The 115,343-nt window shown below is 69.7% G+C and carries 96 protein-coding genes, 1 tRNA gene and 1 pseudogene; 46 read left to right on the forward strand and 52 right to left on the reverse strand.

The features are described from left to right. The first annotated feature begins 213 nt into the window (after positions 1-213). On the forward strand, positions 214-534 hold the full coding sequence (locus tag ABH927_RS15745; RefSeq protein WP_370022126.1) for a DUF3817 domain-containing protein: 321 nt from the start codon (positions 214-216) through the stop codon (positions 532-534). An 87-nt stretch (positions 535-621) separates the two neighbouring features. Here the strand turns inward: ABH927_RS15745 and ABH927_RS15750 are convergent, their stop codons facing one another. The 3 genes from ABH927_RS15750 to ABH927_RS15760 form a co-directional block, all read right to left on the reverse strand. Next, positions 622-816 (reverse strand): hypothetical protein, encoded by a 195-nt coding sequence (locus ABH927_RS15750; RefSeq protein ID WP_261581493.1) that lies wholly within the window; start codon positions 814-816, stop codon positions 622-624. 118 nt (positions 817-934) lie between these two features. Continuing rightward, on the reverse strand, positions 935-1,927 hold the full coding sequence (locus ABH927_RS15755) for an LLM class F420-dependent oxidoreductase (RefSeq protein ID WP_370022128.1): 993 nt from the start codon (positions 1,925-1,927) through the stop codon (positions 935-937). Between the two features lie 15 nt (positions 1,928-1,942). After that, entirely contained in the window at positions 1,943-3,412 is a 1,470-nt protein-coding gene (locus tag ABH927_RS15760; protein WP_370022130.1) for a carotenoid oxygenase family protein, read from the reverse strand. Positions 3,413-3,533: 121 nt separating this feature from the next. Between ABH927_RS15760 and ABH927_RS15765 the strand changes: the two genes are divergently transcribed. Next, complete coding sequence (locus ABH927_RS15765) at positions 3,534-4,433, forward strand: winged helix-turn-helix transcriptional regulator (protein WP_370022132.1); 900 nt, start codon at positions 3,534-3,536, stop codon at positions 4,431-4,433. A gap of 10 nt (positions 4,434-4,443) precedes the next feature. Here the strand turns inward: ABH927_RS15765 and ABH927_RS15770 are convergent, their stop codons facing one another. After that, complete coding sequence (locus ABH927_RS15770) at positions 4,444-5,037, reverse strand: hemerythrin domain-containing protein (RefSeq protein ID WP_370022134.1); 594 nt, start codon at positions 5,035-5,037, stop codon at positions 4,444-4,446. 113 nt (positions 5,038-5,150) lie between these two features. Here ABH927_RS15770 and ABH927_RS15775 point away from each other — a divergent pair, with 113 nt between their 5' ends. Then, positions 5,151-6,812 (forward strand): class I adenylate-forming enzyme family protein, encoded by a 1,662-nt coding sequence (locus ABH927_RS15775; RefSeq protein ID WP_370022136.1) that lies wholly within the window; start codon positions 5,151-5,153, stop codon positions 6,810-6,812. A gap of 65 nt (positions 6,813-6,877) precedes the next feature. Here ABH927_RS15775 and ABH927_RS15780 read toward each other — a convergent pair whose 3' ends face one another. Further along, a complete protein-coding gene (locus tag ABH927_RS15780) occupies positions 6,878-7,801 on the reverse strand; it encodes an arylamine N-acetyltransferase (RefSeq protein WP_370022138.1) in 924 nt (307 codons plus the stop codon). Between the two features lie 189 nt (positions 7,802-7,990). On the opposite strand from ABH927_RS15780, the gene ABH927_RS15785 reads away from it, so the two are divergent. From ABH927_RS15785 to ABH927_RS15795, 3 genes are read left to right on the forward strand one after another with little or no spacing between them, the layout of a single operon-like run. Then, entirely contained in the window at positions 7,991-8,680 is a 690-nt protein-coding gene (locus ABH927_RS15785; RefSeq protein ID WP_370022140.1) for a response regulator transcription factor, read from the forward strand. A 30-nt stretch (positions 8,681-8,710) separates the two neighbouring features. Then, positions 8,711-12,847, forward strand: a complete 4,137-nt coding sequence (locus ABH927_RS15790; protein ID WP_370022142.1) for a DUF4153 domain-containing protein — start codon at positions 8,711-8,713, stop codon at positions 12,845-12,847. A gap of 60 nt (positions 12,848-12,907) precedes the next feature. Next, positions 12,908-14,464: an amidohydrolase family protein gene (locus ABH927_RS15795; RefSeq protein WP_370022144.1), complete on the forward strand. Its 1,557-nt coding sequence runs from the start codon at positions 12,908-12,910 to the stop codon at positions 14,462-14,464. Positions 14,465-14,501: 37 nt separating this feature from the next. Here ABH927_RS15795 and ABH927_RS15800 read toward each other — a convergent pair whose 3' ends face one another. The 4 genes from ABH927_RS15800 to ABH927_RS15815 all read right to left on the reverse strand — a co-directional run bounded on the left by ABH927_RS15800 (position 14,502) and on the right by ABH927_RS15815 (position 17,328). Further along, on the reverse strand, positions 14,502-14,879 hold the full coding sequence (locus ABH927_RS15800) for a thiol-disulfide oxidoreductase DCC family protein (RefSeq protein ID WP_370022146.1): 378 nt from the start codon (positions 14,877-14,879) through the stop codon (positions 14,502-14,504). Positions 14,880-14,979: 100 nt separating this feature from the next. Further along, positions 14,980-15,939, reverse strand: a complete 960-nt coding sequence (locus ABH927_RS15805) for a sporulation-delaying protein SdpB family protein (RefSeq protein ID WP_370022148.1) — start codon at positions 15,937-15,939, stop codon at positions 14,980-14,982. Further along, positions 15,933-16,574, reverse strand: a complete 642-nt coding sequence (locus ABH927_RS15810) for an SdpA family antimicrobial peptide system protein (RefSeq protein ID WP_370022150.1) — start codon at positions 16,572-16,574, stop codon at positions 15,933-15,935. Before ABH927_RS15810 ends, ABH927_RS15805 begins: the two co-directional genes overlap by 7 nt. A gap of 112 nt (positions 16,575-16,686) precedes the next feature. Further along, positions 16,687-17,328 carry a hypothetical protein gene (locus ABH927_RS15815; protein WP_370022152.1) on the reverse strand — a complete coding sequence of 214 codons (642 nt, stop codon included), beginning with the start codon at positions 17,326-17,328 and terminating at the stop codon, positions 16,687-16,689. Positions 17,329-17,897: 569 nt separating this feature from the next. On the opposite strand from ABH927_RS15815, the gene ABH927_RS15820 reads away from it, so the two are divergent. The 3 genes from ABH927_RS15820 to ABH927_RS15830 are packed head-to-tail and all read left to right on the forward strand — an operon-like array spanning position 17,898 to position 20,791. Beyond that, the gene (locus ABH927_RS15820) at positions 17,898-19,154 is read left to right on the forward strand and encodes an alanine racemase (protein ID WP_370022154.1); all 1,257 of its coding nucleotides are present in this window, start codon (positions 17,898-17,900) and stop codon (positions 19,152-19,154) included. Positions 19,155-19,193: 39 nt separating this feature from the next. Further along, positions 19,194-19,580 (forward strand): RidA family protein, encoded by a 387-nt coding sequence (locus ABH927_RS15825; protein WP_370022156.1) that lies wholly within the window; start codon positions 19,194-19,196, stop codon positions 19,578-19,580. Positions 19,581-19,582: 2 nt separating this feature from the next. After that, positions 19,583-20,791 (forward strand): hypothetical protein, encoded by a 1,209-nt coding sequence (locus ABH927_RS15830; RefSeq protein WP_370022157.1) that lies wholly within the window; start codon positions 19,583-19,585, stop codon positions 20,789-20,791. 45 nt (positions 20,792-20,836) lie between these two features. On the opposite strand, the gene ABH927_RS15835 is transcribed toward ABH927_RS15830, so the two are convergent. Next, positions 20,837-21,832: a LacI family DNA-binding transcriptional regulator gene (locus tag ABH927_RS15835; RefSeq protein ID WP_370022159.1), complete on the reverse strand. Its 996-nt coding sequence runs from the start codon at positions 21,830-21,832 to the stop codon at positions 20,837-20,839. Then, on the reverse strand, positions 21,829-22,083 hold the full coding sequence (locus tag ABH927_RS15840; protein ID WP_370022523.1) for a family 1 glycosylhydrolase: 255 nt from the start codon (positions 22,081-22,083) through the stop codon (positions 21,829-21,831). The genes ABH927_RS15835 and ABH927_RS15840 overlap by 4 nt, the downstream gene beginning before the upstream one ends. On the opposite strand from ABH927_RS15840, the gene ABH927_RS15845 reads away from it, so the two are divergent. Then, positions 22,027-22,404: a carbohydrate-binding protein gene (locus ABH927_RS15845; RefSeq protein WP_370022161.1), complete on the forward strand. Its 378-nt coding sequence runs from the start codon at positions 22,027-22,029 to the stop codon at positions 22,402-22,404. The genes ABH927_RS15840 and ABH927_RS15845 overlap by 57 nt on opposite strands. Positions 22,405-22,617: 213 nt before the next feature. Here the strand turns inward: ABH927_RS15845 and ABH927_RS15850 are convergent, their stop codons facing one another. Both ABH927_RS15850 and ABH927_RS15855 read right to left on the reverse strand, forming a co-directional pair. Next, complete coding sequence (locus ABH927_RS15850) at positions 22,618-23,415, reverse strand: hypothetical protein (protein ID WP_370022163.1); 798 nt, start codon at positions 23,413-23,415, stop codon at positions 22,618-22,620. 608 nt (positions 23,416-24,023) lie between these two features. Then, positions 24,024-24,404, reverse strand: coding sequence for a response regulator transcription factor (locus ABH927_RS15855; protein ID WP_370022525.1), 381 nt, complete (start codon positions 24,402-24,404; stop codon positions 24,024-24,026). 142 nt (positions 24,405-24,546) lie between these two features. On the opposite strand from ABH927_RS15855, the gene ABH927_RS15860 reads away from it, so the two are divergent. From ABH927_RS15860 to ABH927_RS15870, 3 genes are all read left to right on the forward strand, one after another. Further along, positions 24,547-24,618: transfer RNA gene (locus ABH927_RS15860), tRNA-Arg, on the forward strand. 885 nt (positions 24,619-25,503) lie between these two features. Continuing rightward, positions 25,504-25,974, forward strand: a complete 471-nt coding sequence (locus tag ABH927_RS15865) for a papain-like cysteine protease family protein (protein WP_407072831.1) — start codon at positions 25,504-25,506, stop codon at positions 25,972-25,974. After that, a complete protein-coding gene (locus ABH927_RS15870) occupies positions 25,971-26,789 on the forward strand; it encodes a hypothetical protein (RefSeq protein WP_370022167.1) in 819 nt (272 codons plus the stop codon). Before ABH927_RS15865 ends, ABH927_RS15870 begins: the two co-directional genes overlap by 4 nt. Before the next feature lie 60 nt (positions 26,790-26,849). On the opposite strand, the gene ABH927_RS15875 is transcribed toward ABH927_RS15870, so the two are convergent. The 6 genes from ABH927_RS15875 to ABH927_RS15900 form a co-directional block, all read right to left on the reverse strand. Continuing rightward, the gene (locus tag ABH927_RS15875) at positions 26,850-28,514 is read right to left on the reverse strand and encodes a cytochrome bc complex cytochrome b subunit (protein WP_370022169.1); all 1,665 of its coding nucleotides are present in this window, start codon (positions 28,512-28,514) and stop codon (positions 26,850-26,852) included. A 603-nt stretch (positions 28,515-29,117) separates the two neighbouring features. Continuing rightward, a complete protein-coding gene (locus ABH927_RS15880; protein WP_370022171.1) occupies positions 29,118-29,903 on the reverse strand; it encodes an SDR family NAD(P)-dependent oxidoreductase in 786 nt (261 codons plus the stop codon). A 475-nt stretch (positions 29,904-30,378) separates the two neighbouring features. Next, entirely contained in the window at positions 30,379-31,347 is a 969-nt protein-coding gene (locus ABH927_RS15885) for a pirin family protein (RefSeq protein ID WP_370022173.1), read from the reverse strand. A 132-nt stretch (positions 31,348-31,479) separates the two neighbouring features. Continuing rightward, complete coding sequence (locus ABH927_RS15890) at positions 31,480-32,328, reverse strand: glycosyltransferase family 2 protein (protein ID WP_370022175.1); 849 nt, start codon at positions 32,326-32,328, stop codon at positions 31,480-31,482. Positions 32,329-32,436: 108 nt separating this feature from the next. Beyond that, positions 32,437-33,219, reverse strand: coding sequence for a PhzF family phenazine biosynthesis protein (locus ABH927_RS15895; RefSeq protein ID WP_370022177.1), 783 nt, complete (start codon positions 33,217-33,219; stop codon positions 32,437-32,439). Positions 33,220-33,274: 55 nt separating this feature from the next. Further along, positions 33,275-34,378, reverse strand: a complete 1,104-nt coding sequence (locus ABH927_RS15900; protein ID WP_370022179.1) for an acetate/propionate family kinase — start codon at positions 34,376-34,378, stop codon at positions 33,275-33,277. Positions 34,379-34,599: 221 nt separating this feature from the next. Between ABH927_RS15900 and ABH927_RS15905 the strand changes: the two genes are divergently transcribed. Continuing rightward, a complete protein-coding gene (locus ABH927_RS15905) occupies positions 34,600-35,142 on the forward strand; it encodes a CGNR zinc finger domain-containing protein (protein WP_370022181.1) in 543 nt (180 codons plus the stop codon). 61 nt (positions 35,143-35,203) lie between these two features. Here the strand turns inward: ABH927_RS15905 and ABH927_RS15910 are convergent, their stop codons facing one another. Beyond that, positions 35,204-35,938: a PP2C family serine/threonine-protein phosphatase gene (locus tag ABH927_RS15910; protein ID WP_370022183.1), complete on the reverse strand. Its 735-nt coding sequence runs from the start codon at positions 35,936-35,938 to the stop codon at positions 35,204-35,206. A gap of 57 nt (positions 35,939-35,995) precedes the next feature. Here ABH927_RS15910 and ABH927_RS15915 point away from each other — a divergent pair, with 57 nt between their 5' ends. Together ABH927_RS15915 and ABH927_RS15920 are read left to right on the forward strand one after the other, a co-directional pair. Beyond that, a complete protein-coding gene (locus ABH927_RS15915) occupies positions 35,996-38,107 on the forward strand; it encodes a class I SAM-dependent DNA methyltransferase (protein WP_370022184.1) in 2,112 nt (703 codons plus the stop codon). Positions 38,108-38,174: 67 nt separating this feature from the next. Next, a complete protein-coding gene (locus tag ABH927_RS15920; RefSeq protein ID WP_370022186.1) occupies positions 38,175-39,065 on the forward strand; it encodes a serine/threonine-protein kinase in 891 nt (296 codons plus the stop codon). Positions 39,066-39,343: 278 nt separating this feature from the next. On the opposite strand, the gene ABH927_RS15925 is transcribed toward ABH927_RS15920, so the two are convergent. The 8 genes from ABH927_RS15925 to speB all read right to left on the reverse strand — a co-directional run bounded on the left by ABH927_RS15925 (position 39,344) and on the right by speB (position 48,632). Next, positions 39,344-40,387 (reverse strand): DUF2293 domain-containing protein, encoded by a 1,044-nt coding sequence (locus ABH927_RS15925; RefSeq protein ID WP_370022188.1) that lies wholly within the window; start codon positions 40,385-40,387, stop codon positions 39,344-39,346. Between the two features lie 14 nt (positions 40,388-40,401). Beyond that, positions 40,402-41,574 (reverse strand): rod shape-determining protein RodA, encoded by a 1,173-nt coding sequence (rodA, locus tag ABH927_RS15930; RefSeq protein ID WP_370022190.1) that lies wholly within the window; start codon positions 41,572-41,574, stop codon positions 40,402-40,404. Beyond that, entirely contained in the window at positions 41,571-43,646 is a 2,076-nt protein-coding gene (mrdA, locus tag ABH927_RS15935; protein ID WP_370022192.1) for a penicillin-binding protein 2, read from the reverse strand. Before mrdA ends, rodA begins: the two co-directional genes overlap by 4 nt. After that, positions 43,639-44,238 (reverse strand): rod shape-determining protein MreD, encoded by a 600-nt coding sequence (locus ABH927_RS15940; protein ID WP_370022194.1) that lies wholly within the window; start codon positions 44,236-44,238, stop codon positions 43,639-43,641. The genes mrdA and ABH927_RS15940 overlap by 8 nt, the downstream gene beginning before the upstream one ends. A gap of 136 nt (positions 44,239-44,374) precedes the next feature. Next, positions 44,375-45,229: a rod shape-determining protein MreC gene (mreC, locus tag ABH927_RS15945; protein ID WP_370022196.1), complete on the reverse strand. Its 855-nt coding sequence runs from the start codon at positions 45,227-45,229 to the stop codon at positions 44,375-44,377. Continuing rightward, a complete protein-coding gene (locus ABH927_RS15950; protein ID WP_370022198.1) occupies positions 45,226-46,257 on the reverse strand; it encodes a rod shape-determining protein in 1,032 nt (343 codons plus the stop codon). Before ABH927_RS15950 ends, mreC begins: the two co-directional genes overlap by 4 nt. Before the next feature lie 188 nt (positions 46,258-46,445). Further along, entirely contained in the window at positions 46,446-47,486 is a 1,041-nt protein-coding gene (locus tag ABH927_RS15955; RefSeq protein WP_370022200.1) for a hypothetical protein, read from the reverse strand. Positions 47,487-47,618: 132 nt separating this feature from the next. Continuing rightward, entirely contained in the window at positions 47,619-48,632 is a 1,014-nt protein-coding gene (gene speB, locus ABH927_RS15960) for an agmatinase (protein WP_370022201.1), read from the reverse strand. A 137-nt stretch (positions 48,633-48,769) separates the two neighbouring features. Between speB and ABH927_RS15965 the strand changes: the two genes are divergently transcribed. Next, positions 48,770-49,831 (forward strand): Gfo/Idh/MocA family protein, encoded by a 1,062-nt coding sequence (locus tag ABH927_RS15965; protein ID WP_370022203.1) that lies wholly within the window; start codon positions 48,770-48,772, stop codon positions 49,829-49,831. Positions 49,832-49,975: 144 nt separating this feature from the next. On the opposite strand, the gene ABH927_RS15970 is transcribed toward ABH927_RS15965, so the two are convergent. From ABH927_RS15970 to ABH927_RS15985, 4 genes are all read right to left on the reverse strand, one after another. Beyond that, on the reverse strand, positions 49,976-51,859 hold the full coding sequence (locus ABH927_RS15970; RefSeq protein WP_370022205.1) for a PH domain-containing protein: 1,884 nt from the start codon (positions 51,857-51,859) through the stop codon (positions 49,976-49,978). Continuing rightward, positions 51,856-52,347, reverse strand: a complete 492-nt coding sequence (locus tag ABH927_RS15975) for a PH domain-containing protein (RefSeq protein WP_370022207.1) — start codon at positions 52,345-52,347, stop codon at positions 51,856-51,858. Before ABH927_RS15975 ends, ABH927_RS15970 begins: the two co-directional genes overlap by 4 nt. 169 nt (positions 52,348-52,516) lie before the next feature. After that, positions 52,517-54,652 carry a carbohydrate-binding protein gene (locus tag ABH927_RS15980; protein WP_370022209.1) on the reverse strand — a complete coding sequence of 712 codons (2,136 nt, stop codon included), beginning with the start codon at positions 54,650-54,652 and terminating at the stop codon, positions 52,517-52,519. Positions 54,653-55,034: 382 nt separating this feature from the next. Then, complete coding sequence (locus ABH927_RS15985) at positions 55,035-56,474, reverse strand: MFS transporter (protein WP_370022211.1); 1,440 nt, start codon at positions 56,472-56,474, stop codon at positions 55,035-55,037. A 119-nt stretch (positions 56,475-56,593) separates the two neighbouring features. Here ABH927_RS15985 and ABH927_RS15990 point away from each other — a divergent pair, with 119 nt between their 5' ends. Beyond that, positions 56,594-56,719 (forward strand): hypothetical protein, encoded by a 126-nt coding sequence (locus ABH927_RS15990; RefSeq protein WP_370022213.1) that lies wholly within the window; start codon positions 56,594-56,596, stop codon positions 56,717-56,719. A gap of 225 nt (positions 56,720-56,944) precedes the next feature. Here the strand turns inward: ABH927_RS15990 and ABH927_RS15995 are convergent, their stop codons facing one another. Then, positions 56,945-57,388, reverse strand: a complete 444-nt coding sequence (locus ABH927_RS15995; protein WP_370022214.1) for a hypothetical protein — start codon at positions 57,386-57,388, stop codon at positions 56,945-56,947. A gap of 143 nt (positions 57,389-57,531) precedes the next feature. Here ABH927_RS15995 and ABH927_RS16000 point away from each other — a divergent pair, with 143 nt between their 5' ends. The 5 genes from ABH927_RS16000 (at position 57,532) to ABH927_RS16020 (ending at position 59,353) form a co-directional block, all read left to right on the forward strand. Further along, the gene (locus tag ABH927_RS16000; RefSeq protein ID WP_370022216.1) at positions 57,532-58,383 is read left to right on the forward strand and encodes a helix-turn-helix transcriptional regulator; all 852 of its coding nucleotides are present in this window, start codon (positions 57,532-57,534) and stop codon (positions 58,381-58,383) included. Then, positions 58,380-58,601 (forward strand): DUF397 domain-containing protein, encoded by a 222-nt coding sequence (locus ABH927_RS16005; protein WP_370022218.1) that lies wholly within the window; start codon positions 58,380-58,382, stop codon positions 58,599-58,601. Before ABH927_RS16000 ends, ABH927_RS16005 begins: the two co-directional genes overlap by 4 nt. 128 nt (positions 58,602-58,729) lie before the next feature. Beyond that, positions 58,730-58,870: a hypothetical protein gene (locus ABH927_RS16010; RefSeq protein WP_370022219.1), complete on the forward strand. Its 141-nt coding sequence runs from the start codon at positions 58,730-58,732 to the stop codon at positions 58,868-58,870. A gap of 11 nt (positions 58,871-58,881) precedes the next feature. Then, positions 58,882-59,109, forward strand: a complete 228-nt coding sequence (locus ABH927_RS16015) for a DUF6158 family protein (protein ID WP_370022220.1) — start codon at positions 58,882-58,884, stop codon at positions 59,107-59,109. Further along, the gene (locus ABH927_RS16020) at positions 59,102-59,353 is read left to right on the forward strand and encodes a helix-turn-helix domain-containing protein (protein WP_370022222.1); all 252 of its coding nucleotides are present in this window, start codon (positions 59,102-59,104) and stop codon (positions 59,351-59,353) included. The genes ABH927_RS16015 and ABH927_RS16020 overlap by 8 nt, the downstream gene beginning before the upstream one ends. A gap of 122 nt (positions 59,354-59,475) precedes the next feature. Here ABH927_RS16020 and ABH927_RS16025 read toward each other — a convergent pair whose 3' ends face one another. After that, positions 59,476-59,853: a hypothetical protein gene (locus ABH927_RS16025; RefSeq protein ID WP_370022224.1), complete on the reverse strand. Its 378-nt coding sequence runs from the start codon at positions 59,851-59,853 to the stop codon at positions 59,476-59,478. Between the two features lie 95 nt (positions 59,854-59,948). Between ABH927_RS16025 and ABH927_RS16030 the strand changes: the two are divergent. The 3 genes and pseudogenes from ABH927_RS16030 to ABH927_RS16040 form a co-directional block, all read left to right on the forward strand. Further along, a pseudogene (locus ABH927_RS16030) lies at positions 59,949-60,143 on the forward strand (alpha-glucosidase); the annotation flags it as partial. 487 nt (positions 60,144-60,630) lie between these two features. Next, positions 60,631-61,782, forward strand: coding sequence for an acetyl-CoA C-acetyltransferase (locus ABH927_RS16035; RefSeq protein WP_370022226.1), 1,152 nt, complete (start codon positions 60,631-60,633; stop codon positions 61,780-61,782). A gap of 435 nt (positions 61,783-62,217) precedes the next feature. Further along, on the forward strand, positions 62,218-63,117 hold the full coding sequence (locus tag ABH927_RS16040; RefSeq protein WP_370022228.1) for a LysR substrate-binding domain-containing protein: 900 nt from the start codon (positions 62,218-62,220) through the stop codon (positions 63,115-63,117). 97 nt (positions 63,118-63,214) lie between these two features. Here the strand turns inward: ABH927_RS16040 and ABH927_RS16045 are convergent, their stop codons facing one another. The 4 genes from ABH927_RS16045 to ABH927_RS16060 form a co-directional block, all read right to left on the reverse strand. Further along, positions 63,215-64,057, reverse strand: coding sequence for a fumarylacetoacetate hydrolase family protein (locus ABH927_RS16045; protein ID WP_370022230.1), 843 nt, complete (start codon positions 64,055-64,057; stop codon positions 63,215-63,217). A gap of 106 nt (positions 64,058-64,163) precedes the next feature. Next, on the reverse strand, positions 64,164-64,958 hold the full coding sequence (locus tag ABH927_RS16050) for a crotonase/enoyl-CoA hydratase family protein (protein ID WP_370022232.1): 795 nt from the start codon (positions 64,956-64,958) through the stop codon (positions 64,164-64,166). Then, complete coding sequence (locus ABH927_RS16055) at positions 64,955-65,389, reverse strand: Zn-ribbon domain-containing OB-fold protein (protein ID WP_370022234.1); 435 nt, start codon at positions 65,387-65,389, stop codon at positions 64,955-64,957. The genes ABH927_RS16050 and ABH927_RS16055 overlap by 4 nt, the downstream gene beginning before the upstream one ends. Before the next feature lie 71 nt (positions 65,390-65,460). After that, entirely contained in the window at positions 65,461-66,648 is a 1,188-nt protein-coding gene (locus ABH927_RS16060) for a thiolase family protein (RefSeq protein ID WP_370022236.1), read from the reverse strand. Between the two features lie 523 nt (positions 66,649-67,171). On the opposite strand from ABH927_RS16060, the gene ABH927_RS16065 reads away from it, so the two are divergent. Continuing rightward, entirely contained in the window at positions 67,172-68,779 is a 1,608-nt protein-coding gene (locus ABH927_RS16065; protein WP_370022238.1) for an AMP-binding protein, read from the forward strand. A 139-nt stretch (positions 68,780-68,918) separates the two neighbouring features. Here the strand turns inward: ABH927_RS16065 and mscL are convergent, their stop codons facing one another. Then, positions 68,919-69,347, reverse strand: a complete 429-nt coding sequence (gene mscL / locus ABH927_RS16070; RefSeq protein ID WP_370022240.1) for a large conductance mechanosensitive channel protein MscL — start codon at positions 69,345-69,347, stop codon at positions 68,919-68,921. Positions 69,348-69,483: 136 nt separating this feature from the next. Here mscL and ABH927_RS16075 point away from each other — a divergent pair, with 136 nt between their 5' ends. The 5 genes from ABH927_RS16075 to ABH927_RS16095 all read left to right on the forward strand — a co-directional run bounded on the left by ABH927_RS16075 (position 69,484) and on the right by ABH927_RS16095 (position 79,561). Beyond that, entirely contained in the window at positions 69,484-71,064 is a 1,581-nt protein-coding gene (locus tag ABH927_RS16075) for a beta-N-acetylhexosaminidase (protein WP_370022242.1), read from the forward strand. Positions 71,065-71,207: 143 nt separating this feature from the next. Further along, a complete protein-coding gene (locus ABH927_RS16080; protein ID WP_370022243.1) occupies positions 71,208-73,760 on the forward strand; it encodes a PQQ-dependent sugar dehydrogenase in 2,553 nt (850 codons plus the stop codon). A gap of 119 nt (positions 73,761-73,879) precedes the next feature. Further along, complete coding sequence (locus ABH927_RS16085; RefSeq protein WP_370022245.1) at positions 73,880-75,901, forward strand: CBM35 domain-containing protein; 2,022 nt, start codon at positions 73,880-73,882, stop codon at positions 75,899-75,901. Between the two features lie 4 nt (positions 75,902-75,905). Continuing rightward, on the forward strand, positions 75,906-78,488 hold the full coding sequence (locus tag ABH927_RS16090) for a glycosyl hydrolase family 8 (RefSeq protein ID WP_370022247.1): 2,583 nt from the start codon (positions 75,906-75,908) through the stop codon (positions 78,486-78,488). A 344-nt stretch (positions 78,489-78,832) separates the two neighbouring features. Further along, the gene (locus tag ABH927_RS16095) at positions 78,833-79,561 is read left to right on the forward strand and encodes a DUF305 domain-containing protein (RefSeq protein WP_370022249.1); all 729 of its coding nucleotides are present in this window, start codon (positions 78,833-78,835) and stop codon (positions 79,559-79,561) included. A 15-nt stretch (positions 79,562-79,576) separates the two neighbouring features. Here the strand turns inward: ABH927_RS16095 and ABH927_RS16100 are convergent, their stop codons facing one another. After that, a complete protein-coding gene (locus tag ABH927_RS16100; RefSeq protein ID WP_370022251.1) occupies positions 79,577-80,209 on the reverse strand; it encodes a hypothetical protein in 633 nt (210 codons plus the stop codon). 159 nt (positions 80,210-80,368) lie between these two features. Here ABH927_RS16100 and ABH927_RS16105 point away from each other — a divergent pair, with 159 nt between their 5' ends. The 6 genes from ABH927_RS16105 to treZ all read left to right on the forward strand — a co-directional run bounded on the left by ABH927_RS16105 (position 80,369) and on the right by treZ (position 90,066). Continuing rightward, entirely contained in the window at positions 80,369-81,055 is a 687-nt protein-coding gene (locus tag ABH927_RS16105) for a response regulator transcription factor (RefSeq protein WP_370022253.1), read from the forward strand. Between the two features lie 49 nt (positions 81,056-81,104). Then, on the forward strand, positions 81,105-82,421 hold the full coding sequence (locus ABH927_RS16110) for an ATP-binding protein (protein WP_370022255.1): 1,317 nt from the start codon (positions 81,105-81,107) through the stop codon (positions 82,419-82,421). 420 nt (positions 82,422-82,841) lie between these two features. Continuing rightward, positions 82,842-83,747, forward strand: coding sequence for a TauD/TfdA dioxygenase family protein (locus ABH927_RS16115; RefSeq protein ID WP_370022257.1), 906 nt, complete (start codon positions 82,842-82,844; stop codon positions 83,745-83,747). 247 nt (positions 83,748-83,994) lie between these two features. After that, positions 83,995-86,100, forward strand: coding sequence for a glycogen debranching protein GlgX (gene glgX / locus ABH927_RS16120; protein WP_370022259.1), 2,106 nt, complete (start codon positions 83,995-83,997; stop codon positions 86,098-86,100). Between the two features lie 29 nt (positions 86,101-86,129). Then, positions 86,130-88,310, forward strand: coding sequence for a malto-oligosyltrehalose synthase (gene treY, locus ABH927_RS16125; RefSeq protein ID WP_370022261.1), 2,181 nt, complete (start codon positions 86,130-86,132; stop codon positions 88,308-88,310). Positions 88,311-88,362: 52 nt separating this feature from the next. After that, positions 88,363-90,066, forward strand: a complete 1,704-nt coding sequence (gene treZ, locus ABH927_RS16130) for a malto-oligosyltrehalose trehalohydrolase (RefSeq protein ID WP_370022263.1) — start codon at positions 88,363-88,365, stop codon at positions 90,064-90,066. A gap of 248 nt (positions 90,067-90,314) precedes the next feature. Here treZ and ABH927_RS16135 read toward each other — a convergent pair whose 3' ends face one another. From ABH927_RS16135 to ABH927_RS16150, 4 genes are all read right to left on the reverse strand, one after another. After that, the gene (locus tag ABH927_RS16135; protein WP_370022265.1) at positions 90,315-91,523 is read right to left on the reverse strand and encodes a glycoside hydrolase family 76 protein; all 1,209 of its coding nucleotides are present in this window, start codon (positions 91,521-91,523) and stop codon (positions 90,315-90,317) included. Positions 91,524-91,596: 73 nt separating this feature from the next. After that, entirely contained in the window at positions 91,597-92,400 is an 804-nt protein-coding gene (locus ABH927_RS16140; protein WP_370022267.1) for a DeoR/GlpR family DNA-binding transcription regulator, read from the reverse strand. Positions 92,401-92,637: 237 nt separating this feature from the next. After that, positions 92,638-92,979: an STAS domain-containing protein gene (locus tag ABH927_RS16145; RefSeq protein WP_370022269.1), complete on the reverse strand. Its 342-nt coding sequence runs from the start codon at positions 92,977-92,979 to the stop codon at positions 92,638-92,640. A gap of 561 nt (positions 92,980-93,540) precedes the next feature. Next, complete coding sequence (locus ABH927_RS16150) at positions 93,541-94,086, reverse strand: DinB family protein (RefSeq protein WP_370022271.1); 546 nt, start codon at positions 94,084-94,086, stop codon at positions 93,541-93,543. A 740-nt stretch (positions 94,087-94,826) separates the two neighbouring features. Here ABH927_RS16150 and ABH927_RS16155 point away from each other — a divergent pair. The 5 genes from ABH927_RS16155 to ABH927_RS16175 all read left to right on the forward strand — a co-directional run bounded on the left by ABH927_RS16155 (position 94,827) and on the right by ABH927_RS16175 (position 100,867). After that, positions 94,827-95,756: a hypothetical protein gene (locus tag ABH927_RS16155; RefSeq protein WP_370022273.1), complete on the forward strand. Its 930-nt coding sequence runs from the start codon at positions 94,827-94,829 to the stop codon at positions 95,754-95,756. A gap of 111 nt (positions 95,757-95,867) precedes the next feature. Then, positions 95,868-96,623, forward strand: a complete 756-nt coding sequence (locus ABH927_RS16160) for an SAM-dependent methyltransferase (protein WP_370022275.1) — start codon at positions 95,868-95,870, stop codon at positions 96,621-96,623. Between the two features lie 98 nt (positions 96,624-96,721). Next, a complete protein-coding gene (locus ABH927_RS16165; protein WP_370022277.1) occupies positions 96,722-97,669 on the forward strand; it encodes a hypothetical protein in 948 nt (315 codons plus the stop codon). 271 nt (positions 97,670-97,940) lie between these two features. Beyond that, positions 97,941-98,483 carry an MOSC domain-containing protein gene (locus ABH927_RS16170; RefSeq protein ID WP_370022279.1) on the forward strand — a complete coding sequence of 181 codons (543 nt, stop codon included), beginning with the start codon at positions 97,941-97,943 and terminating at the stop codon, positions 98,481-98,483. A 197-nt stretch (positions 98,484-98,680) separates the two neighbouring features. Further along, the gene (locus ABH927_RS16175) at positions 98,681-100,867 is read left to right on the forward strand and encodes a helicase-associated domain-containing protein (RefSeq protein WP_370022281.1); all 2,187 of its coding nucleotides are present in this window, start codon (positions 98,681-98,683) and stop codon (positions 100,865-100,867) included. 302 nt (positions 100,868-101,169) lie between these two features. Here ABH927_RS16175 and ABH927_RS16180 read toward each other — a convergent pair whose 3' ends face one another. From ABH927_RS16180 to ABH927_RS16205, 6 genes are all read right to left on the reverse strand, one after another. Next, complete coding sequence (locus tag ABH927_RS16180) at positions 101,170-101,532, reverse strand: hypothetical protein (RefSeq protein ID WP_370022283.1); 363 nt, start codon at positions 101,530-101,532, stop codon at positions 101,170-101,172. Between the two features lie 23 nt (positions 101,533-101,555). Continuing rightward, the gene (locus ABH927_RS16185) at positions 101,556-102,233 is read right to left on the reverse strand and encodes a uracil-DNA glycosylase (protein ID WP_370022285.1); all 678 of its coding nucleotides are present in this window, start codon (positions 102,231-102,233) and stop codon (positions 101,556-101,558) included. Between the two features lie 213 nt (positions 102,234-102,446). Continuing rightward, positions 102,447-103,334, reverse strand: coding sequence for a carbohydrate ABC transporter permease (locus ABH927_RS16190; protein ID WP_370022287.1), 888 nt, complete (start codon positions 103,332-103,334; stop codon positions 102,447-102,449). Next, positions 103,331-104,761, reverse strand: coding sequence for an ABC transporter permease subunit (locus tag ABH927_RS16195; RefSeq protein WP_370022289.1), 1,431 nt, complete (start codon positions 104,759-104,761; stop codon positions 103,331-103,333). The genes ABH927_RS16190 and ABH927_RS16195 overlap by 4 nt, the downstream gene beginning before the upstream one ends. Positions 104,762-104,772: 11 nt before the next feature. Then, the gene (locus ABH927_RS16200) at positions 104,773-106,086 is read right to left on the reverse strand and encodes an ABC transporter substrate-binding protein (RefSeq protein ID WP_370022291.1); all 1,314 of its coding nucleotides are present in this window, start codon (positions 106,084-106,086) and stop codon (positions 104,773-104,775) included. Positions 106,087-106,088: 2 nt separating this feature from the next. Further along, on the reverse strand, positions 106,089-107,351 hold the full coding sequence (locus ABH927_RS16205; protein ID WP_370022293.1) for an ABC transporter substrate-binding protein: 1,263 nt from the start codon (positions 107,349-107,351) through the stop codon (positions 106,089-106,091). 144 nt (positions 107,352-107,495) lie between these two features. Between ABH927_RS16205 and ABH927_RS16210 the strand changes: the two genes are divergently transcribed. From ABH927_RS16210 to ABH927_RS16220, 3 genes are all read left to right on the forward strand, one after another. After that, the gene (locus tag ABH927_RS16210; protein ID WP_370022295.1) at positions 107,496-108,002 is read left to right on the forward strand and encodes a PadR family transcriptional regulator; all 507 of its coding nucleotides are present in this window, start codon (positions 107,496-107,498) and stop codon (positions 108,000-108,002) included. A 151-nt stretch (positions 108,003-108,153) separates the two neighbouring features. Further along, complete coding sequence (locus ABH927_RS16215) at positions 108,154-108,900, forward strand: ABC transporter ATP-binding protein (RefSeq protein WP_370022297.1); 747 nt, start codon at positions 108,154-108,156, stop codon at positions 108,898-108,900. Between the two features lie 191 nt (positions 108,901-109,091). Next, on the forward strand, positions 109,092-111,353 hold the full coding sequence (locus ABH927_RS16220; RefSeq protein WP_370022299.1) for an ABC transporter permease: 2,262 nt from the start codon (positions 109,092-109,094) through the stop codon (positions 111,351-111,353). 74 nt (positions 111,354-111,427) lie between these two features. Here the strand turns inward: ABH927_RS16220 and treS are convergent, their stop codons facing one another. Both treS and ABH927_RS16230 read right to left on the reverse strand, forming a co-directional pair. Continuing rightward, on the reverse strand, positions 111,428-113,107 hold the full coding sequence (gene treS / locus ABH927_RS16225) for a maltose alpha-D-glucosyltransferase (RefSeq protein ID WP_370022527.1): 1,680 nt from the start codon (positions 113,105-113,107) through the stop codon (positions 111,428-111,430). 261 nt (positions 113,108-113,368) lie between these two features. Beyond that, complete coding sequence (locus ABH927_RS16230) at positions 113,369-115,144, reverse strand: asparagine synthetase B family protein (RefSeq protein ID WP_370022301.1); 1,776 nt, start codon at positions 115,142-115,144, stop codon at positions 113,369-113,371. Positions 115,145-115,343: the final 199 nt, after the last annotated feature.

The following is a 115,343-nucleotide window of genomic DNA, read 5'->3' on the forward strand; positions in this document are numbered from 1 at the left end:
GGAGGGCTCCAAGCTCAGGCTGATCACACCCAAGTCATGATCACAGAAATCCAGGTGCAGGGGGTCGTAACGATCACGAGATGTGGGCCAGATCCTCGGAACTGACCCGGAACTGACCCCGGAACTGACCCCGGAACTGACCATGGTCACGCCGCCGGACGGACCGGCGAGTGCTCCGGATATCGTGAGATAACCGCTTCCCAGCAGAGGGTAATGATCGACGTGGAATCCGCGCTCAAGTTCTACCGCGTCATGGCGTACATCGTCGGCGTGATGCTGCTCGTGCTCTGTGCCGGCATGGTCGTGAAGTATGGGTTCGGGAGCGACACGATGGTCGCCGTGGTGGGGCCGATCCACGGCTTCCTGTACATGGTCTATCTGGTGGCCGCGCTGAACCTGGGCCTCAAGGTCCGCTGGCCCATGCGCTTCCTGCTGCTCGTGCTGCTCGCGGGCGCCATCCCGGTCCTGTCGTTCGTCCTGGAGCGCAAGGTGACCGACCGGGTCCGCGGCGAGCGGGCGGTCGCCGCCGCGTGACGCCCGTGGGCATGCGACACCCGCGGGCCGTCGACATCCCGCGCCCGTGTGACGCCCGCAGGCGTGGCGCCCGCGGTCGCCGCGGGCTCAGCGGCCGATCTGGCGGCGGCGGATCCGGCGCAGCCGCGCGCGCTGCGACTCGTCGAGCATGAAGTAGCCCACGACCGGCGCCCCGAGCACGCCGAGCACGATCAGCCAGGTCAGGATCGTCGGCAGCGGCAGGATGATGGCGATCACGGCCACAATTCCTGCGATCACGTAGTACTTGCCGAGTGGCGACATCGTCGGGCCTTTCGTGTCGGAGCTCCGAGCGGTCCCCGACCGGCGGGGCGCGTCGCCAGCACAACGTCTGACCGTGTGGCGGAGTTCCGACCCCGCCACACGGTTCGCCTCACACGGCTCAGGCCGGGGTGGAGGGGGCCGTGGAGGGGGAGGTGGATGTGGCAAGTGCGGCGAGGGTCGCGGCTCCGGCGGGGTCGCGGTCGGTGCTGATCGGGACCAGCGCCACCTCGTCCACTCCGGCCTCGGCGTAGTCGGCCAGCCTCGCGCGGACGTCGTCCAGGTTTCCCAGCAACGCCACCGACTCCAGAAGCTTGTCCGGGATGGCGGCCAGCAGGTCCTTCGGATGAGGCCGCGTCCTGGCGAACTCGACCACGTCACCGAAGCCGGCCTCGACGAACATCTCGCCGTAGCCGGGCGCGGCCAGGTAGCCCACCACGCCGCGCCTGATCCTGTTGACGGCCTCGTCGTCCGGATCCACCGCCGCCGAGACCCACGCCGCCACCCTGGTGGCGGTGCCGTTCGCGGCGGCAGCCGTACGGAGGTCGGAGGCGAGGCGGGCGGCGGAGGCGGGCGTGATGAGGTTGAGGACCATCCGGTCGGCCAGCGCGGCGGTCCGGACGGCGGCTGGGCCGAACGCGGCGACGGTGAGCTCGGAGCGCGGAGCGGGCAGCCGCAGCCGGTAGCCACGGCTGGCGAGGAACTTGCCGGAGAAGTCCGACTTCTCGCCGTCGAGCAGCGGGCGCAGGGCCTGGACGGCCTCCCGGAGGACGGCGGCCGACCTCGCCTCCATCCGCCCGTGCCACTGCTCGACCACCAAGGGGCTCGACGTTCCCACGGCGATGGAGACGGGACGGCCGACGAGATCCGCGACCGACGCGGCGCCCATCGCGATCATCATGGGGTCGCGGACGCCTACGGCGAGCGGGCCGATCGTCAGGCCGATCCGCTCGGTCCGCAGGCCGGCCGCCGTGGCGAGCGCGAAGGAGTCGTAGGTCGCCATCTCGCCGACCCACAGCTCCGGGTAGCCCAGCTCGTCGGCCGCGCGGGCGGTCGCGAGAGCCTCGTCGGCGGGCCGGTCCTGCCAGAGGCCCAGAGAGACGCTGAGTCGCATGTGCCCTGTTCCCCCTTACTCCGCGCCCTGGCGGGAGCCGCCGAGCTGGTCGGCGCGTACCCACGTGGCGTGGAAACCGAGCGGGACGCGCTGGGGGAGGAGGACGCGGGCGACGGGGCCGGCGGTCACGTCCGACGCGTCGAGGATCTGGACCTCCGAGGCGCCCTCGCGCTCGTCGGTCACGAACGTGATGAGGTAGCCGTCGTCCTCGCCGGTCGAGCCGTCGCGCGGCGCGAAGGGGGCCTCGCTGCCGTAGCGGTGCTCGCCGAAGTAGTACTCCTCCTTGGCGCCGGTCACGTTGTCATACTTGATCAGCCCGTCGAAGAGGTTCGTCGGGGCGTCCTTCACGATGGACACGTTGTAGGCGTATCTCGTGGCATATCCCGTCTGGCGGGCGTCGATCGACGGGAACTCCGTGTTGTGGTCGTCGTCCACGTAGCCTTCGCTGGTCGTGCCGGTCCGCAGGTCGAACCGGTACCGGTACATCCGGGCGTCGAGCTTGAGATACGACAGCATGCGCGACAGCGGGCTGCCCGTGTCGCTTCCTGGGCCGCTGGGCGCGGGGCGGCCCACCCGGCACACATCGAGGATGATCTCGTCGCCCGACTCCCACGAGTTGACGACGTGGTAGATGTAGCACGGCCTGGCCTCGAACCAGCGGATCTCGTGCGCCTCGCCGCGCCGGGGGATCACACCGAAGCGCGACGGGAGCTCCCGGTTGAAGGTCAGCTTGTAACGGCCCTGCCGGGCGGCGTCCATGTCCTGGTAGAGCGGCAGATCCATGAGGATGGCGTGGTTGGCCGTGATCGCCATGTCGTGCGGCAGCCGGGCGCCCGGGATGTCGATCTCCACGCAGTGCTCGACCGTGCCGCCCGCCCCGACGACGCCGTAGCGCAGGTACGGCTCGCGCGGCCCGTAGTCGAACCAGAACAGCTCACCGGTGCGCTCATCGACCTTCGGGTGGGCCATGAAGTCGCCGGTCAGCGTGTCGAGGAAGGTCTCGGCGCCGAGCGTCTCCAGGCTGAGCGGGTCCAGGCTGTACGGCGAGCCGCACAGGTACCAGGTCGCGAGGACCTTGCCCCGGTGGAAGACGACGTCGGTGTTGGCCGAGTCCTTCAGGTTGAGGCCGCGAGTGTTGCCGAACGGGTTGCCCTTGGGGCTCTCCATGACGCCCGTCCACAGGGACCGGCTCTGCGCCGACTCCGCCTCGAACGCCTTCGTCCTGACATACCGGTTGCGGTAGCGGGCCCGGCCGTTCTCGAAGTGCATGGCGTGCACCATGCCGTCGCCGTCGAACCAGTGATAGCGACCCCGCATGGGGAACCGGGCGTTGGGCCCGTTGCGCAGATAGACGCCGTTGAGGTCCCGGGGGATCTCGCCGATCACCTTGAGGTCGGCGGCTGTGATCTCGTCCTGAACCGGAGCGTACACACCGAGCAGGTACGGGTTGGCCTCGCCTGATTCGTCCATGAGCACCACCGTCATGGGTGGACGCTACGATAAAAGAAGTCAGCTCGTCAATGAGGCGGGCTGGACACCTGACGCTGTACCTTCGCCAGTGCACGGGAAGAACGCCCCCCGTGCGGGAAAGGGAGTGTGGACCGTTGTGGACAGGGACCCGGACAGTGGCCTGAGCGCCATCGGGCAGGCCCTGGCCATCCTGGGCGACCGGTGGGTGCTCCTGATCCTGCAGCGGGCGTTCCTGCTCCGGATCCGGACCTACGCGGGCTGGCGCGACGCGCTGCCCATCTCGGAGTCGGTCCTGGCCACCCGGCTGAAAGAGCTGGTCGGCCACGACATCTTCACGCTGGTCGCCTACCGCGACGGCCGGACGCGCTATGAGTACCGGCTCACCCCCCGAGGGCTCGACCTGTGGTCGCTGCTCGTGGCGATCTACTCGTGGGAGCGCGACTGGACCGGGCGGCAGGAGGCGCCGTTCATCCATGACGTCTGCGGCCAGGAGGCCCGGCCGTACCTGGCGTGCGGCGACTGCCGCAAGCCGATGAGCGCCCGCGACACCGAGACCATCAGGGGGCCGCTCGCCACGTTCTCCCGCGTGGGCCTGCCCCGCCAGCATCGCCGGACCGTCCGGGGGGACACCGGCGTGGACGCGTACGCGTACTGCCCCGACTCGATGGAGATCCTCGGCGACCGCTGGAGCACCACCGTCCTGGCCGCGGCCTTCCTCGGGACGCGGCGGTTCGTCGACTTCCAGGCCGAGCTGGGCATCGCGCCCTCGGTGCTCACCGACCGGCTGCGGCGGTTCGTCGAGCTCGACGTCTTCCGCCTCGTCGCGGGGGACTACCGGCTCACCGAGAAGGGCCTGGCGTTCTTCGAGGTCTTCGCGTTTCTCGTGGACTGGGCGCAAAGAGAGCTCGCGGCGCCGCCGGGCTCGGGCCTGACCATCACCCACCGCCCCTGCGGCGCCGCGCTCGCTCCCGTGTTTCTGTGTACGGCATGCACCCAGCCCCTTGAGCGGCGCGAGGTCCACTTCGAGCTGGGCTGAACCCGTCCGGCTATCCTTCCCCGGATTCCTTTTTGCCCATCGCCTTGCGGATCACGTCACGCGCGCGGTCCATGATGGCGATCGGCGGGCCGAGGAGCAGGTTCTTCGTCGCCGACTCGGTCCCGGGGTGCGGGTGGGTGGGCGCCATGGCCTCGGCGGCCTTCACTCCCACGCCCATCGCCCGCCGCTCGGCCTCGGTCGTCGCGGCCTTCAGCTCGGAGAACTCGTAACGCTCCTCCGCCGCGGCGTGCGCGAAGACCGCTGCCCGGAGCCGCTCCAGCTCCTGGGAGAACTCCGGCGTCGTCACGTCCATGTCGTCGAGGCGGCTGAGCATCTCCTTCGCCTCTTCCTCCTCGTGCAGGCGGTTGTCGACGATCGTGTCGCCGCCGACGAGCTTCCGCCGCGCGTAAGGATGGACGATCTCCTCCTCCGCTGTCTCGTGCACGGCCAGCAGGCGGACGAGACGGCTGAACGCCTCTCTGCGTTCATCCCCCTGGCCTCTGTCGACCTCGTCGAACAGCTCCCTGATGAGGACGTGCTGCCGCATCAGGAGTTCGATGACGTCGTTCTCCTTCATCAGCTCCGGTGGCGTCTGACGGTCCATCCGTGCCTCCTTCCAGGTCATATTCGGGCTACCCCCAACCGGGGCCCGAAACCATTGACCATGGGCTTCGGCTTTCGTAGTGTCTCGGACACCGAGCACCCCCGGAGTCCGCGATGAGGCTGCACCCCAAAGAGCACGTCGAGCGCTACACCACCGAGGGATGGTGGACCGACGACACGATCGACAGGCTCCTGAGAGCGCGAGTGGCCGAACGGCCCGGCGCGCTCGCCGTGGCGGACCCGCCCAACAAGGCCGAGCTGACCGGTGGCAGGCCCAAGCGGCTGACCTGGGCGGAGCTCGACCGTGAGGTCGACCGCGTGGCCGCCGTGCTGCTGGACCGGGGCGTCGGCAGGGACGACGTCGTCGCGGTCCAGCTCCCCAACAGCGTGGAGCTGGCGGTCACGTTCCTCGCCGCCGTCAGGATCGGGGCGATCGTCACGCCGTTCCCCGTGCAGTTTCGCCAGTACGAGCTGACCCAGCTCGGCGGGCTCGCCCAGGTCCAGGCGTTCGTCACCTGCCCCGAGCTCATGGGCCGTCCCAGCGCCGAGGCGGTGAGACAGCTCCAGATCCCGTCCATGCGGGCCGTACTCGTCTGGGACGAGGACGATCTGGAGACGGCCACGGGGGACCCGGCCATCCTCGACGCGCACCTGAAGTCGCTCGACACCCACCCCAACGACTGCGTGACGATCTGCTGGACCTCCGGCACCGAGGCGACCCCCAAGGGGGTGCCGCGCTGCCACTACGACTGGCTCGCGGTCGCCTGGACCTGCGCCGACGCGCCCGCCCTCACCGCTGACGACGTCGTCCTCAACCCGTTCCCCATGGTGAACATGGCCGGGATCGGCGGGGTGTTCCTGCCATGGCTGCGCGCCGGCTTCGCGCTGATCCAGCACCACCCGTTCGACCTGCACGTCTACCTCGGGCAGATCACGGCGGAGCGCGTGACGTACACGCTGGCGCCGCCCGCGCTGCTCACCATGCTGCTGCACCGGCCGGAGGCCCTCGCCCGGTTCGACATCTCGTCGCTGACCCGCATCGGCTCCGGCTCGGCGCCCCTCCCGCCCGCCATGGTGCGCGGCTGGCAGGAGCGGTACGGCATCGCGATCATCAACTTCTTCGGGTCCAACGAGGGCATCGCGCTGCTGTCCGAGCCGTCGACCATGCCCGATCCCGGCGACCGGGCCCGCTACTTCCCCCGCCCCGACGCCCCCGGCACGACCTGGCCGGGCACGCTCGGCGGCACCCGGATCAAGCTGGTCGATCCTGCGTCGGGGGAGGAGATCACCTCCGAGGGCGTGCCCGGCGAGCTGCGGCTGAGCGGGCCCACCGTCTTCGCGGGATACCTGGCGGGCACGGCGGTGGCCGACCCGTTCGACGACGACGGATACCTGGTCACCGGCGACCTCTTCGAGCTGGCCGGCGACCGCTACCTCCGCTACGTGGACAGGACGAAGGACCTGATCATCCGGGGCGGGATGAACATCGCCGCCGCCGAACTGGAGGGCCTCATCTCCGGGCACCCGGCGGTCACCGAGGTCGCGATTGTGGGATATCCCGACGAGGTCCTGGGAGAGAAGGTCTGCGCCTTCGTCGTGCCCGTGCCCGGCCAAGCCGTCGACATGGAGGGCATCGCCACGTACTTGAGGGAGACCGGGATCGCCTCCTACAAGCTGCCGGAGCGGGTGGAGACCATCGAGGCGCTGCCCCGCAACGCCGTCGGCAAGATCCTCAAGCGGGAGCTCAGAGAGATCCTGATCGTCGCCGGTGACTGAGCCGGCGTCGTTCTGTCAGGGTCTCGGGAGCTCCGAGGGACCCTCACAGGCGGAGAACGCTCCGGTCAGCGTTGTGCGGCCTCCCACTGGTCGTGGGCAGTCCGCAGCCGGGTCCAGAGCTTGTCCTTCTCGGCGGGGGAGACGTCGTCCAGCGCGATGCCGTAGACGTCCGCCAGCGCGGCGAAGTAGTCCTCCCTCCGGTCGAGCATGATCGAGCGCTGTCCCGTCGAGCGCTGTGTGGCCGAGCGCTGGTGCGCGGTGTCCCCGGGGGCGGCGCCGCCGACGCGCTCAAGGACCAGCCCGGTCAGCGTGTCCACTCCAGCGGCGTCGCGGCGTTGCACGGCCGGCACCCGGACGAACCCCGACTCGGGAGACGTCGACAGGTGTTCGTGCTTGGCCTCGAAGGCCGCCATCTCCACCGGCTCCAGGCCGAAGTCCATGCCCACGAAGCTCCCTCGCGGGTCGTGCTCGAACCGCCAGCCGCCCGGCTCGCTCTCCGAGCGGCGCAGGCCGTACCGGAACGGGCCCTGCTCGTAGACCCCCTCGACCAGCGGGAGGGGCTCGTGGATCCCGTCGCCGAGCCCCGCGTCCACCAGCCAGTCGCCGCCGGGGTTGCCCTCCGTGGGCAGGCCGGAGACGGTGAGGGCCAGATGGTTTCCGGTGGCTCCGGCGGGGACGCCTGGCTCGTTCTGCACGCCGCCGAAGTGCCGCGTGACCTGGTAACCGAGCATGCCGAGCAGCAGCGCGAACGCGCCGTTGAGATGGAAGCAGTAGCCGCCGCGCCCGGCGATGATCCGCCGCCACGACTCGACCGGGTCCACCGTGGTCGGCCGGCCCAGCCAGATTTCCAGGTTCTCGTATGGCACGCGCTCGACGTGCGCCGCCTGGAGGCGGAACAGCTCCTCGACACTCGGCGGCCCGACGTCACTCAGCCGGAGGCGCCGGAGGTAGCCCGCCACGTCGACCGATGCGGTCACCTCGCCGGTCACCCCCACCCACCTCTCAGCCAGCGGCATGTCACGCGTGAGTTCACCCGTAAGTTCACCCTGTCGTACACGCGGTGGGCCACGTCTTCACGCACACCGTCACGTTAACCCGCTAACGAGGTTCCCGCCGATGCACGGGATCTTCACATATCGGGAAGGTCCGTCTGCACAGGGTCGCCCTACGCTTCCGCTATGGCTACACCCCAGCAGCGGCGTGTCCTCGTGGTCGAGGACGACGAGACGATCGCGAGAGCCGTGAAGATGCGGCTGATGGCGGAGGGCTTCGAGGTGCGGGTCGCGAGCGATGGAGAGGGGGCGCTCGCGGCCTACGCCAAGGCCGAGCCCGATGTCGTGGTCCTCGACCGGCTGCTGCCCGGGCTGGACGGGCTGGAGGTCTGCCGCCGGATGCAGGCCGCCCGCCCGGTCCCGGTGCTCATGCTGACCGCGCTGGGCGAGGAGACGGACGTGCTCGTGGGCCTGGGCGTGGGGGCCGACGACTACATCACCAAGCCGTTCAGCATGCGCGAGCTGGTGGCGCGGATCCACGCCCTGCTGCGGCGCGTCGAGCGGGCCAGCGTGCTCGCCCATGAGGACGCAGTGATCCGGGTGGGCGACGTCGAGATCAACACAGCGGAGCGGCGGGTGTTCGTGCGAGGCGCCGAGGCGCAGCTCACGCGGACCGAGTTCGACCTGCTGCGACGGCTCGCGGAACGACCTGGCCAGGTCTTCGAGCGCGAACGCCTGCTGTCCGACATCTGGGGCTTCTCCGAGGCCGCCGCGACGCGGACCGTGGACAGCCACGTCCGCGCGCTGCGCCGCAAGCTGGGGCCCGAGGTCGTCCGGACCGTCCACGGCGTCGGATACGCCCTGGTCCGCCCGTGAGGCGCCGGCTGATCGGAATGGAGGTGGGCGATGCGGCCGCTTGACTTTCTCGGCCGGATCAAGGTGAAGCTCGGCATCGTGATCGTGCTGGCCGTGGTGACGGCCTTCGTCGTCAACGAGGTCGGCATCAACGCCGGACTTTCCCGGGACGTCCGCATCGCCATCGCGGTCCTGCTCGCGCTGATCATGGTGCAGTTGCTGGCCCGGGGGATGACCAAGCCGCTGCGCGAGATGGCCGCCGCCGCGCAGACCATCGCGAAGGGCCGGTACGGCCTGCGGGTGTCGGCCACGTCGAGAGACGAGGTCGGGGAGCTCGCCAGGGCGTTCAACGCGATGGCCGCCGACCTGGGCGAGGTGGACCGGCAGCGCCGGGAGCTGGTGGCCAACGTCAGCCACGAGCTTCGGACCCCGATAACCGGCCTGCAGGCCGTCCTGGAGAACGTCGTGGACGGGGTGTCCCCGCCCGACCTGGACACGCTCGGCACGGCGCTCGCCCAGACCCAGCGGCTCGGCCGGTTGGTCGCCCAGTTGCTCGACCTGTCCCGCCTCGACTCCGGCGCCCGGCTGATCGATCCGGAGGTGCTCGACCTCGCGTCACTGTGCCGCCAGGCCGCGTCCGAGGCCGGACTCGTGCGCGAGGACGTCACAGTCGTGAGCGAGGTCGCGCCCGGGACGGAGCTCCACGCCGACCCCGCCCTGCTCGCCCAGGTGCTCGCCAACCTGCTCGACAACGCCGTACGGCACAGCCCTCCGGGAGGTTCGGTGTGGCTTGAGGCTCGCTCGGCCGGGGCGGACGTGGAGCTCAGTGTCACCGACTGCGGTCCCGGCATCCCGCCCGGAGAGCGCGCCCGGATCTTCGAGCGCTTCTCCCGCCTGGACGCCGGCCGCGCCGCCGACGCGGGCGGCGCCGGGCTCGGCCTCGCCATCACGAAGGAGATCGTCGAGCTCCACGGCGGCTCGATCGGCGTGGCCGATCCCGGCGCGGAGCCGGCCAGGAAGGCCACGGGTTCCGGCGCCAAGGCCGGTCGCGGCCCGCACACCGTGGGCTGCCGGATGGTCGTCCATCTCCCGGGAAGGGCCGTGCACGGCGACACGACGCTCGACCCCGTCAGCCCCTCGCCCCCCGAGGCCACGGAGATCCCACCGAGCGCGAGTGAGGCGATGGGGACTCCCGCCGCCGGAAGCGAGCCGCTGGGGAGCGCCTCAGCCGGAGGGGAGCCAACGGGGAGTGCCGCAGCCGGACGCGGGGCGATCGGGACGGCACGAGGCGGACCCGAGGTGGCACAACGAGAACAGGCCAGGCAGGCCGTCCTGGACCCGGTCGAGATGGTCGAGATGGTCGACGCCCGGCTACCGGTGGTCCCCTCCGAGCCGCATGCCGTACCGGTCATATCGCTCAGTCCCGGCGCTCCGGGTGAGGCCGTCCAGCGCCCGGCAGGTAAGGGCGCGAGCGGTGGGGCTGCGAGCGGTGATGGTGCGAGCGCCGGGGCCGGGCGTGGTCCGGCCGCGAGCGATGAGGCCACCGGTGGTGAGGATGCCGATGGTGAGGCTGCCAGCCATGACGGTCCGGGGGATGGGGCTGGACGCGGTCTGACTCATGGGATTCCCGTTCAGGGCATCGCAGCTCCGGTCGGTCCAGCCGACGACGTCCAGGTCCCGGGCGCACCTGGTGACACCTCGGCGCCGGGCGCTCGACCTGGGTACGCGCCGGTTTCGCCTGTTCTGGGCACAGGCGTTCCGGTTCGCGGTGGTCCACATGGACCCGGCCAGGCATTCCCTCCGGCCTTGGGCGGAGGCTCGGCGGCGTCGACGGCCAGGGCGGCGTTGGGGGCGGGCCTCGGCATGTTCGTCGGGTTCGGGTTCGGGGTCTTCGTCGCGTTCTTCTTCGGACTCTTCCTCGGGGGCGTGTCCGGAGTCATCGCGATGCTGGTGCTCACGTGCGGGGGAGCGGTCGCGGGGGCGGCCATCGGCTCCTCGTCGGGAGCCCGCCGTACGGCGAGCCAAGGAGCCTTCGCTCACCCGCCCATCGCGGCCTGGCCTGGTGGGCCCAGCGGCGAACCAGAGCGCAACCGGCTCCTGGACACGACGCACCGGACGGCCCGATGGGCCGCTGAACCGGCCACCGAATCGGCCACCGAGTCGGCGCCTGAATCGGGGGCTGAACCAACCGGGCGGCCAATCACGGACGAGACGATCGAAGGGCGGGCTGAGCACGTGCCTGACGCTGACAGACCCGAGCACGAGGCACTACCGCCGGAGGGGCCTGCGCACTCGAAGGCTCCAGCGCTCGACACGGCAGGTGCGGCGCCATCTGTGGCTTCTACCGCGACGGACGCCGCACGGCCGGGAATCGCCGGTGACGCCGCGGCGAAAGACGCGCCCCCGAGGCCTCAGACCGGGCCCGCCGTACGGCCGGGTAGTGCGGTGACAGCCGCTGCCGGCGACACGGCGGGTGCCGGACGATCGGTGTCCGCAACCGTGCCGGAAGGCGAGCGGCGGCTCGCGCAGCCTCCGGGCCGGGGTCCTGGGCACGCTCCGGGACCGGGTCCTGGGCACACTCCGTGGCAGGCGCCGGGGCCGGGGCGGAGGCCTGGGCAGGCTTTGGGACAGCGTCATGGGCCGGGCGCCGAGGTGGCTCCTCCGGGGTGGGCGCACAATCCGCCGCCGCCTGCTTATGTGCCGCCGCCTCTGTTTCCCCGGCCGGACCTGCCCGAGGCGCCCAGGTGGCTCCTCCCGGTGGTCGCAGCCGTGGGGCTGGTGGCCGCCGTCGCCCTGCCGTACGCGTCGACTGGGCTGGGGCTGGTCCTCACGGCGATCGCCATGGGGGCGGCCGCGCTCCCGGCGGTGCTGGGGCCGGGGGGTCGCGGCCTCACGCCCTGGACGGTGACCTTCGGCGTCCTCGCGTACGCACTGGTGGGGGTGGCGCTCATCCGCGACGCCGACTGGCTGGTCGCGCCGGTGCTGCTGGCGGCGTTCGGCGTCGCCGCGCTCGCGCTGTCGGGGGGCGGGACGGGCTGGCTCGGCGTCATCAGGGGCGGTCTGTCGGTCGTCCTCGGGCTGTTCCCGCTGCCGTGGTTCCTCTCGGACCCCGTGAAGCGGCTGGTCAAGCGCAGGAGGATGATGCCGGCCCTGGTGAGCGTGGGCATCACGGTCGTGCTGCTCGGCGTCTTCGGGCTGCTGTTCACCTCGGCGGACGCGGTGTTCTCGGCGTTCGCCAGCCGGTTGCTGCAGACCCCCGAATGGGCGGCCAGCCTGCCGTTCCGGATCTTCCTCTTCGGGGTCTTCGCGCTCCTCGTGGCGGCGGCCGTCCTGGTGGCCCTGCGCCCGGTGGCCGAGCCCGAGGGGCCCGATCTGCGGATCTCCGTCACCCGCACCGTCTGGGTGATCCCTCTCGTGGGCCTCAACCTGCTGTTCGCGTCGTTCGTGGCCGTGCAGATCACCGTGCTGTTCGGCGGCAGCCGCCGGGTCCTGTCGACGGCCGGGCTGACCTACGCCGAATACGCCAGGTCCGGCTTCTTCGAGCTCGTCACGGTCAGCGTCTTCGTGCTCGGGATCGTGGCGGCGGCGGCGATCCTGCTCCGGCTGAACGGCCGGCGCGACCGGTGGCTCCTCGCGGTGCTGCTCGGACTGCTGTGCGGGTTCACCCTGGTCATCCTGGCCTCGGCGCTGCACCGCCTCGGCCTGTACACCGACGCGTACGGACTGTCCCGGCTGCGCGCCTCGGTCGGGGCGACGATCTGGTGGCTCGCCGCCGTGTTCGTGCTGGTCCTGGTGGCGGGAGCGGTACGGCTCACGCACCGGGAGACGGCGTGGTTCTTCCGGTCGCTGGTGCTGGTCACGGGGGTGGGGCTGCTGGTGTTCGCGGCGTGGGATCCGGATGTCCAGGTCGCCGAGACGCAGCTCGCCGTGCGCGGGATCGAGCGCCTGGACCACAACTATCTCGGCGACCTGGGGGCGGAAGCCGTACCGACCCTCGACCGCCTGCCGGAGCCCGCCCGCAGCTGCGTGCTGCGTGACGTGGTCGCGGTGAACCACCTCAACGAGCCGGACGCCTGGAACGGCTGGAACCTGGCCCGCGAGCGGGCCCGAGACGTGCTCGCCCTGCGCCCCGTGCTCCCCACGGCCGAATGCCCGGGTTCCACCCGGATCCCCGGGCCGAATGACTGAGGCACGGCTCGGGAACCCGCCTGTCGCGTCGGAGGGGCGCGTGTTGGTTGAATCGGACAGGTGACTTTCGATGTGCTGATCAGTGGTGGCTGGGTTGTCGACGGGACGGGAGCGCCCGCCTTCCGGGCGGACGTCGGCGTCGCGGGCGGGCGTGTGCGGGCCCTGATGCCGGGCGCCGGGCGGCCGGCCTCGGCGGAGGTCGCCGCTGTCATCGACGCCACGGGGAGGTATGTCCTGCCGGGCCTGGTCGACTGCCACGCGCACGGCGACGCGGTCGTCTTCGACAAGGAGATACAGCTCGCGGCGCTGCGGCAGGGGGTGACCACGTTCATCCTCGGCCAGGACGGGCTGTCCTTCGCGCCTGCGACGTCCCAGGCCGCCTTCGACTACGCGAGCCGCTCTTTCGCGGCCATCAACGGCTCGCACCCCTCGATCGACGGCCCGGTCGGCGTGGCCGAGCTGCTGGCGGGCTACGACCGGACGACCGCGTTGAACACGGCCTACCTGGTGCCCCACGGCACGATCCGGTTCGACGTCATGGGCCCGGCGGAGCGCGCCGCCGACGCAGGCGAGCTGCGCGCCATGCGGCAGCGCGTCGAGCGCGGGCTCTCCGAGGGAGCCGTGGGCCTGTCGTCCGGCCTGGAATACGCTCCGGGGCGGTACGCGGACGCCGCCGAGCTGGCTCATCTCTGCGAGCCGCTCGGCGCCCTGCCGTACGTGACTCACATGCGCGGCTACGGGGCCTCGGCGCCGACGGGGATGGCCGAGGTCGTGGAGATCGCCCGGCGCTCGCGCGCCGCTGTGCACGTGTCGCACTATCACGGGCCGGCGGGGACACTGCTGCCACTGCTCGACGGCGCCCGGCGGCAGGATGTGGACGTCAGCTTCGACACCTATCCCTACCTGCGGAGCAGCACCATCCTCGCGATGGTGACGCTGCCCGCGTGGGTCCCGGTAGCCGACACGGACCGCGCCCTGTCCATGCTGGAGTCGGAGCGGGCGCGGCTGGCGGGCGAATGGGCCTCGTGGGGGGAGCTGTGGCCCAGGATCACCCTGTCGCACGCTCCGGGACTGGAGTGGGCGGAGGGGATGACCCTCCCGGCCGCCGCGGCCAAGGAGCGGATGGAGCCGGCCGACTTCTGCCGGATGCTGCTGATCGAGACCCGGCTGGAGGCGGGCTGCGTCATGGCCCGCCCCGACGAGGGACCGGCGGGGGAGGAGTCCGTTCGCGCGATCCTCCGGGACCCCGGCCACACCGGCGGCTCGGACGGCATCTACGTGGGCGGCCACCCCCACCCCCGGGGGTTCGGCGCCTTCGCCCGCTTCCTCGGACGGCATGTCCGCGAGCTCGGCGACCTCACCTGGGAGCAGGCCTCCGTCCACCTGGCGTCGCACCCCTCCCGCCGCTTCAGGCTGCCCGACCGCGGTCTCGTACGGCAGGGCCAGGCGGCCGACCTGATCGTCGTGGACCCGCTGACGGTGTCCGACACGGCGACCTACGACGATCCGCGGTCGGTCGCCGTGGGGATCGACGATGTGCTGGTCTCCGGCGTGCCCGTGCTCCGTGACGGCAGGCTGACCGGAGCCACCCCCGGCCGAGCCCTGCGTCCCGTGTGACCCGTCCCGGTTGAGAGGTTCACCCCGGTTGGGAGGTTCAAAGGTCGCGGTGGACGGAGCACATCGGTGTGCCGCCGGGCAGGCGATGGCGCCACCGGGCCACCACGGCGTAGAGCGGCGCGGCGATCCAGGAGACGGGGGGAGTGGACAGGCCGCGTCCGAGCAGGCGCCACCGGTCTGAAGGCTGCCACCTGAGCAGCGCGGCGAACGCCTCCGCGCCCCCCACCGGGGGCCGGCCGGGCTCGACCCACCACGCCGCCCGGGTCACCTGCTCCCGCGTGAGCCCGTGCGCGTCGAGGTCGATGGCCTGCCACGCCCGGCTCTCCGGCCACTCCGGGACGGTACGGCGAAGCAGGCGGAGCGACCGCATGCAGAAGCCGCAGTCACCGTCGTAGACGAGAACGGGAGCGGACATCGGGGGTTCCTTCCCGCGGCGGCTCATGCCGGTGCCCCGGGCGGTTCCGCGAACCGGCATGAGCCGCCGTCCTGTGTCTGTCATCGGGATCAACGGTCGGTCATCGGGGGGACGTCGCCAGGCGGGCACGGCGGGCGGGGGCCGTCGCTCGCGCGCCCTGCCGCACCACGGCGCCCAGCCAGGCCGGCATCCGGATCGGCGTGTCGACCGGGCGCAGGTGCAGCACCAGGCAGCCGAGCATGGCGAACATGAAGCTCCCCAGGCCCATGAGCACCCCGATCGAGACGTGGAAGGCGATACCGGCGGCCAGGAGGTACGGCCGGACCGGCCGGCGGGCGATCATTCCGAGCGCGAGGGAGAACTCGATGGCGAGCGGCCCCCACGTCATGGCCGTGACGCCGACCGGGTTCATCAGAATGGGGGTGAGCCATGGCTTGGCCCAGGTCGGCATGCCGAAGAACGGGTCGGTGAGCCAATACCACAGGCCCGTGCCGTCGGCCCACTCGGCGTGGCTGAGCTTGGCCACGGAGGCCTGGAGGTAGAGCCCGGCCACCTGCAGGCGGATCACGAAGAACGTCGTCCAGGCGACGAGCGACCGGACGGGACGGTCCGCGACGTCAACGGGCGCCTCCCAGTGCCACCTGCGCCCGTCCAGCAGCGCGACCGGAAGCAGCAGCAGGGTGATGACGGAGCTGATCTGGTCTCCGCCGTCGGGGATGACGGCCGACGCCATGAGGCTCACCGTGACCCACCAGTGCGGCAGCGCCGTGAAGCGCGGGCGCCATCCGCTGGCCACGACCAGCAGCACACCGATCGACACGAAACGGGCGATCTCCAGCCGGCCGTCGGGGACGACGCAGTAGAGGCTGAACCTGGCGATGCCCTGGCAGTTGGGGTACGTGCTCACGCCCTGAGCGGGCCGGAAGAGCGACGACGTGTGGCTGAAGACGAGCGTGCCCAGCGTGCCGAGCGCCACGAGGGTGCGCGCCAGGCCGTACACGTTGGTCCAGGGGGAGACCCGCGCGATGCGCGCGGCGGCCTGGCCGGCTTTCGTCAGCATGTGACCTCGATTCTGGCGACTTTGGCGGGCATGACGGTCGTGCTGCCGGCCCAGGCCCACGGCAGGGGCTCACGCTGGACCAGGCCGATCGATCCGCAGTGGATGGGGTCGGGGGAGGAGTTGTGCAGGGTCAGGACGCTGGGAACGCGATCGAGGCAGGCGGAGACGTCGGCGCCTCGGCACGGCGTCCATTTGTCGCGGGGGACGGCGGTCTGGAGGATGCCCAGCTCGACGCCCTGCGCGCGGGACCGCCGGTTGAATCCGAGCACGTTGCGCAGCTCGGAGTGGGGGGTCAGCTTGGCGTCGAGCCAGACCTTCCTTCCCGGCGGCCCTCCCGGCGGCCCCTCCGACAGCCGCCATACGCCGATCTGCGGATCGCGTGGCGACTTGGTGAAGAACGCCCAGCCCTGCGGGGCGATGGCCGTGACGCTCAATCGGAGCTGTTCCTGCCCGGGAAGCCGCAGGGCGTTGCTCGGCAACTGGGTGTCCACCACATAGAAGATCAGTGAGCCCCAGAAAGCGATCATGGCGACGAGCGTCCAGCCGAGGCGCCTGGTCACAGTGCTCGCGGCCGGGGTCTCACCATCGGTGTCAACGGCCACAGCGGTCTCGGCGGTTGCCGTGATTTGAGTCATTCAATTCTCCGTGGAATCGGGTTCTCCGTGGATTCGCAGCGCCCCGCTCGGGCCCGGCGACGGCGCGAGCCGGCTCCGGGACCGAGCGGAGACTGAAGGGAGGCCGGGGTGACTAGGCGGCGAGCCGCTCGGCGATGAGGTCCACGAAGCGCTCACGGTCGAGCCTGGCCATGTCGCCGTTAACGATCGAGTCGGTGAAGTTCGCCACCTTGTAGACGTTGCTTTCCCGCCAGGCGTTGTAGATCTTGTAGACGTTGACCACCTCGTAGGCGTTGCCCAGGTAGATGGCGATGACGAAGACGCCCCACCCGAACGCCTGCTCGGTGGGCGGAGGCCCCGGCCGGAGCCCGAAGCCGTCCTCCAGCACCCGGCGGGTGATCTCCTGCGCGTTCGTGAAGGCCTGGTCGATCCGGACTCGGTCTCCGCTGGTCATGTCGGCGCCGAAGGTGGTGAGGAACTCCCGGTCCTTGGCGTTGATCGAGGCGATGACGTCGTCGGCGAACCGAGCCTGCTCTTCGGTCACGTCGGCGACCGGGCGGCGGAACTCGGGGAACAGGTCGGCCACCGGGCCGATTCCGAGGATCAGCCCCTGATAGATCGTTTCGCCGTCGTAGATCGACACCGCGCTCGCGGCCTCGGCCACGGTCGCCGAACGGCCCGGCCCGGCAAGAGTGGCGGCCTGGACCGGAACGGCTACGGCCGTGAGCGCCGCCGCCGCGACGAGAGCGGTCGCCAGCAATTTGGATGTCCGCATTTACTTCCCCTTCATTGGACGTGGGAACGACAAGTGAGATCCGAACGGATCCGTGAGCTGGAGGTCGGCGGCCGAGCAGGCTTTCCGGCCCCGATCGCTGAATTGCGCCGATCGGGGCGATCCTGTTCCGGCTGCCTCCCTCCATTGGCTGCTGTGCTGCCGGGACAAACGATGGCAAGGGCCACTGATCAGGGACTTGGGACCGGATTGGCTGCCACTTAGGTGTGACTGGGAGACCACCGTCGTCGCTGGTCGCGCATTCGACGCCTGCATGCCGGCCGGCCGGCAATTCATATTCGGTGGCGCTTATATGAATGTATTCGGCTGGGCGTTATAGGACGGCGCAAAGGGGTGGCGGGCAATCGCGGGCGGCACCGGGGGACTCCGGCGGCTAACGGGTCCAGTACGATCCAGCGAGGCGGTCTATACCGGGGCGAGATTTTCGTGGGTGACGGCTCAACCGAGTGACGGCTCCGGGTGATCGCCACATCCGGCTGGAACCGGCGACGGCTTCACCCGGTAACGATCACGGGTGTGACGGCTTCACCGGGGAGATGGGGGGCGTGGACATGGCGGAACGCCTTCGGATTCCCGAGGTCGTGATCGACTGGCGTGCTCGGGGATTCCTGGAGCCCGGGTTCCTGGAGCCCGGGTTCCTGGAGTCCGGGGGTCCGGTCTCCGGGGCGGACTTCGCGGCCGCCCGTCACTCCCTCTTCGACGGCTCGTTCACCTGGCCGATCATGGTGGCGAAGCGGGCGGAGCTGGAGCACAACGTCGCCACGCTGGCGCGCTTCACCCGCGACCACGGGCTGGCCTTCGCGCCGCACGGCAAGACGACGATGTCCCCTGAGCTCTTCCAGGCGCAGCTCGACGCCGGGGCGTGGGGCATCAGCGCCGCGACCGCCGGCCAGGCGCTGGTCTACCGCGAGCTCGGCGTCCCGCGCGTGCTGCTCGCCAACGAGATCTTGGACGCCGGAGCGCTTCGCCGGCTGGCGGGCGAGCTGGACGGCTTCGAGTTCCTCTGCTTCGTCGACTCCGTGGAAGGCGTCCGGGCCCTGGACGAGGCGGCGAGCGGGACGCCGTTCCGCGTGCTGGTCGAGCTGGGGCACGCCGGCGGCCGGACCGGCTGCCGCGGCCTCGCCGAGCTGCTGAAGGTGGCCGACGCCGTCCGGGCCTCCTCCGGCGTACGGCTGGCCGGGGCGGCCTGTTACGAGGGCACTCAGCCCGGCGCGGACGAGGTCCGGGCGTTTCTGCGCGAGTTCCGGGAGGCGGCCCACGCGGTCGCCCCGCTCGTCGACGGCCAGATGGTGCTCTCCGCGGGCGGGAGCGCCTGGTTCGACCTGGTGGCCGAGGAACTGGCGGATCTGGCGGGGCCACAGGCCGAGACCGGCCTGGACGCTCTCGTGATCCTGCGGAGCGGCGCCTACATCGCCCACGACGACGGCTTCTATCGGGAGCGCACGCCGTACAACCGCCTGGAGGGCGAGCTTCGGCCGGCGCTGGAGGTCTGGGCGCAGGTGCTCTCGGTCCCGGAGCCCGGCCTCATCCTCGTTGGCATGGGCAAGCGTGACGTTCCGTACGACCTGGAGATGCCGTTCCCCCGTGCGGTACGGCGCGGCCCGGAGGGGGCGGCCGTGCCGCTCGACGGGGTGACGGTCGCGAAGGTCCAGGACCAGCACGCGTACCTCACGGGAGACGGGCTGCGGCCGGGCGACCTGGTGTCGTTCGGCATCTCGCATCCGTGCACGGCCTTCGACAAATGGCGGATCATGCCAGTGGTCGACGACGACTATGTCGTGATTGATTTGATCAGCACTTATTTCTAGGCACGTTATTTCGTGGCAACGCTATTTCTGGGAGTGAACATGGGCGGCAAGCAGGAGATCAAGACCACCTCGGGCGCGCAGCCGGTCGCGGCGTACTCGCAGGGGCTGGTCGTGGGGGACTTCGTCTACACCTCGGGCATGGGCCCGCTGGACCCGGTGACCGGCGAGGTCGTCGGCGACGACGTGGCGGCCCAGACCCACCAGACCCTGCGGAACCTCGGGGCGGTCCTGGAGGCCCAGGGCCTGACCTTCGACGACGTGGTGAAGGCGACCGTCCACCTGCAGAACCTGAAGGACGACTTCGCGGCCTACAACGAGGTCTACAAGTCCTACTTCACCGAGCCGTATCCGGTCCGGACCACGGTCGGCTCGGACCTGATGAACATCCTCGTCGAGATCGACTTCGTGGCCTACAAGGGTCACTGACGATGGACAGCGCCCTTTACGCCTTCGTTGAGGACTTCCGCGGCGAGGGCGTGGACAAAGTCCTGGACCGCGTCTCGGCGTACGGCGTGCGGGGCGTGACCATCGCCGCCACCTCCCACCAGGCGAGGGACGTGACGCCGCACGGCTCGTCCCGGCTCACGTTCCGGCGCGACGGGGTGCACTTCGTCCCGCCGGAGGACGTCTTCGCCGGGGTGCGGCTGGCGCCCCCGGTGCAGGAGGGAGCGGAGGAGGAGCCGGTCGCCGAGATCCGCCGGGCGTGCGCCGGCCGGGGGCTGAAGCTCCATGCCCGGGCGGTGTTCCTGCACAACACCACCGTCGGCCTGGCCAACCTCGATGTCACCGTGCAGAACTGCTTCGGCGACCGGGGCTCCCCGGCCGACCTGTGCCCGTCGCACCCCGACGTCCGGGCGTACGCGGTGGCGCTGGCGCGCGCCGTCGCACGGCAGGGCGCGGACAGCGTGGTGGCCGAATCGCTGCATTTCGGGGCGTTTGCGCACGGCTACCACCACGAGCGCTGTTTCGTGGCCCTCGGCCCGATGGACGCCTTCCTGTTCGGCCTGTGCTTCTGCGGCCACTGCATGCGGCGGGCGGCCGACCTCGGGGTGAACGCCGACGTCGCGAGGGAGGAGGGCGCCCGGATCGTCTCGGGCGTCCTGGACGGCGACCCGCCGGCCCAGGGCGAGGTGACCCGTGCGGCTCTCACGGCCTACGCCGGGCCCGAGGTGGTGGCCTACGCGCGGGCCCGCTCGGAGAGCGTCACGTCGCTGGTGGGCGAGGTGTCGTCCGCGGTGACGGCCGAGGGGTCGATGCTGACGTTCATGGACGCCACCGGGGCGTGGAAGGGCTACGCGGACGGCCTGCCGCCCGCCGGGCTCGCCGCGCACGACGCCTGGCAGCTCGGCGTGGACCTGGTCGCCCTCGGCGACCTCGTGCCGTCGTTCGCGGTGCCGGCCTACGCCAGGGACGCGGCCCGGGTCGCCGACGACGTGGCGGCCTACCAGCGGTCGGTCGGCAAGGACAGGGAGCTGCGCGCCGTCCTGCGGCCGGGCCTGCCGGACACCGACTCCGAGGACCGGCTGGCCGCCAAGGTCCGCGCCGCCAGGGCGGCCGGAGCCCAGGCCGTCGACTTCTACGCCTACGGCCTGGCCCCCTTCGACGTGCTCAACCGCATCCCCGCGGCCCTGCGTTAGCGGGGTCGGCAGGGGTCAGCAGGGGTCAGCGGGACTGAGTCGCGCTCAGGCGGACTCGCGGACGACCAGCTCGGTGGGGAGGATCACGGGGCTGGCCGGGCCTCCCTGGAACAGGCCGAGCAGCAAGCGGACCATCGCGCCGGCCTGCTGGATGATCGGGTGCCTGACCGTGGTGAGCGGGGGCTCGGTGTAGCGGGCGGCCTCGATGTCGTCGAACCCGACCACCGCCACGTCGTCCGGGACCCGCCGCCCGGCCTGCCGCAGCGACTGGAGCGCGCCGATCGCCATGAGGTCGTTGCCGGCGAACACGGCGTCGAGGCCGGGGTCGTCCTCCAGCAGTTGCCGCATGGCGGTCGCGCCCGATTCGCGGGTGAAGTCGCTGACGGCGACGATCGAGCGGCGGTCCGAGTCGCGCAGCGCGTTGCGGTATCCGGCCAGCCGGTCCTGACCCGCGATCATGTCCTGCGGCCCGGCGATCGTCGCGATGCGGCGGCGTCCCCGGCCGAGCAGGTGCCGCACCGCCTTCTCCGCGCCCCCCACGTTGTCGTTGTCGACGTACGGCAGGGCCACGGGCACGGCCGGCCTGCCGTACGAGACGACGGGGACGCCCATGCGGGCGATGGCGGCGGGCAGCGGGTCGGCGCCGTGCATCGAGATCAGCATGACGCCGTCGACGTGCCCGCTGGCGATGTAGCGCTCGATCCTGGCGTGGCTCTTGGGGGAGCCGGCCAGCATCAGCACGACCTGCTTGTCGGCGGCCTCCAGCTCCATGCTGGCCGAGCGGATGACCGTCGAGAACATCGGGTCGTCGGAGAAGACCCTGGTCGGCGGCTCCGAGACGACCAGGGCGATCGAGTCGGTCCGCTGGGTGACCAGGCTGCGCGCCGCCGAGTTGGGGACGTACCCCAGCTCGTCGACGGCGCGCATCACGGCGTCCCTGATCTGCGGAGTGACCGTGACCTGGCCGTTGACGACCCGGGAGACGGTCGCGCGGGACACCCCGGCCCGCGCGGCGACCGCCTCCAGAGTGGGTCGTTTCATGCGTCCCCCTGTAGACCGTTGCGCCTGATGACTTCGCGATACCACAGGGCGCTGTCCTTGGGAATGCGCCGCTGCGTCTCGAATTCGATGTACACGATCCCGAACCTCTTGTGGGAACCGTAGGCCCACTCGAAGTTGTCCAGGAGCGACCATACGAGATAACCCCGTAGGTCCGCACCGGCGTTGATCGCGGCGTGCGAGGCGCGCAGGTGGCCGTCGAGGTACGCGAGCCGGTCGGCGTCGGCAAGAATGTCGGGGCCATCGCGAACGGCGACTGGCTGCGGTTCGACAACGTCAGGTTCGGCACCACCGCGGGCGCGCAGTTCAAGGCGAGGGTCGCGTCCGGAGCGACGGGCGGCGTCAGCGGCCTCGTGGAGGTCAGGCTGGACAGCCGCGCCAACGCTCCCATCGGCGGCTTCGCCATCGGCAACACCGGCGGATGGCAGAGCTGGCAGACCGTCCCGGCCAACATCACAGGCGTCACCGGGACGCACACCGTCTACCTCACCTTCACGAGCGGCCAGCCCGCCGACTTCGTGAACCTCAACTGGTTCACCTTCTCGACGAGCTAGCCGACGCGGGGCCCGTGGGAGACGATGGCGGGAATACCTCTTCTCCGCCATCGTCTCCGGTCACCCCGGACCCACAGACGCGGCCTGCGCGGGGACGTTTCCTGGACCTTTTCGTCCCCGCGCAGGTCGCCCCATCGCCCCGTGCTTTTACGCGGCGGAGGTCGAGCCGTCGCCCGATCCAGGTACGGCACCGCCGTACCTGGAATGGGGCGCTTACCCGGTGGGCGGGATGGTCTCCGGAGACACCGTCTCGCTCGGCACGGGCGATGCCGGCGGCACGCCGGTCGTCTCCGGGCTCGGCGGCGGGACCACGGCCGTCGGCGCGGTGGCCTCCGGGCTCGGCGGCACCACGGTCGCGGTGGCCGTGGGCGACGCCGTCTCCGGAGCGTGAGCGGCCCACGGAGGCCACGGAGGCCGGCTCAGGTCCGTGATGACGACCGCCGCGGCCGAGCTGCCCTGGCCGGTGCTGATCACCCAGACGGTGTCGCCGGACTTCACCCCTGTCAGCCCCTCACGCCCGGCGCTGACCCGGGTGTTGTCGCCGATGGTGTACGTGCGCGCGAAGCCGTCCTCGCTCCTGACCGAGATCGAGGTCTGCTCGATCGAGGTGACCAGTCCGGTCTGCGTCGTGACGGTCTGGTAGCCGCCGTCAGTCCGGACCACCAGCTGGCCGTGGAGCGCGCCGAACGGCCCCTGGAGCGGCCGCGTGCTGGTCGGGCTCGGCGAGGGCGGGCCCGGAGGCACGGCCGGTGGGCTCGCGGTTTCAGCCGGCGGGCTCACCTCCGGGGCGGGCGGACTCGGGACCCCGGGAGCCGTCACCGTCTCCGTAGGAACCGGAGTGGGCTGGCCCTGTCCGCTGACCTGACCGGCCGAGGTGCCCGCGACGGCCACCCCGGCGCCTGTGGCCACCACCACCGCTGTGGCGACTCCGAGAAGAAGCCGGCGTGGAGCCCGCCGTCCTGGCGGCTCGTCGCGCGGGAACTCGGGTGGACTGAATTCGGGATCAGGCATCGGAATGCTCCCTCCAGTGGTCGCTGGTGCGTGGCTCAAACGCCACGGGCTTATGCGTTTCGTACGCATTTGGAGGTGTTCTGAAGTCACGGTCGCGAACGGGCGCGATCTCGTTGGCCTGGTGTCCGGAACCGCGACGGTCCGCCACCGGCGAGGCCGCCTTCCGGGGGCTTTCCCGGCCGGTCCGGCCCTGTGAAGTGTCGTGGTCCGCAGTCAGCCGCCGCGATGAGCTGGTCGGCGTGCTCTCGGATCCCTTCGCGGCCCTACCCCTTCGAGCACTGCGCTCACCGCCCTGTCGGTAAAGTCCTCATCCAGGGCCGATTGCCGGAACACGACCCGCAACCAGACGGCGCCTGCGAGCAGATCGACGACCGGCACACCCTCGATGGTGAGGCCCCTCGTACCCCTTCTCGGCGACCAGTTCGAGGGTCGCGTCGAGGATGTCCTGCTTCTTGCGCGGCCAACCGCCTGAGCCTGTACGGCTTTCGCAGGGCACTGCCGGGACCGGCGGGGAAGGCGTTCGCCGCGGGCGGGGTGGGGGCAAGATCGTTCCCGCGCGAGCCGTACACGACTGTGAAGGGCCGGTTCGCGCGCGGCCGACCCGGGCTTCATGACGCCGGGGCGGTCCCCTTGGCGAGGTCGCGGACGACCTCGATCAGCTCGGCCGGGTCGAAGGGCTTGGTGAGGTACGCGTCGACCCCGATGCCGAGGCCGCGCCGCCTGTCGTCCTCCTGGGCCCGAGCCGTGATCAGCACGACCTTGATGTGGCTGGTGCTCTGGTCCGTTCTCAACCTGGTGGCCGTCTCCCAGCCGTCCAGGCGCGGCATCATCACGTCCAGGGTGATCACATCCGGATCCACGTCATGAACGCGATCAAGGCAGTCCTGCCCGTCGAACGCGGTCTCCACCTCGAACCCTTCCAAGGTCAGGTTGACCGCGATGAGTTGCCGGATGACCTCGTCGTCATCCACGACCAGCACGCGTCCCATAAGCTCGCTCACGGCCGCCAAGCTAGCCCCTGAACCGGGGTTCACGGTGGGGTTTTGGACATCTGTATTTGGATCGGTCCCCCAGCCGTCATATCGTGGTGACAAGCGCCCTCCAAGTGCTGGTAGCCTTGTCACTCGTTGAGCCCCCTTAGCTCAGGGGATAGAGCACCGGCCTCCGGAGCCGGGAGCGCAAGTTCGAATCTTGCAGGGGGCACACACTCTTGATCAGCGGAAACACCCGCTGACCAGGACGAACGACACAGAAACGGGCGGGTCTCCAGTCTCACGGAGTCCCGCCCGTTCTCATTGACGCTCGCTGGTTGTGGACCAGTCGTGGACCAGCTCTCACGGGTCAACGGCCTCTATCCGGCGGTTGTTCTGCTCCTGGCGGCCATCGAGGCACTTGGGTCGTAGGGGCGGCTGGGCCACCTGCTGAGGGGTGAAGGCAAAGCGGCGTGCCTCCTCCCGCGCTCGGGAGCAGGTGGAAGCGCCGCGGACATTGGCAGCTTCAGAACCAGGCATCGCGATGCGGGGGGACGGGGACAAATCCTGGCCCGCACGTTCCACCGTGTATCAGTTCCGCTCCTCGCGCATACAAAGGTTCGCTTCCTCATGATGCCCCTTTGTCGCTGGGAATCCGAGACTTTGCCCTGTCGTCCCGCCGCTCAAGCGGGTCTGCCGGGGCGAGCTGTGAACGCGGCAGAGCAGTGGAGAAGGCGCACGCCGCGGCGGACGCTTCGCCCGACGTCCAGTTGATCGATTGGCGACGTTGTACGGCCGGACGTGACGTCGAAAAGCGTAAACCAAGTGTCACTTGGTGATCGTCGTTGCATGAAGGGCTGGATCGATCACCTGCATACGGTGGCTCCCGGTATTTATCCGCATTCCGGCTGCGTGAGGATTTCTACGCAGATCTCCCCAGGAATCGCTTCTAGCGTGTCCGTCGAATCGTTGTCCTCTAACAATCGAGAAGGAAGTTTCGATGGTTCGAAGAAGCTCAGGCCTGTTTCGGGCGCTGGCCGCGGTCACGATAGCCGGGACGTGCTTGTTCACCCCCGGCACGGCCCAGGCGGCCCAATCGCACATACTCCCAGTCGATATGCAGACGCAGGAGCAGAGCAAGTGGTGCTGGTCGGCGGCCGGCAGCATGATCGCCGCATATCACGGCGTGAAGATCTCTCAGAACGATTTCTGCAACCTGGCGAAGGACAAGATCAGCCTGTTCACCTGCCCGAACGAGGCAGGGAGCGCGAAGCTGGTGGCCCACGCTCTGGACAAACTCTCGTTCTATTCGCCGGGCGACGACATTCACGACTCGCTCACGTATCACGGGGTTCAGACGCAGATCAATGCCAAGCGGCCCTTCTACGTCGGGATCAGCTGGGCCTCCGGGGGCGGGCACGCTCTCGTGGCCTACGGATACGACACCCGTTATCTCGGTGGCCTGGTCTACTACATCAACCCCAAGGCCTCCGGGGCGCGGCGGCACGTACGGTCCTACACCGGTCTGGTGAGCAACAGCTCCTTCACCTGGACCCGGACACTGAACAACATCATGAGGTCGATATGAGACGGGCAGCCACCCGGGCGGCGGTGGCCGCCGCGTTCGGAATATTCGTGATTCTCGGCGGAGCGGCGTCGGCCTCGGCAGACGGTTCGTCACTGCTGTCGGGGCAGCCCACCGCCGCCGACCTGCAGAACGCTCACTCCGTCGCCGCGTCGGCCACGACGCAGGATCAGCTCGCGAACGTGCAGTTCACGAGCACGGAGCCCGGCACCGGCGACTCCTCGCCGGGCGTCTCGGTCAGCGAGAAGACCATCCCGGTGTTCGAGCTCACCGCGGACTTCGTCCGAGGGACGACCGGCGCTCCCGCAGGGGACCTCGCCTACGTGGCGGTGCCGGCCCAGGCCGGCGACGGCACCCAGGTCACGATCGGGATGACCTATGAGGGTGACTCCTGGCGGGTGGACGACATCGCCGCCGGTCTGGACGAGCAGACCGCGGCGAGCATGCTGCCGGAGGGGACCTCTCTGCTGCACGAGCCGCAGATCGATGCCTGGTATGCCGTCTCCGACAAGGAGATCCGCCTGCTGAACACATCGGGGTCTGACACCGCGCCTACGGTGTACAGCGTCGAGGGTTACCAGCGGCTGGTCGCCTCGCGCTACGGCGACAAACTGCCGGGTTCGGACTACGACAAGGAGGGCCTGGTAGGCGGCTTCGGTTCGGGCGGGGCCGGTGCGGTCTCGCAGTTGACGACCGGCTCGGCGACCGGCTCGGCGACCGGGCCGGACTTCCACGCCGTGCCACTCGGGATCGGTGCCGTGCTGGCGGCCGGGGCGCTGGCCCTGGCGATCCGCGGCTTCCGGAGACAGCGGCGCTGAAGCCAGGCGGGCGGGCCGTCAAGGGAGCACGGCTCGCCCGCCAAACCCGGCCGGCGGTTGTCAGCGCTCGGTGTGCGGCTCGCGCTCCCCGGCATCGACGCGCTCCCCGGCGCCGATGGCAGCATGCTTCTCCTCGTGGGCTTCCTTGTGGGCTTCCTTGTGGGCTTCGTCGAGCGGGACGTGGTCCGTGCCGTACGTCCGGCTCATCCTGGCGCGGAGCCTGCCGAGGACAGTACGGGCGAGCTTTGGGGGAATGCCCCCGCTGTCCACCCCGCTCTCGATGACGGGGATCTCGGCCTTGCCGCGGATGTGTTCGGCGATGTCCTCCGCCGCCGGTGTGTGGACCTCGATGTACTCGCCGCTCGGCATCCGCCTGATGACGCCCGACTCCACACCGTGCGACAGCACCTCGGCATCCCTGTGCTGGAGGCCGATGCAGATCTGGTACGCGATGAGGTAGGCGAGCGCCGGACCGATGAAGATCGCGAATCGGCCGAAGATCGTCGTCTCGTACAGGCCGACATGGAAGAAGGCCGAGATCTCGTCGTTCGCGCCCAGCAGCCACAGGATGCCGTAAAACGTGATGCCCGCCACGCCGATCGCGGTGCGGTGTGGGTTGTTACGCGGCCGGTCGCACAGGTGGTGCTCACGGCGGTCACCGGTGATCCACCGCTCGGCGAACGGGTAGATCGCCAGGCCCGTCATGAGGATGCCCAACGGCACCAGCGCCGGGATCAGCACGCTCAGCGGAATCGTGTGGCCCAGCACATTGATCTCCCAGGCGGGCATCAGGCGCAGCGCCCCCTCCAGGAAGCCCATGTAGAAGTCGGGCTGGGACCCGGCCGAGATGTCCGCCGGCGTGTACGGCCCGAACAGCCAGATCGGGTTGATCTCAGCCAAGGTCCCCAGCAAGGCGAGGACGGCGAACGTGAACAGGAAGAACGCACCCGACTTGGCCATGAACGCCGGGTAGAACGGCCCGCCCACCACGTTGGTCTCGGTGCGGCCCGGGCCCGGCATCTGCGTGTGCTTCTGCACCCACATGAGGATCAGGTGCGCGGAGATCAAAGCCAGCAGGAGGCCCGGGATCAGGAGGATGTGGATCGTGAAGAACCGCGAGATCACCTCCTGCCCGGGATATTCGCCGCCGAACAGGAAGAACGACATGTACGTGCCCACCACCGGGATCCCGAGCATGACGCCCTGGGTGATCCGCAGACCGGCGCCGGAGAGCAGGTCGTCGGGCAGGGAGTAACCGGTCAGGCCCTCCACCAGCGCCAGCGTGAAAAGGGTGAGGCCGATGAGCCAGTTGAGCTCTCGCGGCTTGCGATAGGCCCCGGTGAAGAACACGCGGAGCATGTGGACCATGATTCCGGCCACGAACAACAGCGCCGCCCAGTGGTGGATCTGCCGGATCAGCAGACCGCCCCGCACGTCGAAGCTGATATGGAGGGCAGAGGCGTACGCCTCGGACATCCTCACGCCGACCAGCGGCTGGTAGGAGCCCGAGTAGGCGACCTCGCCCATGCTGGGCTTGAACCAGAACGTCAGGAACGTGCCGGTCAGCAGCAGGATGATGAACGAGTAGAGCGCGATCTCGCCCAGCAGGAACGACCAGTGGTCCGGGAAGATCTTCCTCAGGTTGCGCTTGAGGAAGCTTCCCGCGCCGAGGCGATCGTCAACGAATGTGGCGACCCCGGCGATGACTTTCGGGGGAGCCTTCATAGTGCCCTTCCTCAAGATCGGACGGGGCGGCATCGTCAGCGCGATCGCGCCCCAAACGCACCGAACACACCACGCCAATCACACGCCAATCACCACGCCAATCACGACCGTGAAAGCAATGGCCCCGCAAGGCGGCGATCACCACGCACTCGCCGATACTTGGGCCGAAGTGGCGGACGCCGTACCGGCGTGAAATCACCGAAGGCCTGTGGTGCACTGGCCGTGGCCGGTTAGGCGAGCCTGACGGGCGTTCCTCGGCCGGCAGATGGAATCCGGCCGACCGGCGCCCTTTTCAGTTCTCTCCCGCCAATCTACCCGGCGACGTCGCTTCCAGCTCTATCACGGCTCCTCTGATATCGCCTGCTCCGCCGCCTGACGCAAGGCGTCACTCACTTCAACGGCCATGCCCCCGACGCTAAGCCGTAGGTCACAGGTATTACCACCCGCCTGCTCACCGCCGGCATCCGGACGTTCCTCCGGCCGCTGCGCTGATCTTGGGGCGCAGCCAAAGCGGGGCGCGCCGCCAATGGTCGTTGGCATTTCGCTGGCCGGGGCCGTTCTGGCCGGGCTTGGATATCTGGTGGTAGGCAGCGACGACGCTCCTTAGCTCGGGAACATCCCGCTGCTGACGTTGACGAAAGTGCCGGTTATCGCCGCGGCCCGGTCGGAGGCCAGGAACGCGGCCGTGTCCGCAACCTCCGACAGCCGGGGCGACCGGCGCAGCATTCTCATCTCCGCCAGGCGGTCGAGCAGGCCCTGGAAGGCCACGTCGTCCAGAGCCAGATCGCTGTTGACCGAGGCGAGCTTCTCCGGCGACAGCGTCTCGGGGACCCCGGCCGTCCACAGGCCGACGACGCGGACGCCGTGCGGCCCGACCTCGGCCGCCAGGTTGCGGACGAATGTGTCGGTCGCCGCGTCGGCGGGCCCTGTGCCGCCCATCATGGGGCTTCCGTGGGCGGATCCGCTGTCCAGCGTCAGGATGACGCCGGATCCCCGCTCGATCATGTGGCGTGCCGCCGCCCGCGCGGTGATGAAGTTCGCCGTGATCCCCGTGACGATCGGACGGGTGAAGTCGGCAGTCGTCATGTGGACCAGGGGGATTCCCTGTACGTCCCCGCGCGAGACGAGGTTGAGCGACACGTCGATGCCGCCCGCCCGGGTGGCCACGTCCTGGGCGTGCTCGTCCACGGCGTGTTCGTCGAGGGCATCCAGCACGGCCACCTCCGCGGACCCGCCGGAGGCGGTGATCTCCTCCGCCACCTTGTCGAGGGTCTCGCGGGTGCGGCCGGCCAGGAAGACCCTCGCCCCTTCGCGGGCGAAGGTCCTGGCGACACCGCCGCCTATCGATCCGCCCGCTCCGTAGATGATCGCGTTCTTGTTCTCGAGCATGACGGCTCCTCCGTTGTCGTCGCGGTTCACACGTGTTCTGTTCTTGCTCCACGCGCAGGTTCGATCGTGAAACGCACGAGGCCCGGGAAACTCATCGGTGCTCCGATGCGCGGCGCTTCGATCCACCACGCGGAGGCGGAGCCGTACGGCGCCGGCGGGAGGCAGAAGGTGGCTGGGGGACTGGCTCGTCTACGGCCAGACGACCTTCCCCGACCGTTACCGGCAGGCCGTCGAGAGGACCTCGCTCGATTACCAGACCCTGCGGAACCACGCCTGGGTGGCGAGGAGATGGCAGGTCGCGGCGGACAGGGCCAACCGTGACCTGGTGGACTGGATGAGGTTCGTCCTCGACGAGGCCGCCGGCGGCGTGGCCGGCGACATGGAGCAGCCGAGACGAGGGCGGAAGGGGCCGGCGGGTCTTGCGGGGGCAGGCCCGTCAGGTGCCCTTCCAGCGAAGCGAGGAGGGCGGTGCGGGTTAGCGGTGCCGGCCGCGTGGCACGAGCCGGGTGGTCGGCATGGGCGGAGCCGGGAGCTTGGCGTCTCCGTAGGCGGCCACCGTGCCGAAGCGGCTGCCGGTCATCCATTCCTCGCGCGCCGCGACGATCTCGTCATGGTCGCGGGCGACGAAATTCCACCACATCACGATGCGCTCCTCGAAGGGCTCGCCGCCGAGGAGGAGCACCCGGCCCGGCGCATCGGCGCCCAGCGTGAGTTCGGACCGGCCCGAGCCGAGATACAGCAAGGGGCCCGGCTCCAGGCCGGTCCCGTCGACGTCCACCTTGCCGGTAAGGGTGAGCAGGGCGTATTCGAAATCGGGCCGCAAAGGCAGGCGCACACGCGCGTTCGCGTCCAGGGCCGCCTCCGCGCCGACGAGCGGGGTGTAACAGCGTGCCGCGGACTCGGCTCCGGCCAGCTCTCCCATGAGGACGGTGACGGTGGCGCCGCCGTCCCGGAACACCGGAAGGTCGTTGTGGTGGCTGAACTGTGGGGGGACGTGGCGGTCGGCCCCGGGCAAGGCCACCCACAGCTGCATCCCGTGCACAGTCGGCTCGTTGCCGGTGCCCACCTCGGCATGGGCGATGCCCCGTCCCGCCGTCATCAGATTGAGCTGGCCCGGACGGATCACCTGGTCGCTGCCGATGCTGTCCATGTGCCGGATCTCACCGGAGACGAGCCAGGTCACCGTCTGGAGTTCGGTGTGGGGGTGGGGAGGCAACCGCATGCCGGAAATGCCGGTGACGTCCTGGGGGCCGAAGTGGTCGATGAAACACCACGCGCCCACCATCCGGTGTGCCCGGTTGGGCAGGGTGCGGATGACCGTCATCCCTCGTGCGCCGCCGAGCGCCACCTCGTGGCCGGGGAGTAGCTCCTGCACCGGACGCGTGGAGACAGTCTTCAAGCCCCCGCAGACGAGTTCCTGCGGATCCTGCTCGATGTTGCTCATCCACGCACTCCCGGTCGGGTCGGACACGGCTGCCCCATGGTAGACGAGCGTCGGAGAGCGACCTGACAGAGGTCAGGCCATTCACCTGTGATCGAGCACCAACGGGTGGGCCGGGGAGGGTCCGGAGAACAGTCAGTCTTGCGCCAGTAGTTCGCGGGCCGACTCAACGGGGGCCGGGAGGGTACGGCGCCGGGACAGCGCCCGGGGGAGCCTTCGGAGGGCGTCGCGGAGCGCCTGCAGGCCGACCGGTCCACGCCGGACCATCGTCATGACGGTTCGTGCCACCACCGGCCACGGACGGCGCATGACGGCGGTCAGCATCGCGTTGCGCGCGGCGAGGACCTGCCTGCCATGCGGGTCCCGAGGGGCCGAGGGGTGGTGATGCGCCACCACGTCGCCGGCGTAGGCCAGCCCCCAGCCGGCCGCCGCCAGGTCGAGGGCGAGACGCTCCTCCTCGCCGAAGAAGAACACGACGTCGTCGAAGCCCCCGGCCGCCAGATAGGCCTCGCGGCGCACGACCGCCCCGCAGGCCAGGAAGCCCAGAATGCTCGGGCCGGGCAGATCCGTCTCGGCCGGGAGAGGGGAGCGGGCCATCTCCAGACAGACGGGATCCAGCCGCTCCTCCGGCCCCACGAGCACTCGGGCCGCGAGCACCGCGAGGCGCGGATGGGCGTCGAGGCTGTCGGCCGCCTTGTCCAGTGCCCCGGGCGCCCACCAGGAGTCGTCGTCGGCGAACGCGACGTAGGGGGTCGTCGCCCGCCGCACGCCGACGTTGCGGGCGGGAGCGCCCAGGTTGCGGCCGAGCTCCACCACGTCGACATGCGGGAAGCGCTGCCGTACGAACGCGGCGGTGCCGTCCGTGGAGCCGTTGTCCACCAGGATGACGGGGCAGTCGTGGTGGGCGAGCGAGCGCTCCAGCTCGTCACGCCGGTTCTGGGTGGCCACCACGACCGTGACCCGCCCTTTCGTCCGCGCCGTCATCGCCCCGTCTCCGCCGTGTCGAACCCGAGGATCCTCATCCCCGGGTATCTATCCAAAGTCGCCGCCGTATCCCATAACCTCCGCACGGCCGTACACCGGAATCAGCGTCTAGACATGAAGTTCGCCGGACCAGATGGTCACGGCGTGTCCTGCCAGCTCGACGCGGTCTCCGCGCAGCGTCGTGCGGACGATTCCGCCGCGCTCGGACACCTGCTCACCGACGAGCCGGTCACGCCCGAGCTTCTCCGACCAGTACGGCGAGAGCACGCAGTGAGCCGATCCGGTCACCGGGTCCTCGGGGACTCCGGCCCTCGGAGCGAAGAACCGGGACACGAAGTCGGCGGAGGGGCCGTCGCCGGGGGCGGTGACGACGACACCCCGGGTGTCCACCGCGGCGAGCCGGTCGAAATCAGGAACGGCCGAGCGGACGGCGTCCGCGGACTCGACCTCCACCAGCAGGTCGAACTGGCTGCGCCCCACCCAGACGGGTTTCACGCCCAGGGCCTCCACGAGGCCGTCCGGGGGCGCGGCGGCGGTGGCCCTCTTCGCCGGGAAGTCCATCGCGATGAGCCCGTCGCCGGCCTGGCCGGTGGTGAGGACGCCGCTCTTCGTGGCGAACTCCAGGCGTCCCGAGGCGCCGAGGGAGTAAAGGACATGGGCGGTCGCCAGCGTCGCGTGCCCGCACAGCGCGACCTCGACGGCGGGGGTGAACCAGCGCAGCGAGTGCCGCGGCCCCTCCTCGCCGATCACGAACGCCGTCTCCGAGTGCCGCATCTCGGCGGCGACGGCCTGCATCCAGGCGTCCGTCGCCGGGGCCTCCAGAAGGCACACGGCGGCGGGATTGCCGCGAAAGGCCTGGTCAGTGAACGAATCGACGGTGAAGATGCGCATATTTCCGGATTCTAGGTCGGGCGCCCGCCGGACGAAGGACCGGTCGGCGAGCCTGTCAGGTGGCGTGGCCGAAGACGGCCAACGTGTCCCGGGCGACCTGCAGCTCCTCACGGGGCTTGACCACCAGAACGGGAACACGCGCGCCGGACGGGCTGATGAGCCCGTCGGTGTCGAGGTCGCCGCGGACGGGCGGCTCCAGACCGAGTACCGAGAGCCGGCGGCACACGCCCTCCCGGACCTCGGGCTGGTCCCAGCCGATCTCGCCCGTGAACACGAGCGCGTCGAGATGGTCGAGGTTGGCCGTCGCCGCCGCGATCTCCCGGCTCACCCGGTGGACGTACACGTCGAGCGCGAGTGCCGCCGCCCTCTCCTTGGACGCGACCAGCTCGCGGGTGTCACCGGAAAGCCCGTCCGAGAGCCCGAGCAGGCCGGATCGGTGCTCCAGCCCCTCACGCAGCTCTTCGAGCGAAAGACGGGAGTCCGACAGCAGCCAGAGCAGCATTCCGGGGTCCACGCTGCCCGACCTCTTGCTCATCGGGACGCCCTCCAGCGGAGTGAACCCCATCGAGGTGTCCACGCTGCGGCCTCCCCGGATGGCGCACACCGACGACCCGCCGCCGAGGTGCGTCATCACCAGGTCCATCTCCTCAACGGGCCGGTCGAGCAGCTCCGCCGCCCTCCGGATGGCCCAGGCGTAGGAGAGCCCGTGAAAGCCGTACCGGCGCAGGCCGTACCGCCGCCGCCACTCGGACGGGAGCGGGTAGGTCCTGGCGACCTCGGGCATTCCGGCGTGGAAGGCCGTGTCCGGGCAGAGGACGTGCGGCACCGAGGGCAGCGTGCGCCGCGCGGCCTCGACGAGCGCGAGCGCGGGCGGCACGTGCAGCGGCGCGAGGTCGGCGTACCGGCGCACCGCCTCCAGCACGTCGTCGTCCACGACGGCCGGCGCCAGTACGGCGTCGCCGCCGTGCACGAGCCGGTGGCCGACGAACCCGACCTCCAGCCGGCCATCCCTGGCCAGGAAGTCCGACAGCGTCCGCTCCGCTTCGGCCGGGTCCGGGCTCTGCTCGCTGTGTTCCGTGAGCAGCACCCGGCCGTCGCGGACGAGGTGAAGCTGGAGGCTCGAGGAGCCGGCGTTGACCGTGAGGACCACCGGTGTCATAGCTGTCCGTCTCCCCGCGCCCGGTCGTGCCAAACCGGCCCCGGGAACGGGGGAGGTAGCCCTCCTGCTGGCGGTCCCAGCGGTCGATCTATTCCCGCGCGACTTCGAGAGTGAGCATTGCCGCCTCCTTGTAACTGGCATGTATGCTTTTGTCAGTTACAAACTGAGACGCAAGGGGCGTAACCGGTCAAGTGAATTTCAACAGTCACACAGATTTGGTGGTGGCGGCAGCCGTCGGCCTGGTCAACGCGCTGACCGCTGGGGACGCTCGCGGCCGGCCGTACGTGCCGCCGCAGGGTGGGGAACGGCGGGCGGCCGTCACCGAAGCCCTGAGGATCGGCGGCAGGCGGGCGCGGGAGGAGGTCACCGCGGAGGAGGCCGAGGAGCTCGCCGGGGTCGCGGCCCGGCTGCGCGGTGTCTTCGAGTCGGTGGCGGATGGTGACATCGACGCCGCCGCGAACCAGGTCAACGGGCTTCTCGCCGAGACGTCCGCCCGGCCCCATCTCGACCGGCACGACGGCGAGCCCTGGCACCTGCACTTCCACGGCACGGGCGGGACGCTGGCCGGCAACTGGGCGGCGAGCTGCGCGACGGGCCTGGCCATCGTCATGGGCAGCGAACTGCACGACCGGCTCGGGGTGTGTACGGCTCCGCATTGCGACCGTGTCTACGTGGACATCTCGCGCAACGGCACGCGCCGGTTCTGCTCGACCGCGTGCCAGAACCGGGTGAAGACCGCCGCCTTCCGCGCGCGCAACGCCTGAGCCCGCGCATCGTCCTCGCGGAGCGGGGGCCCCGGCCTGCCGTGCCGTACGGCTGGGCAGGTCAGGGGGAGACGGGCTCGACGTCGGCGACGATGCAGGTGATGTTGTCGGGGCCGCCGCCCTCGTTGGCCAGTGCGATGAGGTGGCGGACCGCCTCCTCGGGGTCCGCGATGGTGGTCAGCGCGTGATGCAGCGTCTCCGGTTCGAGCACCGCCGTCAGGCCGTCGGAGCAGAGCAGGTAACGGTCGCCCGGGTAGGCGTCGCGCAACGAGAGATCGGGGTCGGCGAGGCCGCTGGTCTCAAGCGCCCGGAGCAGCAACGACCGGTTCGGGTGCCTCGCCGCCTGGTCGGGGCTCATCCGCCCGTCGTCGACCAGCGACTGGACCAGCGTGTGGTCGCGGGTGATCTGATAGAGGGCGCCGTCCCGGAGCATGTACGCCCGCGAGTCGCCGACGTGCGCCAGCGCGAAGCGGCTGTGGCCGTCCCAGAGCAGCGCGGTGATCGTGGTGCCCATCCGTTCCAGCGCGGGATCCTGCTCGGCGAGCTCGCTGAGCCTGCGGGCCGCGTCGCGGACCGCGCCCTCCAGCGCGGCGAGGGGATCGGCGGAAAGAGGAGCGTCCTCAAGAGCCGAGAGCGCGGAGATGGCGGCCGCGCTGGCGACCTCTCCGTGCCCATGTCCGCCCATCCCGTCGGCGATGGCGAGCAGGTACCTGCCCGCGTGCACCGAGTCCTCGTTCTTCGTGCGGGAACGCCCGACGTCCGATCCCGCGGCATACCGAATGCGGTTGTGCGTCATGGTTTTGAGTAAACCATTGGTTGAATGACTTCACAAGCATGGATTAGTCTGAGGCCCATGAGCCAGGACGCGACAGTGAACGCGGGCGACATCGCCCGGTTGGCCGGCGTCGGAAGGGCCGCGGTGAGCAACTGGCGCCGCCGTTACGAGGACTTCCCGCAGCCGGTCGGGGGCACGGCGTCCAGCCCACTGTTCTCCCTGCCCGAGGTCGAGGAATGGCTGCACCGGAACGGCAAGACGTTCGAGGTGTCGCTCGGCGACCGGGTCTGGCAGCGGCTGAAGGCGTCCGCCGGCGACCTCCGTCTGGGCGAGCTGCTCGGCCACGCCGGCGCGTTCCTGCTCTACACCCGCCGGGACCCCGGCGGCTGGGCGGGCCTCGCCGGCAGCCCCGACCTCGTCGTACGGCTCCCGCATGCCGTCGCGGCGGCCGCTCCCGACCTCCCGGTGAACCTCGGGTCGCCGGACGCGGCGGACGCGCGGCTGGCCGATCCCGGCCTGATCCACCTCCTCGCGGAGATGGCCGCGCGGGACGGCGCGGCCGAGACCTTCGAGTTCCTCTGCGAGCGGTACGTCGAGGCCCACAGCCGGCGGCTCTCCGTCACGCGACCGGAGATCGCCGGGCTGATGGCGCGGCTCGCCTGCCCCGAAGGCGGATCGGTCCTCGACCCGGCCTGCGGTCTCGGCACGCTCCTGCTCGCCGTACAGACGGAAGGGGCGCCACGGCGGGCCGCGCCGCCGGCGAGTCGAGACACCCGGCGGCGGGGCCCGGGGCGGAACCCGTCCGACGGGGAGGGGCGGCTGCTCGGGCAGGACGCGAGCGAGACGGGGGCGCTCCTCACCGCGCTGCGGCTTCTCCTGCGTGGGGACCCCGCTCGTATCGTCGCTCGTATCGTCGCCGGGGACGCCCTCCGGCATGACGGCTTCTCCGGCGAGCGGGCCGACGCGGTGGTGTGCGACCCGCCGTTCAACGAGCGGGCGTGGGGCCACGAGGACCTGATCGGCGATCCGCGCTGGGATTACGGCATGCCGCCCCGGGGCGAGCCCGAGCTGGCCTGGGTGCAGCACTGCCTCGCCCATGTGCGGCCGGGCGGGCTGGTCGCCATCCTGATGCCGTCAGCGGCGGCGAGCCGCCGTCCGGGCAGGCGGATCCGGGCGAACCTGCTGCGTGCGGGCGCGCTCCGCGCTGTGGTCACCCTGTCGGCGGGAGGTCCCGACCTGTGGCTGCTCCGCCGTCCGCGGCCGGGGGAGCGGCAGCCGACGGCGATCCTGCTGGCGGACGCGGGGGAGGACCTGTCGCTCGTCGAGCAGGCGTGGCGTGCGTACCTGGCCGAGTCCGAGCCGCCACGCGGCAGCCGTACCGTCCGGATCATCGACCTCCTCGACGACGAGGTGGACGTGAGCCCGGCGCGGCACCTGTCCGCGAGGAGTGACACCCGCGGCCTCCCCGCCGCCCGCGACCGGTTCGTGGAAGCCTCGGCGGTGCTGACGCGGGCGATGGCCGAGACCCTTCCGGACCTCGAGGTGCTCGGCGACGGCGACCTGGGCTGGGACGCCCCCGTGACGACTGTCGCGGAGCTGGTCAGGGCGGGGCTGGTGACCGTTCTCCATTCGACCTTGAAGGCATCGGACGAGCCCGTGGAGACACGAGGCCTCCAGATGGAGACACCGGGCCTACCGGTGTTGACGGCCGACGACCTGTCGCATGGCGGTCCGCCCACCGGCCTGGCCGCTCCCGCCCCCGGCCTCGTGACGATCGAGGGCGGCGACATCGTCGGCTCACCCGTCACCGCCCGGGTGATCGAGGCCGGTGGCGCTGTGCTGGGCCCCCACCTCACCGTCTTCCGCGTCGACCGGGCGCGGCTCGATCCCGAGTTCCTCGCCGGGTTCCTCCGCTTCGCGGCGGGCGGCGGGCGGACGCACCCCAACTCCAGGTCGACGAGCTCCAGATCGACGCATCTGGGCGCCAGCCGCGTCGAGGCCCGCCGGGCGCGCGTCCTGCGGATCCCGCTCACGGAGCAGAGACGGTACGGCAGGGCCTTCCAGCAGCTCCTCGCCCTGGAAGACCGCCTGACAGAGGTCGCCGCCGCCGGGGAGGCGTTCGTCCGGCTCGGGGTCGAGGGGATCGCCGACGGCCGTCTCCGGCCTCGTGACCCCTCATCGTCCTCATGATTGCTCATGATTGCCCTCATGATTGAAGGTGTAACTTTTTCCCGCAAAGGTCGACGGGAGGGGACGCATGGTCATCGGCGACCGTTATGTGCTGGACGACCTTCCCCTGGGCCAGGGCGGCATGGGCGCCGTCTACGGCGGCCACGACCGGCGCCTCGACCGCAAGGTGGCCGTCAAGTTCCTCCGCTTTCCCGGAGGTCCGGACGAGGAGCTCGAACGCCGCTTCATCCGCGAGGCCAGGATCCTCGCCCGGCTGGAGCACCCCGGAGCGCCGGTCCTCTACGACTTCGGCACCTTCGAGCAGCGGCTCTTCCAGGTCATGCAGTTCATCGAGGGAGTGACGGTCGCCGACCTCGTCAGCGAGCACGGGCCGCTGCCGGTGCCGTGGGCCGCGGCCATCACCGCGCAGGCATGTGCCGTGCTGACCGCGGCGCACGCGCTGTCCATCTGCCACCGCGACCTCAAGCCGACCAACCTCATGCTGTGCCCGGACGGCAGCGTCAAGGTGCTCGACTTCGGGCTGGCCATGCTGCGCGAGGCGGACGTCGCCCAGTTCACCCGGATCGGCCAGATCCTGGGCACCCCGGCGTACATGTCGCCCGAGCAGATCCAGCGCGGTGTCGCCGACCCGAAGAGCGACCTCTACGCCCTCGGCTGCGTCCTGCACGAGATGCTCACGGGCAGGCAGCTCTTCACGGGGCCGACCGAGTACGCCGTGTTCGACAAGCAGGTGAAGGAGCGGCCGCCTCGCGTCCCGGGGGTTCCGGCCGAGCTGGACCGGCTCATCGCCGACCTGCTGGAGAAGAAGCCGGAGAACCGGCCCCCGGACGCGCACGCGCTCTACGAGCGGCTGCAGCCGTTCGCCGTCGATCTCCCGATGCTGCCGGGCTTCCTCAACCCGTCGTCGATCCCCAGCCCGGGCCGCATGTACGCCCGAATGGTCGGCCGCGTCCGCTGACCCGATCGGTCGCCGTGATCATGCAGGGTTTCCCGGGAAGCTCGGGGACGTGGGGTTTCCCGGATCGTGATCATGCATGGATTCCGCCGTACGCGGTCTGATCAGGGCCGGCACCGTTTGTGATCATGCGGCGTCTGTCCGCCGGGCGCGCCCTCGTCATGCATGATCACGCCGGGCAAAGCGCCAGGTAGGACGGTGTGTGCGGGAACATGTGCATGATCACGCGGTGGCTGGGCGCGCGCCCAGCCACCGGAGGACACCGTCGGATGTAGTCGTTGTCAGGCTCGCCAGCCGGTCAGGACCTGGTCGATGCGGGGACGGATCTGGTCACGGGCGGCCATCCGAGGAACGCCGGACATCAGCAGGCTGTCGTAGTCGGTGTCCAGGTGGCGCACGCTCGCGACCACGGCCAGGGTGATCGCGTTCTCGTCGAGGACACGGGCGGCCGCCGTCCGGCCCACCCGGCCGCTGCCACGCACGGCGGCGTGCAGGGCGATGGCCTCGGCGCGCTCCGGCGGACAGCCGGGGAACAGGCGGCGGATCTCCGCCGCCATCCTCGCCTGGAACTCGATGTCCTCGTGGGCGCGCCGATCGCGGTCCCGTTCGCGGCGGCGGAGCCGTACCTCCTCGTCGGCCAGACACTGCTCCTCGGCCCGTATGAGGGCCGTCTCCTCGACGAGGACGCCGAGCCGCTCGTACCGCTTACGCCGCCTGTTGAACTGGACGACCACCGCGGACAGGCCGCTCTCCTTCTTGGCCCGGCGGCTCAAAGCGGCGTTTCCGGCCGGAAGGAAGTGGAGGTGGTCCATGTCGGCGCAGGTCAGGCAGAACGGCTGATCGTCCTCCATGATCAGGTAAGGGCCCGTCTCCCGGCATCCGGCGCACGCCCATGTCTCCAGCGGAGCGACGACCACCAGGTCGGGCGCGCGGTTCTGGCGCTCCGCGAGCTGCCGCTGTCTCGCCTCGCTCAACGTCGGAGATACCCAGTGGACGCGAAACAGGAGCTCCAACTCCTCGCCGCCTTCGGCCGTGAAGCGCAGCGGCCGCCTGTCCCTGCTGGCCGCCGCGTAGGCCGTCTCGCTCGCGACGAGCCCGGAGGCCACCGCCCACTCGCGCAGATGGGTGACCGCCTCGACCATCCGGGCGGCGTCGACGGCGGCCAGCCGTTCGAGGCTGTCCACCCGGCCCTGCCGCCAGGTGTCCACGTGGCGGGCGTGCAGCCACCGCAGGCCGGTCAGCACATCGATCGCCGTCACGTACTTCCGCGCCGTCAGGGCGATCTTCGCCGCTTCCGCCACCCGGCCGCCCAGCTTGCTCCCCACCCCACAAGAGTGCCCTATCCCAGCGGTGTGCGGCTCCGCGTCCGGTGTACGGCCTCCAGCAGCCCGACGGCCGTGAGGGTCGAGACGGTCGCCGATCCTCCGTATGAGACGAACGGCAGCGGCAGGCCCGTGATGGGCAGGATGCCCACGGTCATGCCCACGTTGACGAACGTCTGGAACGCCAGCCAGCAGACCACCCCGCCCGCCAGGACCGTGCCGTACGGCGAGGCGCTCCTGGCCGCGATCCGCAGGCCGCGCCAGAGCAGCACGGTCATCAGCAGGATGACGCAGGCCGCCCCCAGAAAGCCGAGCTCCTCGCCCGCCACGGTGAAGATGAAGTCGGTGTGCTGCTCGGGGACGAAATGCCCGGCGGTCTGCTCGCCGTGGAACAGACCCTTCCCGAACATGCCGCCAGAGCCGATGGCGATCCGGGCCTGGGTGGCGTTGTATCCCACCCCCAGCGGGTCGGCGTCGGGATCCGTCAGCACCATCAGCCGCTGGAGCTGGTAGGGCCGGATGAGGTGAAGCCGCCACACCACGAGCAGCACGATGCCGGCAGCCGCCGTCAGCCCGGCCAGCCACCGCTTGGGCGCTCCCGAGACCACGACCATGCCGGCCACCACCGCCGCGAAGACGAGGGTCGTGCCGAGGTCGGGCTGCAGCATGATGAGCCCCATCGGCAGGGCCGCCAGCCCCAGAGCGAGGAGCACCGCTCCGGGGCCCGGCCGCCGTTCGCCGTCCCGCAGCTCCCCCAGGGCCATGGCGAGCGCGAGCACCAGAGCCACCTTGGCGAACTCCGACGGCTGGAACTGGAGCCCCGAGCCCAGGACGATCCAGGCGTGCGAGCCGTTGACCGTACGGCCGAGCGGCGTGAGCACCACGACCAGCCCGGCGAGCGCCAGCAGATAGAGCACCGGCACGTACGCCCGGAGGACCCGCAGGTCACACCGTGACACCAGCCACATGAGGACGAATCCCAGGCCCACGCCGACCGCCTGCCGCTGGAGCAGGGTCGAGCCCGGGTCCGTGCGGGTGGCCGACCACACGAGCAGCAGCCCGATCCCGGACAGGGCCGCCGACGTGGCGGCGAGCCCCCAGTCCAGTGACGCCGGCACGGGAACCCAGCCCCGCCGTGCGGGCACACGAGACCGCAGGAGCCGTAAAGGAGTGGGACGGAGCGTCGTCATCGCCCTCCACCTACGTTCGTCGGCTCGAAGGAGGCCTTGTGGGGCGCCTTCCGGCTGTGACCGTGCCTGTGCTTCCCGGCGGGCGTCTTGCCGTCCTGCTTGCCGTCCTTCTTGGCGTGCTTGTGATGCGCGTTGCCGCGGAGGTCGTAGATGCCCTCCCAGATGTCCCTGGCCGCCGGGGCGGCGGTGCTCGCGCCGGTGCCGCCCTGAGACACGACCACGACGACCACGTAGCGCGGCTTCCTGGCCGGGGCGAAGGAGGCGAACCACGACGTGTCCTGCCTGCCGTACGCTTCGGCGGTCCCGGTCTTCCCGGCGACGGCCAGCCGCTTGAACGGGAAGCCCTTGAAGGCGGCCGCGGCCGTGCCCTCCCGGGGGACGTCGGCGAGGGCGTCGCGGATGTAGCGCAGCGTCTTGCGGGAGACGTCGACCCGGCCGGTGACGGGCGGGGTGACGGTCCGCACCACGCTGCCGTCCGGGCGCACCAGGGCCTTGGCGACGCGCGGGCTGAAGACCGTGCCGCCGTTCGCGAGGGCGGCGTAGGCCCTGGCGAGCTGCAGCGGCGTCACCAGGACGTCGCCCTGGCCGATGGCGAAGTTGGCCGCGTCGCCCGCCCACCACACGCCGCCGTTCTGGCAGTTCTCCGCGGCCAGCGCCTTGAGGTAGGCGGCGCGCTTGCGGTCGGCGACGTCCGGATAGCCCGTCTTGGCCCGGCGGCAGCTGTCGGCCCTCGTCTGCTCCCAGTTGGCCCTCTTCCAGGCCCGGTCGGGGACGCGGCCCGGCGACTCGTTGGGCAGGTCGATCCCCGTGCGGGTCCCGAAGCCGAACTCCCTGGCCATGGCCTGCATCGGGTCGGCGGGGTGGCGCACCGGCTTCAGCCCGCCGTCGTGCTTCCACATCCGCTCGGCGAAGCGGTAGAAGATCGTGTCGCAGGAGACCACGAGCGCTCTGTGCATGTTCATCCGGCCGAGCGCGATGCCGTCGAAGTTGCGGAACGACCGGCCTCCGACCTTGTAGGAGCCGGGACAGTCGTAGGAGGCGCGCAGCTTGTATCCGGCGTCGGCCGCGGCCGCCGTGGAGGTGACCTTCCACGTCGAGCCCGGCGCCCACTGCCCGAGCACCGCGCTGGAGACCAGTGGCAGGGTCTCGAAGTCGCGCTGGGAGATGCCGCCGGTCCACACGGCCGGGTCGTAGCTCGGGTAGCTCGCGAGGGCGGTCACCCGTCCGGTGGCGGCCTCCAGCACGACCGCCGCGCCCGAGTCGGCCGGCTCGCCGCGCTTGCGCGCCTTCGTCACGGCCTTGGCCAGCGCGCGCTCGGACAGCTCCTGGATCCGGGCGTCGATGCTGGTCACGAGGGTGTCTCCGGGATTCGGCGCCTCCTCGCGGAGGAGACCGGTCACCTTGCCGGTGCTGTCCACGGCCACCTCGCGAAGGCCGGTGCGGCCAGCCAGCTCGGTGTCGTACTCCGCCTCCAGCCCGTCACGGCCCACGAGCTCCGGGCCGCCGGGGCGGTCGGACGGAGCCGGCGGCTGGAGGTAACCCAGCAGGTGGGCCCCCGCCTTGTGCAGCGGATAGGTCCGCACGGGCCGCAGCGCCGTGCTGACGCCGGGGAACTCCTCCTGGCGCTCCGCGATCCGCACCACGGTCCGCGGGTCCACGTCGTCCGCGACCGTGATCGGCTGGTACGGCGAGCCGGGCCAGCACGGCCGCGGCACCTCCCGGCCGCACAGCCGCGCCCGGTCCGCGATCTCCTGGTACGGCTTGCGCAGCGCCTCTGCCAGCCGGGTCAGCACCGCCCTGCCCCCGTCGGGCTGATGGATCAGGGCCATGTAGTCGACGGACACCTGCGGCATGGTCTGGTTGGCCACAAGGGGACGCCCGTGCACGTCGAGGATCTGGCCCCGCACGGAGGGCAGGGGCACCGTGCGCACGCGCGACTCGGTGGCCGCTCTGGCATAGGTCGGCCCGGTCGTGACCTGCAGATACCAGAGCCGCCCGAGGAGCGTCAGCATGAGCGACGTCACGACGACGTAGAGGACCACGAGCCGGCCGCCGTGCGCGTCTCTACGCATGGTGACCTCGGGCGTAGCGCCCTCTGGCGGCCGCTCGCGACGCCGGGCCGCCGAACCGGCGCCGACGGGAGAGCAGGGAAACGAGGGCGACGGCCACCAGGGTCCCGCCGGCCACGGTCCAGGCCAGTGAGCCCGGCAGGCCCCCGAGGACGGACGTCCAGCTCGCGTCGCCGAGGACACCGGCGAGCGCGGCGTCGAGCAGGGTGCCGCCGAGCGTCCCGCCAAGAGCGGCCACCGTCCGCTGGCCGGCCGAGCTGTCGGCGGGGAGCAGCGCGCAGAGATAACCGATCAGGCACAGCACGAGGGCGTGCCGGCCGATGGAGTGGTCCGCGGGCGGCGCGATGTCCGCGGCCAGGCCGGCGGCGAACCCCATGACAGTCGCCCCCATCGGGCGGAGAACCATCCCCAGCGTGACCACGCCGATCAGCACGAGGTCGGGGCCGCCGCCGGGAAGGCCCAGGCCGTTCACCACGGACACCTGCGCGACGGGGACGAGCAGGATCAGTGCCACAGCGAGCAGCGCGCACCCGGCCGGGCTCCCTATCGGCTTCCTCGCCGGATCCCGCGCGAGCCTCCTCGCGGGCCTTCTCACCGGCTGCTCACAGGGTCGATCACAGGGTCGCTCACGCGGGTGCCCGCGGGGTCGGTCGCGTGGGTTGTCACAGAGTCGCTCACGCGGGTGCCCGCGGGGTCGGTCGCGTGGGTTGTCACGGGGTCGTTCACGCCTGTCACCGCGGCGCACCGCCCTCTGACTTGCCCGCGCCCGGCTTGCCCGTGCCTGATTGGCCTGGGCTCGGCTTGCCCGTGTCTGATTGGCCTGGGCCCGACTCGGCCGTGCCTGATTGGTCCGGGCCGACAACCACGGTGACGAGGTCGAGGGTGCTGAAGCGGGCGAAGGGCCGGACGAGAGCCGTCCGCGTAAGGGCGCCCGGAGTCCCTTCCACAGCGACCACGCTGCCGACGGGGACGTCCGGCACGAACGGCCGCATGTTCTCCGACCCGAGCGTCACCAGCCGGTCGCCCACGCGGACGGCGGCGTCGGCGTCGAGCAGGCTCAGTCGCAGCAGCCCCCGATCAGGGACGCCCGTGACGAGCCCGACCTCGCGCGAGGTCTCCAGCCGCGCGCCCACCGACGACGAGGGCGCGATGGCCAGCAGCACGGTCGCCGTCGACGGACCCGCCTGCACGACACGGCCGACGAGGCCTTCGCCGTTCAGCACGGTCATGTCGCGGGCCACTCCGCTGCCGGTCCCGACGTCGATGGTGACCGTCTGGTCCGCGCCGAAGCCGATCGCGTGGGCGGAGACGACCTGGTACGCCGCGGCGGCTCCGGCCACGGCCGCGGTGGGACGCCGTCCGGTCAGGACCTCGGCCCGGAGCCGGGCGTTCTCCCGCTCGACCGTCTCCATCCGCCGGGCGTCGGAGGCCCAGCGGGTGACCGAGGACGTGACGCTCTCCAGCGAGCCGTAGACGGCCGACCCGAAGGCCCGGAGCGGGGTGAGCGTGATCCAGTGGTCGGCCGCGATCAGCAGGACGGACACGAGCACCAGCAGCGCGGGCGCTCGCCGACCGGCCGCTCTCATCGGCGGGTTTCGGGAAGGAACACGTCCCGCATGTCCTCGAAGCGCTCGACGCAGCGGCCCGCGCCCAGCGCGACGGACTGGAGTGGCTGGTCGACCAGGTGGATCGGCATGCCGATGGCCTGCCCGAGCCGTTCGGCGAGCCCGTCGAGCAGGGCGCCGCCGCCGGTCAGCACGATGCCGTTGTCGAGGAGGTCGCCGGCGAGCTCGGCCGGGCACTGGTCGAGCGTGCTCTGCACAGCGTCGATGATCGTCTGGACCTGGTCCTCGATCGCGTCCCTGACCTCCTCGCGGGAGATCGTCGCGGTCTTCGGCAGGCCTGTCACCAGGTCCCGGCCGCGGATCGGAAGCGTCTTGTCGTCGTCGCCGGGGCGCACGGTGCCGAGCGTGATCTTGATCTGCTCCGCCGTACGCTCGCCGAGGAGCAGGGAGTGCTCCTTCTTCACGTAGTTGACGATGGCCTCGTCGAGTTCGTCGCCGCCGACCCTGACCGACTTGGCCACGACCACGCCGCCCAGCGAGACGATCGCGACCTCGGTGGTGCCGCCGCCGATGTCCACGACCATGTTGCCGGTGGCGTCGCCGACGTTGAGCCCCGCGCCGATCGCCGCGGCCATCGGCTCCTCGATGATGTGCACGCGGCGGGCCCCGGCCTCGTAGGCGGCCTCCTTGACCGCGCGCTGCTCGACACTCGTCGTGCCGCTCGGCACGGCCACGACGACACGCGGCTTGGCAAGGTAGCGATTCTTATGGGCCAACTGGATGAAATGCCGCAACATGCGCTCGGCGGCGTCAAGGTCGGCGATCACACCGTCCTTCAACGGGCGCAGCGTGACGATGTGGGGTGGCGTCCGCCCGATCATTCCCTTGGCGGCCGTACCGACCGCGACGATCTTGTCGGTGTGCAGGTTGATCGCCACCACGGAAGGCTCGTCCAGGACGATGCCCTTCTTCCGCACGTACACCAGTGTGTTCGCCGTACCAAGATCGACCGCGATGTCCCGGCCCAGAAATCCCCACGCGAAACCCATCGCCGACCAGCTTTCAGAAAGGGAGAGTACGGCGTGGCCGCTGCCCGGCGCCGCACCCCCTAAACAACGCCACCAAACCGGCCCCCGAACGGCTCAACCCGGACAACGCGGTGCGGGATGAATCAGCCGCTGACCACGCAATCCTGAGCGAACACGGACCATCAGTAAGGCTGCCGGAAGAACGCCGCCTAGACAACGCTGAGGTAGACATCTCTCGCCAGCTTCGTGACCCGCTTGGCCGAGCCGGCGAAGGACGCGCCCGGCGGCTGGAGGGTGAGCACCACCATGATCAACCGGTCGCCGATCACGCCTGTAGTGTGGAGCACGGGACGGCTGAAATCAACCGGATCCGGCGCGGCGGGGGACGTGGCCGAGCCGGTGCTCGCCAAGCCGCGGACCGGCGACGGGCTACCGGCCAGAGGGTGGTCAACGGCCCTTTCACCGCCTGATGACGCGTACGGCACGGCGGACGAAAGAGGCGGTGACATGGGAAGCGGCGACGAGGTCGTCCTCGCCTTGACGCACTTCACGGGCGGGACGGCGCCGAACCCCGACCAGCCCTGCTTGACCGCCCACGGCCGGGGGACGGCGCGCGGGATGCCGAAATACTGGTCGAAGCCGTCACTGGCGCACTGCCATGCCTTCCGAAGCTGGCCGAGTATGAAGTCGCGCACACGGGGGTCGGCGCGCTCCAGCAGGTAGCGGTAGACGAGCGCGATGTCCGACGCGCTGATCGCCGTGTAGCCCCAGAACCCCGGTTTCGCGGCGGGTGGCGGCCCGGTGTCGGCCAGCCGCAGCTTCCGCGCGACCCGCTGGACGATCCGCCCCTGGCCTCCGCGGCGCCACAGCGCGGTGGCCGCGTTGTCGTCGCTGCCGCGCAGCATGGGGACGAGCAGCCCGAGGTCCTTCTTCGGGATCGGCCCCTTGTGCCGCTCAAGGTAGTCGAGCGCGATCAGGATCTTGACAACCGAAGCGGACCGGAAACGGTGGTGTTCCTGGTGGCGGGCGGTCACCTTGCCCGTGCCGAGGTCGACGACGTAGCCCGCGGTCACCCCGGCCGGCACCCGCACCGGCGCGCGCAGCCCCGTCGCCGCCATCGGCACTGGGGCGCGCGGCCCCAGTGCCCGCACACCCTCCTCCGCCCGAGCCTCAGTCACCATGGCAGGGAGCATCGCGACCACGACGAGCATCACCACAAGCCTGGCCGCCAGGGCCTTTAATCGCGTCACTCGACAATCCCTACCAGATCATCACGTGCGTGCCGTACCGAATGCGGATCGTGACCCATGCGGCGCTGGGCTCCCGGCCGGGGTGCGCCGCACCCGTCGGGCGAGGCGCGGTGGGCCGCGACCCGCCCGGGGTCAGCGGCCGTCGAGGAGTGGCTGGGCGGGATCCCAGCGGGTGCCGTCGGCGGCGTCCCTGCGGCGGCGGGCCATCGCCGAGAGCGCTTCGAGCACCACGCGGTTGCCCAGGTAGGCCGTGATGTCCGCGTGGTCGTACGGCGGAGCGACCTCCACGATCTCCACGCCCACGACGGGCAGCTCATAGCAGGTCCGCCGGACGGCGTCGAGCAACTGGCGCGCGGTCAGGCCGCCGGGTTCGGGCGTGCCCGTGCCGGGCGCGTGCCCGGGGTCGCAGACGTCGACGTCGACAGAGAGGTAGACACCGTCGCAGTCGTCGAGCGCGATGGCGTACGCCTCGGTGAGGCACTCCTCCAGGCCCCTCGTCACGATCTCGGTCATCTCGTAGGAGCGCATCTCCTTCCCGGCCATCCAGTCGAGGATGTCCGGACCGGGCCAGTAGCCGCGCAGGCCGATCTGCAGGAACCGGTCGCCGCGGATGGCTCCCGACTCGATCAGCCGCCGCATCGGCTGGCCGTGGCCGTAAAGGTGGCCGAACTCGATGTGTCCCGTGTCGGCGTGGGCGTCGAAGTGCAGCATGGAGATCCGGCCGAAGCCGTGGTGGCGGGCCACGCCGGTCGCGTCCGGGAGGGCGACGGTGTGATCTCCGCCCAGCACGATGGGGACGGCTCCGGAGCCCGAGACGCGGGCCACCGCCTCCTCGATCGCGCGCAGGCTGCCCTCCACGTCACCGGAGTAGGTCTCGACGTCGCCCGCGTCCAGCACCCGCAGGTCCTTGAGGGCGTCCACCCGCAGGGCGAGGCTCGGCCGGGAGCCGTCGTGGGGCAGGTAGCAGGTCTGGCGGATGGCGTTCGGCCCGAAGCGCGCGCCGGGACGATGGGACGTGCCGCCGTCGAAGGGCGCGCCCAGGATGATCACGTCGGCGCCCGCGTAGCTCTCCGGGTCGTCGAGGTCGCAGCGGTCGACCCCCAGGAAGGTGATGTCGGGCCCGAACATCTGGCCGTAGCGGGTCAATCGAACTCCTTCAGCGCCGGCGCCGGGACCGCGTGGTCCTGGTCGTTGGTCCTGGTCGTTGGTCCTGGTCGTGGTCCTCGTCACGGTCCCGGATCGGGCGTGCACTATGGCCCTATCAGGGATTTAACGGCTTCGTCATGCTATTTGGGACAGGCCGGAAGTGGTATCCGGACGAGCTCCGGCGGGGATGGAGCCGCGGGGGATCAGCGCTATGGTCTCCGATCGTGAGCGAATTTCGATGGGGTATCGCCGCTACTGGCGGGATCGCGCGCAGTGTCGGGAATGTCATCGCCCGGGAGCCTGGCATGAGCGTCGCCGCGGTCGGCTCGCGCGACCTCGACCGTGCACGCGGTCTGGCCGCCGAGCTGGGCGCGCCGCGTGCGTACGGCTCCTACGCCGAGCTGGCCGGCGATCCCGACATCGACGCCATCTACGTGACGACCCCTCAGGCGCAGCACCTGGAAGTCGTCGAGCTCGCCATCGCCGCCGGCCGCGCGGTCCTGTGCGAGAAGCCGCTCACCGCCGACCTGGCCGAGGCCGAGCGGATGGTACGGCTGGCACGGGACAAGGGCGTCTTCCTCATGGAAGCCATGTGGATGCGCTTCAACCCGCTGATCGCCCAGATCGCCGGCCTGGTGGCGGACGGGGAGATCGGCGACCTTCGCTCCGTGAACGCGTCGTTCGGGTTCGCTTTGCCGTACGACACGCATCATCGCCTCTGGGACCCGGCGCTGGGCGGCGGCGCCCTGCTCGACCTGGGCGTCTATCCCGTCAGCTTCGCGCACCTGCTCCTCGGAGAGCCCGCCGCCGAGGATGTGGCCGTGCACGGGCGCCTGGCCGAGAGCGGCGTCGACGCCGAGGCGGCCCTGCTGCTCGGCTGGCCCGGAGGCCGCCGGGCGCTGCTGGAGACCTCGCTCGTGAGCCCGCTGCCGACCACCGCCTCCGTCATCGGCACGACCGGGCGGATCGACGTCGACGAGCTGTTCTTCGCACCCACCCGGTTCGTGCTGACGGTCGACGGGGCCGAGCCGCGGGTCCACGAGATCCCGGACCGGGAGGTCGCCTTCGCGGCCCAGGCCCGCGAAGTGCGGCGGGCCGTCGAGGCGGGGGAGACCGAGAGCCCCATCATGCCGCTGGACGACACCCTGGCCGTCATGCGCCTGCTCGACCTGGCCATCCGCCGCCTCCGCCAGGCCTGACGGCGTCCAACCTGTCCGACGCGGCGCGGGCGGTCAGCTCACGGCCCGTCAGCTCACGGCGGTCGTCAGGCGCGGTTCCCGGCGAGGCTCGTCAGGAGCCGATGGGCGCACACTGGCCGTGTGCGGGTGCCAGACGAGGGCGGCTCAGGCGGTGAGCAGATCGGGGTCCGTGCCGGTTGAGAGGAACGGGTCGAGCAGGCCGGGGGAGCCGTCCGCCGCCAGCTTGAGCGCCTGGCCCTGCTCGATGTCCTGCACCTGGTATCCCTGGCGGCCGGCCGCGGTGGTCGCCGTCAGGGTGACCAGATGGGCACGGCGCTGGAAGAACGACCGCTCGACGTTCCAGCCGATGATCCCGTCGCACTCCAGGGCGACCCGCCTGCGGACGAGGGAGCCCCAGCGGGTCACCAGGTAACCCGATACGAGGGCGTGCCCGAGACTGCGGTAGCGATCGGCCGCCACCATCGCCGTGACCGGCAGCAGCGCCAGGGCCGTCACCCATGTCCACGACGGCAGGTCCGCCCAGGCCCAGAGCGCGAGCAGGACCGCCACCACGAGGGCGTTCACGCCGAGAGCCCGGGTGAACCGGCGGCGCAGGGCCGCCGCCGAGTGCGCGATCAGCGGCGCGGTGACGGGCGAGACCTCTCCCACCCCCCGGACATCCGGCGTCTCCCGGACGGCGTCTCGATGGTCGGCTGGATGAGCACTCACATATGCGCGTCGATGAGCACTGTCGAGCACGCGTACTGCTACGGCCTCTGCTTCGGCGCGAGGGGCGGGAGGGAGCAGCATCGAGCCGCCGCGCTGCGCGCCCTGGCCGACGCGGAGGCCGGTGGCGACCGCGATGAGCCGGGCTCCCCGTACGGCCCGCAGCAGCAGTGGCTCGCTCACCTCGATGCCGCGCAGCCGCCGCTCCTCGATGGTGGTGGCTCTCGTGGTGATGAGGCCGCGCGTGATGTGCAGCGTCCCTCCGGTGTGCCGCGTCAGCCGGAAGCCCCAGAAGGTCAGGACGTAGCCGATCGTCGAGGCGACCCCGACGAAGACGGCGAGCACCAGCACGACCGTCGCGATCGCGAGCGGCAGGGAGAGGGCGCTGAACCAGTCCCATCCGGAGCGGACCGGCCCGATCTCGCCGAGGTCCACGTTGCCCTCGGAGGTCACCCGCGAGACGAAACCGGCGATCACACCTACGGTGATGAGCCCCGACAGCGTGAAGGGCCCGAACCGGATCCACCCGGGCCGCAACTTGGCCAGCTCCGTCTCGCTCCCGTCCGGCTCCGGCGCGGCGCCCGAGGAGACCGGCGGCCCCGGCATCGAAGGCGCTTCCGGAGCCTCCCCCTGCGCCGCCGCGGACGCGACCGCCAGTGTGGACGGGTGTGCCTGTGCCTGTGTGGACGCGGCGGGCCCGGCAGCCGTACGGCTCGCCCGATGGAGGAGTTCCACGCGCAGGCGGGCCGCGTCCGCGGCGTTGAGCGCGTCGAGCTTGAGCTCGCCGCCGCCCTTCCTGTCGGACCGCCCGGTGCCGACCTCGACCCTCGCGAGGCCGAGCAGGCGGTGCAGCACGTGGGAGGTGACGTCCACCGTGCGGACTCGGTCCCGCGGAACGGTCAGCACCTTCCTCCGCAGCAGGCCCTTCTTCACCTGCACGTGGTCGGGCGTGATGCGGTAGGTGGTGGTGAACCAGCGCAGCGTGCCGAGGGCGACCGTGACGGCGACGGCCGCGAGGCTCCACAGATGGCCCCCGCCGCCCTTGCTCGACCCGGCGGCCACCAGGCCGATCAGCGCGGGAGCGGCCCGCACGACCTCCTGGAACGGGTGGATCACCAGCATTCGAGGACTGAGGCGCCGCCACGGGGCCACCAGCGTGTCCGTGGCCGCGTTCATGTCCGCGTTCATGTCCGCGTTCATGTCCGCGTTCATGTCCGCGTTCATGTCCGTGTCCATGGCAGCGTCCACGTCGGCGTTCGTGTCGGCGTTCGTGTCGGCGTTCGTGTCGGCGTTCGTGCCGGCGTTCGTGCCGGGGCTGGTCATGTGGCATCACCGGCTGTCGCCTGGGCGTTGGCGGTCAGCTCTTCGACGAGGCGCTGAGCCGTACCTCGGTCGAGGCCGCTGACGCGCAGCGGTCCCGCGGCGGACGCGGTCGTGACGGTGACGTTGGCCAGTCCGAAAAGCTGCTCCAGCGGTCCGCGCTCGCTGTCCACGGTCTGGATGCGGGAGATGGGCGCGATGCGCCACTCCTGCTTGAACCAGCCCGACTGCGTGTAGACGGCGGACGGCGTGGTCTCCCACCGGTGGACGCGGTAGCGCCACTGGGGCATGACGGCGAGATGGGCGAGGGCGGCGGCCGCCGTGACTGCGAGGCCGGTGACGTGCGCGGCCACCTGATCGCCGCTGACGACCAGCCAGACGACCTGGGCGGCGATGAGGATCAGCCAGCCCAGAGCGGCCCGCGCGGTCCAGTACCAGATCGCTGTACGGCTGACGCGGTGCCGAGGAGGGCGGAGGGTCGTGGTTTCCACGCCTCTAACTTTGCATGATTCGGGAAGTGCCCCGGCAGTGTGCTGGATCCCCAGCTTTTCAGGACGAATGTCATACCGGCCGTCCAGCGGGACCAGGCCGAGGACTCAGACCGCCGGACATGGGTACGGCCCGCGCCCCCGGAGACGCGGGCCGTACAGGAATTGGAACTCAGCCCACAGTGATCTTGTCGAGGTTGGGGCCGCCGTTCGCGGTGGTCGCCGTGGCGCGGATGGTGTTGGCGCCCGCGTTCAGGTTGACCGTGAGGGTGTCGTCAGCCCAGGTGTCCCAGTTCGCCGTGGCGGGGTAGGACCGGCTGCCGATCGAGGTGCCGTTCACCGTGATGTCCATCGGGCGGTCCACCGCGGTGCCGTTGGCGTACCGGAGCGTGAGCGACGCGGGCCCGGCCGCGGCGGCGTTGACGGTGAACTCGATGTAGCTCCCGGTGATGTTGGTGTAGTCGACGAAGCCCGTCCCGGTGAACCCGAGGTGGTTGTTCGCGACCGTGCCCTGGGAGATGGTGGCGTCCTCCGCCTGGTAGGCGGTGCTACCGCCGCCGCCCCCGGTGATCGTGCCGAGGTCCAGGTAGTCGAGGTTGGGGTTGCCGCCCGCTGTCGTGGAGGTCACCCGCAGCGTGTTGGTGCCGGCGTTCACCGGCGCGGTGAAGGACGAGTTCGCCCAGGTGTCCCAGTTGGTCGTCACCGGGAAGGACCGGTTGGCCGACACGACGGTGCCGTTCACCGCGATGTCGGCGGGCCGGTCGGCGGTGGTGCCGTTGGCGTACCGCAGGGTGAGGTTGGCCGTTCCGGCGCTCGGCGCGGTGAAGGTGAACTCCGTGTAGGCGCCGGCGATGTTGTCACCGTTGACGAACCCGGTGCCCGAGTAGTTGAGGTGGTTGGACTCCACGACTCCCTGGGAGATCGTCGCGCTCTCCGCCTCGTAGCGGTTCGGGTCGGGGTTGGTCCCGCCGCCCGGCTTCACCCGGATGAGCCGCGCCTCGCCCGGACGCAGCGTCGCGCTGTAGGAGGTGCTGATCGTGCCCTCGCTCGCACCCGACCAGAGGTTGGTGACATCGGCCGAACCGCTGAAGCCGACCTGCGACCAGGTCACGCTCACGGTCGAGTTGCCGGACGTGCCGGTGTTGAACAGCGCCACGATGTAGTCGCCGTTCGCCTCACGCTTGCGCCACACCTGGTTGGCGCCGCTGTTGACGATCCGCGAGGCCGCCACGCCGTCCTGGTCGACCGCGATGAGCCGGTCGTTGGTGAGCATCGCCATGTCGGTGGCGTTGAGCGCGGTCAGGTCAGTGCCCAGCAGCAGCGGCGCGCCCGCCATCGCCCACAGGGTGAACATGGTCCTGCGCTGGTCGGCGTTGATGCCGACCTGGTCTCCGTTGCCGAGCTGCAGCGAGTCGAGGTCGTTCCACCCGCCGGGGCCGGCGTAGGGCTGCCAGGAGGCGGCCGAGGCGAACCGGGTGAAGACGTGGTTCCAGTCGGTCAGCGGGTAGCCGCTGCCGTTCGGGCCGGGGCCGCAGTAGCACTCGACGTCACCCTGGGTGCGCCAGCTGTTGGCGAGCTGCTTCCAGGTCGTGGCGTTGGCGATCGGCAGGTTGTTGGACAGCGCGTAGTTGATCGGGCGGCCGGTGGCCCGGAGGGCCTTGTCCCACGCCTGGACGTCGGGGATGTCCCCGGCGTGCACGCCGTCGATCTTCAGGTAGTCGACGCCCCAGGAGGCCATCTGCTTGGCCCACGAGTTGATGAACTCCTGCGCGCCGGGCTTGCTGTAGTTGATGTAGTACATGTTCTTGCAGTTGTAGTTCTTCTCCAACTGCGAGGTGTCCGCGATGTCCTTCGCGTGGTACGACGTGCCCTCGATCGGGGTGTTGGCCGTGACCGCGTTCTTCGCGATGCCGGGGGTCACGTACCAGCCGAACTTCAGGCCCTTGGAGTGGACGTAGTCGGCCAGCGCCTTGACGCCGCTCGGGAACTTGGTGCTGTCGATCTGCCAGCGGCCGAACGAGTCAACCATGAAGCCGTTGGCGTCACACTTCTGGTAGAAGTCGTCCACGTTGACGTAGACGAAGCCGTGGTTGATCAGGCCGCTGCTGACCATCGCGTCGGCCTGGGCCTTGATCTTGGCCTCGGTGGGCCACCGCCGGACGAAGCTCCAACTGCTCCATCCCATGGCGGGCCGGATGGAAAGCCCGTTGTCCGATGCCGACGCGCCGGGGGCGGTCGCCACCGTGACCGTCGCGCTTGAGATGCCGATGGCGGCCGCCGCCAGCACCGTTAATAACTTTCGCCTCAAACCTCGGTCCTCCTGGGTTGTACGGTCCGCCCCCTAGTACGCGTAACCCATGAAAGCTCCGATGTTTGGTGGCGTCAATATCTGTTGCACTTTGGCTTTTTCGGGCGGATCCCGCTGTTGGTATGTGTGGGATTCCATGGGGCAAGGGAGCATCCACCCGGTGTGGGCCTGACCTCGGACGACGCCGCCGCTATCGTAAAGGACATTAACTTGAGGAGAGGTCCAATCTCTCCAAGACACCGCTCAGCGCCCCCGTGGCGGAGGGCGCTGAGCGGACTGTCGGCCAGATCTGAGCCCGTGCTCGGCCGGCTCTCAGCCCGTCCTCGGCCGGCTCTCCGCTTGTGCTGGGCGGGTTCCGAGCCGGCGCCGAGCCGGAGACCGGTCAGGCGACCTGCGGCTCGTGGGCGCTCAGCGGCTCGGCGATGTCCTCAAGTGAGCGGCGGGCCGCCTCGACTCCCATGAACCACTCGACCGCGCCCGCCGCGATCATCAGCCCCGCGCCGATGATGTAGCCCAGGACGACGTTGCCGACAGACTCGCTCTCCACCAGGCGGCCGAACAGGACCGGCCCGATGATGCCGCCGAGCCCCGTGCCGACCGCGTAGAACAGCGCGATCGCCAGCGCCCGGGTCTCCATCGGGAAGATCTCCGAGACCGTGAGGTAGGCCGAGCTCGCCCCGGCGGACGCGAAGAAGAACACGACCATCCAGCAGGCCGTCAGCGTGGCCGCCGACAGCACGCCGCTGTTGAACAGCATCGCCGTACCGATCAGGAGAAGCCCGGACAGGATGTAGCAGCCCGAGATCAGCGCGCGGCGGCCCACCGAGTCGAAGAACCTGCCCAGCAGCACCGGGCCGAGGAAGTTCCCGACGGCGATCGGGATCAGATACCAGGGCGTGCTGTCGTCGGGCACCTTGAAGAAGGTCGAGAGGACCAGGGCGTACGTGAAGAAGATCGAGTTGTAGAGGAACGCCTGACCGATGAAGAGGGACAGGCCGACGACGGTCCGCTTCGGATAGCGGCGCAGCAGGGTGGCGGCCACCTCGGTCAGCGGGGTGTGGCGGCGCTGGGTGATCGTGATCTCACTGCCCGGCGGGTCGAGCGCCGCGCCGCTCTCCTCGCGCACCGCCGCCTCGATGCCCCGGACGATCTCCTCGGCCTCTCGTTCGCGGCCGTGGATGAACAGCCAGCGGGGGCTTTCCGGCACCAGCCGCCTGATCAGCAGGATGCCGACTCCCAGGATCGCGCCGAGCCCGAACAGCAGCCGCCAGCCGAGATCCACGGACACCACGTCGGGGTTGAGCATCGGGATGGCGACCACGGCTCCGAAGGCCGTGCCGAGCCAGAACGACCCGTTGACCACCAGGTCCACCGTGCCGCGCACGCGCGCGGGGATCAGCTCGTCGATCGCCGAGTTGATCGCGGCGTATTCCCCGCCGATGCCGGCGCCGGTGAAGAACCGGCACAGGAAGAAGTACCACGCCTCGGTGGAGAACGCGGTGGCCACAGTGGCGGCGAGATACACGGCCAAGGTGACGAGGAACAGCTTCTTCCGCCCGAACCGGTCGGTCAGATGGCCGAAGAAGAGGGCGCCGAGACAGGCGCCCGCGACGTAGGCGCCGCCGGCCAGCCCGATCTGGCTGCTGGTCAGCCCGAGACCGCTGCTCGGCTCCGTGAGCCGGGGGCTGATGACTCCGACGATGGTGACCTCGAGCCCGTCGAGGATCCACACCGTGCCCAAACCGGCCAGGATGAGCCAGTGCCAGCGGGCCCAGGGCAGGCGGTCGAGCCGGGCTGGAATGTCGGTGCTTATTTGCGCCATATCAACCCCTTCTCGCAAGCTATGGCGCCGACTACCCCGCATTCGAGAAGAGAATCGCGCATGTTCGCGGGCATGCGGTCCCCCGGACAGCCCATTGCCCCCCTTTGACCGTGGTCATCATGGTGATCATGGTCACCGTGGTCACCGTGCTCACCGTGGTGATCATGCACAGGCTCCCGCCGGGGCGCACTGCCGGGACATACGCGGATCGTGATCAAGCACAAGTTCCGCGCGAGGTCGTCTGACCTGGCGCGCGGTCGTGCGTGATCATGCATCTCGGGACGCAGTGCTTGATCACGTACGGCGGAGCCGCACGTCAGGCGGGGCGCCGAGGACTCTGTGCGTGATCATGTACGGGGAAGCCGGAGGTCGTTCGGCACGCCGAGGACTCTGTGCATGATCACGCTTGGCGAAGCCGCACGTCGGACAGGGCGCCGAGGACTGTGTGCATGATCACGTGCCAGGTGGGGCTAATGCCGGAGGTCTGTCTTGAGCATGCCCTCCTTGACGGAGCCCGGTACGGTCGGCTGCCCCAGCTCGAACCAGACCGAGACGCCGGCCCGGCTCGCGGAGACGCCCCAGCGATCGGTGAAGAGGCTGACGAAGTGGACGCCCCGGCCGGGCGTCAGGTCGGGCGAGGTCCAGCACCCGCAGGCCTGGGTCACGAGCGTCGCGCGGGCGACTCCCGGCCCGGCCTGGACCGCCACCGCGTGGTGTGCCCGGCCTCCGCAGACGGCGGAGTGCCGGAGGAACTCCGCGATGAGCTCGCCGATGAGCTGCACGGCGTCGTCTCGGCAGGGATGGCTCTCTCCCAGGCAGCCGGCGACGAAGCGCCGGGCCGCGCCCGCCTGTGACGGATCCCCGGAGAAGGGCCGTGAGATCGCGGTTCTCCCTGGGAGGTTGAGAATTGTCATCCTGTGATAACTCCCTGTGTACCCGCCCGCCGATGCCAAATCGAGGTCCGTGTCAGACTGCATTCATCCTGCACTTAGGAATTCGGCCACGCAATACTGCGGATGCACTATTGCAAAGTTCCTTTCTAGGGAGATGTCGTCTCATGCGGGTAGGACGCAGCCCAGCGGTCCGGCTTCGCCGGCTCTCCGGTGAGCTGATGCGCCTGCGCGGTGAGGCGGGGTTCACCCGCGAGGATGTGGCGCTCCGCTTGGGCGTGGCGAATTCCACGGTGTACCGGATCGAGACCGGACACACCCGGCCCCAGGGCCGGACCATGCGGGATCTGCTCGATCTCTACGGAGTCGGCGGATCCGAACGGACGGCCCTGCTCGAGCTCGCTCGGGAGGCCGCCCGTCGTGGCTGGTGGCACGCCTTCGGGGACGTTCTCCCGGGGCCGTATGTCGGGCTGGAGGCGGAGGCCTCCTCGGTCCGCAACTACGAGCCGCTGCTGGTGCCCGGCCTGCTCGAAACCGAGGCCTACGCCCGCGCTGTGGTCGGCGCCGCGCTGGTGAAGGACCCGGCGGAGATCGAGCGGCGGATCACGGTCCGGATGGAGCGGCAGCGCCGCCTCACCGGGCCCGAGGCCGTTGATCTCTGGGTCGTCATGGACGAGGCCGCCCTCCGGCGGCCCGTGGGAGGGCCGGCCGTCATGGCAGAGCAGTTGCGCAGGCTGGGGGAGGTCGCCCGGCAGCCGAACGTCACCATCCAGGTGCTTCCGTTCGAATCGGGCGCCTATCTCGGCATGGGCAACCCGCTGGCGATCCTCACCTTTCCCGATCCTGAGGATCCCGACGTGGTCTTCCTGGAGAACATGGGCGGCGAGCTCTATTTGGAGGGCTCGGAGCAGGTCAGGGGCTATGTCCAGGTCTTCGATCATCTTCGTGCCGCCGCGCTCGGCCCGGAGAGTTCCCTGGAGAAGATCGAATCGGTCGAGAAGGAGATGGCAGGACGATGAAGGACATCGAAGCAGCGGACGATTTGGCCGGCGCCATCTGGCGCAAGGCGACCCGCTCCAACACCGTGGGCAACCAGTGTGTCGAGGTCGCCCACCTCCGCCACGGCATCGCCGTGCGCGACTCGAAGGACCCGGAGGGTCCCAAGCTGATGTTCACCACCAGTGAGTGGGACGCGTTCCTCGACGGCGTCAAGGGCGGCGAGTTCGACCTGTCCTGACGCCTTCCGTTCCTGACATCCCTCTGTACGGCCTGCGCCCGACGTGGCGCGGGCCGTACGTCATTTGCGGGATATCCAATCGCTTTCGTCACATGTATGGGTCACCGATGAGCGGGCAGGAGACCGGCATGCGACACGAAGACGACCGCGACATCGAGCCCGAGCCCGATTTCGCCGAGGAGAACGCGCCGTCGCAGACCGACCCGCCCAACGCGGAGCCTGACGACGGAAGCCCCGATGAACGATGGGACAAGCCGACCGAGGTGTGAGGGAGGACGTCATGACCATGGGAGTCGATCCGCAGGACCTCGACGACGACGACCTGTTCCGCGAGCTGCGCAGCCTGCACGAGACCCGGTCCGACACGCTGTTCCACGGGTCCGACGACGCGCTCGAACGGCACACGTCCCGGACCGAGGAGCTGGAGGGGGAGTACCTCAAGCGTTACCCCGACCGCCACATCGATCCGGAGCGGCTGCGCAGCGGAGCGAGGCAGCGCGATGCCTGACACCCACAAGGATCACCTGCGCGACGCCCAGGAGATGTCCGCCGACGAGATGCGCGTCTACGAGGTGGCCGCGGCGCTGAACGTCGACCAGCGGCCCGCGACCATCAAGGAGATCGCCGCGATGGCCGACCTGCCGGAGGAGACCGTACGGCACTGCCTCGACAGCCTCACCCACTGCGGGCGGCTGGTGCCGAAGGGCGACACCTACCTCCTCGGCCCCCACGACTGGGGCGTGGAGCACTGAGCTAAGACGGCGAAGCCGCCGGGCCGGCGATGTGGCCCGGCGGCTTCGTGGGGATGCGTCGTGGCGATCAATCCGCCGAGGCGGACGCCCCCTCAGCGGGGACGCGCCTGCCCCGGAGAGCGTCAGGAGCAGGCGGTGCCAAGCTCCTGCGTGGCCTGGGTGGCCTTCGTGGCGAACTCGGTCATCTTCGCCGCCGCGGCGGGGTCGGAGACGTCGAGCTTGAAGGCGGCCCAGGAGTCGGCCATGCCGGCCAGCGCGGTCTTCAGGTCGCCGTCCGCCTTGCCCGAGAGGTTCTTGAGCGTGGAGGCGAGGTCGGCGGTCGCCGTGTTGATCGCCTCCAGGTTCCCGGCGGACGCGCCCGCCTTGCTGCTGTAGTCCGTGAACGCCTTGATGGCCTCCTGGCAGACGGCGGCCTTGTCGCCGCCGCCACCGCAGGCGGCGGTCAGGGTAAGAAGGACGGACGCGGCGGCAACGGCGAGGGTGTTCCGGAGGATGTTCATGACTGCCTTCCTAGTGTTTCTGCAACGCCGCAAACACTAGGAACGCCCCCTTGCGGATCACTTTCAGGGCGCTTACAGCGAGATCGTAAATGTACGGCCTGCCCGAGGTGGAGGACATCCCGGACGAGCTGCGCCAGGACCCGATGTGGACGAGGTCCGGCCACACCAACCCCGGCCGGGACGGCTGCCGGGTGCCTCTGCCGTGGTCGGGCACCGAGCCGCCGTACGGGTACAGCACCGGCGTCCCCTGGCTGCCGCAACCCGCCGACTGGAAGGAGCTCACGGTCGAGCCGCGTCCTTCGAGAACGTGGACGCCCGCAACGTCGTAAAGGATTCACGCCCTGGAATGCCGTATGCGAGTATCCGCTCCGACTCGCGGAGGCTGTTCCCGTCCCTCCGAGAAGGGTCGCGAAAAGCGTGACGGGGAGGGCCAGGAATCGCCATCCACATAAGTACGCCATGGGAACCAGACCTTTATGGCTGAGAAATCCGGGTGCCCCGTCACTTGCCTCAGACGGGACCCCGGGGCCCCAGAGGTGTGTGACCCGCTTCCAGGTAAGAGGCCTGAACCGAGCGATAATGCGAACAGGTGTTCGGCTTGACAGGGATTATGGCCGCGAGGGATATCAATCGTAAATCAAAGTGGTTTTGGACGGATCGTTCAGGTTGTCCTAGCCTCAGGGATTACGCCGACCTGGAAAGTGCCGGTGCGCCGGACACGCTGACGGCGGAGGGAATCGGCCGATTCCTTGGAAGCGCTTTCTAGAAAGGACAGTCATGCCAGTGACGAGTGAGGCGTACATCGTCAGTGCCGTACGTACGCCTGTCGGAACCCACAAGGGCGCGTTGACCGGCGTTCACCCCGCCGACCTAGGAGCGCACGTGTTGCGCGAAGTCGTCGAACGCACCGGTGTCGATCCGTCGGCGGTCGAGGACGTGATCATGGGGTGCGTCACGCAACTCGGAGCGCAGTTCGGCGACATCGCCCGCACCGCGTGGCTGTCGGCGGGCCTGCCGGAGAGCGTGCCGGGCGTGACGGTCGAGCGGCAGTGCGGCTCCTCGCAGCAGGCGTTGCACTTCGCCGCCCAGGCGGTGATCTCGGGAACCCAGGACCTCGTGATCGCCGCGGGCGTGGAGAACATGGCGATGGTGCCGATGAACGCGAACGACATCGTCCTGAAGGAACTCGGCACCCCACGGCGGGGCGAAGGATGGGCAAAGCGTTACGGCGACCAGGAGATCTCACAGTTCCGCGGGGCCGAGCTGATCGCCCAGAAGTGGGGCTTCAGCCGCGAGGACATGGAGCGCTTCTCCGTGGAAAGCCACCGGCGGGCGGTCCGTGCGATCGATGAGGGCCGGTTCACAACGCAGATCGCCCCCATCGCCGGCGTCGACACCGATGAGGGCGCGCGCCGGGACACCTCCTTGGAAGCGATGGCGAAGTTGAAGACGCTGCGGGAAGGCGGGGCGCTCACGGCCGCGGTGTCCAGCCAGATGTCGGTCGGCGCCGGCGCGCTGCTCGTCGCCTCCGAGCATGCCGTGCGAACGCACAACCTGACACCGCTTGCCCGCGTGCACACACTGGCTGTGGTCGGCGACGACCCCATCTACATGCTCACCGGCCCGATCCCGGCGACCGCGGCCGCACTGGCCCGGTCCGGGCTGAGCATCGACGACATCGACCTGTTCGAGGTCAACGAAGCCTTCGCGTCCATCCCGATGGCCTGGGCCCGCGAAACCGGGGCCTCGCTGGAGAAGACCAACGTCAACGGTGGCGCGATCGCGCTCGGGCACCCGCTGGGAGCCACCGGCGCGATCCTGGCCACGAAGCTCGTGTACGAGCTGCACCGCACCGGCGGCCGATACGGGCTGCAGACGATGTGCGAGGGCGGCGGACAGGCCAACGCCACCATCCTCGAGCGGGTCTGACACCATCCCTCGGCATTGCAGCGAAACCGCGTTTCGAACTCCTCCCCAACGTGGGCCACATGCCGGTGCGTGATGACCCGAAGACGGTCTTCGCCCACATCGACGCCTTCCTCGCCGGGAACTGAGGCCCAGGCGACGGCGCGGCTCCTCTTCACCCCCAGGGGAGCACTCTCCTCGCTCCTCGCCGTGGTACGGCCCCGGGCGAGGACACCGGGCCGGCCGCCACCCTCGGCAAGCGCCCCCGCATGACCTGGACAAAAGGATCTCCGCCCCCACCACACCGGAGACTTGCTTATTGTGAGGTCTCGGGATTTACTTCACTCGGCAAGCATTTCCTTGTCGCGTCAAGCACAGGGTCGACCGGCTCAACACACGACGGAGTGGCCACCACTCCGTCAGGGGGCGCCGTCAGGTCCCAGGCCAGAGGGTGGGGTTATGGAGCTCCGGCATATCGAGGCGTTCATCGTCGTGGCGGAGGAGTTGAACTTCCGCCGTGCGGCGGAGCGGCTGCACATCGCCCAGCCGCCGCTGTCGCAGCAGATCAAGCGACTCGAGCGCGATGTCGGCGTGACCTTGCTGAACCGCACCACGAGGCATGTCTCGCTCACCCCGGCCGGCGAGGTGTTCTTGCAGGAGGCGCGGCGTGCGGTGCAGGGCGTGCACGCCGCGCGACGCGCTGCCACGAAGGTGGCCGCCGGGACGACCGGTGTCCTCCGGCTGGGGTTCAGCGGCCCCGCCTCCTACGAGGTGCTGATGCTGGTGACCAAGATGTACCGCGAACGGCGGCCCCAGGTCCGGCTGGATGTGGTGGGCCCGGTCTACGGAGGCGAGTTGATCGAGCGACTCAGCCACGGCGAGATCGACGCCAGCCTGGTCCGCCTGCCGATCCAAGGCTCCCGGATCGCCGTCCGGGAGATCCTCCGGCACGACATGGCCGTGGCACTGCCCGCCGACCATCCCTTGGCGGACCGCCCGCACGTCGACCTGTACGATCTGCGCGACCTGCCGGTGATCAGCTATTCCACCGGTCGCGGCGTCGCGGTGCCCCACGTGGTCCAAAGCGCGTTCCTCGAGCGCGGGTTCACCCCCAACGTCGTCCAGTCGGCGCCTGACGCGCACACCATCATGTCGCTGGTCGGCGCCGGAGCCGGGATCGGCTTTGTTCCGATCTCGGCAGGCCACATCAAACTGCCGGGCGTCGTTCTGGTGCCGGTGCCCGAGATAGCGCCGCTCCCGTTGGCCCTGGCCTGGGCCGAAGACGACGACAATCCGGCGCTGTTGGCCCTCGTCGACCTGATCGAAAACGTGTCCGCCTCGTTCCGGACGGACCAGTAAGGCGCCGTGCGCGTAGCGCGCCCTCGGCGGCCGCGGCGTCGCCCAACGCCGCGGCCATGCCGTACAGCTCGGCCGTACATTTCCGAGGGGGCAGGAGTCACGCGGACAGGAAGCGTTGCCTGAGCTCGCCGATGCCCGCCACAGTGGTGACGAGTTCGTCGCCGGCCTTGAGATAGATCGGTGGCTTGCGGGCCGCGCCGACTCCGCCCGGGGTGCCGGTGAAGACGACGTCGCCGGGCAGGAGCGGGAGCTTCGCCGAAAGCTCGGCGATCAGGGCGGGTACGGAGAACAGGAGATCGGAGGTCGAGGCACGCTGCATTTCCGTGCCGTTGACGGCGCAGCCGATCTCGAGGTCGTCGGGATCGGGGAACTCGTCGGGAGTGACCAGCCACGGGCCCATGGGGCTGAAGCCCGGGAACGACTTGCCCAGGCTCCACTGGGGCATCTGGTTCTTCATCTGCTCGGTCCGGTCGCTCAGGTCCTGCCCGACGGTCAGCCCGGCGACATGCTCCCATGCCTTCTCCGCGGGGACGTCGCGGGCCGGCCTGCCGATCACGACGACGAGCTCGGCCTCCCAGTCCACGGTCGGCCCGGAGAGCACGACGTCGCTGACGGGTCCGGTGATCGACGTGGGGAACTTCGTGAAGACGACGGGGAATTCAGGCGCTTCCAACCTGGCTTCGGCGCTGTGCGCCTGATAGTTCACGCCGATCCCGAACACCTGGGCGGGCCGGGGCGCGGGAGACCCGAGATCTTCCATCGCGAAGGGAACCGCGTCAGCGGTGCCGACCGCCTGTGCCGCCCAAATGATGAACTCGTCCCACTGGCCGTACACCGACTGCGGGTCGGGACCGAACCGCCCGTCACTGGCCTGGTGTACGTCGACCGCTCCCGCGTCGGTGAAGACCGTGAGCCTGCCGGAAAGGTTGCCGATACGCATGAATTCTCCTAGTCGATGATGATGCGCAGGCCCGTCGACCGCGGCCATCACGGGCTCGCCGGCCTTCGCCGGTGCCTCGCGGGTCACTGAAAGTGAGAGCGTGTGCTCATTGGGCTCGCCATACGGGTGCCCTCTTCTCGACGAACGCGCTGGTGCCTTCCTTGAAGTCCTGGCTGTCCTTGATGCGGGAGATCTCCTCCGTGTTGCGGACCCAGGCATCGGTCTCAGCCGCCAGGGCGTCATCGGTCAGACCCGTCGCCAGCCGTTTGCCGGCCTGTACGGCGAGCGGTGCGTTGCCGCTGATCTTCTCGGCCAGCGCCAGCGCGGAGTCCAGCACGGCACCGTCCGGGACGACCTGGTTGACCAGCCCGAGGCTCAGCGCACGTGGCGCGTTGATCGGTTCGCCGGTGAAAATCATCTCCATGGCGATCTTGGGCGGGATCTGCTGCGGGAGCCGGAAGACACCGCCTGCCGCGGCGAACAGCCCGCGGGCGACCTCAGGAAGGCCGAAGGTCGCGGACTCGCCCGCCACCGCGAGATCACTGGCCAGAACCAATTCCATGCCGCCCGCCAGGGCGTAGCCGTTCACGGCCGCGATGGTGGGTTTGCTGATGTGGTGCCGGACGTAGCCGCCGAAGCCCCATTCGTCATGCCCGGGAGCCATCAGCGACTCACCGCGGGAGACCGCCTTGAGATCCGCGCCGGCGGAGAACGCACGTCCGCCCGCGCCGGTCAGCACCACCGCCCGGACATCGCGATCCTCCTCGGCACGGGCCAGTGCGCCGCCGACGATTTCGCTGACCTCGGCGTTGACGGCGTTCATCGCACTGGGCCGGTTCAGTGTGATCACCAGGACATGGCCGCGCCGCTCGACCAGGGCGGCGGGCTCGATCGCCTTCATCGCGCGCTCCCGGATTCGGAATGCTCAAGCCGGGCCGGACGGAACACGGGCACCATCTCGTCTTCGGGCTCGGGACCGGACGGCACGAACTCGACCTGAACGCGCAGGTCCGCCAGATCGGCATCGGGATCGACGTCGTCGAGCCGGCACCACCACCACGGCCCCTCGTCCAGCTCGACGATTCCGACGACGGTGCGTACCGCTTCGGGCCTGTCCTCTTTCCTGCTGTGCACCGTGGCCCATGTAACCACCCGGCCGCCGCCACGGGCGGGCACGTATTCCCAGTCCGCCTCGTCGCCAGGTGGGGGCACGCTCCGCGGATCGAGGTATTCGCCGGTGCTTCGACGGCGGCGGAGCAGGAAAAGGCCACCGCGCGTGCCGTCGAAGAAGTCAGCCGAGGCGGTGTCCCGGGCGACCGGACCGATGACCATGGCCGCTCCTTTCTGATCGATGGAGGTGTGAGTCGATGTAGGTATGAGCCGATGGGGATGAAACGCCATCCTCAGAAGGCCGAGGCGCTTCCGAGCACCAGGGTGCTGTGATGGTCGAGGTAGCCGCCGTTCCCCGAGACGAGCACCACGTCATGACGGCGCGCCTGGCGTTCGCCGCCCTGGCCACGCGCCTGGACGACCCCCTCGGAAAGCGGGGTCATGCCCCACATGTAGTAGGAGGAGAGCTGGCCGCCGCCGGTGTTCAGCGGTAGCGATCCCCCCGGCCCCAGCACCCCTGGCTCCGACACGAACGCGCCGCCCTCACCCTTGCCGCAGAACCCGTAGTCCTCCAGGGTGAGCAGCACGGTGAACGTGTAGCAGTCGTACAGTTCCAGCACGTCGACGTCGTCGACGCCGACGCCGGCCATCTTCAGAGCAGCCGGGCCCGACCTCGCGGCTCCACTCACCAAGCCGAAGTCGTCGTCACGACGCATTCGTTTTCCGGGATGAGCTTGCCCCCAGCCCATCACGGACACCGGAGGCTGGGCCAGCGACGCGGCTCGATCGGCGGTGGTCACGATCACCGCGACGCCACCGTTGGAGACAAGGCAACAGTCGAGCAGGTGGAACGGTTCGACGACGAACCGGGACTCCTGGTGGTCGGCGAGGGTGATCGGGTCGCGTAGCTGGGCCAGTGGGTTCATTCCGGCCCACGCTCGCTGTGCGACGGCCACGGCGCCGAGTTGCTCACTTGTCGTGCCGAAAGCCCGCATGTGGCGGCGTGCGGCCAGCGCGTAGAACGTGTTGGGGCCGGCGAACCCGCTGGCGTCGAGCAACCCCGCCCAGCCGCGCGGCGCGGCCCGTCCCGCGTACGCGGAACCGCTACCGCGCCCGGGCTGTAACGGGGCGTCGGCGAAGACACATGCCACGGTGTCGGCCATGCCGGATTCCACGGCCATGGCCGCGTACTGGACCATCGCACCCGCTGTGGAGCCGAACGCCTGCATCTGGGTGAGCAGTCGCAGGTCGTGCAGACCGAGGTCGACCTGCAGACTGAGGTCCACCGACCGGGTCACGCCCGCGGACACCAGCAGACCGTCGATGTCGGAGAGCCTGACACCGGCGTCCTCAGCAGCCCGCCTCACCGCTTCGGCCGCGAACCGCTGCGAGGTCGGCCCGTAGACCTTGCCCATCTCGGTCAACCCCAGGCCGACGATCGCGGCACGGCGGTGCGCGGGCCTGTCACCCCTGGCGCTCATAGGCGACCTCACTCCGGTCTCTCAGCGGCTGCCCTCGATATCCCGATGCGCGGACGAGGGTTGAAAAATGCGGCCATGGGCGCCACCGGGCGTGCAAAAAGCTTTCGACGCGTGGCGGTTCCATGTGGTCCGACCTGAACGTCATGCTAAATGCGGCAGTTGACGGGCGCATCTGCTCTAGTAGGCGATCGGGGTGGAACCGAGCGCGATAATGGGGAAACGATCTATATTTGAGCTGGTCAGAGCCCACTAGGTCGTGCGAAGTAATCGAATGTGTCTAACTTGGTGTTAGTCGAGAAGGAGCTGGGTGTTCTAATCTGCAAGCCGTAAGAGGTCGCCATTTCGGCGTCCTGGTAAGACATTCTCAGGGCCACAGGCAAAAGGCTGCGCCGCTCCCGGTCCGGGGAGGTCACGCCGTCGTCGCGGGAGCGGGTTCGGCGGGCCTCTGTCAGCTCGACGAGCCCCAACGAGTTGGAGACCGGCCGATGCCGTGCCACAACCCTTCTGTCGGATGAGGACTGACATGCGACCGATTCCCTATGCTCTGCGCTCACCGTTGACGACCATCGGCAACGGCCGCAACGTCAACTGGCTGCTGGAGACACGGGCGGCGAACCGGGCGACCCACCCGTTCCTTGTCTGGGAGCCGTTCGCCGCCACCGGACGCACCTGGACCTATGCCGAGTTCGCCCATGACGTCGCGGCGATCGCCGAAGGGCTGCGCCGACGCGGCGTCCGGGCGGGCGACGTGGTGCTCATCCATTTGGACAACTGCCCGGAATATGTCCTCACCTGGTTCGCGTGCGCCAGGATCGGAGCGATCGCGGTCTGTACGAACACCCGATCGTCGCAGGACGAGCTGAGCTACTTCGGCAGTCACTCAGGCGCTTCCGTCGTGGTCACTCAGCCCAGTCTGGCATCGGTCGTGACGAACGCCATTCCCGACGCCAAGGCGGTGTTCGTCACCGACCACAACGCCGGTGACCCGGTGGCGGCCGCCGACCTGCCCGGCCGTACCGACCGCTTCGCGGCGCTGCTGGACAACGAGCCCGGCCCAGCCCACCAAGGTGGCGCCCTGGACCCGACCCTGGTTCTCTACACCTCGGGCACCACAGGCCGGCCGAAAGCGGTCACGTGGACCCATGCCAACACCATGTGGGCGGCCAAGGTCAACGGGTCGCACATAGGTCTGGGGCCCGCCGACGTCACCCAGGTCTACCTCCCGCTGTTCCACACCAACGCGCAGTCCTACTCGATCCTGCCCACCCTGTGGGCCGGTGGGACGGCGGTTCTCCAGCCGCGCTTCTCCGCCTCGCGCTTCTGGGACGTCGCGCACAAGCACAACTGCACCTTCGCCTCTCAGATCTACTTCGCGCTGCGCGCCTTGGCCAACCGCGACGTCCCTGAACGGCACACCTTCACCCGCTGGGCAACGGGCATGTCCGGGCATCCCACGGAGAGGCTCTTCAACGTCCCGATCATCGGGTGGTACGGCATGACCGAGACCGTCGCGGCCCCGATCGTCGGCGATCTGCTCGTACCGAACAGGGCCGGCACGATCGGCCGCGCGGCGACCCAGTACGAGATCGCCGTACTTGACCCTGACGGCAGCCCGGTGGGCGTCGGCGAGACCGGAGACCTCCGGGTGCGCGGCATCCCCGGGGTGTCCCTCTTCGGCGGTTACCTGCATGACGAAGCCGCCACCGCCGCCGCCTTCGACGAGCACGGTTGGTTCATCACCGGCGACCGGCTGACCGTGCACGAGGACGGCTCGGTGAGCTATGCCGACCGCAGCAAGGACATGCTGCGGGTGGGCGGGGAGAACGTCGCGGCGTCCGAAATAGAACGGGTCGTCCTCGGCGTCGCCGGCGTGGCGGAGGCGGCGGTCGTCGGAGCGCCCGACCCGATGCTGGACGAGGTGCCGGTCGCCTTCGTCGTGCCCCGGCCCGGGGGGACCGGCGGCGACCTGGCGGAGGCGGTCCTGGCCGCGTGCCGCCGGGACCTGGCCGACTTCAAGGTCCCTCGTGAGGTCAGGGTCGTGGACGACCTGCCGCGTTCGACCCTGGAGAAGGTCGCCAAGAACGAACTGCGCGTGTTGCTGCGATCCGAGGCGCGGCCGCCCCGGCGTTGACAGGGCTCACCTCACGGCTCCGAAACGGGCCGAGCACCCGGCGCCTGAGGTGCCGCCCGCCGTGAACGCCTGGGAGCGGACGCCCGCGCGTGACTGACCGCTGCCCGGCCGGGGAAGCGGGCGGCGAGCCGTACGGATGTCAGGCGGGGGGCTTGGCGGTGGCGGGGACGGTGGAGAGCTCGACGGTGCAGAAGGCGCAGCGGCGGGCCTCGACGGGGATGTCGCTGAGGCACTCGGGGCACTGCTTCTCGGTCGCCTCCTTCTTGGAGTCGAAGAGGTTGAGGAAACGGGTCATCGGCAGGACGACCAGCCAGTACACGACGGCCGCCACGATGAGGAAACTCAGCACGTGGTTGATGAAGTCGCCGTACTTGAACTGCGCGCCGTTCACCGTGAAGACGTACGAGGAGAAGTCCGGCTTCTTACCGCCGGTGATCGCGCCGATGAGGGGGGTGATGAGGTCGCCCACGAGGGCCTGGATGAGACCGCTGAAGGTGGCCCCCACGACGACCGCCACAGCCAGCTCAACCAGGTTGCCGCGCATGATGAACTTCTTGAATCCGGTCATAGGGCAACGCCCTATCCCGTATCACTATCGCTATGCAAGGTCTGCGCAAGGTCCTATGCGAGGTCTTGACGCGAGAGGTGCCGACGCCTACGGTTCCCCCCAAGGTAAGGAAACCTTACTAATAAATGGGGTTCCGTTGTCGCGACGTCTCACCTCCGCGCTCGCTTCGGCTGCGCTGATCACCCTTGCGGCCGCCCTGCCGGCGGACGCCCAGTCCACAGCAACGCCCACTCACGCCTCCGCGCACGCGAGCGCGCCCAAGCTCGTTCCGGTGCCCGTGTCGCTGCACGTGACGAGCGGGACGTACCAGATCACGGCCAAGACCAAGATCGTCGTCCCGTCCGGGACCGGCCTGCGCGCCGCCTCCTATCTCGCGAGCCTGCTGCGCAGGTCGACCGGGTTCCCGCTGCCGATCGCCCGGGAGGGTGCAGGCATCGTCCTCGACGCGAGCGGCGGGGTGGGCCAGGGGGACGAGGGATACCGCCTGTCGGTCACGAGTGACGGTGTCCTGATAAATGCGGACACGGGGGAGGGGCTCTTCCGTGGCGTCCAGACGCTCCGCCAGCTCCTTCCGGCCAAGGTCGAGAGCCACGCCAAGCAGGCGGGGCCGTGGGCGGTCTCCGGAGTGGAGATCGAGGACTATCCCCGCTTCGCCTACCGCGGCGCGATGCTCGACGTCGCCCGCCACTTCTTCAGCGTCAAGCAGGTCAAGCGGTACATCGACCTCGCCGCGGCCTACAAGGTCAACGCCTTCCATCTGCACCTCAGCGACGACCAGGGCTGGCGGATCGCCATCAAGAGCTGGCCCCGGCTGGCGAAGTTCGGCGGGAGGACGGCCGTCGACGGGGACCCCGGCGGCTACTACACCCAGGCCGACTACCGGGAGATCGTGAAGTACGCGCAGCAGCGGTTCATCACGGTCATCCCGGAGATCGACACTCCCGGGCACACCAACGCCGCCCTCGCGTCGTACGCCAAGCTCAACTGCGACGGCAAGGCGCCCAAGCCGTACACCGGGACGGACGTGGGCTTCAGCTCGCTCTGCACCGGCAAGGACATCACCTACGCGTTCCTCGACGACGTCATCCGGGAGCTGGCCAAGCTGACCCCCGGGCCGTACATCCACATCGGCGGCGACGAGGCGCACAGCACCAAGCAGAAGGACTACGTCAAGTTCATCGGCAAGGTGCAGAAGATCGTCCACAAGTACGGCAAGAGCATGATGGGCTGGGAGGAGATCGCCAACGCGAAGATCAGCCAGGACTCGGTCGCCGCGCACTGGAACCCGGTCACCGGCACCCAGGAGGGCACCGAGCCCGCCCGGAGCGCCGCCAAGCAGGGCGTCAAGCTCATCATGGCCCCGGCGGACCGCGCGTACCTCGACATGAAGTACACCCACAAGACCCCGCTCGGGCAGGACTGGGCCGGGCTCGTGGAGGCGCGCCGGGCGTACGACTGGGACCCCGCCAAGCTCATCACCGGCGTGGGGGAGAGCGACGTCCTCGGCGTCGAGGCCCCCATCTGGACCGAGACCATGAAGACGCTCTCCGAGGTGGAGTACATGGCCTATCCGCGGCTGCCCGGCATCGCCGAGATCGGCTGGTCGCCCGCGTCCAGCCACTCGTGGCGCGGCTACCGGTCGCGGATCGCGGCCCAGGGGCCGCGGTGGGTCGCCGGCTCGGTCAGCTTCTACCGGTCGCCGCAGATTCCGTTCTGACCGGCGCCGAGTCCCGGTACGGCCGAGCCGTACCGGGATGTCGGCATTTCTTGACGTTTCATGTCAGTGAAACAAATTGGGCCTTGACGATGAACGGCCGGGGCTGGTCCCATTAGCGACAAGTTAGGAACCTTTCCTAACTTGTGTCCTGTCATGATCAGCCGGACCGGCGCCTGTCGGGGGCGTTGCGGCGTACGGCTCGGCGGAGAGGGCCGTACAAGGTGTTCCCCCGCAGTTTCCGTCGTCCTTTAGTCCTTTTAGCCTCCCTGGCCACCGTCGCGAGCGCGCAGCTCGTCATCTCCGGGCCGGCCTCGGCGGCTACCCGATATGAGGCGGAGAACGCCACGATCTCCCAGGGAGTCGTGGAGTCCAACCACCTCAACTTCTCCGGCACCGGGTTCGTCAACGGCGACAACATCGCCGCCAGTTACACCGAGTTCACCTTCACCGCCGCGAGCGCCGGAACCGCGACCCTCGTGCTGCGGTACGCCAACGGCACCACCAGTGACCGGCCCGCCGATGTGGCGGTCAACGGCACCGTCGTGTCGGCCAACCGTTCCTTCCCGGTGACGGCCAACTGGGACACCTGGGCCAACTCCACCATCACCGCGCCGGTGAACGCCGGCACCAACACGCTGCGGGTGACCGCGACGACCGCGGGCGGCAACCCCAATCTCGACTACGTGGATGTCGATGTCACGGCGGCACCGCCGCCGGGGACGGTGTACCAGGCCGAGGACGCGACCATCTCCCAGGGCGCGGTGGCGACCAACCACCTGGGCTACACGGGCACCGGGTTCGTGGACTACACCAACATCACCGGCAGCTACGTGGAGTTCACCGTCAACGCGGCCGCCGCCGGTGCCGCGTCGCTGACGCTGCGGTACGCCAACGGCACCGCGATCGACCGCGCGATGGACGTCACAGTGAACGGCGCCTCGGCCGGGAGCCGGTCCTACCCCGCCACGGCGAACTGGGACACCTGGGTCGACGACACTTTCACCGTCAACCTGAACGCCGGGTCGAACAAGGTGCGGTTCACGGCCACCACGGCCAACGGCGGTCCCAACCTGGACAAGCTGACGGTCTCGGCCTCCTCGGGTGGCGGTGACACCCAGGCCCCGACCACGCCCGGCACCCCGTCGTGCACCAACATCGGGACCAACAGCCTGACCCTGAACTGGGGGGCCTCGACCGACAACGTGGGCGTCGTCGCGTACGACATCTACAACGACGGCAACAAGCTGGCCGAGGCTCCGGGCAGCCAGACCTCGACCAACCTGACGGGCCTCACGCCGAACACGACGTACAACCTGTCGGTGTTCGGGCGGGACGCGGCGGGCAACGTGTCGATCGGCAGCGCGAAGGTGCCCTGCACCACCCTGGCGAGCACCGACACGCAGGCGCCCACCACGCCCTCCGGCCTGACCAGCTCGAACGTCACCGCGAACAGCGTCAACCTGGCCTGGACCGGTTCGACGGACAACGTCGGGGTCACCTCCTACGAGGTGCGCAGCGGCTCGTCGGTCTACAAGACGGTGACCGGCACCCCGCCCGCCACCTCCACCACGGTCACCGGCCTCGCCTGCAACAGCCCGTACACGCTGGCCGTCGTCGCTCTCGACGCGGCGGGCAACGCTTCCGCGGCGAGCAACTCGGTGAGCTTCACGACCCAGACCTGTGGCGCCTCGGACGGCGGCGTGCCGTCGAGCATCTCGACGGTCTCGTCCGGCTGGACGATCCCGTGGGGCATCTACTGGATGCCCGACGGCCAGACGGCCCTCGCGACCGAGCGGGACGACAAGGTGACCGCCGGCCAGTTCAAGGTCTTCAAGGTCACCCTCGCGGGGGCGCGGACCCAGGTCGGCACCGTGCCGAACGTGATGACCACCGGTGGTGAGGGCGGCCTCCTCGGCGTGGCCGTCGACCCGAACTGGGCTTCCAACCACTACGTGTACTTCTTCCACACGGCCTCCGAGGGCAACCGGATCGTCCGGATGACCTACGACGGCTCGTCGCTGAGCGGGTACACGATCCTGGTCCAGGGGATCAAGAAGAACAAGTACCACAACGGAGGCCGCCTGGCCTTCGGCCCGGACGGCTACCTCTACGCCTCCACCGGTGACGCGCAGACGTCCAACCTCGCGCAGGACAAGACCTCGCTCAACGGCAAGATCCTGCGCATGACCACGACGGGCCAGCCCGCCCCGGGCAACCCGTTCGGCACCCTGGTCTACAGCTACGGCCACCGCAACCCGCAGGGCCTGGCGTTCGACCGCAACGGCCGCCTGTGGGAGGCCGAGTTCGGCAACAGCGCCTTCGACGAGCTCAACCTGATCAAGCCGGGCGCCAACTACGGGTGGCCGACCTGTGAGGGCACCTGCAGCGTCTCCGGCATGACCAACCCCAAGAAGACCTGGTCGGTCGACCAGGCGTCGCCCAGCGGCATCGCCATCGTCCGCAACGTCATCTACATGGCGGCCCTCCGGGGCGAGCGGATGTGGCGCATCCCGATCACGGGCGACACCGAGAGCGTCGGCACCGCGACCGCGTACTACGTCGGCACCTACGGCCGGCTGCGGACCGTGGTCAAGGTTCCCGGCGTCGACCAGCTCTGGCTGAGCACCACCAACAGTGACAACAACGGTGGGGCCGCCAACGGCGCGGACAAGATCTTCAAGATCGTCATCAACTGATCGGATGTAATCCGGCGGCCGCGTCTCGCGCGGCCGCCGGCCTTTCTTGCGTATAACAGGCCGCGCCGCGAGGCATGGCGGAAAGGCAGACCGAGGTGCGCCGCACCATCACCACAGTCATGGCCGGGAGTGTCCTGGCCGCCCTCGTCCAGTTAGCCGTCTCAGGGCCCGCTTCGGCGGCGACCCGCTACGAGGCGGAGAACGCCACGGTCTCTCAGGGGGTCGTGGAGTCCAACCATCTCAACTTCTCGGGCACCGGGTTCGTGAACGGTGACAACGTCGCGGGTAGTTACACGCAGTTCACGTTCGACGCGGCGAGCGCGGGGACGGCGACGCTGGTCCTGCGGTACGCCAATGGGACGGGTGCCGCCCGGACGGCTGATGTCGCGGTGAACGGGTCGGTCGTGTCGGCGAACCGGTCCTTCGCGGCGACGACGAACTGGGACACGTGGGTGAACTCGACGATCACCGCGCCGGTGAACGCGGGGTCGAACACGCTGCGGGTGACGTCGACGTCCGCGGGTGGTAACCCGAACCTCGATTACCTGGATGTCGATGTGGCGGCGGCGCCGCCGCCGGGGACGGTGTACCAGGCCGAGGATGCGACGTTGTCGCAGGCGGGTGTGTTCACCAACCACCTGGGCTTCACCGGGACCGGGTTCGTGGACTACGTGAACACGACCGGTGGGTATGTGGAGTTCAACGTCAACGCGGCGGCGGCGGGTCCGGCGTCGGTGGTGTTGCGGTATGCCAACGGGACGGCGACGAACCGGCCGTTGGAGTTCGCGGTGAACGGTTCGACGGTGGCGACGCGGAACTACAACGCGACGACGAACTGGGACACCTGGGCGGATGACACGTTCACGGTGAACCTGGCCGCGGGTGCGAACACGATCCGGGCGACGGCGACCACGGTCAACGGCGGCCCGAACCTCGACAAGATCACTGTGTCGGGTTCGACCGGTGGTGGTGACACGCAGGCGCCGTCGGTTCCGTCGGGTCTGGCGGTGTCCGGGACGACGTCCAGCAGCATCAGCCTGTCGTGGAGCGCGTCGACCGACAACGTCGGTGTGACGGGCTACAAGGTGTATGAGGGCAGCACGGTCGTGGCGAGCCCGTCGGGGACCTCGGCGACGATCTCGGGTCTGGCCGCTTCCAGCTCGCACACCTACACGGTGAGCGCGGTGGACGCCGCCGGTAACGAGTCGGCCAAGAGCGCCTCCGTCACCGGCACGACGACCGGCGGCTCGACCGGCCCGTCCTTCGCCGTCGCACCGTACGAGTACCTCGGCTGGGGCAGCCCGCAGTCGCCCACCAGCGTGATGTCGGCGACCGGCGTCAAGTGGTTCACCCTCGCCTTCATGCTCTCCGACGGTGGCTGCAACCCGGCCTGGGACGGCTCCCGTCCGCTGACCGGCGGGTCGGACCAGTCGGCTATCAACTCCATCCGCAACGCGGGCGGCGACATCGTCATCTCCTTCGGCGGTTGGAGCGGCAACAAGCTCGGTGAGCACTGCTCCAGCGCCTCCGCTCTCGCGGGCGCGTACCAGAAGGTCATCAACGCCTACAACCTCAAGGTCATCGACATCGACATCGAGGCCACCGAGTTCACCACCGCGACCGTCCGGCAGCGCGTGATCGACGCCCTGAAGATCGTCAAGACCAACAACCCGGGCATCAAGACCGTCATCACCATGGGCACCACCCCGAGTGGTCCCGACTCGACCGGCACGGACCTCATCAACCGGGGCGCCGCGGCGGGCTTCCAGAACGACGTCTGGACCATCATGCCGTTCGACTTCAACGGCCACACCGGCACCATGGGCCAGGCCACGGTCAGCGCCATGGAGGGCCTGAAGGCCAAGGTCAAGGCCGCGTACGGCTACAGCGACTCGGTCGCCTACGCCCACATCGGCCTTTCCTCCATGAACGGCAAGACCGACGAGACCGACGAGACCGTCACCACGACGGACTTCCAGACCATGCTCTCCTACGCCCAGCAGCACCACATCGGCCGCCTGACCTTCTGGTCCATCAACCGGGACCGGCAGTGCGTCGCCGGCGGCGACGCGGATGCCTGCAGCGGCATCTCGCAGTCGCCGTACGCCTTCACCAAGATTTTCGTCCAGTACACAGGGTGATGACATGCGCATGAAATCCCTCATCGTCGCCGCGGGGCTGCTGTTGCCCCTCGCCGCGGCGCATCCGGCGGCAGCCGCCGCCACTCGCTACGAGGCGGAGAACGCCACGGTCTCTCAGGGGGTCGTGGAGTCCAACCATCTCAACTTCTCGGGCACCGGGTTCGTGAACGGTGACAACGTCGCGGGTAGTTACACGCAGTTCACGTTCGACGCGGCGAGCGCGGGGACGGCGACGCTGGTCCTGCGGTACGCCAATGGGACGGGTGCCGCCCGGACGGCTGATGTCGCGGTGAACGGGTCGGTCGTGTCGGCGAACCGGTCCTTCGCGGCGACGACGAACTGGGACACGTGGGTGAACTCGACGATCACCGCGCCGGTGAACGCGGGGTCGAACACGCTGCGGGTGACGTCGACGTCCGCGGGTGGTAACCCGAACCTCGATTACCTGGATGTCGATGTGGCGGCGGCGCCGCCGCCGGGGACGGTGTACCAGGCCGAGGATGCGACGTTGTCGCAGGCGGGTGTGTTCACCAACCACCTGGGCTTCACCGGGACCGGGTTCGTGGACTACGTGAACACGACCGGTGGGTATGTGGAGTTCAACGTCAACGCGGCGGCGGCGGGTCCGGCGTCGGTGGTGTTGCGGTATGCCAACGGGACGGCGACGAACCGGCCGTTGGAGTTCGCGGTGAACGGTTCGACGGTGGCGACGCGGAACTACAACGCGACGACGAACTGGGACACCTGGGCGGATGACACGTTCACGGTGAACCTGGCCGCGGGTGCGAACACGATCCGGGCGACGGCGACCACGGTCAACGGCGGCCCGAACCTCGACAAGATCACTGTGTCGGGTTCGACCGGTGGTGGTGACACGCAGGCGCCGTCGGTTCCGTCGGGTCTGGCGGTGTCCGGGACGACGTCCAGCAGCATCAGCCTGTCGTGGAGCGCGTCGACCGACAACGTCGGTGTGACGGGCTACAAGGTGTATGAGGGCAGCACGGTCGTGGCGAGCCCGTCGGGGACCTCGGCGACGATCTCGGGTCTGGCCGCTTCCAGCTCGCACACCTACACGGTGAGCGCGGTGGACGCCGCCGGTAACGAGTCGGCCAAGAGCGCCTCCGTCACCGGCACCACGAACAGCAGCGGCGGTGACACGCAGGCCCCGTCCGTGCCGACCGGCCTCGCGGTGGGCACCACGACCTCCAGCAGCATCAGCCTGTCGTGGAGCGCCTCGACCGACAACGTCGGCGTGACGGGCTACAAGGTGTATGAGGGCAGCACGGTCGTGGCGAGCCCGTCGGGGACCTCGGCGACCATCAGCGGTCTGGCCGCTTCCAGCTCGCACACCTACACGGTGAGCGCGGTGGACGCCGCCGGTAACGAGTCGGCCAAGAGCGCCTCCGTCACCGGCACCACCAAGGCGGCCACCGGCGGCCTGAACGTGCCGTTCGGCAGCCACCAGTTCCCGTACGCCCCGGGGACGATCCTCCCGACCGGTTCCCAGGCGACGCTCGACCAGAAGGTGATCGACTACTACAACAAGTGGAAGGCCGCCTTCCTCAAGCAGAACTGCGGCAACGGCTGGTACGAGGTCATCTCGCCCGACGCCGACCACCCGTACGTCGCCGAGGGCCAGGGCTACGGCATGGTCATCCTCGCCACGATGGCCGGGGCCGACCCGAACGCCAAGACCGCGTTCGACGGCATGGTCAAGTTCATGCTCGCCCACCCGTCGGTGAACAACGCGAACCTCCTGGCGGCCGAGCAGGACACCTCCTGCAAGAGCGTCAACGGCTCGGACTCGGCGACCGACGGCGACCTCGACGTCGCCTACGGCCTGCTGCTCGCCGACAAGCAGTGGGGCAGCGCCGGGACCTACAACTACAAGGACCTGGCCGTCAAGCACATCAACGCCATCAAGGCGAGCGAGGTCAACTCGACCACGCACCTGATGCTGCTCGGCGACTGGAGCGGCTCCGGCGACTCCACGCACTACATCACCCGCTCGTCCGACTGGCTGATCGACCACTTCCGGGCGTTCAAGAAGGCCACCGGCGACACCGCGTGGGACACGATCAGGACCGCCCACCAGAACCTGATCACCTCGCAGCAGGCCAACTACGCGTCGAGCACGGGTCTGCTGGCCGACTTCATCGTCAACACCAACACCACGCCCAAGCCCGCGGGCGGGCAGGTGCTGGAGGACCCGAACGACGGCAAGTACTGGTGGAACGCCTGCCGTGACCCGTGGCGGATCGGCTCGGACGCCGTCACCAGCGGTGACAGCGCCTCCCTCGCCTCGGCGCGGAAGCTGAACAGCTGGATCAAGAGCAAGACCGGCGGCAACCCCAACAGCATCGCGGTGGGTTACTCGCTGTCCGGCACCCAGATCAGCAGTGGCAGCGAGCCGGCGTTCTTCGCGCCGTTCGCCGTCACCGCCATGACGGACTCCGGCAGCCAGGCGTGGCTGGACTCGCTCTGGAACAAGATGCTCAACACGTCGTTCACCTCGACCGACTACTACTCCACCAGCGTCCAGCTGCAGGTGATGATCGTCGTCAGCGGCAACTACTGGGTGCCCTGATCTTGATCCGGCCGGACCGTCCCCGGGGCGGTCCGGCCCTCTCCCGCTCACGCGGGGGTCGTCATCCGAAGAGCCGTGGTCTGTCCGCAGACCACGGCTCTCTCGCCTTTTCGGGAGGACCCCCGCCATGATCACGCCCCCCTCCGCCATGATCACGGGGGTGAAGGGGGTGGCTACGGCGGTAGGGTCCTGCCGTAAGGGATCACGGGGACAGGTGGCCGGCCCGCGTATGACCGGTCCGGCCCGGTTCCCGCCCCGACCGCAGCGCCAGCCACTGCATGCCGTGGCGGTCCGCACAGCCGCAGCGGCGCGTCCTTCAGTCGTAATCCGAAAGGCTCCCCAGTATGACCACCTCCCGCCGGATCGTCCCGCACGGTGTCACGGGCACCCTGACGAGCGCGTTGACGGGCGTGCTCGCGACGGCCCTGCTCACTGGGCTGCTCGCCGGCTGCACAGGGCCGGCCCAGAAGGCCGGGGACGCCTCCGCCTCCCCGGCTGCGTCCTCCCCGGCGGGTGTCTCGACCGAGTCCCCGACGACGACGGCCGCGCCGACCGGCACACCGACCGACGCGCCGACCGGCACACCGACCCAGACACCGGCTGAGACACCCGCCGCGACACCGGGCTTCAACAACGCCGATGTCATGTTCGCGCGGATGATGATCCCGCATCACCTGCAGGCCATCGACATGGCGACCCTCGCCCAGACCCGGGCGGGGGACCAGTGGGTCAGGGACATGGCGGACAAGATCCTGGAGGCCCAGGACCCGGAGATCCGCACCCTCAAGAGCTGGCTCGACAAGTGGGGCGCGGAGCCGCTGCCGCGCGACCACCGCATGCCGGGCATGCAGACCGCGGCCGACATCGCCAAGCTGGCCAAGGCCGAGGGCCCGGCGTTCGACCGGCTGTTCGTCACGATGATGATCGAGCACCACGGCGGCGCCGTCCAGATCGCCGAGGTGGAGCAGGCCAAGGGCGCCGACCCCGACGCCAAGGCCATGGCCGAGTCGATGGCCGCCACGCAGCGGGCCGAGGTCAAGGAGATGAAGAAATACCTGCCCAAGCTCAAGTGACCCGCGTCGGGGCTTTCAGGCCTCGTACGTGTCGAGCCTGGGCGGGAGGGCGTTCCAGGTGCAGAACGCCGAGGACTCGTGAGTGCCCTGGAGGAAGGTCACGCGGAGCCAGCCTGTGTTCTCCCACACCTTGAGCTCGTAGCCGTCGTTGGGCGTCGCGGTCACGACCCGGCAGTCCTTGTCCGTGACCGCGATCGTCGCCCTGCCGCCCTTGAGCGTGAACGTGTGCAGGCTTTCACCCGTCGGGCTCGGCGTCGGGCGGCTCGGCGGGTTCGCCGGCCCGGCCGTCGGCCTGACCGTCGGCCTGGTGGTCGCCTTGGTGGTGGACCCGGCCGTCGAGTGCGGCCGGGAGGAGGGCGACGCCGGCGAGGAAGGCGAATGCCGGGCCGGTGATACACGGACAGGCGTCCTGGGCGAGGGGGAGGCCTTCGCGGTCGGAGACGTGTGCCGGTGCGGCGCAGGACCCATCAGCGGCACGGCGGCGGTCACCGTGGGAGCGACCGCACCGGCGACGGCGACCACGGGAGCGAGGGGAGCTTCGTCCAGGACCGTGCTGCGCAGCACGTCACGCACGCCGAGCCAGGACACGCCCACGGCCAGCGCGGTCGCACCGCACCAAGCAAGCGTATAACCGACGCACCGTCTCATCGGCCGATCACTCTATCGGCACCGGGCCCGCTCCGTACTCATAAGTAGCCACCCCGTCTGCTCTCCGGCAGGAGTGGTTCCCGAGGATATGAAGGATATTTCGCGTTACGGGCGTGATAAGGGGGACGCGGTGCGCTATGGGCGTGTACTTTCTGGCCCATGGCGACCGTTCTGCTGGTGGAGGACGACGAGTTCGTCCGCTCCGCGATCATCCGCGACCTGAGGGGCCGGAGCCATGCTGTGCGCAGCGCGGGACGGGCCTTGGACGCCCTGCGCGAGATCGCCCACTCCGCGCCCGACGTGGTCATCCTCGACCTCGGGCTGCCGGACCTGGACGGGGCCGAAGCGCTCAAGATGCTCCGGGCCATCTCCGACGTGCCGGTCATCGTCGCGACCGCCCGTGACGACGAGGCGGAGATCGTCAGGCTGCTGCAGGAAGGCGCCGACGACTACATCGTCAAGCCCTTCTCCGGCGACCACCTGAACGCGCGACTGGAGGCGGTGCTGCGGCGGGCCCGGTCCGGCGCCCCGTCGAAGGTGGTCCGCGTGGGCGGCATCTCCATCGACTCCGAGCGCCGGGAGGCCCTTCTGGACGGCGCGCCGCTCGACCTGACGCGCCGCGAGTTCGACCTGCTCGCGTACCTGTGCGCACGGCCGGGCCATGTCGTCTCCCGCAAGGAACTGCTGACCGAGGTCTGGCGGCAGTCCTACGGCGACGACCAGACGATCGACGTGCACCTTTCCTGGCTGCGCCGCAAGCTGGGCGAGAGCGCCTCCCAGCCGCGCTACCTGCATACGGTCCGAGGGGTCGGCGTCCGGCTCAGCCCTCCCGCACCCCCGCCGTGACCATCCACGCCGCCCTCCCCGCCGCCGTGACCGTCAACGGGGGGCGGGCGTGAGGCGCCGTCTGGCCCTCGTCGCGGTGGCGGTGACGGCGATGGTGGCGCTGGCCTTCCTCATCCCGCTGGCGGTGGCGGTCAGGGAGATCGCCGAGAGTCGCGCCCTCGCCGACGCCGAGCGGCAGGCCACCACGATCGTCCCCGCGCTGGTCGTCACCAACGACGCCAAGGCGCTGGAAAGGGCGCTGGCCAGCACCCCGGTGGGGGCCGAGCGGCTTGCCGTACACCTTCCCGACGGCACGGTCGTCGGCTCGTCGCGGGCTCCGGGCGCCGACATCGCGCGGGCCGACAAGAGAGCGAAGACCGTTCGCCTTGGCGGGGGATATGTGCTGCTCAAGCCGGTCGCCCTCGCAGGAGGCCGGCGGGCGGTGATCGAGGTGTACGCGCCGGAGGCGGACCTCACGAAGGGCGTCGCCACGTCGTGGGCCGTGCTGACCGTTGTCGCGGTAGTCCTCGTCGTGGGCTCGGTGGCGGTCGCCGACAGGCTGGGGGCCGGCGTCGTCCGGGCGGCCCGCCGTCTCGGTGACGCGGCGGCCTCCCTCGGATCTGGCGACCTGTCCGTCCGGATCGTGCCGGACGGGCCGCCGGAGCTGGTCGCGGCCGGGCAGGCGTTCAACGCCATGGCCGATCAGGTGGCGGGGCTGCTCGCGGCCGAGCGCGAGCTGGCGGCCGACCTCTCGCACCGGCTGCGCACGCCGCTGACCGCGCTGCGCCTCAACGTGGGCGGCGCCGGTCCCGAGGCGGAGCAGAGCAGGCTCGCCATCGATCGGCTCGAACGGGCGGTGGACGAGATCATCGAGGCTGCCCGCAGGCCGTCCCGTCCGGTGGCGAGCGGCTGCGACGCGGCGGAGGTGCTGCGGGAGCGGCTCGCCTTCTGGTCGGCGCTCGCGGAGGATCAGGAGCGCCCCTGGCAGCTCATCGGGGCGGACGTGGCCACCAGGGTGCCGGTGCCTGCCGCCGATCTCGGCGCGGCCGTCGACGTGCTGCTCGGGAACGTGTTCCGGCACACGCCGCAGCGGGCCGAGTTCCGGGTCACTCTGCATCAGGGAGTGGGGATGGTGGGCGTCCTGATCGCGGACGCCGGTCCCGGCATCGCCGACCCTGAGGGCGCTCTGCGGCGGGGCCACAGCGGCGCGGGCTCCACGGGCCTGGGGCTCGACATCGCCCGCCGTCTGGCGGAGTCGACGGGCGGCAACGTCCGGATCGAGCCGTCGGCGCTCGGCGGCACGGGCGTGCATCTGTGGCTCCGGACCGACGGCCGCCCGGCGGCACGCGCCCCGCGCCGCCTGCTCCGCCGCACACGGGCTCGCTGATCCGGCCCCTCTGAATCCGGCCCCGCTGAATCCGGGCCGGTCGTACTCCAGCTCGTCCCGCGACCGAAGGCCCTCCACGCCGAACTCTCCGCGATCAACGCCGACGAGCTCAGGGGCCGGGCCGCGGGCGGCCGGCAAGACGGCGGCGACCGGTAGCGACGTGCAGGAAACTGCACACCAGTTTGCGCCTGGTGGCAGCTATGGGAGTGGTGCGGCTAACCGGGTTGGCTTTCCCGTAATTCCTACTTGCTTTACATGGAATATCCGTTTACTGTCGGGCCATGACGCCATTCGAGGAGCTGACCCGGCGCGGCCACGTGGACTTCTGTCGCGTGGCCAGCGCCCTGTGTCGCGCTGGCTGATCCCCCCGGTCCTCTCCATTTCCCTACGGCTGTGCCGTACTGGACGAAAGGCGCAATCATGTCCAACGACCTGCAGATTTCCCCTGTCGCCGGGCGTATCGGAGCGAAGATCTCCGGTGTGAAGCTCGGCGGCGACCTCGGCAAGGCGACCGTCAAGGAGATCAGGAACGCCCTGCTCCGGCATAAGGTGATCTTCCTCCGTGGCCAGGACCACCTGGACGCGGACGGCCAGGTCGCCTTCGCGGGGCTGCTCGGCCCGCTCACGACGGCCCACCCGACCGTGCCGTCCCTCGACGGTCAGCGGCACGTCCTCGATCTCGACTACAGCTTCGGCCAGAAGGTCGACCGCTGGCACACCGACGTGACGTTCGTCGACCGGCCGCCGCAGGCGTCGGTGCTGCGGGCGATCGAGATCCCTCCCGCCGGTGGGGACACGCTGTGGGCCAACACGGTCACGGCGTACCTCGACCTGCCCTCCGAGTTGCGCGACCTGCTCGACAGGCTCCGCGCGGTGCACACCAACGCGTACGACTACGCCAGGATCGCCTTCTCCGACGACCCTGAGCGGACCAGGGCGTACGCGGAGGTCTTCGCCTCGACCGTCTACGAGACCGAGCACCCGGTCGTCCGGGTGCATCCCGAGACGGGGGAGCGGTCGATCCTGCTCGGCGACTTCGCCCGGCGGCTCGCGGGCCTGCCGTCCGACGTGTCCGAGGGGATCATCAAACTGATCCAGCAGCAGGTCACCAAGGTCGAGAACACCGTACGGTGGCACTGGGCGCCCGGCGACGTGGCGGTCTGGGACAACCGGGCCACCCAGCACCGGGTCGTCCACGACTTCGGCGACCAGCCGAGGCGACTCCAGCGCGTGACCGTCGCGGGCGACGTGCCGGCCGGCGTGGACGGCCGTCCGTCCATCGTGCTGCGGGGTGACGCCGCCGAGTACTCCCAGGTCGCCGCCTGAGTCATCGCCCTCCTTGGGGTGAACACGCCGTTTACGCGCCGTTTCGTGCGCCGTGGCGTGTTCACCCCTTTGGCATACGCGCAGTTAACATGGCAGGACTGTCAGAGGGTTTCGTATGCCTTCCGTGGGCAGGCACCATGTCTGTGAACGAGTGTCATGCCGGCCTAGTGAGCGGGCGTGGCCATAGAGCCGGTGGGTGCCGGGAACTTCCCGCGCGGGCCGCCGAGCCGGAGGGCGAGGAGACCGCGTGAGGGAGATCTGGCCGGGGGACCCCTATCCCCTCGGAGCGACGTACGACGGCGCGGGCACCAATTTCGCGCTGTTCACCGAGGTCGCGGAGAGCGTCGAGCTGTGCCTGTTCGACGACGAGGGCGGCGAGGAGCGGGTGCCGCTCACCGAGGTCGAGGGCTTCGTCTACCACTGCTACCTGCCGGGCGTCGGTCCCGGCCAGCGGTACGGCTACCGCGTGCACGGGCCGTACGCTCCGTCGGAGGGGCAGCGGTGCAACCCAGCCAAGCTGCTGCTCGACCCCTATGCCAAGGCGGTCGAGGGCTCGGTGCGCTGGGACCAGGCCGTTTACGGCTACCGCTTCGGGGAGCCGGACAGCCGTGACGACAGCGACTCCGCGCCGAACATGCCGCGCTCGATCGTGATCAACCCCTTCTTCGGGTGGGGGCACGACCGGCCGCCGGCCACGCCGTACCACGACACGGTGATCTACGAGGCGCACGTCCGCGGCCTGACGATCAACCACCCGAAGATCCCCGAGCGCATCCGGGGGACGTACGCCGCGCTCGGCCACCCGGAGATCATCGACCATCTGACCGGCCTCGGGGTCACCGCGATCGAGCTGATGCCGATCCACCAGTTCGTCACCGACGACGTGCTGGAGAAGCGCGGCCTGTCGAACTACTGGGGCTACAACACGCTCGGCTTCTTCGCGCCGCACAACGCCTACTCCAGTTCAGGGCAGCGCGGCGGGCAGGTGCTGGAGTTCAAGGCGATGGTGAAGGCCCTGCACGAGGCGGGCATCGAGGTCATCCTCGACGTGGTCTACAACCACACCGCCGAGGGCAACCACCTGGGCCCGACCCTGTCCATGCGGGGCATCGACAACGCCAACTACTACCGGCTGGTCGAGGACGACCGCCGCTACTACATGGACACGACGGGCACCGGCAACAGCCTGCTGATGCGGAGCCCGCACGCGCTTCAGCTCATCATGGACTCGCTGCGCTACTGGGTCAGCGACATGCACGTGGACGGCTTCCGCTTCGACCTCGCGTCGTCGCTGGCCAGGGAGCTGCACGAGGTCGACCGGCTGAGCGCGTTCTTCGACCTGGTCCAGCAGGATCCGATCCTGTCGCAGGTCAAGCTCATCGCCGAGCCGTGGGACGTCGGCCCCGGCGGCTACCAGGTGGGCAACTTCCCGGCCCGCTGGACCGAGTGGAACGGCCGCTACCGCGACACGATCCGCGACCTGTGGCGCGGCGAGCCGGCCGCGCTGCCCGAGTTCGCCTCGCGGCTGACCGGCTCGAGCGACCTCTACCAGGACGACAGCCGCCGCCCGGCCGCCTCCATCAACTTCGTCACCTGCCACGACGGCTTCACGCTCCAGGACCTCGTGTCGTACAACGACAAGCACAACGAGGCCAACGGCGAGGAGAACCGCGACGGCGCCGACGACAACCGCTCCTGGAACTGCGGTGTGGAGGGCCCCGCGACCGGCCCGGTGGCGCAGCTCCGCGAGCGGCAGAAGCGCAACTTCCTCACCACGCTGTTCCTCTCGCAGGGCGTGCCGATGCTCTCCCACGGGGACGAGATGGGCCGCACCCAGGGCGGCAACAACAACGCCTACTGTCAGGACAACGAGATCAGCTGGCTCGACTGGTCCGACGTGAGGGAGAACGGGCAGCTTCTGGAGTTCACCCGGCGGCTCGCCCGGCTCCGCCGCGAGCATCCGGTCTTCCGCCGCCGCCGCTTCTTCTACGGCAGGCCGGAGCGCGGCTCCCACGACGAGCTGAGCGACATCGCCTGGCTCACCCCGTCCGGGACCGAGATGACCGACGCCGACTGGCACAACGGGTACGCCAAGGCGCTCGCGGTCTTCCTCAACGGCGACGCCATCACCGAGCCCGACAGGAGGGGCAGGCCGATCACGGACGCCTCGTTCCTGCTGCTGTTCAACGCCCACGACGAGGTCATCCGGTTCACGATCCCCAAGGACTACGGGGAGATGTGGGCGACCGACGTCGACACGGCCATGCCGATCGCGACCGAGTCGCGCATGTGCCGGGCGGGGGAGGCCGTCCCGGTGTCCGGCCGTTCCGTCCGGGTTTTGCGCCGGGTGTAGAGCCTCGTGATCCATTGGAAGGACGTGCCGTGACCTCGACCTACCGCGTGCAGCTCACGCCGGACTTCGGCTTCGGGGAGGTGGCCCGGCTCGCCGGATACCTCCGCGAGCTCGGGGTCGGGCACGTCTACCTGTCGCCGATCCTGCGGGCCGTGCCTGAGTCGCGGCACGGCTACGACGTGGTGGACCACAGCGGGATCCGGGCCGAGTTCGGCGGTCTGGAGGGCCTGCACGAGCTGGCCGCGACGGGCCTTCCCCTGGTCGCCGACATCGTGCCCAACCACATGACCGTGCCGGTGCCCGAGTCGGAGAACGCCCAGCTCTGGTCCGCGCTGCGGGACGGCCCGGCGTCGCCGCACGCGCGGTGGTTCGACGTGCAGTGGCCCGTCGACCTCCCCATCCTGGGCGACGAGCCGGGCGGGCTCGTGGTGGACGGGCCGGTGCTGCGCTACTACGACCACGAGTTCCCGATCCGGCGCGGTACGGAGCACCTCCCGCTGCCCGAGCTCCTGGAGGCCCAGCACTACCGGCTGGTCAACTGGCGGGAGAGCCCGGGGTATCGGCGCTTCTTCGACGTGTCCTCGCTGATCGGCCTGCGGGTCGAGGACCCGGTGGTCTTCACCGCCACCCACGCGGTGATGCTGTCCCTGGTCGAGGACGGCCTGATCGAGGGGCTGCGGGTGGACCACCCCGACGGCCTGGCCGACCCGCGCGGCTACCTCGAACGGCTCCGCCCCCGCGTCCCCGGCCCGCTCTGGGTGGAGAAGATCCTGATCGACGCCGAGCGGCTGCCGGAGGACTGGCCGTGTGACGGCACGACGGGATACGACTCGCTCAACATGGTCACCCGGCTGTTCGTCGACCCGGCCGCCCGTGACTCGCTGATCGAGACGTTCACCCGCCACACCGGCGTGTCGCAGGACTACGAGTCCGTGCGGTACGCGGCCAAGAGACAGGTCATCGAGCAGTTCTTCCGCGGCGAGGTGGACCGGCTGGTGGCCGCCCTGGGCGACGCGGGGCTGCGCGAGGCGGCGGTGGAACTGCTCGCCGCGATGCCGGTCTACCGGGCCTACGTCAACCCCGGCGAGCAGCCGCCCGCCGAGTCGGTCAGGATCATCCAGGCCGCCGCGTCGGAGGCCGCGGCCCGCACCGACCCGGACGCCGTGGCCAAGACCGCCAACCTCGTCCTGTACGGCCCGGCCGAGGCGGTGACGCGGTTCCAGCAGACCTGCGGCCCGGTCATGGCCAAGGGCGTGGAGGACACCGCGCTCTACCGGTGGTATCCGCTGGCGAGCCTCAACGAGGTGGGCGGCGAGCCGGACAGGTGGGGGGTGTCGGCGGCCGAGTTCCACGAGTTCTGCGCGGGACTGCCCCCGAGGACGATGACCACGCTCTCGACCCACGACACCAAGCGCTCGGAGGACGTGCGGGCCCGGCTCGCCGTGCTGTCTGAGCTGCCGGAGGAGTGGGCGCTCGCCGTGGACTCGTGGGCGTCGGCCGTGCGGTTCGACCCCAAGCTCGACTACCTGGCCTGGCAGAACTTGATGGCGTCGTGGCCGATCACCCCCGAGCGGTTCACGGACTACCTGCTCAAGGCGGCGCGCGAGGCCAAGACCACGGTCTCGTGGCAGCGCCCCGACCCCGGTTATGAGGAGGGCATCAGAGAGTTCGCCAGGCGGGCCATCGACGTCTGCGGCTACTCGGTCGCCTCGTTCACGGCCGTAGTCGACCGGTACGCCAGGGTCAACTCGCTGGGCCAGAAGCTCGTCCAGCTCATGATGCCAGGCATCCCCGACGTCTACCAGGGCAGCGAGATCACCGACTTCTCGCTGGTCGACCCCGACAACCGGCGGCCCGTCGACTTCGACCGGCGGCGCGCGCTGCTCACGGCCCCGGACGACAGCTGGGACGGCCAGAAGCTCCTGGTCACCACCACCGCGCTGCGACTGCGGAGGCGGCTCGACCCGGCCCTGCAGTACGTGCCGATCGAGACCTGCGAGCACGCGGTCGCGTTCGCGCGCGGGGACCGGGCGGTCGCGGTGGCGACCCGGCTGCCCGTCTCGCTCGAACGCCGCGGCGGCTGGGGGAGCGAGACTCTCATGTTGCCCCCCGGCCGCTGGCGCGATCTCCTGTCCGGACACGAGCACACCGGCCGCATCCCCATGGCCCATCTACTGTCCCGTTACCCGGTCGCAATCCTGGAGCGGTGAGCATCGGCCCCGGGGTGGGAAAGGTGCTGAAGACGGAGAAACCGGGAGGGGCATGTACGAGGTCTGGGCGCCCCAGGCGACACAGGTCGAGGTCGAGTTCGGGGGAACCAGGCACGACATGTCGCCGGGGGGCGGAGGATGGTGGAGCGCTCGCGGAGACGAGCACGGCGTCGACTACGCCTTCTATGTCAACGGCGAGGGGCCCTACCCGGACCCCCGGACGCGGCGGCAGCCGTACGGCGTGCAGGGACCGAGCCGGGTCTACGACCACGGCAGGTTCACCTGGGGAGACCAGGACTGGCGTGGGCGTGACCTGCGCGGCTCGGTGATCTACGAGCTGCACGTCGGCACGTTCACCCCGGCCGGAACGTTCCGGGGGGTCCTCGGCAAGCTCGACCATCTCGTCGACCTCGGGGTCGACTTCATCGAGATCATGCCGGTCGCCCCCGTCCCCGGGACGCGTAACTGGGGGTACGACGGCGTGGACCTCTACGCCGTCAACGAGGTGTACGGCGGGCCGGACGGGCTCAAGGTGCTCGTCGACGCCTGCCACCAGGTGGGGCTGGGTGTGATCCTCGACGTGGTCTACAACCACCTCGGGCCGTCGGGAAACCACCTCGGCAAGTTCGGGCCGTACTTCCACGACTTCAAAGGGTCCTACTGGGGCGACGCGGTCAATCTGGACGGGCCCGGCTCCGACGAGGTGCGGCGATACTTCATCGAGAACGCACTCCAGTGGCTGCGGGACTATCACATCGACGGCCTGCGCCTCGACGCCGTCCACGCCCTGCGCGACTCCCGCGCCGTCCATTTCCTCGAGGAGTTGTCGGCCGAGGTCGAGGCCCTGTCCACGAGCCTGAGCCGGCCGCTGACGCTGATCGCCGAGTCGGACCTCAACGACCCCCGCATGGTCGCGCCGCGCGAGGCCGGCGGCCTCGGCATGCACGCCACCTGGAACGACGACGTCCACCACGCGCTGCACTCCGCCGTAACCGGCGAAACCCAGGCGTACTACTGCGACTTCGGGTCGCTGTCCGCGCTGGCCAAGGTGCTGACGCACGGCTACTTCCACGACGGCACCTACTCGACGTTCCGCGGGCGCAGCCATGGCCGTTCGGCGGCCGGCGTCCCCGGCTACCGGTTCGTCTGCTGCGTCCAGAACCACGACCAGATCGGCAACCGGCCCCTGGGGGACCGGCTGGAGCCCGAGCAGCTCTGGCTGGCGTCCGGGCTGCTGCTCACCTCGCCGTTCACACCGATGCTGTTCATGGGCGAGGAGTGGGGGGCGAGCACGCCGTTCTACTTCTTCACCGACCACTTCGAGCCCCACCTCGCGGAGGGCGAGGGTGAGCGGCGCAGGCTGGAGTTCGAGGGCTTCGGCTACGACTGGAAGGCGCCCGAGCCGGGCGAGGAGGAGACGTTCCTGCGCTCCAAGCTCGACTGGAGGGAGCTCTCCGAGGACGGCCCGATGTCACTGCTCGGCTGGTACCGGGACCTGATCGCGCTGCGCAAGTCGCACCCCGACCTCGCCGACCCCCGGCTCGACCGGGTGAAGGTCCGCTTCGACGAGGACCGGCACTTCCTCGTCATGGACCGGGGCTCCCTGCGCGTGCTGGCCAACTTCGGCAACTTCCCCGTGCCCGTACGGCTCTCGCCCGGGGCCAAGCGGATCCTGCTCGCCTCCGACGAGGCCATCCGCCCCATGGGAGGCGACGTCTACCTCCCCGCCCAGTCCCTAGCCGTGGTCCAGACGTAAGCGACGGCCCGGCATGCTGGTCTCCCGGTGTGCTGGTCTCCCGGCATGGGGGCGGGGCCGCCGGTCGCGCGTGCGCGGGCCCGGCGGCCCCAGCCATTTAGGGAGTGATCATGCACGGGATCCACGATGTGGCCCCCGAGGAGCCCACCCCCAATTTCGTGATCATGCACAAGCTCCCGGAAATGCCGTTGACCTGCGACGACGGGATTCGTGATCAGGCATTGCGGCTTTGCGGGGTTTGCGAGGGATCAGAGGACGGAGGTCAGGAGGGAGACGGCGGCCGTCTGCCGGCCGATGTTGGCGTGGTCGAACGGCCCGGCCCAGCGCAGTCCGTACAGGTTGGCGCTGTCCCGGTCGTTCGCATAGGCCGAGCGGGCCTGGGTGAGCAGGTAGCTCCGGTACGGGTGGCCGGGCAGCACGCGGTCGAGCTCGCTCAGGTTGCGGACGAAGATGCCCTTGAACGACGCCCCGTCGGAGTTGCAGCTGCCCCCGACCTCGCAGGGCTCCGTCAGGATCCCCTTCGGGGACAGTGACGGGCTGCTGATCACGGCGTCGGCGATCTTCCGAGCCTCGGCGAGGAGACTCCGGTCGCCGGTGCCCTTGTACAGCTCGGCCAGACCGCCCAGGACGACCCCCTGGTTATAGGTCCAGGTGATCCCCAGGTTGCTGTCGCACTTACCGCTCTGCGTCTGCAGGCCGTCGTTCACCAGGTGCTCGCCGTTGATCATCCCGCTCTTCTTGAACCAGTTCCAGGCCTCGAGAGCGCGGTTGAGGTAGAGCTTGTCGCCGGGGATCCGGTTGTGCAGAGCCGCGACGAGCTTGATGTACAGCTCAATGCTGATCGCGTTCTTGTAGGTCTTCCCCGGGATGTCCCACCAGATGCCGCCCCCGCAGACGTCGTCCCAGTACTGGCGCATGTACGCCTCGTCGGTCTTGGCGATCTCCAGGTACTTCGCGTCGCGGGTGATGTCGTACATGCGCGTCATGGCGAGAGCCCACCAGCCGGTGTCGTCCGTGGAGTCGGCCCGGAACTCGCCGCCGCCCTCCGGCCACCAGGGCAGTGGCTTGCGCTGCTGCTCGATCGTGTTCTCGATCGCCCACATGTACTTCGTGGTCCGTGTCTTGGCCGAGTAGTCGAGCAGCGCCTGGAGCGCGTTGCCCGACTGCCACCACGGCTCGGCGGCATCCCACCGCCCGCTCTCCTTGTCGTAGAACGACATCATCGCCTCGACGGCCGCCGAGGCCCGCTCACGCGCGCCTGCCGTACCCTTCGCGGGTGTCGTCGCCGGTTTCGTCACCGTGCCGGTCGGCGCGGTGGTCGGCGCGGTGGTCGGCGTTTTGGTCACTGTGCTGCTCGGCGCCGCTTGCGCGGGCAGCGTGCCCGCCAGCATCGCCAGCGTCACGCCGCAGGCCAGGGCACTCCCGGCCGCCCACATTTTTCGTGCGTGGTGGATCATCCGGACACTCCTCGGAAAATAGTGATCTCGGGTCTTGAAAGGGGTCATGGGGAGGGCCGGCGATCCAGGGGCGTCATGCGACGATGACGTTTCCGCCCGCCTGCCGGCAGAGCTCAAGGGTCCGGGGGTCGGCGCCGCCCGTTGTGATCACGAAGTCGACGTCGGAGAGCGTGCACAGCCGCTGCGATCCCGTGCCGGGGAACTTCACCTCGGACGCGACGAGGACGACCCGGTCCGATGCCTCGATCATCGCCTGCTTGATCGGCGCCTCGACGGCCATGTCGTCCACGACGTGACCGTTGGCGCGCACGCCCGTGCAGCTGAGGAACACCAGGTCGGCGCTGACCTGCCGAAGGGCCGCCTCAGTGAGGGACCCGACGAGCGACCGGTAGTTGCGGCGCAGGACACCGCCGAGCAGGACCAGCCGTACGGCCTCGTCGTCGCGCAACTCGTCCAGCACGGCAACGTTGCTCGTGATGACGGTGACGGGACGGCCGCGCAGGCGGCGGGCGATCAGCGGCGTGGTCGTGCCGATGTCGAGCACCACCACGCTCTCGTCCGCGATCAGCTCGGCGGCGCGCTCGGCCATCGCCTCCTTCATGGCGCAGTCATGGGAGGCGGAGACGTCGAACGGCTCCTCGACGACCAGTTCAGCGCCCGGCTCCGCCGCCGAGGCGCCCTGGCCTGCCGAGGAGCGCAGTGACAGGGCCGCGCCGCCATAGGTGCGGATCAGCTCGCCGTTGCGGTCCAGCAGCTTGAGGTCGCGGCGGATGGTGGACTCGCTGACCTGAAGGCGGGCGGCCAGCTCCCGCACCGAGGCCACTCCGGTCGAGCGGAGTGATTCCACAATCTGGACGTGCCGATTGCTCGATGTCACGCACGAAAAGGTAGACCGTAATGACCGACTTCGGTCATCCTCAAAGGTCACAATCGGGTCACTGACCGAGGTCGGTCGTTTTCGGTCGAGAGCTGCTCATGGTTGATCATCGGCTCTGGGCGGGGGTTGCCTCGCTAGTCAGCGATGAGCACGGTCGCGTCGACGCCGGCGGCATTCGGGGCCTTCGAGTCATTACGCGCCACGCGCGCAAGGCCGTGCGGAAGCCCGGCTAACGGCTCATGCGTCCAGGGCTTCGGCGACCGTATCGAAAATGGGGAATGCGTCGCGCAGCCCGGTAACGGTCAGGATTCGGTCGAAGGTGCCGTGCACGCCGGCGAGTTTGAGAAAGCCGCGCGCCTCGAACGAGCGGCCCAGAAATTGCAGCAGGAGTCTGAGGCCCATGGAGTCGCAGAAGGTCAACTGAGAGGCGTCAATGATGAGCCGGCTATGGCCTTGTTCGAGCTCTTTGGAGAGCGCGGTGCTCAACGTCTCGGCCGATATGACATCGAGTTCGCCGACGAGAGCGACGACGGTGTGGGTCGTCTCCTGGCTGACCGTGAGGTCAAGTCTCGTTGGCATCTCTGTCCTCATCGTGAAGATCTACAGAGAAGGTACACCCCCTAAATATCACGGCCGTTACTCCGGGACGTACTTCCCTCGCGCGTCGGTCCGTACGGCCCGCGTGGCCTCGCCTGGCCTGCGGAGATATGAAGACCAGACGTTTTGTGCCCCTGACTCCGTGGCGGGCTCAGACGGGCGCCTCATCCTCGGGAAGCTCGGCACTGAGCGCTCCGACCGGCGGGGCCGGGGTGGCGCGGTTCCCGGAGACCGCTCTCGTCGCCGGGATCGTGACGCACCCACACGGTCACCGTGTCCCAGCGCTCGACACGAGCGCCAGGGGGGCGGGCCCCGGGCGCATTCATGACCGGCTCCGGGCTGTCGAGGTCAGGCCCCTGCACAAAACCCAGCGTCATGACCGGCAAGCCATGCAGTCAAGGCCTGGCTGCCGCGGAAATCCAGAACCACCATAAAGTCGGTCAATGCGCCGTCGCCCATGTTGATGGTATGTCGTTTCGCGACGACGCCGAAAGGTTGACGGGTGATGTGGCGGTGTTGACGGGGCGTCGGCCGAATGGCAGGTCAGCGTCCGGCGGCACCGTCGATTCGTTCGCGCAGCAGGTCGGCGTGGCCATTGTGGCGGGCGTATTCGGCGATCATGTCCACCAGGATCCGGCGAAGTGAGATCGGCTGTCCGCTCGCGAAATGTAAGCCGGTCTGGTCCAGGGAGGGCACGGCGGCGACGATCTCCCGGGCTCGTTCGCACTCCGCACGCCACACCGCGAGGGCTTCCGTGACGTCACCGTTCAGGGTTTCGAAGTCCTGATCCGGGTCGTCGTCCGAGTAGTAGAGGAGCGGCACGTCCTCACCGGCGAACTGCTTGCGGAACCACCACCGCTCCACGCCGGCGAGGTGGCGGAGCAGGCCATGCAGGCTGAGCCCGGACGGTGGGACGCCCTTGTCCGACAGCCGTTCGAGCGGGACACCCGAGCATTTCAGCTCGAAAGTCGTGCGGTGCCAGTCGAGGTAGGCGGTGAGGATCTCGCGCTCGTCGCCGACAAGGGGAGGGGCGGTCCGCGTGTCCTCGGCCCACATCGGTGCGTAGTTCTCCGCCGGAATCTCAGTCACGCCGCCGAGCATGCCACCCGGCACCGACAAAGCCACTCCCTGGGGAATGTTCGGCTCCCATGGTCAGAGTTGACGTGGCAGTTCGCGGCTAGGCGACCCGGATCAGGGCCGTTCGGCCCGCGGTTCCCGTGAGTCGCGTCTTTCCGCCACCCATTCGCCACCTCGCCGAGCGCGGCCTCACGCCCATCGTGATGGCCGCCTGTGCTCGCCTGTGCTCGCCTGTGCCGCCGCCTATGCCGTGCCCGCCTTGGAGTCATCGCCGCCGCCTGCAGTGCGGTCACCGTCGCCCACCTGTCGTGCGGTCAGCGACCTGCATCTCAGTTATTGAGACAAGCGTGATCGATCATGACGATAGTGAGGTCAAACGGCGTCCATAGCAGCACTATCGTCGTGATCGATCAGCTGACCTGGGCCGCACTCCCGCAAAGCCCGGACCGGCGAGTACGTGTGCCTGCCAGAGGCGAAAGCCAAGGCGAACCCCAGTGCTCAGCCCGTGAGTCCCGTGAGTCCCGCGAGTCACTGTGAGTCACTGTGAGTCACTGTGAGACAGTCCCCGGCGACGGCTTGGCACGACTCTCAGGTCCAGTTCCGCCCGCCGGCTGAGGCCGGAACGATCCCCCGGCGGCCGATCCGTCGTCTGCTGTGGATAAGCGGGGTTATCCCCAGAGTGGCGTTCTGGTGGGCGCGGTCGGAGGGTGGGCGCGGAAGCTGGGACCTCCCGCGATCCCAAGGGAGGACCCATGCAGATCACCTATCCCGTGCCCGCCGAGACGACCTCGGTGTTCGTCGTCGCCGTGGACCGCACGCCCACCGAGCTGTCCTCGATCGTGCCGTGGCGGATGGGCAGGCCGCACAGACGGGCGGCCATGGAGGCGCTCGGCACCCCACGGCTGGAGCTGGAGGCATTCCGGGCGGGGCAGTCGCCCTGGAAACGCCTGGAGTCGCAGGCGTTCCGGGCGGGGCAGTCGCCCTGGAAACGAATCGAGCTGGAGGGCGACGACGACCTGAGACGGATCAAAAGGGCGCGCCACCATGTCGTCGTGTCCAGCACGGCCCCTGTGGCCGCCCAGCCGGAGGCCGCTCAGATCGCCCGCGCCGCCGCCAGGGGCGTGGCCGAGGCCTATCACGGGGTGATCGTCGATCAGCTCACGGGCTCCGCCGTCTACCACTGCGTGGAGTGCCCGGGGGAGCGCGAGGAGTTCCGCCTGAGCGACGACTGGCTGAGCTGGACCACGGAGTTCAGCGAGGACAGCTCCTGCCCGCCGTGGGACCCGGCCGGCACCGAGATCTGCGCGTGCCTGCGGGTGACGACTCGTGGACTGCGGCGTTTCGGGCTGCCCGAGGTAATGCTGGACGGCGCGGCGTGCGCGCACAGCCTCTGCACGGTCAATGTCTTGCGCACGGTCGCCCAGCGGCTGCTCACCGGCCATCTCGACTGGCTGGCCGGCAATCCCGGCGCCAGGTGCCGGACCATCGGGGAGCACCTCCGGGTGGACGGCGCCGACTTCGCGGTCTTCTCCGGCAGCCCTGACCTCGACGGCGAGCCATTCCGCGTACGGCTCACGCGTGACGCGGCCGACCGGTCCTGCCTGAGGGTCGGCCCTCCGGCCGGCTTCGATGGCAGCCTTAACGACTGGCTCTGCCGCACTCCCGGCCTGCTCGCCGCATGAGGCCGCCGCTGATGCCGAAATTTCGGAGGGTCGCCACGTTGTGGAAACGCTTTCCCGAGATGGCCGGAACGCTAAGATCCGGCCATGGCCGACCGCGTTTCCCCTCGTGGTGTGGATGTTTCAACTCCCAACACCGCCCGGATCTACGACTATATGCTCGGCGGCAAGGACAACTTCGCCGCCGACCGCGAAGCGGCCGAGCAGATCCTCAAAGCCTTCCCCGAGTCGCGGGATGGTGTCAGGCACAACCGGCAATTCCTGGGGGCGGCCGTCCGCTACATGGCCGAAGAGGCGGGAATCCGCCAGTTCGTGGACATCGGTGCGGGTTTGCCCACGCAAAACAATGTGCACGAGGTCGCTCATTCGGTCGCTCCGAAGGCCCGCACGGTCTACGTGGACAACGACCCCGTTGTGTGCGTGCACGGCCGGGCGATCCTCGCCAGCTCACCGGGCGTCGCCATGATGGAAGGAGACCTGCGCAAGCCTCAGGACATCGTCTCCAATGCCGCGGCGAGTGGGCTCATCAACTGGTCCGAGCCGGTAGGCGTGCTCATGGTGGCGATCCTGCACTTCCTCGCGGATCCTTATGAGGAGGTCGCCCGGCTGCGCGAGGCCATGGCTCCCGGCAGCCACCTCGTCGTCACCCACATGACCATGTCCAAGGAGCGGGCGACTGACGCGGAGCACGTCAGGAAGGTCTACGCGAGGGCGTCCTCGCCCCTGTTCCCCAGGCCGGTCGAGGACATCACCCGGTTTTTCGGCGACTTCGAGGAGGTCGACGACACCCAGTTCATCGACGCGAGCCTGCGGCGGAGATTCGCCTCACTGGGTTGGGCAGGGGTCGCCCGCAAAACCCAACGGGGCTAAGGTCCCGGCGGCGATCCGCCAAAACGCAACGCGGCTAAGGCCTCGGCGGCGGATGCCGGCAGCAGGGGAGGGAACGTTCGGCGTTGACCGTACGTCTCGTGAATGTGACCCTCTTTGATGCGATTGACGAAGAGATACGCGACGCCCGGGATCGGGCTCGCCGCCGCGACCAGCTCACCCGGCAGCGCGTCACCCTCATCCGCCAGATCGACGAGGTCAGAAGCCTTCTCAAGGAGCTGGAGAGTCAGCTCGCCAAGGAGGATCGCGACGTCGCCAAACTGGAGCAGGGCGGTTTCACGGCCTTCGTCTCCGGACTTCTCGGAAACAAGGAGGAGAACCTGGCCCGCGAGCGGGCGGAGGCGGCAGTCGTACGGCAGCGCGTGGACGGCCAGCGGACCCGGCTCGGATGGCTGAACACCGACCTCCGGACGACCGACCAGAGTCTGGCCCAGCTCGGCAACCCCGGCAGTGAGCTGGACGTGCTGCTGGCCCGCAAGGAGCGGATGCTGGTCGAGTCGGCCGATCCGCGTGGCCGAGAGCTGGCGGATATCGCCGCGCAGCTCGCCAGTGTCGGCGCCGACCTCCGTGAGCACGAGGAGGCCCGGCAGGCGGGGGTCGCCGCGAGCCAGGCCGTCGGCTATGTCCTCCGGCATCTCGGCGGCGCCCGGGGCGCGTCCACCTGGGACATGCTGGGCGGAGGAGTCTTCACCGACATGGTCGAGCACGGTCACCTTCAGCAGGCCGACCAGGCGGCGTGGCACGCCCAGCGCGCGCTGGACACGTTCTCCCGCGAGCTCGCCGACATCGGCGTTCGAGCCAATCCGCGGCTGCCGGAGGTCGACACGCGCTGGTTCGCCGACGTCTTCTTCGACAACATCATCACGGACGCGATCAAGCATCAGAGGATCGCCCGAACCGGAGAGGCCGTGCGAAACGTGGCTGATTGGGTCGGCGGCACGGTGAACGATCTGGCCGTCCGCTGCGCGGAGCTCACCCGGCATCATGACGCTCTCGCCCGCCGCCGCGAGCAACTGCTCAGCGCCTGAGCCCGAGCGCCCAACCACGTTTCCCACGTACTCGCAAAGCCTCCCACGCGCTCGGGAACGTCACGCGCGCTCGGGAACGTCACGCGCGCTCGGGAACGTCCCGCGCGCTCGGGAATCTCCCGCGCAGCGAGACCCACGACGCTGTGGAGATGCGGAAACCCTGGCCCTCCGGCTCGGCGCGCTCGGGTCCCGCAGGGGCGATGTACTCGGATTGAGGAAGGCGGCGAAAATTCGCAGGCAATTCCAAGGTGTCGGAAACTAGGCTTTTCTCGTGAAGGCTATGGTCACGGCAGTGAGCCGCAGTGAGACGCACAGTTTCAGCAAGGGCAGCCAGGAGGCCATCCGGCTGCTCGCCGGGCTCGGTGTCGAGGGAGACGCCCACCTCGGTGTGACAGTCCAGCACCGGTCCCGGGTGGCGCGCGACCCCAGCCAGCCCAACCTGCGGCAGGTGCACCTGATCCACGAGGAGCTGTACGACGAGCTGCGTGCCGGAGGCTTCGCCGTACAGGCCGGGAACCTGGGGGAGAACGTCACGACGCGGGGTGTCGACCTGCTCGGCCTGCCGACCGGCGCCGTTCTGCACCTGGGCGACCAGGCCGTGGTTGAGATCACGGGACTGCGCAACCCGTGCCTCCAGCTCGACGGCTTCCAGGACGGGCTGCTCAAGGCGGTGCTTGATCGAGACGAGCGCGGCGAGGTCGTCCGGAAGGCCGGGATCATGGGGATCGTCCTCGCCGGCGGCGACGTTCGACCCGGAGACCCGATCCGCGTCGAGCTCCCGGCCGGTCCCCATCGCCGTCTCGAAAGGGTGTGACCCCAAGAGCCGTATGCCTCGTCCGCCAAGCGTCTGGACGCGACGGCTCCGCCCATTGCGGCACGGCGGCTGCCGACCGGCTGACGGGACGCCAGACCGGAAAGCGGACCTCGGGGGCTTGTCCGAACCCGGATGTCCGCCAAGACCCGGCCACCGAGTCGGCACTCGACCGTGACCGCAGTGGCTAGGCTGCTCCGGTGAGCACAGAGCGACGTCTGGCCGAGTGGTTGAAGTCGAGGACTCCCGAGCAGCTTGGCCTGATCCTTGCCCGCGCCGGGATTGTCCAAGGTGATGTGGGCCCCCGGGACTACGCGCGGTTTATCCTTCAACACCACTTCGCGACGTTGCTCATCGGGTTCTGTACGCTCCCGCAGACCCAGGCGCTGTCGGCGATCGCCTGGCTGGCCGAGCGGGAGCACGGCTCGCTTGACGGCGCTTACTGGCGTCCCGACGACCCCGCGGGCCGAGCGGTGCCCCGCGCTCAGGTGCTGGACCTGCTGGGCGGAACCGACGCCGGCCTGCGGGCCGAGGCCGACGCGACCTTGGACGCGCTCGCCGAGCTGGCGCTCGTGCTCCCGCCGCACGGCGACCAGGTGATCGTGCCGAACGCGGTTCACATCCACCTGGCGGGTGGTGCCGGTGTGGGCCGCCCCGCCGCGCAGATCATCGCCGCTCACTTCAACGCCCCCGAAGTCCACAAGATCGCCGTCGCGCTGGGATTACCGAAAGCCTCCGGAAGGGAGGCCGCCGAGCGCAACGTGGTCGGCTTCCTGGCCGACCCTGACCGCCTACGGGCGCTGCTCGCCGGCGCGCCCGAATCCGTCCGGGAGTGGGCGATGACCATCGCTCGGCAGGGGGCACTGGTGGCCACCCACGCCTTCCAGTACGGCGGGGGCTACGGCTACAGCCTCAACAGCAAGTTCACCTTCCGCCCAGGAGGCTCCGGCGACCCGGACACCGACTGGCTGGCTGCCCGCGGCCTGCTGCTGCCCGCTGGTTCTCCGGACCTGGCCGAGCTTCCGCTCGAGGTGACGGTGGCCATCCGGGGTGAGCTTCGCGCCCTGTTCACCCCCAGGCCGCCCGCCCCCCCGGCGGACCTGCCCGCCGCCGACAGGACCGGAGGCTCTGCTCAAATCGCCGCGACCACCGCGGCTTCCCAGATCGAGCGGGTGCTCGCCTCCTGCGACGCGCAGCCCCTCGCTCTCCGCAAAGCGGGCGGAGTCGCCGTCCGTGATACCAAACGTGTGGCCAAAGCGATCGGCGCCGAAGACGCGGTGACCCGCTTCTGGCTCGACCTTTCCCTCCAGGCAGACCTGCTCGGCCTGCACGCCGAACCCGTCCAACGGCCCAAAGGCCATCGCGGCAAACTGCCCGAGCCGACCGTCAATGTGCTGCCGACCACTGGCTACGACGCCTGGCTGCTCGGGGCTCCCGCGCGGCGGCTGGCGCCGATCATCGCCGCCTGGGTGACCGTTCCCGAGATCTATACGTACTGGCCCGACCCGGAAGAGACCGCGGTCGCGCTGATCGAGCCCAGCGATCCCGAGGCGGTCGGTCTGCGGTACGCCCTGCTCGAAGCTCTCGCCGCGCTGCCGGAAGGACGCGGCAGCGACGCCCGGACCCTGCCGTATCTGCTCGCCCGGGCGAACTGGCATCGGCCACACCACGTCGGTGACGGCCCTGACGCCATCGAACGGATCACGGCTACCCTCCGCGAAGCCGAACTGCTCGGCGTCGCCGCCCACGGAGCCCTCACCAGTGTCGGCCAGACCGCGCTGGACCTGCTGCGGACCGGAAAGGCATGGACGGCTCCCGAACCCGCGCTGACGAGCGCGCTGACCGGCATGCTCCCGCCCCCGCAGACCACGGCCTACTTCCAGGCGGACCTGACCGCCGTCGTCAGCGGCGCGCCGGACGCGGCGCTCGCCGCCCTCCTCGACGCCGCCGCCGCCCGCGAATCCGACAGTCACGCCGTGGTCTGGCGGTTCAGCGCCGCCACCGTCCGGCACGCCCTCGACGCCGGGCACGAGGCCGCGGACCTGCTCGCCGAGCTCGCCTCGGTCGCCCAAGCCCCGCTGCCGCAACCCCTCGAATACCTGATCAAAGACGCGGGCCGCACCCACGGGCGGATGCGGGTGGTCCGCTCAGGCTGCTGTATCCGCTCGGACGACGAGGCGCTGCTCGACGAACTCGCCCGAGCCAAGGGGCTGCGCAAACTCGGTCTGCGGAAGATCGCCCCCACGGTCCTGATCAGCTCGGTGAGCGAGCAGGAGACCCTGTCCGGACTCCGCGCCGCCGGGTACACCCCGGCCTTGGAAGCCGAGACCGGCACCACCGTCGTGGAGAAGACCCCGCGACGCCGCGCGCCCACGAGGAGAAGATAAGCCGGTCGGGACGAGTCTCGCTGAGGGGGGCCATGTCGGCAGCCTGCATGGGGGCGAGGCCGATGATCATGCCGATCGTGGTGGACCTGCCCGCACCGGTGCCGGTACGACTGCGGCTCATCGGCCTGCCGTACCGTCGCCCGTACGACTGCGGGTCATCGGCCTGCCGCACCGGACGCCGCGGCGTAATCCCCGAAGTCAACCCCGAAGTCAACCCCGAAGTCAACCCGGGGAGACGACCCCCAGGACAACCCGCGAAGGGGCCCGGAGAACTTACGCCGCGGACCGGCTAGGGGATGGGATCAGTGCAGGTGGCTGGGGCCGTCGTGGGGATGGTCATGCTCGTGCTCGTCCTCACCCTCGTCCTCCAGGATGCCGTCGGACGGCTCGACGCCGAGCATGGCCTCCCTGGGCTCCACCTCTTCGACATGATCGACCAGCGCGAGCACGTGATCGGGCTCGATCAGCCACTGGAGGGCCGCCGCGCCCGTGTCATCGGAGTTGACCAGCTCGATCTGCTCCCGGCGCTCGTCCTCGTCCAACTCCGTCTGGGGGTCGCGGATCTCAGCCAGCGCCGCGGCCTGCAGGGCATTCACATCGAGAACCTCGACCACCAGGTCCACGGTGAGGCGCAGATAGCGTCCGGTATCCGTTTCATCGCTCATGGTGGTGATCCTATCGGCAGCCGTCAGGGCAGCTTCCACTCGACCGGGGCGGCGCCCTGCTGCTCCAGCAGTTGGTTGGCCCGGCTGAACGGGCGGGAGCCGAAGAAGCCGCTGCGCGCGGACAGAGGGCTGGGGTGGGCCGACTCGATGCACGGGACCTGGCCCAGCATGGGCCGCAGGTTGCGGGCGTCGCGGCCCCAGAGGATCGCCACCAGCGGGCCGCCGCGGGAGACGAGCGCCTTGATGGCCTGCTCGGTGACCTCCTCCCAGCCCTTGCCCCGGTGGGAGGCGGGCTTGCCCGGCATCACGGTCAGCACTCTGTTGAGCAGCAGCACGCCCTGCTCGGTCCACGGGGTGAGGTCGCCGTTGGCCGGCGCGGGGTGGCCGAGGTCGGCCATGTACTCCTTGTAGATGTTGACCAGGCTCCCCGGCAGCGGCCGCACATCCGGGGCGACGGAGAAGCTCAGCCCCACGGGATGCCCCGGTGTCGGGTAGGGATCCTGTCCGACGATCAGCACCCGGACCTCGCTGAGAGGCTGCTGGAACGCGCGGAGCACGTTGGCCCCGGCCGGAAGGTACTGCCGGCCTTCCGCGATCTCCTGCCGGAGGAAGTCGCCCATGGCGGTGATCCGCTCGGCGACGGGTTCGAGGGCCTCGGCCCATCCTGCTTCGACGATTTCGTGCAACGGACGCCCTGACATGGGTGCGCACTCTATCGGCTTTCGCGGTCCGGTACGGCTTCCGCCGGACAAATAGAGAACGGATGCCCGCCTACCCCCGTGAAGCGGGCATCCGAGTCCTTTATGACACCTTCGATTAGCGGACACCGAGGGTGCTGGCCGTACAGAATGGTGCTTAGTCCGGATGCGCGCTTTTTCCCCCGTGAAGTGCGCATCCGGACGCCACCTCGGTGGCTATTTCACCGAGCCCGCGAGCAGGCCCTGGACGAAGTACCGCTGGAAGGCGAAGAACAGGACCAGCGGGATGATGAGCGACAAAAAGGCGCCGGGCGCAAGGATGTCCACATTGGTGCCGAACTGCCGCATCTGGGATTGCAGCGCCTTGGTCATCGGCTGGTTCGAGGTGTCGGCGAAGACCAGGGCGACGAGCAGGTCGTTCCAGACCCACAGGAACTGGAAGATGCCGAGCGACGCGATCGCTGGCTTGGCCAGCGGGAACACCACGGTCGCGAAGATCCGCCACTCGGGCGCCCCATCCATGCGCGCCGCCTCCAGCAGCTCCCTGGGGATGCCCGCGAAGAAGTTGCGCAGCAGGAAGATCGCGAACGGCAGGCCGAACGCCACGTGGAACAGGACAACTCCAGCGATCGAGCCAAATATCCCGAAGAGTCCGTAGAGCTTGGCGATCGGGATGAGCGCGATCTGGATGGGCACCACGAGCAGGGCGATGACCACGAGGAACACGGCGTCCCTGCCGGGGAACTCGATCCAGGCGAAGGCGTACGCCGCCATCGCGGCGATCCCGATGACCAGCACCGTCGCCGGCACCGTGATGAGCACGGTGTTCCAGAACGACGAGCTGAACCCGGACGCCAGCAGGTTCGAGTAGTTCTCGAAGGTGATCTGCGCGGGCTTGGTGAAGAGGGTCCACCAGCCGGAGGAGTTGTTCTCGGTCTCGCCGCGCAGCGACACCACGAGCAGTCCCAGCGTCGGCACCAGCCAGAACACCGCCACGAGGACCAGGAAGACCTGGATCGCGCCGCCGCCGAGCCGGTCCACGACGCGGCCGGCGACGCCGCGCTTGATGGCTTCCGCATGCCGCGGTTCAGCCAGGGTTGTCATCGCTCGTCCCTTCTGAACTGGCGGATGTTGAAGATCATGAACGGGAGCACCAGCACCAGAAGGAAGATCGCCAGAGCGCTTCCCATGCCCTGGTTGCCACCGCCGCCGAAGGACACCCGCCACATCTCCAGCGCGATCACGTTGGCCTGTGGCTGCACCGAACCCGGCGCGATGATGAACACCAGGTCGAAGACCTTGAGCACGTTGATGACCATCGTGACGAAGACGACGAGCAGGACGGGGGCCAGCAGCGGCACGGTGATCCGGCGGAACACCTGCCACTCGGTCGCGCCGTCGATCCTGGCCGCCTCCAGCGCGTCACGCGGGATCGCCGACAGCCCGGCCGCGATCAGCACCATCGCGAAGCCGGCCCACACCCAGATGTACGCGCCGATGATCGCGGGCGTGATGAGGGCCGGGCCGAGCCAGGTCACCCCGTTGAAGGGCGCCGTGAAGTTCGACTGCGGGAGCCGTACGACATAGGAGCCCGCGGGGAGGCCGGGGAAGTGGAAGGTGCCGTCGGCGGCCGTCTCGGTGGTGGCCTTGACCGCGCCGGCCGAGACCGCCTCGACGGTGACCCCGGCGAGGCCCTTCTCCTGCGGGTCGATCTGGTTGAGCGTGCCGCCGCCACCACGGACGACGTCCAGCCAGACCGTGCCGCTGAGCCCGTCGCCGCGTCCGTCAGTGGGCGCGGCCTTGGCGGGCGCGGCGTCCTTGACCAGGTCGGGCTTGAGGCCCACGAGCGGGATGAGCACCGGCTGCCCCGCCTGGGCCGGCTGCTTGGTCACCACCGCGCCGCCCTGCACGGCCGCGGGCGCCTGGTCGTTCTCACGCGGCCGGGCCCCCGGGTAGCCCTGACTGGAGGAGAACGCGTCGTGGACGACCGTGATCACCGCGTTGGCGACGCCCTTGTCCGGGTCCTGCTCGTAGACGAGCCGGAAGATGACCCCGGCCGCGAGGAGGGAGACCGCCATCGGCATGAACAGGATGAGCTTGAACGCGGTCGCCCACCGGATCCGCTCCGTCAGCACGGCGAAGATGAGGCCGAGCACGGTGACGATCAGCGGAGCCACCACGACCCAGATCACGTTGTTCCTGATCGTGGTGAGCGTCGAGGAGTCCGTGAAGATCGAGGCGTAGTTGTCCAGGCCGACGAAGTGGTCGCCGGTCGAGTCGTACAGGCTGCGGAAGATCGAGTAGACGATCGGGTAGATCACCCACGCGCCCAGCAGGAGCAGCGCGGGCAGCAGGAAGAGGATCGCCAGCTTCGGCGAGGGCCCCAACCGGTGGGGCTCCTGGTCATGGGCGGCCACAGGGGGCGCGTCGACGACAGCGTCTATGGCGGGGGTTTCTGGCCGGCCGGAGGGGGCCCCGGCGGCGGGGAGATCGCCGCCGGGGGCCTGCGGGCCGTCTAACCGTTCGGTCACGGCCGTGTCCCTTACTTCTTGAACGCCTTGGCGGCGTCCGCCTCGAGCTTCTGCTGCGCGCCCTTGACATCGGAGGGGTTGCGCAGGAAGTCCTGCAGGTCCTTCCACTCGCCCTTGCCGTCTGTGCCGCCGAACGCGCTGGGCGCGAGGTCCGACATGTCGTAACGGACGGCCTCGCCGGCCGAGATGATGGTCTGGGCGAGCTGCTTGGTCAGGTCATCGGGGTAGTTGTCGGGGGAGACGTTGCGGTTCGGCGACAGGTAGCCGGGGAGCTTGGCCCAGACCTCGCCGCCTTCCTTGGAGGCCAGGAACTCCAGCAGCGCCATCGCGCCCTTGGAGTCCTTCAGCGCCACGGCGATGTCGCCGCCGAGCACGACCGGCGCGGTGTCGCCCGCCTTGGGGAACGGCATGATCTTGGCGTCCTCGCCGACCTTCGCGCCGGACTGGCCCACGGACGCCGCGACGAAGTCGGCCTCGATCACCATCCCGGCCTTCTTCTGGCCGTAGACCTGGGTCACGCAGGTCGGGAAGTCGGTCTGCAGCGCGCCGGTGGACCCGCCGAGCAGGAACTCCTTCTTGCCGAAGATCTGGGCCATCTTGCCGAGCGCGGTGGCGACCGAGGGGTCGGTCCACGGAATCTCGTGCTTGGCCAGCTTGTCGTAGTTCTCCGGTCCCGCCGAGGAGAGGTAGACGTTCTCGAACAGGTCGGTGAGTGTCCACCCGGACGCCGCGCACAGGGCGAACGGCGCGGTGCCGGAGTCCGACAGCGTCTGGGCGGTCTTGGAGACCAGGTCGTCCCAGGTCGTGGCGGGCTGAGCCCCGGCGTCGTCGAACGCGCCCTGCCGGTACCAGATCAGCGACTTGTGCGCCGCCTTCACGAGCACGCCGTACACCTGGCCCTTGGCCGAGCCGAGTTCCTTCCAGTACGGCGTGTAGTTCTGGTCGATCTGCGTCTGGACCTCCGCCGACAGGGGCTTGAGCGCGTTCTGGTCCGCGTACTGCTGCACCAGGCCGGGCTGCGGGAGGATGGCGACGTCCGGCGGGTTGCCGCCCTGGATCCGCGGGCCGAGATAGGCGCCCGTGTCCTCACCGGTCGAGGCGTACGTCACGGTCGCGCCTGTCTTGGCCTGGAACGCCTTCAGCACCTTCTCGAAGTTGGCCTGCTCGTCGCCGGTCCACTTGGCCGCCACTTCGATCTTGACGCCGTCGAGTGGCTTGCCGGCGGGAGCGGCGCTGCCCTGCTTGGACGGCTCGGGGGTCGAGTTGCCGCCGCAGGCCGCTGCGGCGAGGCCGAGGAACGCGACCATGATGGGGAGTTTGCGCATATCTATCCTCCGGGCTGGATGACCTCGCCGAGCTGCTGTTTCAGATCGGCGACGGTCTCATCGACGGGTTTGCTGAGATTGAGGGCGCCGGAGACGGCGCTGGAGACGACCAGGCTGACCTGGTTGTAGTTGGCGGTCACCGGCCGGGGACGTGCGGAGAGGATCGACTCCTTCAGCACGGGCAGGTAGGGAAACCGCCTGATCAGGGCCGGGTCGTCGTAGAGATCGGCCCAGACCGGGGGGAACGACCCCTGGGTCAGGACCAGGCGCTCGTTGTCCCGGCCGGTGAAGTAGCGGATGAAGTCGAGGGCCGACTTCTGCCGCTTGGAATAGGCGCTGATGGCGAGGTTCAGCCCGCCCAGCGAGCTGGATCCCGGGCCGGTCAGCCCCGGGAGCCTGGTCACCTCGAACTTGCCGGCGATGCCGGAATGGGTGGCCGGGCCGTACGCGTGGGGCCAGTTGCGCGCGAACAGCAGCCGGCCCTCCTGGAAGGCGAGCCGGGACTCCTCCTCCTTGTAGGAGAGCGCCTCCTGAGGGATCCACCCCTCCTTGAGGCCGCCGACCAGGAAGTCGAGCGCGGTCTTCGCCGTGCTCAGGTCCATCGTGACGCGGCGCGCGTCCGGGCTGAGGATCTCTCCGCCCGCGGACTGTACGGCTTCCGCGAAGTTGACGGTCAGCCCCTCGTACGGCAGGAACTGTCCGGCGTATCCGCCCATGTGATACTTCGCGCTCAGGCGGGTGGCCTGGTCGCGGAGCTCCGCCCACGTCTTCGGCGGCTTCAGGTGCTCCTTCTTCAGGATGTCGGAGCGGTAGTAGAGAAGCCCCGCGTTGCTGAGATACGGCGCGGCCCACAGCCTGTCACGGTAGATCGCCGTGTCCGCGACCCCCTCCAGCAGCTTGTCCAGGGGGAACATGCTCCGGTCGAGCGGCACGATCCAGCCGGCGTCGGCGAACTCCGCCGTCCACACCACGTCGAGCCCGAGCACGTCGTAGCAGTCGCAGTGCGCCTGGAGGTTGGCGACCATCTGGGCGCGCTGCTCGTCGGCCGCCTCGGGTAACTCCAGCAGCGTCACGTGTTCGGCGGGGTGCGCCTGGTTCCACCGGTCGAGCAGCGGCCGCAGGTAGGCGGTGGTGTCCCGGCCGGTGGCGAAGGTGATGGGCCCGATGCCGCCCGTTCCCTTGGACGGCCCGCCGGCCGGGTCCGCCAGCCCGCCGCATCCGGCCACGATCAGGGTGGCCAGTAGGGCGACGGCTCGGCGAACCACGTGGCCTCCGCATTAATTCGAGGTTACATACGTGTTAGGTAAGTGCATGCATGTTATGCATAGCGATAATGTGGACGTCAACGGCTTTGCCCGTAACGCTCCGGTAACTGCTTCGACGGCACTTCTACGGCGGGAGGTGGGCGCGTGCGGCTGCCGCTGCTGGCGCTCCTGGCGAAGGAACCTGCCCATGGGTACGAGCTCAAACAGGCCCTAGAGGTGACGTTCGGCAGCGCGTACCCTTCGCCCAACATCGGGCAGATCTACGTCACCCTCGGCCGTCTGGAAAAGGACGGGTTCGTCCGGGCCGTCGACGTCGAGCAGTCGAACCGGCCCAACAAGAAGGTCTATTACCTCACCGCCGCCGGTCGTGAGGCGCTGGAGACCTGGGTGGACGAGCCGACCGAGGGACCGCGCGTCCGCGACGAGTTCTTCATGAAGCTCGTGCTGGCCCCGCTCACCGGGATCGCCGACCGGATGGCCCTCGTCAACCGGCAGCGCAGGCATTACCTGTCGCTGATGCGAGACCTCGACGCGCTGGCCGAGCGCACCGATCCGGAGAACCGGGTCGCGCTCCTGCTCATCGAGGGCGCCATGCTCCACCTCCAGGCCGACCTCGACTGGCTCGAACGCTGCCAGGAGGACCTCTCCTGATGCGCCCCCCTCCCATTGCCGTGATCATGCACGGGTTCCCGGAAACGCGGCCGGCCTGCGGCTCCACGTATCGTGATCATGCACAGGTTCCCGATCACGGGCGCCGACCTGCGGCAGAGCCGTACGTGATCATGCATGAGTGGGGTGGACGGTGACGGAGACCCCGGTGGTCAAAGCGACCAACCTTGTGAAGATCTACCAAACCACTGGGTTGCCCGTACCGGCCGTGCGGGGCATCGACCTGACCGTGCGGCCGGGCGAGTTCGTCGCGATCATGGGCCCGTCGGGCTCCGGCAAGTCGACCTTCATCCACATGCTGGGAGGGCTGGAGACCCGTACGAGCGGGGAGATCTGGCTGGACGGCAAGCGGGCCGACACGCTGTCGGAGAGCGGATGGGCCGTGCTCCGCCGGGAGAAGGTCGGGTTCGTCTTCCAGTTCTTCAACCTGGTCGCCAACATGACCGTGGCCGACAACGTGGAGTTGCCCGCGCTGCTCGGCGGGGTGTCGCCCCGGCAGGCTCGCGAGCGGCGGGAGTACCTGCTCGGCGAGCTCGGGCTGACCGAGCGGGCCGCCGCCGCCCCCGCCCAGCTCTCCGGCGGGGAGCAGCAGCGGGTCGCGCTGGCCCGTGCGCTGGCCAACCACCCGCGGCTGCTTCTCGCGGACGAGCCGACCGGCAACCTCGACAGCCGCAACACCCGCGACGTCCTCAAGCTCCTCGGCAAGGTGCACCGGCAGGGCCAGACGATCGTGCTGGTCACACATGACGCGCGGGTGGCGAGCATGGCCGACCGGGTCGTGAGCCTGCTGGACGGCCAGATCGTCGACGACGGCGCCATCCCGCGGACCCGCCGCCGCCCGTCCGGTACGGCAGGCGATGTCGTCGAGCTGCACGGATGACGAACCGCATGATCACGAAAGACCCGGCCGCAGGTGGGCGGCCATTGCCGGGAGCCTGGGCATGATCACGACGTGGGAAGACGCAGGTCGGCGGCCGTGCCCGGGAACCCGCGCATGATCACGGCGAGGGAAGGCGCACGCCAGGGCCTCGCCCGGGAATCCGTGCATGATCACGCCGGGGGGTGGGGGTGGTGAGGGCCGAGGCGCGGTGGGTGCGGGCCGACCTCCGGGCCCGCCGGGGTCAGGCGCTGCTGACCGTCCTCGCGGTGGCGGGAATCGTCACCGCCCTCATCACCGCGGCCACCCTCCTGGAGGACGGCACCAACCCCTGGCGGGGGCTGTTCGAGCGCAGCCGCGGGGCTCATGTGTGGATCCACACCAAGGACGCCCCGGACGTCCCCGCGCTCAAGGCCCTCAACGGCGTCACCGACCTCGCCGGGCCGTACCGCAGCGCCCCCGCGACCCTGGTCGACCACGGGCGCAGGGTGCCGATCGCGCTCCAGGAGACACCGGCGGCGTTCCCCGCGGTCGCCCGCCCACTGCTGCGGGAGGGCCGCTGGCTGGACGCCCGCCGGCCCGACGGCGTCGTGGTCGAGCGGTCGTTCGCGCGGGCGCTCGGGCTGCGCCCCGGCAGCCCGTTCACCGTCACCGGCCTGAACGGCGCCACCCACACCCTGGTCGTCTCCGGGCTGGCCGAGAGCGGCGACCAGGGCTTCTACCCCGAATGGACCCCCGGCCTGGCCTGGACGCTGTCGCAGACCCTCAGCCTGGTCGAGCCCGCCCCGGGCCGGACCGAGACCGTCACGGGCCTGCGGCTGGCCGACCCCGGCTACACGGACCTCGTCGTCCAGCGGGCCGTCATCGCCTTGCGCAACCAGGTCCAGCGGGTCGCCACCTGGCGTGAGGTCAGGGCGTCGATGGAGCTCGACAACCGGCTGCTCGGCCTGTTGCTCGCCCTGTTCGGCGTCGCGGGCCTGGTCGCCGCCGCGCTGGCCCTCGCCAATGCCACCGGCGGCCGGGTGCTGACCCAGCTCCGCGACATCGCCACGCTGAAGTCGCTCGGGTTCACCCGGGGCCAGGTCACCCGCATGCTCGTGGCCGAGCACGGCACGCTGGGGCTGCTCGGGATCGCCCTGGGCCTTCTCGCGGGACGGCTCATCACGGCTTACGCGCTGTCGGACGCCGTCGTCGTGCCGCTGTCTCCCGGGCCGCTCGTCGCCATCGCGGCGGGCACGGCCCTGGTGGTGCTGGTCGCCGTCTGGCTCCCGTCCTGGCGGGGCGGCCGCACGCCACCGATCCCGGCGGCCCCCGCCGGGCCTCCACGCGGCCACCTGTCGCGGCTCGCCCGGGTCGCCCTGCTCGTACGGCTGCCGCCCGCCCTGGTGCTGGGCGCGAGGGACGCCTTCACCAGGCGGACCCCGGCGCTGCTCACGGTGACCGGCGTGGCGATCCCGATGATGATGATCACAATCGGCCTGGGCTGCTGGGCGACCCTCGACGACTTCATCCGCCATCCGGAGAACGTCGGCCAGGCGGCCGCCCTCGCCGTACGGCCCGGCGACCTGACGGCGGAGGAGGCGCGGGCACGGGCGATGGCCGACCCCGACGTGGTGGCCGCCTATCCCGGCGCCGAGCTGGACGCGCTGGTCCCATGGCAGACCCGGACGGTCCGCACGAGAGCCCTCGGGCTGTCCGCCGACCCCTATCCCTTCCCTGTGGTCGAGGGCCGGATGTTCGCCGATCGGGGCGAGGCCGTGGCCGGTCAGGGCCTGCTCGACCTGCTTGGTGTGCACATCGGCGACCGGGTCCGGATGACGATCGGAGGCACGCCGCTCATCGTCAGGATCGTCGGCCGGGTCGTGGAGCCGGAGCAGGACGGCGAGGTCCTCTCGTTCGGCGTCGACAGCCTGGCGGCCAAGGACGCGGTGCCGCCGCAGTTCTACAGCCTGGTGCTCCGGCAAGGCGCCGATCCGGCGGAGGTGCGCGCCCGGCTCCAGGCGCAGTCTCTGGAGGTCGACCAGGCGGTCAACCCGGCCGACCGGCTGGCGGTCATCCGGGTGATCATTGTGGCTCTGGTCGTCGTGCTGGCCCTGATCGGCCTGGCCAACCTGCTGACCGCGAGCGCCCTCGGACTGCGCGACCACGTGCTCGACCTGGCCGTGCTGAAGGCGATGGGGCTCACGCCACGGCAGGTCATGGCCACACTCGTCACCGGCACGGGCCTGCTGGCCATGGTCGGGGTGCTGCTCGGGGCGTCCGCGGGCGCGTTCCTGTCGAGGGGCCTCATCGACCTGGAGGGCCGCGGCAGCGGCGTGGGGGCGGGCATCGGACGCGCGCCCACGCCCGGCATGTTCGCGGCGGCCGTGCTCATCGCCATCGGCGCCGCGCTGCTCGTCGCCCTCATCCCCGCCCGCCGGGCCGCTCGGGCGCAGGTCCCCGTCGCGGCACGCTAAGCATGATCACGGCCGGCGACTCCGCAGGCCGGAGGCCATGTCCGGGAACCTTCGCATGATCACGGCCGGGGGGCTCAGGACTCCTTCTGGATGGACAGCCAGTAGAAGCTGTGTCCCGGCAGCGTGAGCAGGTAGGGCAGGTCGCCGATCGGCGGGAAGGGCACGCCGCCACGGCACTCGACCGGCGTCATCCCGCTGAAGCGGCGCAGGTCGAGCTCGACCGGCTGGGCGAACTTCGACAGGTTGTTCACGCACAGCACCCGGTCGTCGCCTTCCTCGCGGATGAAGGCCAGCACGCTCGGGTTCGGCGACCACAGCTCGATGTAGCCGCCGGTACCGAAGATCGGGTGCTCCCGCCGGATCTGCAGCATCCGCCGGGTGAAGTGCAGGAGTGACGACTCGCTCTTGACCTGCGCCTCGACGTTGACCGACTGGTAGCCGTAGATCGGGTCCATGACCACCGGCAGGTACAGCCTGGCCGGGTCGGCCTTGGAGAACCCGGCGTTGCGGTCGGGGCTCCACTGCATCGGCGTGCGGACCGCGTCCCGGTCCTCCAGCCAGATGTTGTCGCCCATGCCGATCTCGTCGCCGTAGTACATGACGGGCGACCCAGGCATGCTCAGAAGCAGCGCGGTGAACAGCTCGATCTGGTCCCTGTCGTTCTCCAGCAGGGGAGCGAGACGCCGCCGGATGCCGAGGTAGGCCCGCATCCGGGGGTCCTTGGCATACTCGGCGTGCATGTAGTCGCGCTCCTCCTCCGTCACCGTCTCGAGCGTCAGCTCGTCGTGGTTGCGGAGGAAGATGCCCCACTGAGCGTGCTCGGGCAGCTTGGGGGTGCGCGACATGATCTCGGAGATCGGCTCCCGGCTCTGCCGCCGCACGGCCATGAAGATGCGCGGCATCAGCGGGAAGTGGAACGCCATGTGGCACTCGTCGCCGCCGGTCGTGGGGTCGCCGAAGTACTCCACCACGTCTTCGGGCCAGCCGTTCGCCTCGGCGAGCAGCACCCGGTCGGGGTAGAGCCGGTCCACCTCGGCGCGGATTCGCCGCAGGTATTCATGCGTCTCCGGCAGCCCGGAGCAGGCGGTCCCCTCGCGCTCGAAGAGGTACGGCACGGCGTCCAGCCGGAAGCCGTCGACGCCGAGGTCCAGCCAGAACCGCAGGACCTCCATCATGGCTTCCTGGACGGCCGGGTTGTCGTAGTTGAGATCCGGCTGGTGGTGGAAGAACCGGTGCCAGTAGTACTGGCCGCGCACCGGGTCGTAGGTCCAGTTGGACTCCTCGGCGCCGATGAAGATGATCGGGGCGTCCGCGTACTTCGTCGGGTCGTCCGACCAGACGTAGAAGTCGCCGTAGGGGCCGTCCGGGTCCTCCCGGGAAGCCTGGAACCATGGGTGCTTGTCGCTGGTGTGGTTCATGACCAGGTCGGTGATGACCCGCAGGCCACGCGCGTGGGCGGCCTCGATCATCTCGACGAAGTCACCGAGGGCGCCGAACTCCGGAAGGATCTTCAGGTAGTCCGAGATGTCGTAGCCGCCGTCGCGCAGCGGCGACTCGTACAGCGGCAGCAGCCACAGGCAGTCGATGCCGAGCCACTTGAGGTAGTCGAGCTTGTCGATCAGCCCGCGCAGGTCGCCCGTGCCGTCGCCGTTCGAGTCCTTGAAGCCGCGGACCAGCACCTCGTAGAAGACCGCCCGCTTGTACCAGTGGGCGTCCTGCGGGGTGAAGTCTGTGATCTCATCGCCGGGCAGCATCGCCGGCGGCGTTGTGGGCAGCCCGGTCTGAGCCGCCGGCACACGGGTGCCGGTAGGCGCGGAAACAGGTTCCGGGCAGGGAGACGCTGCGTTCATCTGGACTCGCTTGAAGAAAGAAGGAGGCGTGTGGTCAGGTCACACCCGAGCTTTGAAGCTCACGCCGTCAGATTGGGCCTTCATTGACCAAAATAGCACCTGACCAGGGCTGACCGTAAACGCTGACCAAGATATGACAGGTAGTTTTTACCTGTTTCTGCTTGATCACCCACGGCGATCAGGCAGGTGTCCGGGCAGGTCGGACAGCTGGCTTCCGGGGGTCCACGGAGGGGTCAGGTCTCCGAGGACGTCCTCGTAGTCTGTGAGCCAGGCGCCGAAAAGCACGAGAGCCCGTAGCCAGAATCGCGAGTTCCACGCCCCGAAGGCGGTCAGCGCGTCAGGCCCCGCTGCGACGACCTCCAGCATTTGGGGCGACATCAGACCGGGAATCGACGCGGCCTTCACCAGCATCCGGTGGTTCCACTCCCGTGCCGCCGGGCCGTTCGAGCGGAGCGGGACCCGGCGATGCGGGAGGGCGCCGTTGGTCGACGGCAGCGCCGCCACCCGAGGGTTGGCCGCCTTCAGGACCTCCCGATAGAACCTGCCGCCCTCCTTCCGGGTCACCGGCACAGAGAGAGCGGCGTCGAAGAACTCCGGGTGCAGGAACGGGAAGACCGGCGTGGCCTCGGGGCCCACGAGGTTCACAGGCGAGCGGGCGATGCCCCGGGCCGTCCGGGTGTGGAGCACGCTCAGTGGCAGCTCCGAACGGTGGCCGTGCAGCATCGAGGTCGCCGCGGCGAAAGCCGTACGGACCTGGTCGTCCATCCACGCGAGGGCGGAGTCGCCGAGGACGGGCATGTGCGGGTCGCCGGTCGCCAGAGCGGCCAGCAGTGCCTCCCGCCGCGACGCGCCGGTCCCCGCGCCCACGGCGTCGGCGGTGATCAGGAAGTTCTTCATCAGCGGGCCGCCGGCCAGGCCGTCGACCACGGCGCGGCCGGCCTGGTGGACCTCGCGGGCGAAGGGGGAGTACCACGCGTGGTGACTGGTGAGGTACTCCAGCCGCCGGGCCGCCCACAGCGCCTCTTCCGGGTACCTCTCCGCGTCCTGCGGCACGATCCGGTGGGGGATGCCCAGCTCGCGCGTGATGTACCGGGCGAAGTCGATGTCGTTGTCCAGCCCGTCGTCGGGGCTCGTCGTCCACGACTCCACGTCCATCCGCCGCGCCACGGCGACGCTCGCCAGCAGCCTGGAGTCGTAGCCGCCGCTCACCGGGACCAGCACCCGCTCGTACGGCTTGAGCGCGTCGTGCAGCAGCGCGACCAGGTCGCCGCCGGTCACGCCGCGGTCGACCGGCTCCTCCCGCACCCAGCGGGGCGCCCGCTTCTCGACGCGCAGCTTCCGCGCGGTCCGCGACCAGGTCAGCGCGGTCGCGCCCGGCAGCCGCCTGACCTCGCGGTACGGCGTGTCCTCCAGCAGCGGATAGGTCAGCTTCAGGATGGCCGCCCAGGCGCTCCAGTTCACCTCGTACGGCCGGGCGGCCAGGGCGAGAAGCGGCTCGATCAGACCGGCGAAGTAGACGGCGTCCCCGTCGGCCAGGTAGTAGACGTCGATCAGCCCGAATGCGCCCGTGTGCAGGGTCACGGCTCCCGGCTCGTCGATGAGCCCCGGCGCCTCGTAGGTCTCGGAGATCCTCAGCCAGTCGCGCGCCGCCGGGCCGGACTCGTGGCCTGATTCTGGGCCGCCGATCGGCTGCCGGTCCCCCCACGCGAAAGCCACCGCTCCGCGCGGTGCGTCCTCCTGCGGCGCGTCGCCGTACGGGGCTGTGTTGTCGTACGGCGCGAGCGGGCCGGAGGCGAGCAACGCGGCGTATGTGGCGGTATGCACGGCGCGTACGGCAGGGCCGGACCGAGCCAGCAGATCCAGCCGGGCCGCGTCGAAGGGCCCGATAGCGCCGCAGACATACGGCCTCGTCTGGTATCGCGGCCACTCACCCTTGCGCACGTCTCGCCCTCCCTCGAACCCGCCGCCGAGTCTACGGACCTTTCGCCCATCGAGCCGTGAGCTATCCCGAATCAAGACGATTCAGCCGATGCGTAGCCTTGCTGTGAGGATGACGAGGTCTGGTCTCTTCCTGAGATCGATCAGCCCGTTCTGCGAATATTGTGACTCTCGCCCCCCTTCGGACTACTGCGGAGTTACC

The organism is Planotetraspora sp. GP83 (genome assembly GCF_041262585.1).
Classification (GTDB): Bacteria; Actinomycetota; Actinomycetes; order Streptosporangiales; family Streptosporangiaceae; genus JAOEGB01.

Excerpts from the sequence above, each read along its gene's own strand:
- ABH927_RS15745 (WP_370022126.1), top strand. The coding sequence starts at position 214 with ATGATCGACGTGGAATCCGCGCTCAAGTTCTACCGCGTCATGGCGTAC.
- ABH927_RS15750 (WP_261581493.1), bottom strand. The coding sequence starts at position 816 with ATGTCGCCACTCGGCAAGTACTACGTGATCGCAGGAATTGTGGCCGTG.
- ABH927_RS15755 (WP_370022128.1), bottom strand. The coding sequence starts at position 1,927 with ATGCGACTCAGCGTCTCTCTGGGCCTCTGGCAGGACCGGCCCGCCGAC.
- ABH927_RS15760 (WP_370022130.1), bottom strand. The coding sequence starts at position 3,412 with ATGACGGTGGTGCTCATGGACGAATCAGGCGAGGCCAACCCGTACCTG.
- ABH927_RS15770 (WP_370022134.1), bottom strand. The coding sequence starts at position 5,037 with ATGGACCGTCAGACGCCACCGGAGCTGATGAAGGAGAACGACGTCATC.
- ABH927_RS15775 (WP_370022136.1), top strand. The coding sequence starts at position 5,151 with ATGAGGCTGCACCCCAAAGAGCACGTCGAGCGCTACACCACCGAGGGA.
- ABH927_RS15785 (WP_370022140.1), top strand. The coding sequence starts at position 7,991 with ATGGCTACACCCCAGCAGCGGCGTGTCCTCGTGGTCGAGGACGACGAG.
- ABH927_RS15790 (WP_370022142.1), top strand. The coding sequence starts at position 8,711 with ATGCGGCCGCTTGACTTTCTCGGCCGGATCAAGGTGAAGCTCGGCATC.
- ABH927_RS15800 (WP_370022146.1), bottom strand. The coding sequence starts at position 14,879 with ATGTCCGCTCCCGTTCTCGTCTACGACGGTGACTGCGGCTTCTGCATG.
- ABH927_RS15805 (WP_370022148.1), bottom strand. The coding sequence starts at position 15,939 with ATGCTGACGAAAGCCGGCCAGGCCGCCGCGCGCATCGCGCGGGTCTCC.
- ABH927_RS15810 (WP_370022150.1), bottom strand. The coding sequence starts at position 16,574 with ATGACTCAAATCACGGCAACCGCCGAGACCGCTGTGGCCGTTGACACC.
- ABH927_RS15815 (WP_370022152.1), bottom strand. The coding sequence starts at position 17,328 with ATGCGGACATCCAAATTGCTGGCGACCGCTCTCGTCGCGGCGGCGGCG.
- ABH927_RS15820 (WP_370022154.1), top strand. The coding sequence starts at position 17,898 with ATGGCGGAACGCCTTCGGATTCCCGAGGTCGTGATCGACTGGCGTGCT.
- ABH927_RS15825 (WP_370022156.1), top strand. The coding sequence starts at position 19,194 with ATGGGCGGCAAGCAGGAGATCAAGACCACCTCGGGCGCGCAGCCGGTC.
- ABH927_RS15830 (WP_370022157.1), top strand. The coding sequence starts at position 19,583 with ATGGACAGCGCCCTTTACGCCTTCGTTGAGGACTTCCGCGGCGAGGGC.
- ABH927_RS15835 (WP_370022159.1), bottom strand. The coding sequence starts at position 21,832 with ATGAAACGACCCACTCTGGAGGCGGTCGCCGCGCGGGCCGGGGTGTCC.
- ABH927_RS15850 (WP_370022163.1), bottom strand. The coding sequence starts at position 23,415 with ATGCCTGATCCCGAATTCAGTCCACCCGAGTTCCCGCGCGACGAGCCG.
- ABH927_RS15855 (WP_370022525.1), bottom strand. The coding sequence starts at position 24,404 with ATGGGACGCGTGCTGGTCGTGGATGACGACGAGGTCATCCGGCAACTC.
- ABH927_RS15865 (WP_407072831.1), top strand. The coding sequence starts at position 25,504 with ATGCAGACGCAGGAGCAGAGCAAGTGGTGCTGGTCGGCGGCCGGCAGC.
- ABH927_RS15870 (WP_370022167.1), top strand. The coding sequence starts at position 25,971 with ATGAGACGGGCAGCCACCCGGGCGGCGGTGGCCGCCGCGTTCGGAATA.
- ABH927_RS15875 (WP_370022169.1), bottom strand. The coding sequence starts at position 28,514 with ATGAAGGCTCCCCCGAAAGTCATCGCCGGGGTCGCCACATTCGTTGAC.
- ABH927_RS15880 (WP_370022171.1), bottom strand. The coding sequence starts at position 29,903 with ATGCTCGAGAACAAGAACGCGATCATCTACGGAGCGGGCGGATCGATA.
- ABH927_RS15885 (WP_370022173.1), bottom strand. The coding sequence starts at position 31,347 with ATGAGCAACATCGAGCAGGATCCGCAGGAACTCGTCTGCGGGGGCTTG.
- ABH927_RS15890 (WP_370022175.1), bottom strand. The coding sequence starts at position 32,328 with ATGACGGCGCGGACGAAAGGGCGGGTCACGGTCGTGGTGGCCACCCAG.
- ABH927_RS15895 (WP_370022177.1), bottom strand. The coding sequence starts at position 33,219 with ATGCGCATCTTCACCGTCGATTCGTTCACTGACCAGGCCTTTCGCGGC.
- ABH927_RS15900 (WP_370022179.1), bottom strand. The coding sequence starts at position 34,378 with ATGACACCGGTGGTCCTCACGGTCAACGCCGGCTCCTCGAGCCTCCAG.
- ABH927_RS15910 (WP_370022183.1), bottom strand. The coding sequence starts at position 35,938 with ATGACGCACAACCGCATTCGGTATGCCGCGGGATCGGACGTCGGGCGT.
- ABH927_RS15915 (WP_370022184.1), top strand. The coding sequence starts at position 35,996 with ATGAGCCAGGACGCGACAGTGAACGCGGGCGACATCGCCCGGTTGGCC.
- ABH927_RS15920 (WP_370022186.1), top strand. The coding sequence starts at position 38,175 with ATGGTCATCGGCGACCGTTATGTGCTGGACGACCTTCCCCTGGGCCAG.
- rodA (WP_370022190.1), bottom strand. The coding sequence starts at position 41,574 with ATGACGACGCTCCGTCCCACTCCTTTACGGCTCCTGCGGTCTCGTGTG.
- mrdA (WP_370022192.1), bottom strand. The coding sequence starts at position 43,646 with ATGCGTAGAGACGCGCACGGCGGCCGGCTCGTGGTCCTCTACGTCGTC.
- mreC (WP_370022196.1), bottom strand. The coding sequence starts at position 45,229 with ATGAGAGCGGCCGGTCGGCGAGCGCCCGCGCTGCTGGTGCTCGTGTCC.
- ABH927_RS15950 (WP_370022198.1), bottom strand. The coding sequence starts at position 46,257 with ATGGGTTTCGCGTGGGGATTTCTGGGCCGGGACATCGCGGTCGATCTT.
- ABH927_RS15965 (WP_370022203.1), top strand. The coding sequence starts at position 48,770 with ATGCTATTTGGGACAGGCCGGAAGTGGTATCCGGACGAGCTCCGGCGG.
- ABH927_RS15970 (WP_370022205.1), bottom strand. The coding sequence starts at position 51,859 with ATGACCAGCCCCGGCACGAACGCCGGCACGAACGCCGACACGAACGCC.
- ABH927_RS15985 (WP_370022211.1), bottom strand. The coding sequence starts at position 56,474 with ATGGCGCAAATAAGCACCGACATTCCAGCCCGGCTCGACCGCCTGCCC.
- ABH927_RS15990 (WP_370022213.1), top strand. The coding sequence starts at position 56,594 with ATGGTGATCATGGTCACCGTGGTCACCGTGCTCACCGTGGTGATCATG.
- ABH927_RS15995 (WP_370022214.1), bottom strand. The coding sequence starts at position 57,388 with ATGACAATTCTCAACCTCCCAGGGAGAACCGCGATCTCACGGCCCTTC.
- ABH927_RS16000 (WP_370022216.1), top strand. The coding sequence starts at position 57,532 with ATGCGGGTAGGACGCAGCCCAGCGGTCCGGCTTCGCCGGCTCTCCGGT.
- ABH927_RS16005 (WP_370022218.1), top strand. The coding sequence starts at position 58,380 with ATGAAGGACATCGAAGCAGCGGACGATTTGGCCGGCGCCATCTGGCGC.
- ABH927_RS16010 (WP_370022219.1), top strand. The coding sequence starts at position 58,730 with ATGCGACACGAAGACGACCGCGACATCGAGCCCGAGCCCGATTTCGCC.
- ABH927_RS16015 (WP_370022220.1), top strand. The coding sequence starts at position 58,882 with ATGACCATGGGAGTCGATCCGCAGGACCTCGACGACGACGACCTGTTC.
- ABH927_RS16020 (WP_370022222.1), top strand. The coding sequence starts at position 59,102 with ATGCCTGACACCCACAAGGATCACCTGCGCGACGCCCAGGAGATGTCC.
- ABH927_RS16025 (WP_370022224.1), bottom strand. The coding sequence starts at position 59,853 with ATGAACATCCTCCGGAACACCCTCGCCGTTGCCGCCGCGTCCGTCCTT.
- ABH927_RS16035 (WP_370022226.1), top strand. The coding sequence starts at position 60,631 with ATGCCAGTGACGAGTGAGGCGTACATCGTCAGTGCCGTACGTACGCCT.
- ABH927_RS16040 (WP_370022228.1), top strand. The coding sequence starts at position 62,218 with ATGGAGCTCCGGCATATCGAGGCGTTCATCGTCGTGGCGGAGGAGTTG.
- ABH927_RS16045 (WP_370022230.1), bottom strand. The coding sequence starts at position 64,057 with ATGCGTATCGGCAACCTTTCCGGCAGGCTCACGGTCTTCACCGACGCG.
- ABH927_RS16050 (WP_370022232.1), bottom strand. The coding sequence starts at position 64,958 with ATGAAGGCGATCGAGCCCGCCGCCCTGGTCGAGCGGCGCGGCCATGTC.
- ABH927_RS16055 (WP_370022234.1), bottom strand. The coding sequence starts at position 65,389 with ATGGTCATCGGTCCGGTCGCCCGGGACACCGCCTCGGCTGACTTCTTC.
- ABH927_RS16060 (WP_370022236.1), bottom strand. The coding sequence starts at position 66,648 with ATGAGCGCCAGGGGTGACAGGCCCGCGCACCGCCGTGCCGCGATCGTC.
- ABH927_RS16065 (WP_370022238.1), top strand. The coding sequence starts at position 67,172 with ATGCGACCGATTCCCTATGCTCTGCGCTCACCGTTGACGACCATCGGC.
- mscL (WP_370022240.1), bottom strand. The coding sequence starts at position 69,347 with ATGACCGGATTCAAGAAGTTCATCATGCGCGGCAACCTGGTTGAGCTG.
- ABH927_RS16085 (WP_370022245.1), top strand. The coding sequence starts at position 73,880 with ATGGCCGGGAGTGTCCTGGCCGCCCTCGTCCAGTTAGCCGTCTCAGGG.
- ABH927_RS16090 (WP_370022247.1), top strand. The coding sequence starts at position 75,906 with ATGCGCATGAAATCCCTCATCGTCGCCGCGGGGCTGCTGTTGCCCCTC.
- ABH927_RS16095 (WP_370022249.1), top strand. The coding sequence starts at position 78,833 with ATGACCACCTCCCGCCGGATCGTCCCGCACGGTGTCACGGGCACCCTG.
- ABH927_RS16100 (WP_370022251.1), bottom strand. The coding sequence starts at position 80,209 with ATGAGACGGTGCGTCGGTTATACGCTTGCTTGGTGCGGTGCGACCGCG.
- ABH927_RS16105 (WP_370022253.1), top strand. The coding sequence starts at position 80,369 with ATGGCGACCGTTCTGCTGGTGGAGGACGACGAGTTCGTCCGCTCCGCG.
- ABH927_RS16115 (WP_370022257.1), top strand. The coding sequence starts at position 82,842 with ATGTCCAACGACCTGCAGATTTCCCCTGTCGCCGGGCGTATCGGAGCG.
- treZ (WP_370022263.1), top strand. The coding sequence starts at position 88,363 with ATGTACGAGGTCTGGGCGCCCCAGGCGACACAGGTCGAGGTCGAGTTC.
- ABH927_RS16135 (WP_370022265.1), bottom strand. The coding sequence starts at position 91,523 with ATGATCCACCACGCACGAAAAATGTGGGCGGCCGGGAGTGCCCTGGCC.
- ABH927_RS16145 (WP_370022269.1), bottom strand. The coding sequence starts at position 92,979 with ATGCCAACGAGACTTGACCTCACGGTCAGCCAGGAGACGACCCACACC.
- ABH927_RS16155 (WP_370022273.1), top strand. The coding sequence starts at position 94,827 with ATGCAGATCACCTATCCCGTGCCCGCCGAGACGACCTCGGTGTTCGTC.
- ABH927_RS16180 (WP_370022283.1), bottom strand. The coding sequence starts at position 101,532 with ATGAGCGATGAAACGGATACCGGACGCTATCTGCGCCTCACCGTGGAC.
- ABH927_RS16185 (WP_370022285.1), bottom strand. The coding sequence starts at position 102,233 with ATGTCAGGGCGTCCGTTGCACGAAATCGTCGAAGCAGGATGGGCCGAG.
- ABH927_RS16190 (WP_370022287.1), bottom strand. The coding sequence starts at position 103,334 with ATGACAACCCTGGCTGAACCGCGGCATGCGGAAGCCATCAAGCGCGGC.
- ABH927_RS16200 (WP_370022291.1), bottom strand. The coding sequence starts at position 106,086 with ATGCGCAAACTCCCCATCATGGTCGCGTTCCTCGGCCTCGCCGCAGCG.
- treS (WP_370022527.1), bottom strand. The coding sequence starts at position 113,107 with ATGCTGCCCGGCGATGAGATCACAGACTTCACCCCGCAGGACGCCCAC.